The organism is Pedobacter namyangjuensis (assembly GCF_003313325.1).
Classification (GTDB): domain Bacteria; phylum Bacteroidota; class Bacteroidia; order Sphingobacteriales; family Sphingobacteriaceae; genus Pedobacter; species Pedobacter namyangjuensis.
In genome coordinates this window covers 1,268,775-1,384,117 of record NZ_QMHQ01000001.1, presented here as the reverse complement: position 1 = coordinate 1,384,117, position 115,343 = coordinate 1,268,775, and the positions used below count along the sequence as shown (strand labels likewise).

The window sequence follows — 115,343 nt, the reverse complement described above, 5'->3', positions numbered from 1 at the left end:
ATCAATCGGTAAATCAAAGTCTATTTAAAGAGTCATGCCCAAGAGGGTATTTCTCAAATCCGGAGTTAAATGGATATTTATCAAAATCTGCATCTGATCCAAAGACTATTTGGCAGAACCAGAATTTGAAACAACTATTTGATATCATGAAGGCTAATGTCAATTTAGCACGAGAACCACAACATACATTGGAAGATGGGATAGGTATGACCTGGTTAAGGTTCAAGATCGGTAGGGTAACTAAGAATCTTAAGATAGCTCATTTCGGTGATATTAAGAGATTAATAGATGACTACGCCTCGGGTAGCTTGAAAGTAACACAGTCTCTAGAGGATCTATATAACGAAGTATCTAAGTAGATTTTATTAGGGGGCTAGTCTCCCCTAATAATTATAGTAATTAATCAATTTTAAAATAAGCTAAGTGCTTAATACAATGAATATAAAAAACATAAAAATTAAAAAAGGTCAATTTATAGGCCACGTTTTAAAAATTATCCCTTCAAACACTATAATACAAAAGCCAACTGGCGCAGGCATAACCACCAAAGAGATTGAAGAGATGCGAAATAGTATAATTATTGAATCTAACAGGCCTGTAATAAAAGGCAAGGCAAAGAAATATAACAAAGGCAATACGAGAAACTTAGTGCTTAGAACAGTTAATGAGGGCGTCGAAGTTGCAAACATCATAGATTATCTGCAGTCCAATGTGAAATATAAGAAGTTAATCACTACCCCAGAAAGCTACCACAAAATTGTGACAGCGTTTGATGAGCTAGGGCTAAGAGAAGATATGTACAAATCTTATTTTTTACTTTTTGATGAATGTGAACGGACAATACAGGATATAGACTACCGTAAAACCATAATTCAGCCAATGTGCGACTTCTTTAAATTTAAAAAGAAAGCTTTTGTCTCTGCTACACCAATAATTCCATCCGACCCAAGATTTAAAGCTCAAAAATTTAAGATGCTAGTTATTGAGCCAGCCTACGATGATAGACAAAACTGTCAATTGGTGGTTACAAACAATACGATGTACAGCCTACAGAAATATTTCACTAGTTCGAAAGCTAAAGAGCATTTCATATTTTTAAATTCGACCAAAGCAATTACCACTGTAATTAAATACTTGGATATTGCCAGTGAAAGCCTTATATTCTGCTCTGAGGAGAGTGTGAATAAACTTAAACTGCAAGGTTTTAAGAATGCAAGGGAAAATCTGGTGGACAGTAAGAATTTTGCTAAGTTTAATTTTTTTACAAGCAGATTTAACTCGGCCGTAGATATTGATGATGTTATCGAACCCCACATCGTAATCGTCACTGATACATTCTTAGCCGAACACACAAAAGTTGACCCTTATACAGAAGTCCAACAAATTACTGGACGGTTCAGGCGCCCAGTTGATGGTGATATTGTAAGGCACCTCACACATATAACTAACGTCTCCATTGATCTTATGTCAACGCCTGAGGCACAGATCCTTAAGGATATCGAAATTTTCAAAGGTATGTACGAAGTATTGATCAATTACAGAGACTCTTCCAGCTCATCTTTTGTTTGGTCAGTTGTAAGTGAGATGTTAGAAAGAAGTGAGTTTTCTAAGTATATAAATCATGACGGTACAACAAATTACTTTATGGTCGATAATGCTATTTATATTAACAGAGTTAACAGTTACTATCAGTCCAATGAAAAACTCATTAGTGCATACAACCATACTTCACGGTTCAACCTTTTAATTGACCTGCAAAACTACGAGTTGACCGATGAGCACAAAGCTAAGCTTAAGGAAGCTTCAAAACTAAGCTCTAGCCTCGAACTGTTATTGCCAATACTTAAAGAATTGACGAAGAATACAATAGACGAATTCGATCTCCAACTACAGCTCAAACAAATTGAAAAGGAACATCCTACCGCTTATAATGCATTTAAAATTCTAGGCTTTGAGAAAGTCAGAAATCTTCAATTTGATTACAGAAAAGTAAAGCTTGCTTTGGAAAAGGCAAACAATGACACGCAGTATGGCCATTTTAAATTCCTCAGTTTTCTTGATACAAATTTCAAGGTTGGTAAGAGCTATTCAAATACTAAAATTAAAGTCAAGTTGAAGAAAGGTGTGGAATCTTTCAGTCTAGATAGATTGAAGCCAAACTTGCAGTTATTGGAGAGATACTTTGTTCTATCGCCAAGAAATTACATAACAACAGTAAACGGGAAAAAGGTTTACGGATATCTGGTTTTAAAAAATAAATTTAAGCCTAATAAATAGTTTATCATTTGATTAAGTGGGGTATATACCCCTTATGGTTAGACGATACACATTGTTGATTATAGGTTATAAAGTGAGTTTAAAAGTTTTATTAAACTTACAGAAAAGTATAAATTCGACAACTGTTTGTAATGTGCTGTGAGGCTTGTCATTTGACAAGCCACTATTTAAACATAATGCTGATTGGTAGTTAACGAAGATAATATCCTCTAAATCCATTGACACATCCATATTGCCACTCATTTTATATAAGCTAAAACTCTCTAAAATTAACTTCTCTCCAACTTGCTCGCTAATGCAATAACAATTACTGGTAAGCAATAGCATACGATTATTAGACCATCTTTTGATTTAAACGGGAATCCTAACAGTAAAAATGTTGCCACAGTAAGTAAGACTGCCAAAATAGAAACCAATTTCTTAATTGAACTTATAGATATTTTAATGCATTCGATATAATAAAGAAAAACTAAGAGTATCAAGACTGCAGGTATGGTCAATACCAAAGCAAAGAATATGATGAACAGCAACATCGGAACACCATCATTGAAGTTAACTAACGCTGTATGTGTTTGCATCAAATAAGATACGGTAACAAAAAGCAGTGTTCCTACAAGCGAAGAAAATAGCCAAACCCTAAGCAAATATGATAAACCGAACATTTTTAAATGTAGCGATTGCATCTTAATAAAAATAGTCCCCCTCCCTGCAAACTTTTAAAAGTGCTTTAGTTCTGAGAGTTCTGCTCGATGGGGCTGTTTCATTTCTCCATTATTCTTGATTTCTTAAAAGCTAAGATGTGATAGTGGATTGCTATAAATGGGTTGTGCCTAAGTTCAAATTTTCTCTATGAAGCGCCCCACGCCTTTGGTTCGATATCACCCCCGGGCTAACTGTCGATGGGAAAACAAAAGATAGAAGAAACGCTTCTATCCGACATTTTATCAATTTAATCAAAACTGCGATCTCAATCGCTTTACACTTTAAACTAGCTGAAATGAAAGATTTTACTAAGCATCCACAGGAAAACAACAAGAAATTAGACCAAGTTGAGATAAACGAACAACGTTGGTCAAGCAGAAAGAGGCATAGAAAGAACTACTTGGTTGCCGAAAAAAAAGCAATGGCATCGCTAAAGATGCAGAACGGCAATGTTGAAGCATCCTACCATCAATTACTAAAGAGAGTGGTTGCTTTGTACAGCAACCTAGCTAACAAAGCAGAAAGGGTTGTGGTGGAAATGAACATGAAATCCCACCCGTTGGAATCCCACAGGATGCATGCCTTTCTGACACCAAGCTTTGCATTCCATTTAGAATGCGATGTGCTGAACCGTTACAAAGTTGAATACTGCTTTGAAAACTGTCCGTTTGAAGAACAGATAAAACAGATGTTCGCAAGGCATTTCTACAATGCCCATACATTGGTTGAAATCAAAAAGCCTTCCTACAAAGCCTACTTTGATGAAGTGCTGAGAGTTCAGCCAGAACGGTTCATCAGACTTCTTTAGATAATTACAACTTAAGCCCTGGTTAATACTAACTAGGGCTTTTTAGTATAACAGCATTTACAACTTATTCGCTTATAAAGAATCAAGGTGGACGATTTAAATTCTACTCCCTCTTATTTCTTACAAGCTAAACATTCCCCAACACATAAACTCAAAAGCAAATGAAAACACGCAAGGTAAACGAGCCAGTGAAAGAACTCTCGCTCGACGAAAAGAAGAACATCGAAGTTGAAAGGATATTTGAACAGATTACAAATTCAGCGAGAGAACTGTTAACGGTATTCGAGATTGAAAAATACCGTACCACGGTGCTTGTAGAACACTCAAAGATAGGTCGCTACGAAAACTTGATAAGGGAGTTTCTATCGTACCATTGGAACTTTACGATGTCCAAGAATAAACAGGGCGGTTACGTAATCTACTTTGGATATGACGGCGAAGCGATATCAAAGTTCGGCAACAGGCTTTACAACGACATGCTTCGAAAGCTTATTGCTTTAACAATGAAAGAGGCGACATCTGTAAACATCGAAGACAGGATTAGGGTAAACCACGAGCCAACGGATATTCATAACTTCTACTACAAAAGGGTTATGGACGGAAAAACTGAGCACGTGACCATACAAGTGCAGGATTTAAAGACTGCTTAAAAAATAACAGAGCCTAGCGCTCTGTTATCTCGTGGTTCTTGCATATCTTTGTTAAAAATAGATAACTGATAACAGAAAGAATTTAAAATATAAGCGTTAGCTAAAGGTCTTGTAAGAGAGGAAACCTAGGAAATTTCATCAAGCACAAACAAGGACAGTTAGATAATGCCTCATGCTAATAAGCGTGGGGCGTAATCTGTCATTTTGTGTGGGCTCTCCTAGGTGCCTCTCTCATTGTGATTCAGGTTATTGTCCTGCGCTTATTGTATTTACTATTGGCTAGAAAGGGATATTCTAGTATCAAATTCCATGAGACAAACGTTATTAGCTATCTTGATAATGATAGCCTGTTTTGGTTGTAATATTCCTAAAGATGGAGAATATATCGCTATAAGAATAGCGTATTCTGATAACGAGTTACTCCCGCCTGATGAATGTAGAAGTCAAAGAGTTGATGGACAGACCATATCCGAAATTTTAAAGCAATCATATCAGGGTAAACGATTTCAACTTAAGTTCAAAAAAGATTTTATAATTGTAAGAGATATTAAGCAGGGTAAAGATGTGGTTTTAGCTCTTGATGCCAATACGAACGCTAAAAGCTATTCTACAGATTTAATTAGAGGAAATGCAGGAGAGAAGTTATTGATTCAGTTGCGATCTAATTCGAACGGAAAAATGGCATTAATCATCACATTAAAATATCCTAAAGGAGTAAGGTATGTTCCAACACAAATGAGTGGTTATACGATAAATCCAACTAATGGTATTGACTGTGGGAGGATTGTATGCTATTTGAGTAAGGTGGACTAGGAATAGATAGGGTTAACTTTCGGATTAAAAATAAACTAACAAACGATGGAACAAATACTATGGTTGATCGCACACTTGCACTACGATGACACCATTTTAGATGAATTAAGCCTTTACAAAAGGCGATGCTATTACGATAGAGCTGAAAACGAGTTCTTCTCAACAGAAGCAAAGAATTCCGATGGTCAAAGAGTAAACTTCTACTCATATGTAGATAGCGTTGGAATTGACATTCACACCGAAATGAAAATCAAAAGCAAATGGATGCGTATAAATGCAAACGATGGAACAATAGTTCAGTTGGAGAGGATAAATCATGATACTTATTATCATATTAGCATGGAAGTGTCGGGCGCATTAAACAAAAGTATTGTCCATTTCATGCGAGAATTAGATCTTGATACTTCTGGTGATGTCTTTGAGGAAATGATGAAAAGTTATCATGCCCACCAGCATATAAGAGATAGGTTTGAAAGAATAAAAGGGGACTTATTAGAGGCTCTTTATTTTTCGGTACCTTCTCTATCAGGCATTGATCTGGAGAACGCGAAGATATGGAAATGGAACTCAAGAAACTTAGCTCAAAGAGTAGCTCCCTTAGAATCGCCTGCTCAACAGGAAACGCCAATTCCTGTAATACTAACTGAAGAAAGCAACAGTTCAATTCCTAAGGTATTCTACGTATTAGCATTCTTAGCGATACTAGGGTATTTTTTGCTGTACATTAATAAGTAACATTCAGAGCCATGCATTAAGTGTGGCTCTTTTTTATTATACTTGTTTTACAATTAACTTCTCATGGTAAAAGATACTCTCAATTCAATCTTTGATAACGTCAAAGAAAGAACAACTAATCCCTTTCTAGGAACATTGTTAGTAGTATGGTCAATTAAAAATTGGCGACTAATTTACAGTTTACTTTATTTTGATAGCAAATTATCATTAGATGACCGCTTAACTAAGATCAGCGGACATTTTGCGGGACAGTCTTTTATTTGGAATATGGCGTTAACAATTGGCATTACTATGCTTGTTCTCTTAGCAACATATATTTTATTAGGAATATCTAGACTTCTAACTGATTATTACGACAACGTAATTCTACCTAAAAGTGCGGACGTTACTAGCAAAGGATCGGCTGTAGTACTGAAAGAAGATCACTTGAAACTTAAAGAGGTTAATAAACAGCTGGAATCTAGACTGGACGAGGAACGTTTAGCGAAGGTGTCTGCTCAAAATGAGCGTGATGCATCAGATAAAAGGCTTTACGCGATTCTAAATCCAGAAGTTGGTAAGTATGCGGGCAATGAAAGTCCTTATAAGGAGATCAAAGAAAAATATGAACAAATTGGCCAAACTGAAGACATAGATGCAGTTATAAACAGAATCCAATCTGCTAAGTTAATCTCCAATGAAATGAAGGCAATAAAAGCCTTTCTAAGAGATGGATTCATCGAGGTTAAGAGCCAAAATTCGTCCCAACCTAACCATGCCATATATACTTTCACTGGAGAAGGTAGAGAGTTTATTAGATATTATAATAATAGAATTGCTACTCACAGCTAAATTCAGCATACTATCCCATTATAGTGAAGTACTGCACGCCCTATATATTTTTTAATGCAATTTATTTAAATGGACATCACCCCTTACCTAGTTGGTTCTATAGTTGGCACAGCAATGCTTACTGGAACGTTCATTTTTTTCATCATCAAAGGCTTTATATATTCTAAAGTTAGCTGGTCAAACGTTTTCCTTGTTACATTTTTTGTTTGTTGTATACTGTATTATATCATATACCCATTGCCTCCGCACAGGCTGATTTTATTCAATGTGCTTAATGGATTATTGTTTGTAGGTGCTATCACTGGGGCAATAAGGTTCTATTGGCTAAAGTGGAAGAGAAAAAAGCAATTGCAAACCTAATCAGAAAATCAATTTCCTAGTAATAGTGTGTCATTCCTAACCTCAGCCTCTCCTCAAAGGGGTGGCTTACGCGAGGAAAGGCTAGGCTTAGTCATTGGTTTACAAGGTGGACTTAATACGATGCTTTCTATTTAATTCAATGCCAAGCATTCGTTCTTGGCTGGGGCTTGTGGGCGGTATCTACGTTCAGCCCTAGGAAGATCGGTATTCGCCACTCTCAAGCTTCACAATCTTCTATGCCAGATACACTTCGTTATGGCAAGCCATATCCGTCATGCAGATTGTAGCACGCAAGGTCGTAGCTCATGCGCATTTTTCTTTATCTTTTAACTTCAATCGTTTCCCTCATTCTTTAAAAGCTAAACAATGCTTGTGATTTTGCTCACCTGCGTTTCGTTGATGGCTTCCCGGTTGTCATGCCATTTGATGTTCTAACACACAACCCTTTTCAAATGCCTCGCCAACCGCTCGTGTAAACATACTTTGAAGCATGCTAACGCATTCTTTTTCAAAGACCATCAACTCCGTTCGCTGATGGTGAGCTGTCTTTTACATTTTTTGCATATTAAACTAGCATTTGTATCTTTAGGTCACACTTAACCTCTTTAGATTTAATATGAAGTATTCGAAAAAAGAAATTACTCGAGCAGGTAATACTTTAATGACCTCTAAGTCTAAAGATGAAGTGAACGACGCCTTAATTAAAATTAATGACTGGAGAGCTAATCACTTACAACCCTTGAGAGTGATGAAAAGGAGATTACTTAAGACCCTAGAAAAACACGACATACTACCATACCTTATTTCTCAACGCCTCAAACGCTTGACATCTATTGAATATAAATTAGACTTAAACATCAATATGGGGTTGGGGGGTATGCAGGACATCGGCGGATATCGAGCTGTTTTAGAAAGCGTGCAACACTTGTTTGATGTCAAAAAACTGATTGAGGCAACCCAGTCTACACACAAGCTTGTAAAAATAAATGATTACATATTGAATCCTAAATCTTCAGGTTATCGTAGTATTCATTTCATATATAACTATCATTCCAATGTTGACAAGTATAATGGTCTTAAGGTTGAGTTACAAGTCAGGACAAAATTACAACATTACTGGGCGACAACGGTGGAAACTGCCGGTATTATTACAAAGACTTCTTTAAAATCAAGTCAAGGGCCTGATGAATGGCTGGAGTTTTTCAAGATAGTTAGCTCGCTTTTTGCAATCAAAGAATTGCTTCCTGTTTTAGATGAGCATGTCGGAAAGACTATGAAAGAATTAATGGTTGACTGTTATAACTACTGTGAAAAGCTTCGCGTGATAGATACCCTGTTGGCTATTAAAACTACAACAAGACATTTAGAAAAAGAAGGCTTTCCTGGTGATTATTATTTACTTACCATAGACGTAGAAAATGAAGAGGTAGGTGTCAGAGTATTTAATAAGTCACGTTATGCAGAAGCAACCGATGCTTATTTAGCAATCGAAAGAGAGCTAGATAATAATAAGAAAGCGGTAGTATTGGTTTCTGCTACGTCCTTTAAATCTTTGAGACAGGCATACCCAAGTTATTTCCTAGATACCACTGCATTTGTTAAAGCTTTAGAAACAATGAATCGCAACTGCGTAAAGCGAGGTTACTTCAACCCAAATGTAGATTGATTTATCTCTATGTGTAACATCGCCAACGAACATATCGCGTATTGTCGAAGACGGCAATTCGAATAGTTAGCATGTTGTGAGAATTACACGTAAATCTTCGTGTGGATTTGTTGCTTATAGTGATTACCTTAGAGATAAATTCACGCTCAATGAAAATAAGACGGATAATCATTAAAAACTACAGAAGTATCTTCCATGTCGATATAAATTGCAACCGATATCTAAACTCTTTCATTGGTGAGAACAGCGTAGGAAAGAGTAATATATTTGATGCAATTAATTGGGCTCTAGGCCCAGTTTACCCATCTTTCAATTCTACGTTGCCTCAAGATCATTATATGGGAGATACTAATAATCTCATTTGTATTAAACTCTTTTATGATAATGGAGAATATCTCGAGTTAGCTGAGAACTGGCAAGATCAGAATGGAAATACCAAGTCCGGATTGAATCTGTCTGGACGATATATAACTGACTTACAACGACAAGCTTACTGCTCAGCGTATCTTGGAGTGGAGAGAAATATTCTTGACCACTTACCGTCCAATAGGTGGTCTTTAATGGGAAGGATTCTTCAAGACATAAACAATTTGTTTAAGGAACAAGAAATGGTTGATGAAACTACTGGTGAAATAGTCAAAAAGTCAGACCTATTCAAATCTGAATTGGAGAAGATTAGAGACAATGTTCTCTTCACAGTACAAGACACAGAGGGTAATTTAGTAATGAAGCAATTTATAGAATTATTACAGAAAGAAACTGCTATACAATTAAATAGACCACAAAAAGATTTATCAATTGACCTTAATCTATATGACCCATGGAACTTTTTTCGCACCCTACAAGTCATAGTTAAAGATAGTTGCACGAACCTCCATTTTCAAGCGTCACGACTTGGTATGGGCGTGCAGGCGTCGATTTCAATTGCGGTCTTAAAAGCCTATTCTCAACTGAAATTAAATAATAATACCCCTTTATTCATTGACGAACCAGAATTATTTCTTCATCCACAGGCTCAGAGAAACTTCTATAAAGTCTTATGTGAGCTCGCAAATTCTGGCACACAGATATTTTATACCACACACTCACCTAATTTCCTAAACGTTGGCAGATTCAATGAGATTTATGTCACAAGAAAAGACCAGACCAAAGGGACTTTCGTAAACAGTGCTCACGCGCAACGCTTCGTAGATGATTTATATATTAGAACAAAGATTAAAACTGACATTCCCAACCTTTGTTTGCAATATAGAAATGCTTATGAAGAAACTGGAGATACTCAGAAGGCCAATGAAGCATTCTTTGCCAAAAAAGTTATATTGGTAGAGGGACAAAGCGAGTCGCTAACCCTTCCGTATCTTTTTGATCTAATTGGATTCGATTACATAGCCTGTGGAGTAACAATTGTACGTTGTGGTTCAAAGGGAGAAATTGACCGTTTTTACAGATTATATGTTGAATTTGGGATACCGTGTTTTATTCTATTCGACGGGGACAGCAGTCACGTAGGAACCGGGGATGAAGCTAGTACGATCGAAAAGAACCGTTCGATATTGTCATTGTTTCAAAATGCAAATGACTTTCCTGACAATTCAGTTAATGATGGTTATTTAGGGTTTACCGAAACTTTAAACGATAACTTAGGATTTGAAACCTCTGCCAAGGGCTTAAAGTTATTTAAGCAAGTCAGACAAAGATTGACGACTCATGAGCAAGTCCCGAAGTGGGTCGTTGAAGTCAAGGTCAAAGTCGAAGCTTTAGCTGAGTTTAAGCAAAGTGTCTTATTTAGAGTTAACCAAGATTAGTCAAATTAATATAAAACCTCCATCATTACTAGGGAGATAACACAATAAAAGTTATCCTAGTTAAAGCAGTTTTTGTTATATATAGCTAAACTTTTATATTAGCTGTATATTAACACTCAAAACATGAAAGTATTTATTAGTTGGTCTGGAGATAAAAGTAGAAAGGTTGCGGAATTAGTAGATGATTGGTTGCAATGTACTATTCAATCATGTCAACCTTGGCTATCAAGTCGATCGATAGACAGAGGAGCATTATGGTTTTCCGAGATTACAGCTGAATTAGCAGATACTACAATTGGCATTATATGTCTAACTAAAGATAATAAAGATAAACCATGGATTTTGTTCGAATCTGGAGCTTTAGCAAAAGGGCTAAATTCCAGCAGGGTGTGCACGTTTTTGATAGATCTAGAGCCAGCAGATCTAGAAAATCCATTAGCGCAGTTCAATCATACTATTTACACTAAAGCTAGCTTACAACAGTTATTAAGTACAATTAATAGTTTAGCTGAACAGCCATTGAAGCCATCTATATTGGAAAAGGTGTTTGAGAAATACTGGCCCGAGTTTGAGGAAAAATTTGACCTGATTCTGTCAGAGGAACCTCAAAAGCCCCTTAATATTAAACGTAATCAAACCGAAATGCTTGCTGAAATTCTGAATACGATTAGAGGATTGGATAGGAGAATGCTAAGAGTTGAAAGTAAACCTAATAACGTATCTACCGATACCAATATAATAAATGAGAATCGAACGAGAGCTAAAGTTGCAGTTATGTGTGACATGCTTTTAAGCGGACAACCTTTCAGCGTAATTCTTGAGCATGCGGTGCAGAAGTGGGGATATACAAATGCCGATGCAAAGATTTTATTAGACCAAGCAACACAGCGAATCGATAAATCTAATGCAAAGAGGGTAAATCTCGTAAATAACGATATGCTTGAGCAACTCAAATCTAAATTTGGGAAATAGTCATTTAGTATAATAATTATTTTCTCGTAAATGGTTCACGAACTAAATCTTAATATCCAAAATCTTGTACCTCCCCACTAAATAGAGCAATCACTCAAATAAATGGATATTGAGTAAAGAGGGAAAACAAATTACATCAAATACTCAACAAAGTTAAAGCTCTTCTCCTCAAACGCTTCAAGGAACTACGGCATAAACGCTCACGTAGCCTCTTCACACAGTCTATTTATTCCGTTCCTCCTTGGCTTATTGAGTTGAAAGCTTGATAGCAGTACCATATTTAATTTAAAACATATGGTAAATGAACTAAACAGTGTGTCTGAAGTAGAGATAACTTACAGACCTAAATTTAAAGCATCTGAACGTCCTCAAATTTCATCGTCCGATCAAGCATTTCAGCTTTTAAGGAGGCAGTGGAACTCTGACAAAATTGAACTCGTGGAGGAATTTAAGATTGTTCTACTTAATAGACAGAATCGAGTGTTAGGAGTTGCAGATATTTCCACAGGTGGCGTGAGTGCAACCGTAGTAGATCCGAAGATTATTTTCGCTACTGCTTTAAAAGCTAATGCGAGCGCATTGATTCTCGCACATAATCATCCAAGTGGAAGTTTAAAAGCTAGCTACGCAGATATAGCGCAAACCGAGAAATTAAAAAAAGGAGCTTTACTCTTAGAAATGACAATTTGGGATCACATTATACTCACTAATGATGGATTTCTTAGTTTCGCTGATGAGGGATTGCTGTGAGACAGTGCGCCAAAAATGCGCCAAGTTGCAGGGCATTACCTACAAAATTCACTACCTTTAAGGAAACAAAAATTTAATTAACCCAAAGGCGCAACAGTGATGGAATTCACTAAAATATAGGCTTAGAGTGATGATAAAGGCATAAAAACAAAAAGCTCCAGATTTCTCTGAAGCTTTTCTAGTGGTGGTGCCTGCTGGGATCGAACCAGCGACACAAGGATTTTCAGTCCTTTGCTCTACCGACTGAGCTAAGGCACCCACTCTCCCGTTTGGGTTTGCAAATGTAGTTTCTTTTTTTGTAATGCCAAACATTTTTTCACTTTTGTTGAACTATTTTCTTGCAAAAAACCAAGCCACACTATAAATCAAGCACTTACATTTCAATTTTTTTTCACTTTATTCATATCCATTCTAAATTTTTAAAATTATGCATGCATAGTAATATATTATAGCGCAAAATATTTTAACTTAGCCTTACCAAGTACTTTATAAAGCCATGGCGTCACAAATCATTTTTATTCTGCTTACCCTCTGCGGTGTTGGTTTATTTACCTACAATCTGCGTAAGGTTATCCGTAACATTAAAATTGGCAAAGCCGAAAACCGCAACGATCAGCCTGCAAAAAGGTTAACCACTATGTTAAAGGTGGCATTTGGACAAACAAAAATGGCTGCAAGGCCAATTCCTTTTCTATTGCACCTGGTGGTTTACCTGGGGTTTGTAATCATTAACCTGGAAGTGTTAGAGATTATGATCGACGGAATTTTTGGTACCCACCGTATTTTTAACGGATTAGGTGGCTTATATAATTTCCTTATCGGCTCGTTTGAATTTCTTGCAATAGGCGTTTGGTTAGCCTGTGCCATTTTCTTGGTTAGAAGAAATATTATAAAGCTTAAACGCTTTAGTGGCGTTGAGATGAAATCATGGCCAAAATCTGATGCGAACTATATTCTTATTACCGAGATTCTGTTGATGAGCGCATTCTTAATCATGAACGCAGCTGATGCAAAACTACAAGCGCTAGGCGCTAGCCACTACGTAAGCGCAGGCGCATTCCCGGTTAGTTCGTTACTTCAAGGTATTTTACCTAACGATATAAGCACCTTGGTAACCATAGAAAGAGCCTGTTGGTGGTTTCATATCGTGGGTATCTTTGCTTTTTTAAACTATTTACCCTACTCCAAACATTTCCACATTATGTTTGCGTTTCCAAATACATATTTCTCCAATCTTAACCCAAAGGGGAAATTTACAAACATGGCCAGCGTAACCAACGAGGTTAAAGCGATGTTAGATCCATCTTTTGTACCCGAAGAAACTGCTCCAGGTAAATTTGGCGCTAAAGATGTAAACGACTTAACGTGGGTAAATTTAATGAACGCTTACACTTGTACCGAATGTGGTCGTTGCACCTCCGTTTGTCCGGCTAACATTACAGGAAAATTATTATCGCCACGTAAAATTATGATGGACACCCGCGACCGTATGGAGGAAGTTGGTAAGAACATTGACAAACACGGAGCAGATCATAATGATGGAAAATCATTATTGGACGATTACATCACCAGAGAAGAAATTTGGGCTTGTACGAGCTGTAATGCCTGTGTAGAAGCTTGTCCGATTAACATAGATCCATTGGCAATTATTGTAGATTTGCGTCGCTATGCGGTAATGGAAGAATCTGTTGCACCTGCAAGCATAAACGGCATGTTAGGCAACGTAGAAAACAATGGCGCTCCTTGGAAATACTCTCCGGCAGACAGGTTAAACTGGGCGGAGCAGGATTAGCGTAAAAGGAGCAAGGAACAAAGAACAAAGAACAAGGAACAAAGAGCAAGAAAAAAGCCTAGGTTCTTAAAGGCGCAAAGCGATAAACGAAAGACGAACAACGCGAAACGAAAAAAGAACAAGGAACAAAGCCTAGATTCCTAAAAGCGCAAAGCGATAAACGAAGGACGAACAACGCGAAACAAAAAAATAACGCTCAACGATAAACGAAGCAAAAAATGGAATTCAAAGTACCAACGATGGCCGAATTAATGGCTATGGGCGAAGAGCCTGAAATATTATTCTGGGTAGGTTGCGCAGGCAGTTACGATGAAAGAGCACAAAAGATTACCAGAGATATATGCAAGATTTTACATCATGTAGGTATTAAATACGCCGTATTGGGAACGGAAGAAAGTTGTACTGGAGATCCGGCGAAGAGAGCTGGAAACGAATTTTTATTCCAGATGCAAGCCATGACTAACATTGAGGTATTGAATGGCTATAACATCAAAAAAATCGTTACGGGTTGTCCGCATTGCTTTAACACAATTAAAAATGAATACCCTGGCTTAGGTGGTAATTACGATGTTATCCACCATTCTCAGCTAATACAGGATTTGATAAACGAAGGCAAACTTAAGGCAGAAGGTGGCGAGAGTTTCAAAGGGAAAAAAATCACCTTTCACGATCCTTGCTATCTTGGTAGGGCTAATGATGTTTATGAGGCTCCTCGTAAAGCTTTAGAAGTTTTAGATGCACAGCTGGTAGAGATGAAACGTTGCAAAAACAACGGCTTATGTTGCGGTGCTGGTGGTGCGCAAATGTTTAAAGAACCTGAAAAAGGTAAAAAAGACGTAAACATCGAGCGTATTGAAGAGGCGCTGGAACTACAACCTCAAGTTATTGCCTCGGGTTGCCCATTCTGCATGACAATGCTTAGCGATGGTGTTAAGCTAAAAGATAAAGAACAAGAAGTTAAGGTTTTAGATATTGCCGAGATTACGGTTAGAGCGAATGGTTTGTAAGGGTTAAACCTTCATCTCGAACAAGTTTTTTACGAGAACAATAAACGCAGAGATATCTCATCGCTTTGCTTACTGGATATGACAAAATAACAAAAATTAAAAGGTTGGCTCGATTACTTCCCTACCAAATCGGTGTTTGCTTTTTTTAATTGATCGTTTAAAGCATTAAGTTGTTCTAAATCTATATTTTTTAGTGGAATAACCATAAAGGTGCCCATAGAGTCTACATCCCCTTTTTTATCGTTACGCGTTTGTACAATCACATCATCGTTTTGAGTGCGCAGATACAACTCCCCTTTTTCTAGCGTCCCATAATAATCCATTGCTTTAAAGCGTGATAAATTAAAAGAGAAATACTCTTGTTTACCATTGAGGTAAATCTTGCGATACCTACAGAAACCAGTGTTAGTAACATTAATTTCGAACTTCTTGATTTGTTTGGATTCAGCCTCTGTATTAAAAAATTTTGCCAGCAAACTTTGGATAAAAACATTGGGCTCCTCCGCTACATTAAAGCTACAAAAAAAGCATAAACATAGCCCGGCTAGAGCTATAGCGCACTTATTTAAGTTCAATGTAAACTTTTTCATCAACAGCGTGGTTTTTACGAAAGTAAATTAATAAAAAGCTAAATTTGAGTTATGATTTTTTCTCCACAATCAAAAGTTTGGATATACCAAAGCAATCGTCAGTTTACTGCAACGGAAGCTAATGAAATACAACAAAAGCTTGATGTGTTTACGGAACAATGGACAGCACATGGGCATCAATTAAAGGCAAAAGCATTAATGCCCCACAACTTTTTCATTGTGTTAATTGTAGATCAAGGTACGGCAATGGCAACCGGCTGTTCTATAGACTCGTCTGTACGTGTTATTAAGGAAATTGAAACTACTTACAATGTAGATCTTTTCGATAGGTTTAATATTGCTTATAAATTGGAAGACCAAATCCATGTGGTTACAAAAGAAGATTTCGAAACACTTGTAAGCATCAAAAAAATTGGTCCGGATACGATTGTGTTTAATAATCTTGTTCAAACGCTGGAAGAATTTGAGCGTAAGTGGGAAGTTCCTTTAGCGAACAGCTGGCATAATTTAGTTTTTGCCGAACAATTAAATGCCTAAATCCACTAAAGTCGACTCAGATTTTAGTTGGTAAGATAAAGACTTAATTTGTCGTAATTGCCAGCTTTACAATTGTATTGTAAAAAATTTTGCTACCTCATTAGCTAAGGAAAGCACCTGTTCGTTGTTGCTTTTTTTTCTGTAACTATAGTGTTCTAAAAAGAGCCAAGCCTTTAATTATATAAACCTTATTGAAGTGAACACGAATCCCGTTTATCGGGAGAAGTAAAACGGAAAGAAGGACGAAGTGAGCGAAAAGTGATGACCTTGTTTTTCAAAAAAAGAAATGCTGAGTCGTTTTTTACTACGAGTTAATTTCCTCGTCTACAACCCAAATGTTTGGCGAAAAACATTGAATGCGTTTTATTTGTTACCTTAACAAATAAATCATCTATGTCTCGCTGGCTCAAAATATCCCTAAAAATTGTTGCAGGTCTATTCATACTCATAATTGTAGTTTGGTTGGGAGCAGCATACTACATTAATCATAACAACAAAGCCATTTTAAACACCATTTTAACACAATTAAATGCTAATGTAAATGGAAAAGTAGAGGTGGAAAATATGGAAACAACTTTGCTTAAAGGATTTCCGGGCGTTGCAGTTTCCTTAAAGAAAATCAAATTACGAGATAGTTTATGGTCGCAACATAAACACGACTTGCTAAATGCGGCGGATATTGACGTTTCGCTAAACATATTTTCGCTGATTGCGGGGAATATAAAAATTAACAAAATTGGCATTAACAACGCCAGTATTTATGTTTACACCGATACCACAGGTTACACAAATACCAGTATGTTTAAGTCGAAACCAAAAAAGGATACGGCTGAGAGAAAAGAATCCAAAGACTTCGAGATTAATAGGGTTGACCTTAACAATGTAAATTTAGTTGTGGATAATCAACGTAGATTTAAAAATTTCCATTTCCTTATCGACGAACTAAAAGGTAAAATTGAATATCCTGATAGTGGGTGGAACGGAAACATACAGCTTAAAACTATGATAAAAAGCTTTGCCTTTAATACCAAAAAAGGTAGTTTTTTAAAAGACAAATCGCTTAGCGGAACCTTGGTTGCACATTACAATAATGAAACTAAAGCAGTTACCATTGAACAAAAAAAACTATTAATTGGTAACGATGAGTTTTTTATTGGAGCAAAAATAGACTTGGCAAAAAATGAATCGGCATTTGCTATTGATATTAAAGCGGATAAAATTCTCTACAAGAATATCGCTTTGCTGCTATCGCCAAACATATCATCTAAACTCTTGAAATTTGGCATAGACCAACCAATTGCAGTTGACGGCCACATTATTGACGACGGACAGAAAAATGCCTCTGATCCGTATATTAATGTTAAGATGACTGTAAAAAACAACTCTGTTACCATTCCATCTGGGCAACTCACCAAGTGTAATTTTTTAGGAACATTTACGAATAAAGACACTGTATCAAAACCAATTGGCGACGAAAATTCGGCCATTAGATTTTATAACTTAACTGCCGATTATTATAATGCACCTTTAAAAGTTGATACTTTTTCTATCACAAATTTGGCTAAACCGCTTGCTGCAGGTTTGGTTACCTCACAATTTCCGTTAGAGCGCTTAAACAGTTCTATTGGAGGTGAGACTTTTAGTTTTAAAAATGGCACAGCCGATTTAAGACTTTATTGCAAAACGGATATAGATAACTTTAGATTTACAAAGCCTGTGATTTCTGGCAACGTTGTAATTAAAAATGCCGATATAACCTACATACCAAGAAATATGAAGTTGGTTAACAGTTCGCTTACCCTAAACTTTAACCAAAAGGATTTAAATATATCCAACAGCAGATTCCAACTAGGCAAAAGCATATTAAACATGAACTGTTCTATCGAGAATTTTTTAAATTTCTATTATACCGATCCTGAAAAAATATTAGTTAACCTAAATCTGAGCAGTCCGCAAATGAATTTAGGAGAATTAATGCCCTTGCTAAGTACGCGAAAAGCAGTTAAGCGTAAACCTGTATCAAAAAATGCAGTTAAAGAAGTTACCGACCAACTGAGCGCAGTAATGGAAGCATCGAAGGTAAACATCAAACTTAAGGTAAATAAGGCTATATACGAGCGTTTTGTGGCGCAAAACCTAAATGCAGAAGTTGCCATGTTGGGCGATGGTATTTATCTAAATCGTGTTAGTGTAAGCAACTCTGGCGGAACCTTAAATTTAACCGGCAATATTAAACCTGCCGGTGCGGTAAACAAATTTACCATTAACTCTACTATTAGCCGGGTAAACGTTAAAGACTTTTTCTATGCCTTCGAAAATTTTGGGCAAAATTCTATTACACATAACAACATTAAGGGATACCTTTCTGCTAAAGTAAACGCATCTGGCAGCATTACGGATAAAGGCAGTATTGTAAAAAGATCTATGTACGGCAAAGTTATATTTAACCTAAGCAAAGCTGCATTAGTTAAATTTGAACCCTTGCAAGTTGTACAGAAATATGCCTTTGCTAATAGAGATTTTTCTAATATTATGATTGATAATTTGGATGGTACCTTAACGCTAAACGGAGATAAGGTAAACATAAGTCCGATGATGGTAAACTCGAGCGTACTCAACTTCAACGTTAAGGGTATTTATGGTATTACTACCGGAACTAACATCGAGATGGACATTCCGCTTAGAAATCCTAAAAAAGACGAAAAAATTACCGATAAGGAAGAAAGAAAATTAGCTAGAATGAAGGGGATCGTTTTACACCTAAAAGCTATTGACGATGGAAAAGGCGGTATAAAAGTTAGATGGAATAGTGATCATGACTAAATTGCTGTTGGTTGGTCGTTGGTCGTTGGTCGTTTTAAAAACTGCACGCCAAAAACGAGAGACGAAAGACGAATGCTAAAAATCAAGTGGTCCAAGCCTGCGCATATTACGCATAATTAGGTATTGCTTGTGCCTAATGTATCCGGTAGGCTTCTTCGGTGTCCAGCGCCTTGGATTGGGGAAACAAGCAGCAATTAAGGCCGCCTCTCCCCTTTTAAGATTGGTACACGATTTACCGTAATAAGCTTGAGCTGCTGCCTCGGCACCATAAATGCCATCGCCCATTTCAATTACGTTTAAGTATACTTCTAAAATACGTTCCTTGCTCCAAAGCACTTCTATTAAAAGTGTAAAATAAGCTTCAAAACCTTTTCTTATATACGATCTACCTGGCCAAAGAAATACATTTTTTGCCGTTTGTTGAGAAATGGTACTACCTCCCTTTATCTTCTTTCCTTTTGCGTTGCTGGCATAAGCTTTTTCAATTGCCTTAATATCAAAGCCCATGTGCTTTAAAAAAAGTTGGTCTTCTGCAGATACCGCAGCACGTTTCATATTATCAGAAATATCCTCAAACTTAACCCACTTTTTCTCAATTTTACCTTCCTTACCTTCGGCCTTACGTTCTGAATTGCGTTGCACCATTAGCCAAGTTATTGGCGGATTGATAAACCGATAAGCTAAAACCCACAGCACTGTAACCAAAACGAACCATAAAATTACCTTTCCGGTGATGATAGCAATCTTTTTAAAAAGGGGTTGTTTTTTTGGGGATGGAGATTTTCTTTTGGCCATTGCTGCAAAGGTAAAGAAAAAGCCTAATTATTTTTAAATGTGGATTTTATATCTTAGTTGTAACAACCGAAAAAACTTGGAACTTAAAACATCAATAAGAGCACTATTTACGCCGATGCAACCTACAGTTAGGCAAACAGGTGCGGAAGTACTTTACCACGAGTTTTTACCATCTTTAAATCTTCAACCTTACATTTACTGCTATTGGGAGCTCAAAACAAAACATCAGCTGGTAGTGCCATTTAGTTATAAAGTAGTTGCAGATGGCTGCATTGACATTTTTTTTGAGTTAGACAATCCACAGGAAAGTTTTGTGGTGGGTTTTTGCAAACGATACACTTCGTTCGATCTGGAAAATAACTTTCACTATATCGGCATCCGCTTTTTGCCCACTATGTTTCCGCAGCTATTTCAAATTAGCGCTACCGAACTAAGCAACAAGTCAGAGCCGTTAATAAATATTATTCCCGCAGTGGCGGAATTTATTGAGATGCGTTTTAACAAGAGCCAAAATATTCAAGAAATTAAGTTATTGTTAGATGATTTTTTCACTTTACAAGTAAATAACAAACCTCTAAATATTGATGCCAGACTTTACAATGCAATTGATATCATCTTGAAAAACTTCGGTGTTTTAAACATAGAAAAAGATATAGACACGGGAATTAGTGCAAGGCAATTACGCCGACTTTTTGAATTTTACATCGGCGATACGCCAAAAACGTTTAGTAAAGTAGTGCGCTTTCAAAACATTCTGAAGGCAAAACCATCTAGCCAAAGCTTAAAAAAAAACAAACTATTTTTCGAAAATGGCTATTACGATCAAGCGCATTTTATAAAAGATTTTAAGAATTTTTATGGCGTTACGCCAGCAAAGGCTTTTGGCAGATAGCTTGTCCGATTTTTACAATACAGAAAGCCAACAATTTTGAAATTTTGTGTTGTTAATTAATCTATATGAAATTTTTATTAATCTTGTTTGTAGCTGTATTTATCAATGTAAATTTAAATGCGCAAAACAAATCAGCTGTAAACACAAATCAACCTAAAATGGAAATGAAATTAAACGCAGGCTTTGTTACCGCTAAAATTAAAGAAACAAAAGAATTTTATGTAAACGTACTAAACTTCGGTGTTAGCTTCGAAAATGAATTTTATCTGCTAATGCATACGCCAGGAGAAAAAGCAGAAATCAGTTTTTTATTGCCCAACCATCCTAGTCAACAAGCACTATTCCACGAGGCATTTGCTAACAAAGGTGCCTATTTAACGATCGAAGTTGATGATGTTGATGCCTGGTATGGAAAAATTAAAAAGCTAAAAATACCGATTGCTATAGATTTAAGAGACGAGCCTTGGGGCGACAGACATTTTGCTATTGTAGATCCAAACGGAATTGGAATTGACATGGTAACATATGCGCCGAAGCAATAGCTAATTGAGTGCTGTTAGTTGCCCAATTGGCTTTAAATTTCTATTTTGCATTATTCAAATCAAAGCATTATATGAGATTCATCCCCTACTTATTTGCCACAGCAACAATTATCATTTTAGGCGCATCAATTCCTAAAACCAAAGCGCCAGAATGGAAACCGCTTTTTAATGGTAAGGATATAAAAAACTGGAATGTTAAAATTCATCGCCATGCGTACAATGTAAACTTTGGCAATACTTTTAGGGTTGAGGATAGCATTATAAAGGTAAGATACGACCAATATGGAGATTTTAACGATCAATTTGGACATCTCTATTACAAAACGCCTTACTCGTACTATCATTTAAAATTAGATTACCGTTTTGTTGGAGATTTACATAAAGGAGCACCTAGTTATACCTTACGCAACAGTGGCGTAATGTTCCATTCGCAGGATCCTAAAACCATGCCTGTTGAGCAAGACTGGCCATTATCTATAGAAATGCAGTTTTTAGGTGGCTTAGGCAACGGAAAAAGCAGGCCTACTGGAAATATGTGTTCGCCGGGCACTAATGTGGTTTATCAAGGTAAAATTGCGGCAGATCATTGTATAAATTCTAACTCTAAAACTTACAATGGTGATCAATGGGTTACGGCAGAATTAATCGTTTTGGGCGATTCTTTGATCACGCATATCATTAACGGTGATACGGTGCTAAAATATAGCAAACCACAAATCGGTGGAGATGTTGCCAACCGTTACGACCCAAAAATGAAAATTGACGGCAAAATGCTAAAGAGTGGTTTTATCGCTTTGCAAAGTGAAGGCCAGCCGGTAGATTTTAAAAATATTGTAATAAAAGACTTATCTAGCCAATATGACAAAAAAGGCAACCTAAAAAGGAGATAGCAAATTTTAGAGAACTTTTTTTAACTATCTACGTTTTTATGTAAACAATAATACATATGAAAGTTGCCGTTATCACAGGTGGAAGCAAGGGTATTGGATATGCCGTTGCAGCATCGTTATTAAAAGAAGGTTACAGTGTAGCCATTACCAGTAGAAATATAGCTAGCGCAAATGAGGCGGCATCTAAATTAGTTGCCTTCGGCGATGTTTTAGCAATTGAAGCTGATGTAAAAAACTATCAGTCGCAGGAGGAAGCCATTAACTTAGTGCTCGAAAAATGGGGACGCATAGATGTTCTTATCGCTAATGCCGGCATAGGTAGCTTTGCTAGTATCGAAGAGCTAACATTAGATGCTTGGCACGAAACCATAGATACAAATTTAACAGGTGTTTTTTACAGTATCAAAGCTTCTCTTAATGCCATAAAACAATCTAAAGGATATATTTTTACCATCTCTAGTTTAGCAGGAACCAACTTTTTCGAGGGTGGATCTGCCTATAATGCCAGTAAGTTTGGCTTAACTGGTTTTACCCAGGCAGTGATGTTGGATTTAAGAAAACATGGCATTAAAGTAAGTACCATCATGCCCGGTTCTGTATCTACTTATTTTAACCATCACGAACCAGATCAGGACAAAGATAGCTGGAAAATACAGCCAGAGGATTTAGGTCAGCTTGTTGTTGATATGCTTAGAATGCCAGCCAGAACCTTACCAAGTAAGGTTGAGATTAGACCGACTACACCGGCGGGAAGTTAGCAATTTTAAGTTGGCATTTTGAAGCTAATATTTGCAGGCCTTTGATTAATAGCCCAGATTGTAGCGGCATCCCCCGATTTATCGGGGATATAGCGGAAAGCTGGACGAACGATAATAGTAGCATTTGCCTAGCGCTTCAAATTAAAAAAAACTGATTTAGGTTAATGAGTTGGACAGGCAGGAATTGGAGATTATATACCAATAAAAAAGCCCTTTATGAAAACATAAAGGGCTTTTATTTTTTAAAAGAACTGATTACTCAGCTACAACTTCGAAAGGAACTTTAACTTTCACTTCTTTGTGCAAGTTTAAGTTAGCTACATATTCGCCAACCATTTTAGGTTCAGTTTCGAAAGTAATACGACGACGATCAACTTCAAAGCCTTTAGCTTTTAAAGCATCAGCAATCATAATTGTATTTACAGCTCCAAAGATTTTTCCAGTTTCGCCAGCTTTAGCACCAATGCTTAATTTCACATCAGTTAAACGCTCAGCAATACCTTCTGCATCTTTCTTAATTTTATCTTGTTTAAAAGCAGCTTGCTTTAAGTTTTCTGCCAATACTTTTTTAGCAGAAGTAGTAGCCAAAATACCAAATCCTTGAGGGATTAAGTAATTACGACCGTAACCTGGCTTTACCGTAACGATATCATCTTTCTCACCTAGTGATTTGATGTCTTGTTTTAAAATAATTTCCATTCTCTGCGCTTATTTTAATTGGTCAGTAACGAAAGGTAATAAACCGATATGACGAGCACGTTTTACTGCTTGAGCAACTTTACGTTGAAATTTCAATGAAGTACCAGTTAAACGGCGAGGTAAAATTTTACCTTGATCATTGATGAATTTTAACAAGAAGTTCGCGTCTTTATAATCGATATACTTGATACCATTTTTTCTAAAACGGCAGTATTTTTTTCTGTTATCGTCCACTTTTGGAGCAGTAACATATTGTATTTGATCTCTTGCCATTATGCTCCAGCCTCCTCTTTCTTAGGTTTTTTATTAAAAGCTCCGCTGCGTTTTTTCTCGCTGTAAGCAATCGCGTGGCGATCTAATCTTACAGTTAAGAAACGTAACACACGCTCGTCGCGTTTTAATGCTAGTTCTAACTTGTTAATTAATTCTCCTTCAGCTTTGTATTCTGTAAGGTAGAAAAATCCGTTTGCTTTCTTTTCAATCGGATACGCTAATTTTCTCAAACCCCAATTATCTTCAGCGATAATTTCGGCTCCGCTATCAGTAATAATGCTTGTGAATTTAGCAATAGCCTCTTTCGCAACATCTTCTGATAACAACGGGGTAAGAACGATAACAGTTTCGTACTGATTCATCTTTGTTATTTAATGTTTTTAAATTTATTAATCCGTTTAAAACGGGTTGCAAATGTAGCGAGATTATTCTTAAAATCAAAGGGTTAATAAGAAAAAGATAAAATCGTAGTCCGTAAGTCGGAAAGTTGATTAGTCGGAAAGAAAAAACTGCATAAGTTATTGATTAATAAACAAGTGATTTGAAAACATGTGGCAATTTTAATCGGCAATACCAGCCCCGCCAATGCTGCAATCTTTTACCCTTAAATCCCCTAAAGGGGAATGGTAAAAGGATTTCCGCGTATGTCGGGTTTAATTTACAGCAAGCACAAACCATCGGTAAGTTCTCCTAAATCTCGATTACTGGGAAACCAAAAAAAAAGCCCATGCTTTGGGAACACGAGCTAATCTTAACACACCTATTATTAAAACAAATTCTTATTTACACAATCTATACAGATATACCATAAAACCGGCCATCAGTTGTAAAAATTCTTTAATTTTATCTACAAACAGCAACATATTGCAACTAAATTAATTAATCTACCCAACAATATTTTAACCAATAAGAAAAATACCTAAAAGTAGGTAGTATAAAAAGTAGGTAGCCAAAAAAAATCAGGTATAAAAAAAGCCTATCCGGAACAGATAGGCTTAACCAAAATTGGCTTAAAACTAATATATTGAAACCTTTTGCGTAAAATGTTGATCAGCAGACTTAACGATAAAAGTTAATTCCCTACCATTTGCTTTATCGATGCTAAAAGTCTTTTTCAGCTTAGCTTTTCCTTCAAAAACATCTTCATAAAGCTTTTCGTTATTGCTGTTATAAATTTCTAAAGCTAAATCACCATAGTTTTTATCATCTAAACTTAATGTAACCAAGCCATCTTTGCTAAGCAAGGTCGGCTTAAAAAATGTTTTTATAACTGGCTCACCCAACTGTACTTTGCCATTTGCAATAACCACATTGTAAGTAGTCAAATCTGTAGCAGTTTCCAATTTAAAAGAATATTCGCCGTTAGGAAAAGCAGTTAAATCGTATGTTGTTGATGCTCCGGCATAAACATCCATGCTATTTTGATACAAAATACCTTCATTAGCACCAGAAACCGTTAAACTTAATCTTTGCGTTTTCTCATTAACAAATACAACAGATTTTTCTCTGCCCGCTTTAACTTTAAGTAGAAAGTTAACTTCTGCAGCTTGTGCAAAAACACTAGTTAATAATAATGAAGCAATTAGGGTGATTTTAAAAAGATTTTTCATGGCCAATTTTTATGAAAGGATTAAAATTGTTTTACACCACAAAAGTACTTATCACCACCAAGGGATTTTTATTGTATATTTTCTAATTTCTATGCAATATTACCTGTATATTTAAATTTAAAGACATGTATATTTAATTAAGCATAAAATATAGCTAATTTGTTGTTAAGGAAATATGAAAAACGTTAAACCCAGCTTTGAAATTGTTGAGCCTTCTTTTGGAAGTTCATTTTACTATTCAAAATATCAAGAGAACAGCAACAACAAAGCACATTTATGGCACTACCACCCAGAAATTGAGTTAGTTTTTGTAAATGGTGGCAGTGGCAAAAGGCAGATAGGTAGCCACATTTCTTATTACACCAATGGCGATTTAATTTTAATTGGCAGTAATTTACCTCATTGCGGTTTTACTGATGGTAGTACAGGGAATAAAAACGAAGTAGTTATACAAATGAAACCTGATTTTTTGGGTGCTGATTTTTTATCACTTAAAGAAACTCAAGGAATATCTAACCTCTTTGAAAAAGCAAAATACGGCATTGCCTTTGGCAAAGACACCATGAAACTTGTTGGTCCTATCTTAGAAAAAATGAATAACCTATGGTCTTTCGAAAAATTGTTGGCGCTTTTAAGTGTGCTAAAAGAACTTGAACAGGCTCCAGACTATAGTTTACTTAATGCACAAAGTTTTTCTATGGAAATGCAGGTACAGGATAACGACAGGATAAACATGGTTTTTAACTATATAAAGGACCATTTTTTAGAAGAGATAAACTTACAGCATGTTGCAGAAATGGCCAGCATGACCGTACCGTCTTTTTGCCGCTACTTTAAAAAAATTACCAAAAAAACCTTTACGCGTTTTGTAAACGAATACAGAATTGTGCATGCTTCTAAGCTTTTAGCCGAGAAGCAAATTAGTATTGCAAACGTTAGTTACGAAAGTGGCTTTAGAAATTTTAGCCATTTTAATAAACAGTTTAAAGATTTTACAGGCAAAAGCGCCTTGCAATACAGAAAGGAATTAAAGTCGATTGTTAAATAATTTGGTTGTAAGTTGTTTATTTACTTTGCTACAAGCACAGAATTTTGTTGAATAAACCTGATGGAAGTGAAAATCCTTTTTTGTTTTTTAGGCTGAGCTCTGGCAGACAACAAAAAAGATTGAAGCGAACAGCAGGACTACAGTTGCCGATTAACGCCAACCTAACATTTTCGAAAAAACACAAATCAAGTTTTATAGCCAAGAGGCAATTTTTCAACATTCCTTTTTTTCGACATTCCAAGCTCAACAAATTTTCCTATTTTCGTGCCAATGGAAAATTTTATTGTTTCGGCTCGTAAATATCGTCCGGCTACGTTTGAAACCGTAGTTGGGCAACAGCATATTACGGGCACTTTACAAAATGCCATTAAAAATAACCAGCTGGCGCAGGCTTTTTTATTTTGCGGACCGCGTGGTGTGGGTAAAACTACCTGTGCACGTATTTTGGCAAAAACTATAAACTGTACCAACCTAACACCAGAACAGGAAGCCTGTGGAACTTGCGAGAGTTGCGTTTCTTTCCAAACTGGCCACTCTTTTAACTTCCACGAATTAGATGCAGCATCGAATAATTCTGTTGACGATATTAGAAGTTTAATTGAGCAGGTTAGGATCCCGCCACAAGCTGGTAAATACAAAATCTATATCATAGATGAGGTTCACATGTTGTCGCAAAGTGCATTTAATGCATTTTTAAAAACGCTAGAGGAACCGCCTAGTTATGCTATTTTTATTTTAGCAACTACTGAAAAACATAAGATTCTACCAACCATTCTTTCTCGTTGTCAGATTTTTGATTTCAACAGAATACAGGTTGAAGATATAGCGAGCCATTTGACCAAAATTGCAGTTAGAGAAAATATTGCAGTTGAAGATGACGGCTTACATATTATTGCGCAAAAAGCTGATGGAGGTTTGCGTGATGCTTTATCTATGTTCGACCAGATTGTTAGTTACACCAATAGGAATGTTACCTATAAAGCTGTAATTGATAATTTAAACATTTTAGATTACGATTATTACTTTAAACTTACCGATTATTTAACGGCTGGAGATGTTAGCAATACCTTATTGTTGTTTAACGAAATTTTAAATAATGGTTTTGATGGTAACAACTTCATTAACGGCTTAGCTAGCCACTTTAGAAATTTATTGGTTGCTAAGGACGCTCAAACCGTGCAACTGCTGGAAGTGAGCGAAAACATTAAGCAAAAGTACTTATTGCAGAGCAAGGTGGCAGATTTAGGTTTTATCTTAACTGCGTTAAATTTGGCTAACCAATGCGATTTAGTTTACAAAAACAGTAAAAACCAACGGTTACAAGTTGAATTGGCACTGATAAAAATGTGCCATGTGCCTTCGGTTATTAATCTTGCAAGCCAACAAAATACAGCAACTGACGTAGATCAGGATAAAAAAAAAACTTTAATTAATACTGGTTCGGCAGTTGCAAAAACTGAAAATACAGAAGTTGAAAGTTTAAAATCTGCGGAGCAGAACAAAGAGGTTAAAGCTCCCACTATCACCGAAAAAGCTAAAGTTGAAGAATTACCAGATAGGCTAAATATTCCACTGCCTACGCAAGCGCCAACTGTTACAAGCATTCCAGGTTCTGTACCTACCACTGGCTCTATCAAGATTCAACCACTTGGCCAAAACAACGTTGCATCATTAATTCCATCTTTAACAGATTTAAAGAGTGCTGTTAGCGGCAACGAAGAGGATGAGCCAAAATATATTACGGGAGATGCAAAAGAACCTTTTACTTTAGAAAGATTATTGGAGGTTTGGGCTGTTTGTTCGCAAAAAGCAAATAGCAACGATAAAATTCACCTATATACCTTACTTACTTCTCACGAACCGATACTAAACGGCAACGAGATTACCGTTTTGGTTGAAAACCTTGCGCTCGAAAGCACTTTGCAGACCGAGAAAATTGACTTATTAAATTTTATTAGATCTGAGTTAAGGAATTTCGAAGTTGACATTGTATCTAAACGGACAACCAGTACCCACAAAAAACGGATTTATACCAATCCAGATAAATATGCTTACCTGCTTGATAAAAATCCGCAATTGGACGAAATGCGACGTAGGTTTAATTTAGACGTCAGTCCGTAGACGTTTTTCATTGATCGCTTTTCGGTTTTAGATAAAAACCGATAACCGGCAACTAATAAACGATAACTTTAAACACCTAACGCCTAAACGGCATTAGGTGCATCGTTTTTCGGATAACCCTCTTCATCCAGGTCGTCCCTATCGTCTTCTTCTGTTCTTGCTAATATTTCGTCTTCTGCACTCAGCAAAACGCTTTCGCCAGTGGTATCTACATGCATACCCAATTCTTCTAACTTGTCTTTTGCCTTGTCTTCATTGCTTGCATACTCGTCGCCTACGTAAGGGTTTGCTTCGTCGTAGGTCGAATCGTCGTCAATTGCACCAGTCGGTACGGTTTCGTACGGCATAGGATGATCATAATCCTTATCGTCTCCTTTTACGTCGAACTCGTAACTCTGCTTGTCCTTATCAAATGATAAATCGTTAAAATCTTTAGTTTCGCCAAGATCACTTGGGTGAAGCTTGTCGTGTGCTCCTTGCGGTTTTTGGTTTGGTTCAGTACTCATAGCCTTATCGTTTTATAGTATGAATAACCATTGGCTACAAAATTTGTTTTTAACCAAATTCTATTTACATTTAACTAAAAGATTAGTTTAAATTGAAACATCTCTTTAATGTTTTTCTATTCGCTGTTATTTATGGTGGCTATCTGCTACTTACCAACTTTTTATTTGGCAACGATAATTTGGTGGCAATAACGGGCAAAGCCTACTATAGAAACATCATTATAAAAAAAGAGTTGAGCAGCAGTCAGGATTCTATTGAAACTGCTGTGTTTACATTTAGATTGATGGGAAATAAAAAGTTCTTTAATCTTAAAATGGACATAGATAAAGTGCACCAAGGATTTAACGTTTTTGGCGGCGTGAATAAGGCGTTGAGTGACGCTAGCGAAGTGACTGTATCGATAAGAAAAGGCGAAGCTAATGAAGACTTACCCAAGGTTTATAAGGTTGTAGCAGATGGAGAAATTGTTTATGAGATTAAAAAGAAACCTGGTGACAATGCTGAAACATTTATTATGCTAGTCTTAATAGGCGTAGGCGGATTTGTTTTCTACTTGTTGGTAAACCGGAAACTGATCTAAGGTTTCGGTTGGTGAGTAACCAACGGATTGCCTGAAGATTGCTAACGTCAATTTTGGTCGCTTGACTAAAAACAGTATTTTAGAGGTCTTAACACAATGCAACTTGGCAATTACAAGATTATTTATTTTTGGAATTTTTTCTTTAGCGTTTGCAGCGTACATACTATTTACCAATCTATTATTTCCAGAAAATGCATTGTCAAAATTTAATGGTAAACTAGAAATATCTGATGTATCTATTGAAGATATAAAAATAAAAAGTCGTTATTCTCAAGAATATATTTCAAAGAGAGCTATCCTAAGATTTAGGTTGATAGGAAATAGTCAAAAATTTGAGTTATGGCAACCAATAGAATTAATTCACAATAACGACAATTCCATGGAAAAAATAAACCTCCTGCTTAAGCGTGCAGATGAGATAACGGTATGGATAAAGAAATCGGAAATTGGAGAAGATGTTGCACGTGTATACAAACTAGATGCAGACAGATTTAATGCATATAATCAAGACCAAGAGCCGAATAAGTCTTTTACGCTATTCTTCATCTTACTTTTAGCATCCATTGCCTTTTTCATCCTACACTTTTTGTTACCACAAGCAAAGTCTATGTTTTAAAACGGTGTTTACCTAAATCAATCGACATGTTAATCCTCCCCTTTACCCCCTCCAAATGGTGACATGTATTGCGCATAAACTATTCAAGAGGTTGGGCGTAGCGTGGTTTGCGACCACCCTCCTAAAAGAGGGGAATTATACGCTCAATTTCGCCTACTGGGTGGTTTCGCAACTAGCATCAATTATCAAATCGATTGGGTGTGATACCACCCTACAGATTGATTCAATAAAAAAGCCATCCCGATATTTTCGGGACGGCCTTACCTTTGTTGGCGAGGACGCCAATAAAGGAATTGATATTACAAACTCGCTAAAGCTTGATTTAAAGTTTCGCTAGGGCGCATTGCTTTGCCAGCTAACTCATCGTTTGGATGATAGTAACCGCCAATTTCCTGTGCCTTGCCTTGCGAAGCAATCAACTCTTCAGCAATTTTAGTATCGTTTTCTTTTAAAGCCTTTGCCAATGGAGCAAACTTGGCTTTTAAGTCGGCATCTTTAGTTTGTTTAGCCAATTCTTGCGCCCAATATAAAGCAAGGTAGAAATGAGAACCACGGTTATCAATTGTACCTAATTTTCTACCCGGAGATTTATCGTTCGCTAAAAACTGCGCATTTGCTTCATCTAATGCATCTGCCAAAACCTGTGCTTTTGCATTATCTTGCGTTTGTGCTAAATGCTCTAAAGAAGCTTGTAAGGCTAAAAATTCGCCTAAAGAATCCCAGCGTAAATAGCCTTCTTCAATAAATTGCTCAATATGTTTTGGAGCAGAACCACCAGCGCCGGTTTCGAACAAACCACCACCATTCATTAACGGAACAATAGATAACATTTTTGCCGATGTACCTAATTCTAAAATTGGGAATAAATCCGTTAAATAATCACGTAACACGTTACCTGTTACCGAGATGGTATCCTCTCCTTTTCTAATTCTTTCTAAGGTATATTTCGTTGCCTCAACCGGTGCAAGAATTTTGATATCCAAACCTGTGGTATCGTGATCAGCTAAGTACTTTTTCACTTTAGCAATAATTTGACTATCGTGCGCTCTATTTTCATCTAACCAGAAAACTGCTGGCGTAGCCGATAAACGAGCTCTGTTAACTGCTAATTTAACCCAATCCTGTATAGGAGCATCTTTAGTTTGGCACATACGGAAAATATCGCCTGCTTCAACTTTCTGATCGAAGAAAACTTTACCCTCAGCATCTGTAACACGAACTGTTCCGCTAGCTTTTGCTTGGAAAGTTTTATCGTGAGAACCATATTCTTCTGCCTTCTGCGCCATTAATCCAACGTTGGGCACAGAACCCATTGTAGTAACATCAAAAGCGCCATTTGCTTTACAATCATCTATAGTTGCGGTATAAACACCAGCGTAACAACGATCTGGAATTAAAGCCGTAGTATCTTGAGATTTACCGTCTTTATTCCACATTTGTCCCGAAGTACGGATCATTGCCGGCATAGAAGCATCAACAATAACATCAGAAGGTACGTGTAAGTTGGTAATACCCTTATCAGAATTTACCATAGCCAAAGCCGGACCATTTGCAATCGCCGCAGCCAAATCTGCTTCAACTTCAGCTTGTTTTGCATTGCCCGCAATCTTGGCGTATACATCGCCTAAACCGTTGCTGGTATCCACGTTAAGTTCTTTGAAAAGGTCTGCGTATTTGGCAAACACATCTGCAAAGTAAACTTCTACAATTGCACCAAAAATAAGCGGATCAGAAACCTTCATCATCGTTGCTTTTAAGTGCGCCGATAATAATGTTCCAGCCTCTTTGGTTGCAACAATTTCTTTAGCCACAAAAGCTTTTAAAGCCGATAAGCTTAAAGCCGAACAATCAATTACTTCTCCTGCCTTTAAATTAGCCAAACCTTTAAGTTCGGTTACAGCTCCATCCGCAGCAACAAATTCTATTTTAAATTGTGTAGCATTTTCAACGGTCAAAGATTTCTCCGATCCGTAAAAATCGCCTTCACTCATACTAGCCACACGCGTTTTAGAATCAGCGGACCAAGCACGCATTGAATGCGGATTTACTTTTGCGTAATTTTTAACCGCTTTTGGCGCTCTTCTGTCAGAGTTACCTTCGCGTAAAACCGGGTTTACTGCAGAACCTAATACTTTACCGTATTTAGCTTTAATGGCTTTTTCTTCTTCGCTTTGCGCATTATCAGGGTAGTTAGGCAAAGCATAACCTTGCGCCTGCAATTCTGTAATAGCACCTACCAATTGCGGAATTGAAGCAGATATGTTTGGTAGTTTAATGATGTTTGCCTCTGGCGTTGTAGCTAGTTGACCAAGCTCTGTTAAAGCATCACCTATTTTCTGATCGTCTTTTAAATATTCTGGGAAGTTTGCTAAAATTCTTCCTGCCAACGAAATATCTCTGGTTTCTACATCAATACCTGCCGATGCGGTAAAAGCTTGCACTATTGGTAATAAAGAATAGGTAGCCAACATTGGCGCCTCGTCTGTTTTGGTGTAGATAATCTTTGATGTATTTGACATAATTTGGTATTTATTTTTTGATAGGCCTTTATAAGCGCCCATAATGTTAAATCGGCTAAAGATAAAATAATCAGATGAATTTAAAGACATTGATTTGTTATTTTGGATGGCCACAAGTAAAATTTATGCTCTTATTTTATTTCGAAGCGCAAAGGTTGCCACCTGTAGGTTAAGCCAATCCCGCCAATGCTACAATCCCCGAAAAAGCTTGTGCCCCAAGCTTACTCACTGAAAAAAGCAACCAAATACATTGCTCAAGGCGGGGTATTTCCGCGTATGTCGGGGCTAGTTAAATAGGGCTTGTGCTTATGGGTCATTTTAGCCCTTGCTCAAATCATAGCATAGCAGAAAATGATCGGGAACGGCAGCATCCTCATCCTTGCCCCAAAGACGGAGATATGCATTTTGCTCAACACCACTTCTCTAAAGCCTGCGGATATTTTCGAGTTTACGGAGTGAGCTATTTTACGCTATCTTGTGCTGTTAGTAATTTGCATTGCCTTAAAACCTAAACCCGACCCTAGCGAGAAAGCCCGCATCCCGATTAAAATCGGGAGAGGACTTGAAGCGAGGGCGGGACTGCCGGTACAAAAGAACTCTTGCACCTTGGTTTTCAGATTATAATAGAAACTAATAATATAATTTTTCTGTTATAAATACCTAAATTTCACCTAGCTAATCTTAAAAATGATCTCGAGCAAAAACCTAATTTTAAAGCCGCTATCTGCCAGTCAATTGTTTAAATATATGGCGAATGACAATTCTTTAGAGCGAGAACTAAAATTAAACCCAACACCAAAAACCATTACGCAAGCAATTATAGCATCTATTGAAGAAACAATCTTACCAAACCTCAGCGACAGCGGTAAAAACCATCTATTCTCTACCTTGTGGGCCATAATTTTAAAGTCTGAAAGCCGAATGGTAGGCGATATTTGTTTCGTTGGCGAGCCAGATGTTGATGGAGAAGTGGAATTAGGCTACCTAACCTATGAGGCTTACAGAGGCAAGGGTTATATGACTGAGGCCATTGCATGCATTTTAGATTGGGCAAAGCGACAAGAGTTTGTAAAATCTGTTTTTGCGCAAACGGCGAAATCTAACCCGGCTTCTTACAAAATTTTAGAGAAAAACAATTTTGTTAAAGTTGGCGAAGACGACGAGCTTTATAATTGGAGGTTGATTTTTTAAGTCCTTAGCCAAAAACAACTTATCATTTTTGATGTTTAAAATGTATTAATTTAAACAGTAATCATGAAAAAACATTCCCTATTCATCCTTCCTATAGCCTCAGCGTTCTTATTTGCCTGCAACAGCAACTCAAACAGCCAGCAAACGGCGCAGAGCGATACTGTACAAACTGCAACAGGCAAAGAGCTGAATTTACCAGCGCCAGACGAAAAATCGTCTAAAAACAATTTTAGTAAAGTTATTGCTTGGCCAGCAGACAAGATGCCAACTGCGCCAGAGGGCTTTGTGGTTAGCAAGTTTGCCGATCAAATGAAAAGCCCGAGAAATATTGTTGTAGCACCTAATGGCGACATAATTGTAGTGCTCTCTAACTCAGAGCGTAGCGTTGCCGAACAAGCGGCAAACGCCATTTCCGGTAAAGCAAAGTCTGAGGTTTCTGGCAAAAGCGTAAATACGATTTTATTGCTTCGCGATGCAGATAAAGATGGTAAACCAGAATTAATCACCACGTTTTTGGCAGGTTTAAATCAGCCTTATGGCGTTGCTTTTATCAATAACTCGTTTTATGTAGCTAATACCGACGGTTTATGGCAATTCCCTTATCAACCAGGCGATACGGAAATTACCAAACCGGGTAAAAAAATTGTAGAACTTCCGGCCGGTGGTTACAACAACCATTGGACTAGAAATTTACTGGTTAATGCTGATAAATCTAAAATCTATATTTCTGTAGGTTCTGGAAGCAATGTTGGCGAAAACGGTATGGAGCACGAAGTTAGAAGAGCTGCCATTTTAGAGGTTAATCCGGATGGAACAGGCGAAAAAATTTATGGTAGTGGTTTACGTAACCCAGTGGGCATGGCTTGGGCGCCAGGAACCAATGCATTATGGACAGCCGTTAACGAACGCGATGGTTTGGGAGATGGATTAGTTCCGGATTATATTACAAGTGTTAAACAAGGTGGTTTTTACGGATGGCCATATTCTTATTTTGGCCAAAACGAAGATCCGCGTATGGCGGGTAAAAGTCCAGAATTGGTTAAAAAAGCTATTGTACCAGATGTGCCTCTTGGCTCGCACACCGCTTCGTTAGGTTTGGCTTTTTACACGGCTAACAAATTTCCTGCAAAGTATCAAGGCGGTGCATTTATCGGTCAGCACGGTTCTTGGAACAGCTCTAAGTTGGTAGGATACAAAGTTGCTTTTGTTCCTTTTAAAGATGGAAAGCCAACTGGAAAGGTAGAAGATTTTTTAACTGGCTTTATTGCTAACCCTGATAAGAGTTTGGTGTATGGCCGACCAGTTGGTGTTGCCCTTACCCAAGACGGTGCTTTATTAGTAGCAGATGACGTTAGTGGTGTGATTTGGAGGGTTGCAGCGAAGTAGAGTGATTTTCATTCTTTCATCCCTAGTTTAGAGGGATCTGCAAACTATTAGCTCGCCACCGCCAAATGGCTCTAACCTTTTCCTTGACGAATAGGTAACCAGAGATCAAGGCGGGCATAATCCGCTAGCATAACGCTTAACAACAATTTATTGCTTAAGAAAATAAGTTGGCCAGCCCCTCCTCTCTAACAAAAGGAGGGGTTTTCCTACTCAAAAGCGCAGGGCAGAAAGAACGGCGGGAGTAAAAATCGTTCCTACTTATGATATTAATCTGTTCCTATTAGTATTAATGAGCTAACTAAAAGCTTGATGTTTTGGGTACTTTGGCATCAAGACAAATTACCTTGCCCCGCCCCGCGGCAAAGAGCGAAAACAAGACGATATGTTATTACTGTTAAACAACAATCAATACCTTTGCCAAAATCCTTTATCATTTAAAAATATAAACGCTTGAGATATCTTTTTACCCTATTAGCAACGCTTACTTCAATTTATGCAAACGCCCAAGTAGATACCGTTAAAAAACTTAACGAAGTTGTAGTTAAAGGCTACAACAATCCGCAACAATTGTTGCGTTCGGCAAATAGTGTTGGCGTTTTAGACAGCAGTTTAATTGCTCGTCAGCCCAGCGCTTCTATGGTAAGTTTAATAAACAACATTGCGGGCGTTAGAATGGAAGAACGTTCGCCTGGAAGTTACCGCTTATCGTTACGTGGCAGTTTGTTAAGATCGCCGTTTGGGATTAGAAATGTTAAGATTTATATAGATGAGTTTCCCTTAACGGATGCAGGAGGCAACACCTACTCAAATCTTTTAGACGTTGCAGCCATAGGCGATATAGAAATTTATAAGGGTCCACAGGCAAGCAGTTTCGGCGCCAATACCGGCGGTGCGATTCTAATAAACACTGGGTTAAACGCTACAAATTTTGCTGAGATAAACTTAAATGCTGGTAGCTACGGTCTTTTTCACCAAACGGCAAAGGTGCAACAAGCGTATAAAAACTATAAATTTTCGGTAACGCAAGGTTATCAAAGAAGTGATGGCTACCGTGAAAATAGTGCGCTTGAAAGAATGTACTTTCAAACCAAACATCAATGGGATTATAATGAACGAGGTAGCTTAAATGCTTTTGTTTTCTATAGCGATTTAGGTTATCAAACCCCTGGTGGTTTAACGGCGCAACAATTTGCCGAAAATCCAAAATCGGCCCGACCAGCTACTGCAACTTTGCCAGGAGCGGTTAGTCAGCAAGCCGGCATTTATAACAAAACCATATTTGCTGGAATAAGCCATCAGTACAAGCTAAATGAACAACTAAAACATGTAGTTTCGGTTTTTGGATCTTATACAGATTTTAAAAACCCGTTTATTACCAACTACGAAAAACGTTTGGAAAACACCTTAGGCCTAAGAAGCTTTTTCGACTATACCATAGGTAACGAAGATTTTAAAAGTAAGCTGCAAGCAGGAGTTGAAACAGCCAGCACTGCTACAGATTTTAAAAATTTTGGAAATAATGGCGGTTCACCAACTGCTTTAAGGGTGGATGATGACCTGAGGGCAAACCAAACATTCGCATTTTTACAGGTAAATTTTGATATCAGCAATCGTTGGTTAGTTGAAATTAGCACAAGCTTAAACTTTTATAATTATCGTTATCAATCTCATTTCCCTATAGCAATTGCCGAGCAAAAGCGAGCTTTCAAAACCAAACTTATGCCCAAACTGGCAACTTCCTATTTAATCACTAAGAATTTCTCTGCCAGAGCATCGGTGGCCAAAGGTTACTCTCCTCCTACCCTTGCCGAGGTTCGCCCATCAGACAATATCATTAACACGGAACTTAATGCAGAAGCTGGCTGGAATTACGAGGGTGGTTTGAGATTTGAATCAACTGATAAAAGATTTTACGTTGATGCAAATCTTTTCTATTTCGGATTGGAAGAAACCATCGTCCGCAGGCTTAACGTTAACGATAATGAATATTTTATTAATGCAGGTGGCACAAAACAATTTGGTGCAGAATTACAAACTGCATTATGGCTCTTAAAAAACAATGATGCGACCGGAATTTTAAGTGGTATTCAGCTACGTAACAGTTATACCTACAGCAATTTCAAGTTTAGCAACTTCAACGGCACCGAAGGCGATTTTGCCAATAACAAATTAAGTGGCGTACCAGCACATGTGCTAACCAGTGGCATAAATCTAGACTTTAAAATGAACATCTACTTTTACGCTCAACACTATTTTACTGCGGCGCTTCCGCTTAATGATGCCAATACGGCTTTTGCAGAGCGATATCATTTGTTAGAATTAAAAGCCGGAATTACCCAGATAAAACTTGGCAAAACTCAATTGGGTTTTAACGTTGGAATCAACAACCTACTTAACGAAAGTTACAGCCTAGGCAACGACTTAAACGCCGTTGGCAACCGATATTTTAATCCTGCTGCAAAGCGTAATTTCTACACCGGGATAAGTGTAAAGCTGTAACAGAACTCGTTTATTCTGCTACAGCTTTTCATAATTTAATTTGCAACTTCTAAGGTTGGCACGTTTAACTCGTTAACAACAATCTCGGTACTAAAACGCCTGGTACCATCCTTAGCTTCGTAATGGTTGGTTTGCAATCTACCTTCAATAGAAAACCTGGTTCCCTTTTTAATCTGTTCAATTGCTTCATCCGCCTTTGCGTTCCAAAAAGTTAACGAAAACCATTGCGTTTTTTTCACTTCCTCGCCCATGGCATTTTTAAAATATTCGTTAACGGCCATACTTACGCGGGCTAGTTTTTGGTTGTTTGCCAATGTTCTAATTTCTGCATCAGCACCTGCACAGCCGCTTAATACTACTTTGTTAATTGCACTTTCCATGATCTTTAAATTTAAGTTTCTAATTTTTAACGAACAGTAGCCACCACGACTACCGACAGGACAAAGTTGCAAACATGGCAAAAAATTATTCGGAGGTTACACGCTTATATCCGTATATACACGGATAATACACCCTACAGCTGACTTGGTTAACGTTTTTTATTCGATATTTTTAGTAAGTTTAGGTAATCATCCCGTAAATTACCGAGGTAAGCTATGGAAAATTTCTGTTTAGACTGCAATACTTTGCTTAGAGGCAGAGTAGATAAAAAATTCTGTGACGACCAGTGCAGAAGTAATTACAATAACAAGCTCAAAGGCAAAGACCAAGCTGTAGTTAAAGAAATTGACCAAATCCTTAAGCGAAACAGAAAAATTTTAGCGTCGAAAAATCCAACAGGAAAAACTAAAGTTAAGAGGAGCGCTTTAACAGATAAGGGTTTCAATTTCAACTATCATACGCACACTTACGAAACCCAAAAAGGAACAACTTACATTTTTTGTTATGAATATGGTTATCTTCTATTAGAAAATGAGGATGTTTTATTGGTAAAAAGGGAGGAAAAGTGATGGATGAAAATAAGATTTGGAGTGCATCCGCAGTATTGCATAACGGTAAGCGCAGAATTGCAATTTATTTTAAAAAGGATGTAGATTTAATAAACAGAGTACAAATTAAAAGTCCTTTTGATGATCTATAATTTTTAAATACATTTATATTTAGGATGACTGATACCAGACCTATCCGTAGTAAACAAGAAGGATATGTCTGAAAATGTCAGACTTATACACAAGTTGGTAGCAATGCAATGACAGTACTTAACGACATAACTAAACTTGACAACTACGAAGACGAAGTCATCTTTGACGTAGTTCTAAAACTTGAAAAGTCATTTGGCTTAAAGTTTGAGAAAGATGCTTTCTACAATGTCCAAACATTTGGCGACCTATGCGACATTTTTACAACCAAACTTCAAGGAGACAATTCAGACGACTGCACAACCCAACAAGCATTTTATAAAGTTCGCAATGCAATTGCATCTACCCAACTTATAGACGCAAAAACAATAACCTTAGACACCAAATTGCAAGACATCTTTCCAAAAGATAATCGTATACAAAAAATCAAAGAATTTCAGGACGAATTAAATATAACCCTAAAAATCTTGGACATTAAATCTTGGTTTGGTTGGACAATATTTATTGGCATTGTGGCTTCGCTTATTACCTTCTTCTTTAAGTGGCAATTTGCTATAACAGGTTTATTGTTCTTTATTACTATTGGTTGGACAGCATATAAATTCTTTGCAAAAGAGTTTGAGATTAATACAGTACGACAGTTGACAGAAAAACTCGTCACAGAAAATTACGTTGCTGTTAGACGAAGAAAAGGAACAATCAACAGACAAGAAATTTTAGCCATTATCGTTGACACTTTTAGCAATGACCTTGACATAGACAAGGCATATTTGACAAGAAATGATAAATTTAGTTGGGCGACATAAAAGCACTGCTACCAACAAGGGCTTTGCGTCAGGCGGGCTGAAGTGCAAAATTCAACAGCAGTTTTTCAATTAAACATTAGTAATAATATCGGCTTTTGTGCTCCGAAACCCGCCCGAACGCAAAGCCCCAAAACGTTAGCCGTAATTTTTGACCAAAAATGCTTAATCAAAACGACATCCAAGATAAAACCCTAAATTTTGCAAAAACTGACGAAAGAATCAGAGCTGTTCTTCTTAACGGTTCAAGAGCAAATCCTAACGTAACTCCGGACAAATATCAAGACTTTGACATTGTTTTTATCGTTAAAGATTTCGACTATTTTTTAACTAACAGAAACTGGATTAATATATTCGGAAAGCCTATTTTACAACAACTTCCTGATGAAATGGAATTGGGAAAAAGAAGTAAATGATGAACATTTTTCTTTTGGATTTCTAATGATTTTTGAAGACCAAAACAGAATTGACCTAACCTTGTTTCCGTATGAAAAGATTCAAACAAACTTTAAAATTGACAGTTTAACCATTGTTTTGCTAGACAAAGACAACCTGTTTAAAAATATTCCCCAACCATCTGATAAACATTATCATATTGCAAAACCAACTCAACGAGAGTTTTCTGAAGTATGCAATGAATTTTGGTGGTGTATAACAAATGTTGCAAAAGGCTTGAAACGAGAAGAATTAATTTATGCAAAAGATATGTTGGAAAATGTAGTAAGACCAATGTTTTGGCAAATTATCGAATGGAATATCGGGAATGAAAATAATTTCAAAGTTTCTGCTGGTAAATCTGGAAAGTTTGCTGAAAAGTTTATACCCGAATTTCTTTATGAAAATATTTTAAAAACTTATTCCGATTCTAACATCGAAAACAATTGGAACTCTTTAGAACTTATGGCTAAAATATTTACGAAACAACAAGAGAAATTAGCTAAAGGATTAAACTTAGAAATCAACTCGGAAGAAGCCAAAAATTCATTGGAGTACATAAGAAAAATACGAACCGAATAAAAACTACGGCTAACAAGGTATTGCTGCAATGGGGGCTGACGAGCAGACTTCAACAGTTGTGCTACTATGAAACTCTAGTACTAAATTCGGCTGACGGTTTCCAAATTCCCCCACCGCGGCAATACCCGAACCGTTAGTGGCAACCATAAAACGACATACCAACGAATAGACACAAGTTGAAACAAACAGCATTTTATATCGGACTGACTTTAGTTGCAATTAGCTTTATTGCTTGTGTTGTAAGCTTCTATCTTTTAGCTTTTGGAATACCGACATTCTTAGCTGGAACAATATTTATTTTTCTTTCCAAGCAGAATATTAACATAAAATTGCTTTCGACATTAACCCCATTAATTTTATACGTTCCATCAACTTTATTATTCTTGTATGCTCACAATTATTCGACACCAAAGACAATTTTAATTCCAAAAAACTTTGAAGGAAATTTACGAGTTGTATATGAAAAAAATTGTGGGCGCAATTATGACAAAACGGATGGCATAAACACATTGACTTTCCCCGACAATGGAATATTGATCCTAAACGAAGACTTCGACAGACACGTTAATTACGACTATTATTTGGTTGACGAATTAGGCAACCGAACTAAAATATCGCAAATACTTAACTTTAAAGACAGAATTCAAAAACGACCGTGTGTTTTAGTTGGTGGTTCGGGCACAATTGGACAGACGATAGAAGCCAATTCAACAAATTACGTAGAAAAAGAAATAACCTTTTCGGACTTTTATATTTACAACAATGACACCGTTGACAGAAATGATTTTAAGAGCCAACAAAAATTTGACTCATTGACAACAGCAATCGTAAACCAATGCAGACAAAAATAATGGCAACCACTAACACGGGTTTTGCGTCAGGCGGACTGACGTGCAAACTTGTAGTTTAGTGCCTCTATTGAACTTTAGTAATAATTTGAAACTTTGTGCTCCGAAACCCGCCCGAACGCAAAGCCCAAAAACGTTAGCGGTCAGGCTATAACAACCAATCATCAACAGACAGAATGAGAGAACAAATAGACAATTTATTTAACAACGTAGACGAAAAACCACTTTTCTACATTGAGAGTGGAAGCCGACTTTGGGGCATAGCAAGTCCTGATAGTGATTATGATGTTCGTGGTTTTCATCTTCAATCAAAGAAACAATATTTCGACTTCAAAAAACACCGTGACATTATTGAAGTTATGGACGGTGATTTCGACTTTGTTTCCTACGACATTGACAAAATGTTTGGACTTTTAGTGAAAAGTAACCCTACAGTTTTTGAATGGATAAGAGCAAATATTGTTTATTTCAACGAACTTCCCGAATGGACAACCTTTCAGCAAGACATAATTAAGAATTTTGATTTTAAAGCATTGTTTCATCATTACGTTTCGCTTGCGAAAGGAAACATCAACTTAATGGAAACAGGAAAAAAATTTACTTACAAGACTGCGTTTTATTGTATTCGTGGACTTTTATCGGCTGAGCTTGCAACAAAACAAATCATTCCAGAGCTTTTAATTGACAACCTTTTTAATCAGTTCGACAACGACAATGAAGTTTTAAAGATTGCAAAAGACAGTTTGGAAAGAAAAAAACAACAAACAGAAAAAGAAGAAGTTTTAGAAAGCGACAAGCAAAAAATACTTAAAGCAATTAACGACTTTACAAGACGACTTGAAAACAAAGCACCTGAAAGTAGTAACAACAGACAAAAACTTGAAGGTATTTTGACAGAATATAGTTTTAACTTAAAAACAAAAATATACGGACAATGAAAGCCCGAACCGCTAACATCGGTTTGGCAATATGGCGACTGAAGTGCTTCTATGAAACATTTGTGCAAGGTTCAACGGCAGTAATTCTATTGAACTTTTGTGCTAAAAATCCGCCACATTGCCAAGCCGAAAAACGTTGTCCGCAATTTTAAAAAATCACGCCAAATATGGGAATAACAATTCACTTTGAAGGAAAACTTAAAGATGAGGAACATTACAATTTGCTTATAAAAAGAGTGGTTGAATATTCTGAGTTTCACAATTGGACTTTTTTTGAATTCCAAAATGAATTTAAAAAATTAGAAAGGGTAAAAAACGAAGAAGATTGGGATTATGTAGGCACAACAAAAGGCATTCAAGTACAACCACACGAAAATTCCGAACCATTAATTTTTGAGTTTGATAAAGATTTGTACATTCAAGAATATTGTAAAACTCAATTTTCTAATATTGAAACTCATATTAAAATTATAGATTTATTAAATGTTATTGAAAATTATTTTTCAAATCTTGAAATTTTTGATGAAGGCGATTATTGTGAAACAAAAAATGAGATCTTATTAAAAGAACATTGGGACAATTTTTTTACAGCAATGGACGAAGCTATTGAAGAGAATAACAATTTGCAAGGACCGTTTAAACTTGAAAATGGTAGAATAATAGACTTAATGTGAAAAAAAACTGCGTACAACAAGGGTTTTGCAATAGTGGGGCGAAACTGCAAAGTCCAAGGGTAGTTCTTCGGTTCAATTTTTGTGCAAAATTGAAGATTTGTGCTTCGATTGCTCAACCATCGCAAAGCCCCGAAACGTTATGCACCATTTTAGAACGACCCTACACAAGACAAAGTGACGACAGAAAAACGATACGAAATATTAAGTTCATTGCCGACATACGGACCAATGTACATTCCCGTGACAGACAACGGAGAGCCTTTTTATTCCGAGGGATTTCCTGTTCGCTTTTACAAGACAGACGGAACTGAATGGATTGCCAACTTTCAACCTGGTTGGACAGACTTAAAACAAGTATTAGAGTTTGAGAAAACCCAAAACTTGTTGGTTATAGCCTGTGGAACTTGTTATATAATGAACCCAAACGACACAAAACCAATTCAAGTTTTTGGAGTTGGTTTTTCAAATATTTTTAAAGCAAATAAAGACAGACTTTTATTGCAAGACCAAACAGACTTGACTATTATTGAGCCTGACGGAACACGTTGGAACACGGAAAGAATTTCGTGGGACGGATTGGCTGAAATTAAAGTTGAAAATAATTTGGTGTCAGGACTTGCGTATAACCCAATGCACGATGCAGACGAATGGGTTGAGTTTAAATATAACCTTGACGCCAAAATTTTGACAGGTGGGAGTTACTATTCATTTGAGAACAAAAAACCTTGGTGGAAAATATGGTAACAGAAAAGTTTGCTTGCCCTTGTTGTGGCTACAAGACATTTAGAGAACAACCTAATGGCTCATATGACATTTGTCAAGTTTGTTTTTGGGAAGACGACCCAATTCAACTTAACGACCCTAATTATGAAGGTGGTGCAAACCGAGTTTCACTAAGACAAGGACAAAGGAATTTTATTGAATTTGGTGCTTGCGAACGAGAGATGATTAGAAATGTGAGACAACCAACAAAGGACGAGCAACGAGACGAAAATTGGAACCCATTAGAATAAAAACGGTGCATAACAGCAGTTTGGCAAAATGGCGGGTTCAGTGCTAAATTCAACAGCAGCTTTTCGATTGAACTTTTGTGCAAAACTGAACATTTGTGCTTAGATTTCCGCCACTTCGCCAAGCTGCAAACCGTTGGCAGCCATAATAACGGACACAGCGTAAACAATGAGAGATAAACTGAACATCATTTTCAAACCATTCATCCTAACACTTGTCGGACTGACTGTTGGTTACACATTAATCCATTGGACACTTTTTATTGAACTGAACCTCTTTTCGCTAAAAGAGATTATCACAAATTTTGGTATCCCTATCGTGCTGACAGGTTTAGCAGCTTGGTTTTTCTTACGACCTAAATTCAAAATTCTAAACCTTGAAGCAAAACGTGGAAATTGGCGGGACTTTTACAGTTTTATCGCTTGGATTGCTCTGACAATTCCGTTGATAATTGCACAAGAGTATATCGTAACAGCGACAGGAAAACTTACCGAACTAAATTCCATTAAAGAAATCAACAACTCAGCATCGACAAAATACTACTCTTTAAAAACATACTACATTGACAAGCGAGCTATTGGGGTTCATTCAGCATTTGACGTAAGTGGAAAACACAATGACCGTTTTAATATGCACATTTATGTTGCAATGCCAATTTTTGAAAGCAAAAATGATACTTTAACAAAAGAGCCATTAGGTTGGTTAGGTGTAGAATATTACAAGTCAATCAGTAACCGACTTGAACAAAATGAGAAAGAAGAAAAATATCAGGAGTTTGCGAATGAAAGTCAAAAAGACTTTGACAACAAAAATGTTTCAGAGTTTGTGTATTTAGACAGAATTGGCAATTCTGACGACAAGGACGGATATATTGAAGCAATCAAACAAAATCCAAATTACAAACCTAGCAAAATAATTTTAGTTGGAGTTAATGAACCATTTGAAGCAAGGAACGGAAAAAAATTACAATGGATTTTTGGTTCGGCTCTTATTGGTTCATTAGTTTGGTTAATTATGTTGCTCATTCCAAAAATTGACCAAAAACAACTTGAAAGAATAAAAGCAGGTAAACCAGACAAGGCAGCACAAAAAGAAATGCAAGAATTTCTTGACTTCCTTAAACCCAAAGAAGGTTACTTTATTACACCTATACTTATTTACATCAACATCGGAATTTTTCTTTTAATGACAGTAATGGGCTTAGGTTTTATCTCTTTCAAAGGACAAGACTTATTGAATTGGGGAGCTAATTTCAGACCGTTAACAACAGAAAGGCAATGGTGGCGTTTGCTTACAAGCACATTTTTACACGGTGGACTAATGCACTTATTAGCCAATATGTATGGACTTTTGTTTGTCGGTATTTTCTTAGAACCACTACTTGGACGGACAAAATATTTAATCGCATATTTACTGACAGGAATTTTAGCAAGTGTAGCAAGCCTTTGGTGGTATGACGCAACAATTAGTGTTGGAGCTTCGGGAGCTATATTTGGTCTTTACGGAATTTTCCTTGCATTACTTCTGACAAAAGTATTTCATCCTGACTTTGCAAAATCGTTTCTAATAAGCACAGCTATTTTCGTTGGTTTTAACTTGCTTATGGGACTGACAGGTGGTATTGACAATGCGGCTCATATAGGCGGACTTTTGAGCGGATTTATAGTTGGACTAATTTTATACCCAACATTAAAACGACAAAGTGAAAACGAATAGACAAAAAATTACGGCTGCCAACATCGTATTGGCAATAGGCGGGCTGAACGGCTTCGTATCAACGGAAGTGCAAAATTCAACTTTCGTTCTTCGTATCAGCCTTAGTGATAAAAATCCCGCCCATCGCCAATACGAAAACCGTTACCTGCTATTATTGCAGAACGATACAACTAACACTGACAAGTAATGAAAGGACAAAATACATTTACTAGTTCTCAAATCCTGATAATCAAAAAACTTATTGCAGAAAAAGTTATATCTACACCCGGCAAACAAAAAGGAATTCGAGGAAAAATCCGAAAAATTGGTTTTCATTATTCCGACTTTAGTTCAAAAAAAGATGGCTACACGGTTGCAGACTTTGAAGAACTTATTCTTTCAGGGCAAATTAAAATTAGTGGCGGAAGTTACAAACACGAAGTAAATACAACGGCTAAAATTATTGAAAAACCAATAATAGTTGAGAACAAAATTCATGTAATTCAAAAATCAAAAGGTTTAAAATCAAATCTTGATATTTTTAAATTAAATCGCTTCGACCCTAAAACAGACAGCGAAACAATTATTGCAAATAGTTCGGGCAACTATATTTTGTGTTTAAAGAAAAATTCAAATCTATCTACAGTTTCAATCAAACCCGTTCTGACAAGTTTTGACGGACTACAAGTAATTTATACAGGAATTGCAGGTGGCAGTTTACGGACAAGAGATTTTAGACAACATTTTAAAGGTAACAATGCAGGACGCTCTACACTTCGTAAAAGTTTAGGTGTATTATTTGGCTACAAGCAAATTCCAAGAGACAGCGACCCAACAACAGGTAAGACGAAATTCAGTATTGAAGACGAACAGAAATTATCAGAATGGATGCTTAACAATCTGATGATGTATTTTTTGCCAACATCAGACTTTAGCAACATTGAAGTAGAATTAATAAATCACTTCAATCCACCATTAAACTTAAAAGACAATAGCAACATTATAAACTTTGATTTAAGACGTTTGCTTTCGAACTTGCGGTCTAAAAAAAATTAACGAAACACAAAATGAAAAATATAACAGCAGGTAACAAGGGTTTTGCAATAGTGGGGCGAAACTGCAAAGTTCAACGATTGTTCTTCGGTTCAACTTTTGTGCAAAATTGAAGTTTTGTGCTTCGATTGCCCCACCATCGCAAAGCCCCGAAACGTTAGCCGTAATATTAACAAACCAACCAACTGATAAAAGAGAATGATACCAAAATTTTTAGAGGAATTTAAAGACAAACTTGAAAAGTTCAGACTTGAAAGTATAAAGATAAAAGCAACGCCAATTAGTGAAGAAGAAAAATTAACTTTTACGCAAAGTAAATTTTTAGGAAAACCATATTTACCAAACACAATTGACTACCCAAAGGACAAATTAGGTAATCCAATGATACTTTTGGCACAAATCAACTTTGCAGAAACACCACATCTCAAAAATTATCCAACTGACGGGATTTTACAGTTTTTTATTTCATCTACTGAATGGTATGATATGGACGATTATAAAATTCTTTTTCATCCATATGTCGAAAACGAATATCAAACAGATTTCTCATTTTTAACTGAGAAACTGTATGAAGAAAGCCCAGTTTATAGAGAACATAAATTGGCTTTTGAAAAAGCTGTTGAATACGGAGGATATGAAGATTTTAGATTTGATATGGACTTCAATGGAGAAAGTTATTATGAATATCAAGAAAAATTAACTGACGAACAAAAAGCTGAAATGGACAAAATCTTAGAAGGAGCTGGACATAAAATTGGTGGATATGCTTATTTCACACAATCAGACCCAAGAGATTATAATAACAGTCAAAAAGACGAAATTCTTCTTTTACAGATTGACACCGACGAAGAAATTATGTTTGGCGACTCTGGTGTCGGAAATTTATTCATTAATCCCAAAAGTCTAAAAGAAAGAGATTTTGACCAAGCGTGGTTTAATTGGGACTGCTGTTAAAATGAACCCGAAAAAATACTACGGCTAACAAGGGTTTTGCAATAGTGGGGCGAAACTGCAAAGTTCAAGGGTAGTTCTTCGATTTAACTTTTGTACAAAATTGAAGTTTTGTGCTTCTATTGCCCCACCATCGCAAAGCCCCAAAACGTTATAGCCAATACTAAAAAACACTACATCAATGGACAATACCAAGAAAATAGTAACTCAATTTCCGCTGATACAGCTTTGGACAGACAATGAAAGTGTTTTCGCAAAACGAGAAAAATACTTAACGGTAGACAATGTCCAAGAAACCTTAAAAAAATATCCTGTTGAGTTCGTCATTGCGGACGTAGGAAAAAAATTAGAATGGATTAGCTACGATAAATCTTTTGACTTTTGGAAAACGGAGCTAAAAGCACACTTGGCTGACGACATTAACGATATCAAGCTTGATAAATTTCTTGACAATTACGCTTATGTTGCAAGTGAGTGGACAGGAGAAATTGAAACACCAATTATACTCTTAGAAAAATATCATTAGACAATGGCTGACAACTATCAAGAAAATAAAAAACTAATACAGGCTTGGAAAGAAGCGTCAAAAGACCTTGAAATTCAAATTGAAACACCTTTTTTGTTGAAAATAGACAATAAAGAAATAAAATATGATTTACTTATCAAAAGTTTCGGCAGTAAATTCGGAACGCTGATAATTACAACGGACGATATGAGTGATTTTGATAAAGGAGAAAAATTTGGCTTTTATTGTTCTGCATTAAATCCATTTCATTACAACAAATACGATAAAGAAAATTATATTGAAACATTGACAGACTGGGGCTATTATGGACAACCAGAAAGTAAACCCAAATGGTATGAAGGACGTATTTACAATAACGAAAAATAAAAGCACTGGCTATAACAAGGGTTTTGCAATAGTGGGGCGAAACTGCAAAGTTCAACAGTTGTTCTTCGGTTCAACTTTTGTGCAAAATTGAAGATTTGTGCTTCGATTGCCCCACCATCGCAAAGCCCCGAAACGTTGGCGGTCATTGTAAAAGACGACACCGAAACAAATAAACGAACAGACAAAGAAAAAATGCCATTTACATTCTCACATCCAGCAATCGTTTTACCTCTGACATACCTGCCGAAAAAATGGTTTTCGCTGACTGGACTTGTAATTGGTAGTTTGACACCAGACTTTGAATATTTTTTAAGAATGAGAATTAAGAGTAATTACAGCCATACAATTGACGGACTTTTTTGGTTTGACTTACCACTTGGACTTTTACTTGCATTTTTGTTTCATAACATAGTTCGTGACAGACTATCCGACAACTTGCCGATATTTTTAAAATCACGATTTTCGACTTTTAAGAATTTTGATTGGAACAGACACTTCAAACAAAATTGGTTAGTGGTGACAATATCAATTTTAATAGGAGCCGCTTCTCACATTTTTTGGGACAGTTTTACTCACGACCACGGTTATTTTGTTCAGACAATTCCAGCATTACAAAACTCGGTTGCCTTTTTAGGCAGACAAATTCCAATCTTGAAAATATTGCAACATTCTTCGACTTTACTCGGTGGACTTGTAATTGCTTTTGCCATTTATAAACTACCGACAAACAAGACTGAGAATGAAAACATAAATTTGAAATACTGGACGATTTTCGCAGGTTTGACTTTGACAATTATTGGGACACGACTTTTATACGGGCTTGACATCAGAAAATACGGAAATGTAATTGTAACAAGCATTTCAGCGACAATAATTTCATTAATTTTGACATCATTAATAATGAAAAGAAATAAAAACTGGCTATAACATCAGGTTGGCATAGGCGGGCTGACGTGCTTCGATTGGACCAAAGCGCAAAGTCCAACATCCGTTCTCCGATTAAGCTTTTGTGCAAAATTAAAGATTTGTGCTTCTATTGCCCCACCATCGCAAAGCCCCGAAACATTACCAGCAATTTTAAAATCCGACCGTCTGACTAAATCGAAACAATGGAATTAAGACAAGAAATAGAACCCGATTTTGAAACTGCAGAGAAAATTTATCCTGAAGTATTAAAACTTATTTTGACATACACCGACTATAGTGACGAAAATGGAGACGATGACAACGCTGAATATCAAAGATTAGAAAATACGCTTCACAAGATGACAGGAAAAGATATGTCACAATTTAATCTTTGGGAATGGTGGGAAGAAGACGGAGCCGAAAATTTAGCATTTGACATTAGTTTACCTGACGCAAAACAAGTAAGTAAGATAACCCAAGCTGAACTAAGCGAAATTGTTAGGCGAATTAAGACTTACGAAATTCCAGACGAAGAGGATAAAAGCTTCAAATCTATCTTTTATAATCATACCACTTTTGGAAATGGCTATTTTGGTAAATTCCTAGAAAAGAATTTTAACACTTACGATTATAAGTTATTTCAAAGAAATAAAGACAAACAAGGCAACTACTTTGAATATAGTCAAGATGAAATAGTCGAAAAAATCTGGAATAAAGGAAACTACAAATAAAAAACTGTTGCTAACAAGGATTTACCATCGGTAATCGCTTCGCCGTTTGCGGTAGGCGGTGTGATGTGAAAAATTCAATAATTTGTTATAAATTAGGCTAATACACCTAAAAAAACATATTATGGAAAGACGAAAATTTCTTTTAGCGACAATTCTTGCAATGCCATTTACAGCCTTTGCAAAATTCAATCTTTTTGGGCAAGCTGATGCGACTAAAAATCCGAAAAAAGGCTTTGTAGTAAAAGCCGACGAAAGTAGATTTTTCGCAAAAAAAACCTCAGCCAAAGACACTTATGGTCGCTGCATGGTATCTTCAGTAGACACAGATAATCAATTGTACATAAGTGCTGGTTCTAATTTATCAAATAAGGAAATTGGTGGGCCAGCATTGCATATTCATTACAAAGACGACGAAATATTTTATGTGGTATCGGGTGAATTCCTTATACAAATAGAAGACGAAATATCCCTTATCAAAAAAGGTGATACCGTTTTTATACCAAGAGGAACTAAGCACACTTTTGCAAATCATATCAAGGACAATCCAGGAGAACTCTTAACAATCCATCAACCAATATCAACAGAACTAGAAAAATTCTATGACGTTTTTTGTCACAATGGATACATGAATGAAGCGCAAATGAGCAAACAATTTTCACCAGAAGAACTTAAATTGCTTTTTGCGAATAATGCCTTCGTAGGACAGCCAATTGACATAGAATTAGCATTGAAAAATCTGAAAAAATAAAAACACAGCAGGCAGGTGTTGCCAAAAGCTAGCTGAAAGGCTCCGTCTGCATTCAGAAAGGTAAAATTAACTTTTTGAGAGGAATAGAGCTTTTAGGGATAACCGACTACAATGAGATACAGGAATTTAAGAAAATTGCGACTAACAATGGTTTGGCTTCGGTAAGGGCTTAGTCGGTTGCAATTTGATGCGAAACAGCAAAATACAACAGCGGTTTTTCAATTGAACCTTTTAATAATATTGGCTTTTATACTTCGATTAAAATTTGTATTTTAGTTAAATTACGCACCTACCCCCCTCTTTTCCAAGCAGTTCCCCATTAGCGAAAAGCCTCACAATAATTTTAATCAAAACTCTTAAGGCATGAAATCCAACATTATCATCGTGCTATTTTTAGCATTTACCAACGTAAGTTTTGCCCAAACCTACTATGGCCTTCAAAAGCTGGGCAACATTAGCCAAAACGTTTACTTTAGCGAGAACGCAAAAGAAAGAGCCGTAAAAATATCAACTGACGTTGCTAAAGCTGAAATCTACTTTCAAAAACAATTCGATGTAAAACCTAACTATACCTTATTAGTTTTGTCTCCTACTGATTGGAAAAAATATGCCCACCCTCAAGCTATTTATGGTATTCCACATTATTTACCCGACGGAAGATTGGTGGTAGCATCAGAAAATAATGATTTTTGGAAACGTAATGCACCTCCGGTCGACAAATTGCCTAAAGAGCTTGCCGAGAAAATGAAAGCAACTTATACCGACAAGAATGGTGAAATAAATTTAACCAATGCCTTCGATTTATTAGCGATACACGAATTAGGACATGCTTTTCAGAGTGCAGCCAAAATGCTTAGTCAACGTAACTGGCTAAACGAATTATTGTGCAATGTATTATTACACACTTATCTAGCTGATAACGACCCGAAACAACTACCGTACATCACTGTGTTTACAAAAACGGCTGTTTCGTCCTTCCCTACTCAGCGATTAAAATTTACAAAACTGGAAGATTTTGAAGCCAATTATAACGAAATAGCTAAAAATTTTCCCGATAATTACGGCTGGTATCAATGTCGTTTCCATGTTACAGCGGGCGATATTTATGATGCGGGCGGAGCATCTTCGATGAAACAAATATGGAGCATTCTGTTATCGCAAAAACAAAAATTAATCGATGATGAGCTGTCAAAACTATTAAATACCGATGCTGCTTTACAAAAAGCAATTACGAATTGGAATCAGTAGTTTGATGCATGGCTAATCTTAAAATAAAATATTAAACAATGGCTTCCGACCAAAATTTCGTGGATTTTGTTGTAGAACAAATCAAAAATGCAGGAAAAATAACCGCTAAAAAAATGTTTGGCGAGTATGGGATTTATGCCGACGAAATATTGTTCGCCTTGGTTTGCGACAACAAGTTATTCGTTAAGCCAACTATTTCCGGAAGAGCATTTATTGGAGACGTTGTTGAAGCATCACCATACGAAGGTGCAAAGCCAAGCTTCCTGATTGAAGAAAAAATCGAAGATAGCGATTGGCTGAGCGAATTAATTAGAATTTCGCTTACAGAATTGCCACCAACAAAAGCCAGGAAGAAAAAATAAACCAATTTCTCGTTATAAAAAGAACGCAAAAAATTAACAGGTTGATAGCCATTAAACATAACAGGCAAGCGACTTTACTAGTCATGCAGGTAACAATCCCTACTAACTCCCTCAAGCCAATTACAAATAACAATCAAAATCCAACGAATTGTTAATAAAGCCCAGCGAATTGTAATCGGAGATATTTATTTACTATTCTTATTCTATTTTTATAATGTTCAGTTGTTAATAGCGTAACCTATTAGAAAAAGCGCTAGAAATCATTTAATAAAAATATGAAAGCTAGAAATATCATCCCCATTATCTTAGTTTTTGTTTGTCTGCAAAGTTGCGCTCAAAACCAGGTGGAGAAAATCAATTTACAGCCCAAAAGTATTTATCAGGCTACTAAAGAAGAAATTAATCAAACGGTTGAAAAATATGGCCTAAAAGGAAAACTGAAATCGGTATCGCAAAAAACCGTTTATCTGCCCAAGGATTCCGTTATTGATGTCAGCAACTATGAAGTATTTGATAGAAATGAAGAAGCCGATTATCCGCCTTTGGCCGAAATGGATAATGATTGTACGGTTATTTTTGACAAAAATGGAAGGGTAATTAATAGAAAATCATTTGGTAAACGATTTGGTAGCGAAAGCACAAATATAGATTCTTTAATCTACGATAAAAACGGCGAGCTAAATATCATACGAAGCCGTTTAGAAGGCGATGATTTTGACTTCGCTGGAGATATGAAATTTGAGTATAATAAGAACGGTTACCTGGTTAAGCAACAGTACCATAAGCAAATTTGGCTGTATAGCTATGCTGCAGATAAAAATCAGGTGAGAATACAGCATAACGAAGACAATGAATTTAGGTTCGACAACAAATACACGTATAACGAATACGGACAAAAAATAGAAACCCAAAGCTATGACGAGGACGGAAGTTTAAAAAACCGTGTGCAATTTGAATATGACCATTTGGGCGATGTGAGCAAAGAGACATGGCATTCAAAAAATGGCGATGAAGACGTTGTTTACAAACGTAAATACGATAAAAGTGTAAAGGTTTATAAAAAATTTGACCAGCAAAAAAATTGTACCACTTATATAGTTGTAGATCCAAAGCAGGGTACAATGGTTAAATCGATGACGTTTACGTATTATTAATTTTTTAGATTGTTAACGATATGAAATTAGAATATAGACTTCTCGTTTTAGTAATTATGCTCACTGCACTTGGCTGTAACAATGCCACCGATGATAAGCAAAAGGAACTAGAACTAAAAGAAAAAGAATTGGCATTGAAAGAAAAGGATCTTGAATTAAGAACAGCTGAATCGAACCAGAAAAAAATTCCGCTAAAAGATGCCGTAAAACTCGCAGAAGCACAATTTGCGAAGTATTTACCAACGATGTTAAATGCGCACAATGCCTATTTGGATAGCCAGGACACCTTTACTGGAGATTTTACCGGAGATGGCTTGGAGGATATCGCCATTTATTTTTCTCTTGCGCCAAACGAAGGTGGAAATACCATCGTTGCCCAAGGTTTAACACTTTACAAAAATACCGGATCAGCCGTTAACGTAATTGCCGGATATGAGCCCGACTATATGTTTAGCTTCCTTAAAATAAACAAAGGCAAAATCTACGTCGAAAAACTAGCCTATGCAGAAACTGATGGCAGATGTTGCCCATCTATAAAAACTACACATGCACTTACCATTGCCGGAAGCAAGGTTTATTAAAACTTCATAAAATCCAAAGAAATTAAACCTCCACCTCATAAAATGAAAAAAATGTATCTCTTCATATTTATTCTTATCATCATCATTTTAGTGATAGATAGGTGCACGGTAATCAACCTATCCCCTAAATTGCTCTTTACTAACTACAAAAAGTTTCCTGAATTAAACGATGGGTTAAAATCAGACAAATATGCAATTTACAGAGCTACAGAAACAGCCAATGTTAACATACGCTACTTTCCGCAAAACAATTTCTTTCTCTTAAGCAACTTCCAAACCAATGGATACTTTCATATCATCAAAATAGATAGCAATGGAGAAAACGTATTTGAACTTAAGTTTGATGAAAAAGACGCCTTTAGATTTGTTGAATCTATTAATTGTTTTGTTATCGGCGCTGATGGTATTTATGATTTTTCTGCTGTTAAGCCGCTTTCCCTACCTTTTAGCGAAGTGCTTAATCGCGATAAAAACCTAGCGCCAAAAGTATGGGAACAAATATTCGAACAGAAGTATTCAACTGCCGACATTGTGCTTTACGGTTGGCATACCGATTTGGAAAACGCACAGTGCGTGTACTTCCGAAACGATGGTAAATGGACAAAACTTTACACTTTTTTAAACGCTGGCCCTATGTACGTTTATGCAGAAGGTTCGAAAATAGAGTGTAAAATAAAAGGCAGAAAAATTCCTCATAAATGGCACGAAGAGCATTTTCTTAAAGACCCAGCAAGGGCAACTTATTCTAATGAACTTCGTCATACCGACGATTACATTACGCCGTACAATTCAGACTTTTCTTTTTTTCCAGACCAAGCACTAAAATATGAAGCTTTAGGCACATTAAAAACCCTGGCTTTTTCTAAGGAAACCTATACTACCGAAGGATATTATAATCCCGGTATTCCTAATACCTTTTACGGCACTGCTTATTACGAATTAAATGTACACAATGAAGTATTTAATTTTAAAACCGTTGCGTACAAACACAATGGCATAGGCGAAATTACGCAAAGCGATATTTACCTTTTCGGCTTGCCTCTAAATTTTGCCAATAAAAGTGATGTTGGTTTTCTAGCCTACGATTATGGCACCAATTTTCACGAAAATGGCAAGAAAGGACTTTACGTTATTAGGAAAAAATAGTGTTTTTAGCAGATAGAATTTTCCAATTAGCACACAAAGCTCGCAGTTTTTGCTCGTTACTTTTTATATATTAGTTTCGAAAAACAAAATCTAATGTACATCTACAAAAACTACACCGTTAAAGGGCTTTTGCAATTTTCGGGCTTTCACCTATTTTGGCTCACGTTGTGGGCAATTATCGTCGCTTCATTATACCAATTTACACCCATCAGAGAATTTAATGTTCCTTGGTTACCAATTTCTGTAATAGGTACCTCGGTTGCCTTTTATGTGGGTTTTAAAAACAACCAGGCTTACGATAGATATTGGGAAGCCAGAAAAATTTGGGGAGGCATTATTAACAGCAGTCGCATGTGGGGAAGCATGGTAGAAGCTTATATCCAAAACTGGCAAGATGAAAAACATTCAGCCACTGCCGTTCATCAATTTAAAAGAGATCTCATTTACCGCCATATCGCCTGGACCTACACGTTGAGAGATCAACTCTTACAGGTAACTTCTTGGGAACATCAAGGCCTGGCAAACCACGTTGGCAATTTAAACCGAGGTAGAGCCGAAAAAGCTGGAATTGGTTTGGTGGAACATGGAATTACTGCAAAACAGCAAAAAAAATATATAGCTGAATCTGAGTTTAATCAATTAGCAAATTTTAAAAACGGGGCAACGCAAATTAACCACGCACAAGCAAAAAAACTCGCCGAGTTAAATAAAAACGGATTGGTAGATAATTTTAGGCAAGTAGAAATGCAAAAAATACTGAATGATTTCTACGACCACCAAGGCAAAGCCGAACGTATCAAAAAAACGCCTTTACCGCGTCAATACGCCGCAGTAGGTTTTATTTTTGTGTGCATATTTATCGTTTTGTTTCCTTTTAGCATGGTATCAGAGTTTGCAAAAATTGGTTCTTTCGGCATTTGGCTTTCCGTTCCGTTTGTTGCATTAACCGGCTGGATTTTCGTAATGATGGAATTAGTAGGCGACTATACGGAAAATCCGTTTGAAGGTTTAAGTAATGATGTACCGATGAACAGTATTTGCCGAACTATTGAAATAGACTTGTTGCAAATGCTTGGTGAAACCGATTTACCAGAACCTATAAAACCTGTTGATGGATTTTTGATGTAAGACTTGGCTTTATCACCATCCAATTATCTTTTTCTAGATTGGTCTGGAAATGCGCAACTATTACTTTTAACTACAACAATACGACTTTTGGCTACATCCGCCTCCTGCATTCTACAGAACTTTGCTTTAACAAAAAGATCAGAAAATGGAGCTAAAAAATAGTACCATCCTCATCACTGGCGGAACCAGCGGAATGGGATTAGAATTTGTAAAACAACTTACAGAAATTGGAGCTAACGTAATTGTAACGGGGCGTAAACAGCATGCGTTAGATGAGACCAAAAAACAGTTTCCCAAAGTGCATACGATTAAAAGTGATGTAAGCAAGCCAAATGATATTAAAGATTTGTACAATGCGGTTACCAAGCTCTTTCCAGATTTAAATATCATCATCAATAATGCTGGTATGATGCGTTTAATAGACTTGCAAGATCAGTCGTTGGATTTAGAAAACATCAACCAGGAGATTGCCACCAACCTTACTGGAACCATTCAATTGACACACCAGTTTCTACCACATTTGCTTAATCAAAAATCAGCAGGCATTGTAAACGTTACTTCCGGAATTGCTTTTATGAGTTATTCTCCCGCACCTATCTATAGCGCTACAAAAGCAGGCTTACGTGCATATACCCAAGCTTTACGCTTGCAATTGGAAGATACTAATGTAAAGGTTTTCGAAATGATTCCCCCTGGGGTAAAAACCAATCTTCAAAACGATTGGATAAAACAGCCTAACTCGGCCATGATGATGAGCGCAGATAAAATGGTGAAAATAGCCATTGAAGGAATTTTAAAAGGCAAAAAGGAATTGAAACCATTTCCAATTAGGATAATAAAATTAGCCACTAGATTAATGCCTAATGTACTGTTGAACTTTGGACATAAAGAATTTAAGGCAATTAAAAAACTACAAAAAAATAAATAGGAAATTCGATAAATTGGTATCAAAAATTTTTAGAACATGATAAAAAGTATAATCTCGTTAGCGCTGCTGTTGGCATCAGTATTCTTGGCTTTCAAACACGGTTGGGACACCTTGAATTATAAAAAACATCCCGAATCTTTAAAAATGATGAATGAGCTAGGCATCAGCGAAGCAATGATTCCACTATTTGGAGGACTGACCTTGTTGATTGGTGTTTTATTACTGATTCCGAAAACATTTTTCCTAGGCAATATGCTAAATGCAATATCAATTGTTGTAATAATGGCTTTGGCAATGAGAGTAGGCAATTTCAAAATGGTTTTAATGGAAATTCCGTTTTTAATCATTCCATTAGTATTAATCTGGCTGAAATATCCGTTTATCAAAACTGTTTAATGAAACCTTATAACGTTAAATCCATCACAGAAATTCATCGTTTGGCTGGACTAGAAAAACCAAACCATCCTCTTATCAGCGTTGTAGATGTTTCTAAGTTTAGCAACAAAACTGAAGTTAATGCTGTAATTTTTGATTTTTATGCGGTATCCTTAAAACGTGGTTGCAACAATTTATTGTACGGCCAGCAGAAATATGATTTTGACGAAGGTTTGATGGCTTTTATGGCACCCGGACAAATTTTACGTGGTGATGCAAATGGCTCACCTCCCAAATTAGAAGGTTGGATGCTTTTTATACATCCAGACTTTTTATGGAATGCACCTTTATCCAAAAAAATTAAACAATACGAATATTTTGGTTACGCCACCAACGAAGCCTTGTTTCTATCAGACAGGGAAGAAACAATAGTGAACGGAATTATTGAAAATATCAGAAACGAGTATAACGCTAATATTGATAAGTTTAGTCAGGATGTGATAATCGCCCAATTGGAACTTTTATTTACCTATGCCCAACGATTTTACGAGCGACAATTTATTACCCGAAAAATAACAAATCACCAGATTTTAGGCAAGTTAGAAGATGTTTTAGAAAACTATTTTAACAAAGAAGATTTGGTTTCGAAAGGTTTACCAACGGTACAATTTGTGGCAGATAAATTAAATATCTCCAGCAAGTATTTAGGAAGCTTGCTCAAACAATTAACCGGGCAATCTACTCAACAACACCTACACGATAAGCTTATCGCGAAAGCGAAAGAAAAACTCTCTACCACCGAATTATCAGTTTCTGAAATTGCTTACCAACTGGGTTTCGAGCATTCTCAAAGTTTTAGCAAATTGTTTAAAAGCAAAACAAATTTTTCGCCTTTGGCGTTTCGATCAAGTTTTAACTAAAAACTTTAACATTTTCTGTAAATAACCTCTATTTAAGATTACCGATTCGGTGCATTTAAAATTAGACTTCTCAATCGCTCTTCGTTTTCGTTGCCCCAATTCCCTAATACAGCGATTACAGGAATTACCGTTTTTCCGAACGCCGTTAAGCTGTACTCTACTTTCGGAGGCACAACAGGGTAAATCTTCTTGGCAACCAAATCATGCTCTTCCAATTCTTTGAGCTGAATATTTAAAACCCTACGGGAAGCATCTGGAATTTTCCTTTGCAGTTCACTAGGCCTTTGATGGCCTTGGTTAATAAACCACAGCAAACGAATTTTCCATTTGCCGTAAAGCACCTCTCCTATCAGATCGAGTCCACAATTTAAGTTTAATGGAATTTTTCTATCCTTCATATTCAAAAGTACACCTATGTTCCAAATTGTACAATAGGGGAAAAATTTATCCCTATGCAATTCGGTTTTCCGTACTTGCGCAAACCCGTTATATGCTTCAATTTTGTACTAAACAACGATAGATATGGAACAGCAATTTAATTTTAATAATGAGTTATCTGGAAAAATAGCTTTAGTAACCGGTGGCACTAAAGGTGCTGGAAAAGCCATTGCCGAACGACTTCAGAAAGCAGGAGCAACGGTGATAATCACTGCTAGAAATGCGCCGGAGGTAGCAGTTACGGGACAGCACTTTGCCATTGCAGATTTAAGCAAGGCAGAAGATGCACAAAAATTGGTTAGCGACGTACTTTCGACCTATGGAAGGCTGGACATTTTAGTAAATAATCTCGGTTCTTCAGTAACTCCTGCGGGTGGTTTCGCCGCATTAACGGATGAAGACTGGGTATCAACCCTACAGGCAAATTTGCTTGCCCCTGTACGATTGGACAGAGGATTTTTATCGCAAATGATTGAACGAAAAAGTGGAGTTATAATTCACATTGCCTCTATTCAAGGTAAATTACCGCTATACGATTCTACATTGCCTTATGCAGCTTCAAAAGCAGCATTGATAAATTATAGTAAAAGCTTATCAAATGAAGTAACGCCAAAAGGAGTTCGCATACTCACTGTTTCGCCAGGATGGATAAATACTACAGCATCAAAAGCATGGCTTAATGAGCTTGCAAGAAATGCAAACAGTAGCGTAGAGGAAGCGCAACAAGGTGTAATGGATGCCTTGGGCGGAATACCTTTTGGCAGACCGGCAGAGCCAGAAGAAGTAGCGGAATTGGTTGGCTTTTTGGTTTCGCCAAGGGCTAATTATTTAACAGGAACAAATTTTGTAATCGACGGTGGCACAGTGCCAACAATTTAATCAAACTAAAAATGAACTTACCAAAAGTAATCGCAGATTTAACACAAGCACAAAACAATTTCGACAGCCATGCTTACGCCAATTGTTTTGCAGAAACAGCCGTAGTTTTTGATGAAGGAAAAACACATCAAGGAAAAACAGAAATTGAACAATGGATTAAAAAAGCTAACGAGGAATACCAGACGGTAATGGAACCAATTGAATATTTACCGGCAGAAGAAATTTTGAAAGCGGAAGTTTCGGGGAATTTTCCTGGAAGCCCAATTGTTTTAGCTTATCATCTAGTAATAAAAGATGATTTGATACAATCTCTAAAAATTACCGGATAATTAAAACTGATGTTGCAAGCCAAACTGAATAATTTGGTTGATCACCGGTAATAACTCTTTTCCCAAATCTGTTAAGGTATATTCTACTTTCGGCGGTATTTCGGGAAAAGATTTTTTGCTTACTATCCCTTTTTCGCACAAAAACTTTAATTGGCCAATCAGCATTTTTTCGCTAATTCCTACCACACACCTTTTCAGTTCGCCGTATCTAATGGTGCGTTCGTTTATCTGGAAAATAATCAGCATAGTCCATTTACCGCCTATTATTTCAAGCGTTTTTCTTAGAGGGCAGTTCTCGTCAGAAATATTTATTTCCATTTTATAATATTGATTATCAGCAATTTTAAACTCAAAGTATGTACCCTACTTTTTAGTAGGTACTTGTGTAATATAAAGTAAAGGTAGAAATTTGTAAAGAATTAAATAATCAAAAAATTATGTCAGAAAATATAACAATTGTTCGATCGTATTTTGAAGCAGTGGCTAAAGGCGATTTCGATACCGTAGGAAGTTTATTTGCAGAAGATATCGTTTGGCATCAACCTGGAGAAGGCATTCAATCCGGAACTTATAGTGGCAAAGCCGATGTTTTTGCACATCTAGGGAATTTCATGAAGTGGAGCGATGGAAGTTTTGCCATAGATGATATTGAATATATTGCCAACAATGGAGATTTGGTTACTGCAACAATACATTTTAAAGCAGAAAAAGCAGGCAAAAAACTTGATATGGATGGGGTGGATTTATTGAGAATAGAAAACGGAAAAATTAGTGAAGTTTGGTTATTCTCTGAAAACATTAAAGATGAAGACAGTTTTTGGAACCATGCATCTACCTAAAATAGCGCATAAAATAAGCGTTAAATATTGGCATTCGACGCTTATTTTTTAATACAATTTTGTTAATTTAGAGAAAGCTTAATAGAGCATAAAAAAAAATCTAATCATTTGGCAATTTTACCCATTACAATGAAAACAGTAGCACAAAAAATGGGAATAAAGGAAAATGCAAGAACTTACTTTGTTAACGCCAGCAACGAAGCAATTAATGCAATAACGCTTCCAGATGTTGAACAAGTTAAAACATTAGCTGGAGAGTTTGATTACATCCACCTATTTGTAAAGCAAAGCGATGAACAATTGGATCTCTTCCCGAAATTAAAAGATCACCTTAAGTTAAACGGGATGCTTTGGGTATCTTGGCCTAAAGGCGGACAGCTAAATACAGATTTATCCTTACCGAAAGTAATTAAAATTGGTTATGAATTTGGCTTGGTAGAAAGCACTTGTTTGAGCATAAATAGCACTTGGTCTGCCATTAAATTCACCCATCCCAAAAAGGGTAAAATCTATAACAACAGCCACGCAAAACTAAAATCAAGAACTACAAATCGATAAAAAATATTTGCTAACATTGTAATACAAAAACAACTATAACCTCATGACAAAACAAATTTTCATCAATTTAGCCGTAAAAGATCTTCAAAAATCTATGGATCTGTATACTGCTATGGGGTTTGCAAACAACCCACAGTTTTCTGATGATACCGCAAAATGTATGGTATGGAGCGAAAGCATTTTCGTAATGCTCTTAACTCACGAAAAATTCGAATCTTTTGCCACTAAGCCCATTGCAGATACGAAATCTAGTTTGGCTGGCCTTTTTTCTTTAGCGTTAAACAGCGTTGAAGAAGTTAATCAACTTATGGAAGCTGGACTGCAGGCAGGCGGTATTGAGCCTACAGAAATGAAAGATTACGGCTTTATGCAACAACGAACGTTAGAAGATTTTGACGGTCACACTTGGGAAATTTTCTTTATGGATATGTCTAAGTTCCCTGCACAATAGTAATCGGCTAAGCAATTTATTTCAACCTAAAAATTATGGCACTTATCAATCCACATGTTAACTTCAACGGTAATGCCGAAGAAGCATTTACTTTTTACAAGTCGGTATTCGGCGGAGATTTTTCAAAAATTGTCCGCTTTAAGGATTTGGCAAATGACGAATTTCCTGTAGCCGAAAAGGAAGCAGAAAAGATTATGCACATTGCTTTGCCTATTGGTCAAAATCTGCTAATTGGAAACGACGTTCCAGAAATAATGGGCAGCGTAAATGAGAATGAAAATCGTTCGAAGATTTCTGTTAGCGCAAAAGATAAAGAAGAAGCAAGCCACTTATTTAATGGGCTTTCTGCAGGTGGAAATATTGAGTTTCCGATGGGAGATAGCCCATGGGGATCATTTTTTGGAATGTTTAGAGATAAATTTGGTATTGAATGGATGATAGAGTTTAATCCGAACAATTAAGCTCGCAACAAAGAAGTAAACGCCAACACCATCCTTATCTAACCTTACCCAATCATAACTAATGATTTCCACTAAAGATTACAGCTTACTACCCGAACGCGACAAACTAAAATCCGTTTGTAAGGCAATTTCAGTATTAGACGCAATTCTTTCGCAAGATTGGGAATATCGCTATTATTCTTATAACAAAGACTGGGCAGAAGACGAAGAATTTTTTGAGATGAGAGATGGCGACGGCGACCAAATGTTAGTTTTATTTAGGCCAGATGGATGCGTAATAAATGGATACGCACACGAATTTGAACAACCAGACAAAGCGCAATTAACTAATAATTTACCCGCAATTTTCGAAGAATTTATTTTCGGAGAACCGGTGAATTCTGTGGGTACAACCTTTTGTTTATGGACAACCGAGCAAAGAAATTGGCAAACTGGCGAAATCGAAAACCATGATAATAATGCCGAAGAATTTCTGACTGTTTTCGACGGAAATCCGCAAACGTACACAGATTGGGCCGTAACCTACTTTGATGAAAATACCATAGACCCTTCTGCCCTACTAAAGCTTGCAACAGCTATTTACGCGGGGCAAACGCTTAACAAAGCAATGGTTTTATCAGTAGTTAACCAACTTGATGACTGGCAACTCCTTAAAACTGATTTAGATGAAATCGGTTATACCTACAGCTTTTAAAAATCCCGATCTACTGCTAACGGCTACTTCCAGTCGAATAACAACTATTTCCTAGCAAATAAGCAATTAAACCTAACGAATTATAAACTGCTCAAATTCCTATTAGCAAGCTTATTATTTTAGTATAACGATACAGTTTAGGTTTAGTTCCCAGCTGTGTAATTAACCGTATTATTATGCTATACAAATTGTCTATTTTTTCGGCATTAGTATTAATGGCATTATCCTTTTGCGATTTTCCTTGCGATGGATATGCAACTAAAGCAGAGCGAGGTAAAAAAGCACAAATATTTAAAAAAAACGATATCGACATATTCAAGGTTGTGCTCGTGGGCGATAGCGACCAGAAAGCCTTTGTTTCCCTTTCAGATATCTATCACGATACTTTGCCCGTACCAGCAAAATATATTGCAAATCAAAAAAACATAGCGTTTAAAGACTTGAAACATGTGGAATTGGATAATAGCTACCGTGCAAAATTAACGAGCGAAACCAAAATCAGCGAAACCGACACTATGTTTTTGTACGATTACAAGTACAACAAGTTGGCAAAAATACCCGTAAAACAGCTTAAAGCAGTTGCCTATCTTACACCTTACGCACATAAAGACCAAACATTTTCTTACTCCGATTATAGGATAGGTTTTGAGCTGGATAAAAATGTATTGCAGCAATCGCTGGCTAATTATTACGACAATGTATTTGTTTACCTGGGCAATAAAAATCCCTTTACCCAAGAAAAAATGCAATTGGTTAGATGGCAACAAATAAACGCAAAGGAGTTTCCAAAAACGTTTTCTACAAAAGGTGTTAAAAAAGGCAATTACACTATTGGCAAACATTATAAATTTAAAAGTGCCAATATAATTTATTACGTACAGGATATATTATTTAATGGGAGAACTGAAAAAAGGCGCTTGATTGCTGTCGATTCTTCCAGCAACAAAATAATGGTCGAAAAAGAATTTTCAACTAGCGAGGGCATATCTTTAGCTCCCTTAAACTTTATAGAAGAAAATGATTTAGAAAATCAGTGGGCCGGTAACTTATTTAAAAACAAACCGCCCGTTATTTTTGGTTTTGAATACCACTCTTTTGGTTGTCCGTCTTTAATACTTGTCGGCAAAACACACAACAACATCCCAATTAATTGCGACAATAGGCATTAACTGATATTTTTTCGCCTTTTTTGCTGATTTATTTGATCAAATAGTAATTCGATCTAAGCGAATTTTTGAATAATCCCTACGAATAATAAATCTACCAAAATTGTATCCACATCAACGATTATTTTTATAATGTTATTATCGCCCACTGGCATGCTGTAAACTATTACTTAAATTAAAATTGATCTCGTGAAACAACTTATTTTAACATTAGCAATACTGCTAAATACTTGTCTCCTAGCTTCTTCAAAGGCAAAAATTCCTATTGGCGAAAGACAGGTTTTAAATAAAGTTTACGATTTGCCAAATACCGAAGAATTTAAATTAGACAATGGCAACTATCTAGATTTGGCAACGGTACATCAAGAATTTAACATTGCCTACATTCTCCCATTATACATTACGCAAGAGCCCAAACTGGTTGCTTATGACGAGAAGACGGAAAGATATTTTGATATTCCAGAAAGTGAGCTAAAAGCCTTTCTGGCAGCTGAAAAACTAAGTGAAGACAAACTTAATAGATTGCCATTTTACACCAGATATGGTGCTAAACTTATCGTAATAGTTTTCGTTGCGTTTTTAATTTGGGGAAATCTTCCATCAAAAAAACTAAAGTAATACCCACAAAAATTTAATTAATATTTACCTAAAAAACAGAAAAGATGAGCAGTACAGTTATTATGGTTATTGTTGGCATGGTTGCCATTTATGGAGGCATATTTTATTTTATGCAGCTGAAAAAAAAGAAACAAGCAGAAATGTTTTTAAATACAGATTTCAGATCTGAAATGAATAATGCAGGCACCTACAAAAACAACTTTTTAAATGGCGAGCTTTCTTTTATTCCAAAACAGATGGAAGGCAAATCTATTGATGCTTTTAACTACGCAAACATTAATTATACCACAAAAGATTCTATAAAAGATGGCTTAAAGGATAGTTTAAAAGGCATGGCAACCTTGGGCACGGTAAGGTATCACACCGTACAAACACCTAAATATTTAATTTTAAGCGGTGCCGATTTACATTTGCTAGATACTGATACCGACGGAGAAATTTCTGCACATTTGGTTTTTGATGCTGCTCGCTTACAGGCTTCAACAATTGCCGAAATTCCGCTAGAAGGCATGATAAAGGCATTTGCCAAACAAAAAGGCGATAATGTTAAAGCTTATAGAATTTCGCTTGCTACAGACGACAGTTATATTGAATTGATTATCTTCTCTGCCTTGTTGTTTACCTACGCAAATGTTGGCGTTAGTACTTTTTCTTTAAACGTTCAAAAAAACATTGAAGAAATTGTAATTGCTAACGATTTTCTTAAAAAATTGGGCGAACGTTATCCAAATTTAAAAGTATCCGGCTTATTGGCTTATTAAGATAATAGATAGCTAAAAATTAATACGATTCATATCGATTTACCATTGATAAATTACTTCTCAAACATATAAACACTAAACATCTATAAAAAATAATAAACACCATCTAATGAAAAACAAAATGAAGAAAACGCTATTTATCGCACTCGCATCAGCTATGCTTGTTTCATGCAGCAAAAAAGAAAAAGGACAAGTGGTAACCTTTGAGCAATACCATACATTAAACCAAAACGAAGAAAATAACGGCAAGCGATTTGCCATTGTTGGCTACCCTTTTATTGGTGGCGATATTACCGTACGTGGTAACGCAACTAACGAAAGCCAATTGCCACAAATTTCTTTTTACGAACAGCCTGAAGGCAAAGGGAAGATGCTTGCAACGCTACCTATGGAAAATGGAAAAGGCAAAAACGAATTTGACGCACCAAGTACTTTTACCATGGACCAAGTTGTATTTTATGATAACGACGGAAAGCCTTTAAAACATACTGATAAAATGGAAGTCTCTTTTACCTTGGATTTGCAAGTTGATAGAGGCAAAACAACCATGGGCGATAAATCTGTTTATTATGGTGGACCAAGCGAAACCAGGATAGATAAAGCTAATTAATCCAATCTAAACACCTGTGGTAATTTTTTTTGATTTTGAAGCGTAGTTTTTACAACCAATAACGTAGCCGGCGGCTTGCTATCGAGTTTAAATAACGATTACAATTGACAAACATTTACCACAGGTTAAAAATATTTTCTTATGGGATTTTTTGATAAGATATTTGGACAAAACGAGAAGATCGAACAGCCAAAAGAAACGGCACATTTACCTAGTGTACCAACTTGCAAAACAGAACAAGATCTTATTGAACAGTTCGGTGGTTATGCATTTGACAAGCAAATTGCCTTAGGCGAAATAATTGGCGACAAAGATTGGAATGTTGACATGGGAAAAGGAGAAATCAGCTTTGGAGCCCATTTAGTTTTCCCCATACAAGTTTTAGGAACATTCTCGCATTCTTCTCAAACTTGGCTTTGGGCCTGGGCAAACACATCGTCTGGCTTACCCGAAAACATCCTAAAACAAGCAAAACAACTAAAAAAATACGGCGTAGAAAACGACATCGATCTTTTAAGTATTAATCGGTTTGATGCAACCAATGCCGATTTACACCTTATTGGTTCGGTAGCTTCTGGAATGTTTAACACCAGCGGTTATTACATTGCCGATTATGGCGAAGGCGCTATGCTGGTAACCTTACAAATTGAGCAAATAGAAAACATCCCAAAAGACGACCACCACAGAATTCTAACGGTTTTTCCGCAACTTATTTCGCAGTTTGAAATGAACCATAACCTAGGCCTAACAAATTATTTAACGGCAAAAGGTTATCATATTTCAGAAAACGGAGCTAAACTAGTTGCCTCAAAAAACGGGCAAACGATTACAGCGGAGTTTGATGAACTGTCGCGACTTACAAAACTTAACGGTTAAAACCTTCTCAAAATGGTAGAATTATTTGAACAAAAAAGCGAGCAATTGTTTAATCAGGTAACGAGCGACAAACGTTGGGATATTAGCAACCAAACCTTATTTAATGTTTTTGCCTTAAGCTATTTCCACAGAAATTTCTTCTCCAATAAAAAACGCCCTTTTCTGGCACGAAGAAGAATTAGAAAAAACCTCGTACGTAATAGTTGGCGCAAAGCTAGGTTTGGAAAGAACTGATTTTATAGAACCTTTGTATAATACTTTGAAAACAAGTGGCTTGGTAACTGAAGAAATTAAAACCATGTCTGACGATGCTACAAAAAAGATGATTGAATTAAATGCCTATAGAGGAACAGAACCCAATGTTTGGGAAATTGCCAAACAAAGCGGTAAGCCTTATATTTTTAAAACTACCATTACAAATGTAAGTTCTAGAGGAAGCGATTTAAAAAGTGTTACCTACTTATTTAGCCTATATAATGTCGATACTAAATCTCTAATCTGGGAAGCCAGAACTTGGCGATCGGCCGGCTTTTTTGGCGCAATGCCTGATGGCAAAGAGACGATAACGCTAGTAGAGAAAAAACTGAAAGAGGCTAAAATAACGAAATAAATTGAGCCATATTTAAAGAGCAAAGCGATTTTATCCGTGTAAAAACGTGTATATACGGCTATGTTGCTCTAATACGCAAGTTACCTGCCATTTTAAAACACAACGCTTAAAAACAAACACAATGCTTGAAATTAACAGTAAAGAAGACATTATAATTCCATTTGACAAGATTGGAGAAGACAATTGGGAAAGTAAAACACAATTAATTATTCAATCTATCGCCGAAAACTGGAATGACGAATTAAAAGAACCAATTTCAATTGAAGAAATACAAGAACTTGAAAATCTTTTGGGAACTACTTTGCCTAACAGCTTAAAAATATTCTATCAAAAATTTGGACTTGCAGACATTGGAGAACAATTACAAGACTTAAAGGAAATTGGTTGGATAAAAAATATTTGGGCTGAACAACCTCAATATGGACCAGATTTTACCGAAGAGGACAAAATACATTTACCATTTTTAGTTTCATTCAGCGATTATTTAGGAAATGGGAATATGTTTTGCTTTCACAGCGAAACAAAAGAAATTTATTATTTCGACCACGATAATAAACCATATATAACAAAAATGTTCAACACGGTTGACGAATATTTAAAAGGTTGTTTAATATTTGCCCAATCTGACCTATTTGGAGATGCTGAACAAGAAGACGTTGAAGAATGGACAGAGGAAATTGTGTCTGAAATTATAGGCGAAGAAACTGTTGAAAAATGGCGTTATTAACAAATTAAAAAAACGGCAGGTAACAAGGGTTTTGCAATAGTGGGGCGAAACTGCAAATTTCAACAGTTGTTCTTCGGTTCAACTTTTGTGCAAAATTTAAGTTTTATGCTTCGATTGCCCCACCATCGCAAAGCCCCAAAACGTTACCTGCCATTTTAGAACGACACGACTATGATAAACAACGGAGACATTTTCATAACAAAGCTCGACAGGAATTTTTTCGGAGCTTTTCGTATAATTAAAACGAAAGGAAAATTTGATTTTTCAGACTATGAGTTTTTTCTAATTTCAATAACTAATTTCATTGACACCAAAAAACCAGAAATCAATGACATTCGACTAACACAAACTCTTATCGAAAAGAGATTTTTTTTCAAAAACACACCAAGTATTAATATCTATTCTGGAAAAATAATTGAGAAAAATTTTGAGTATTTAGGAAACATTCCACTGACTGAAAAAGAAGAAAAATTAAAAATAAAAATTGGGGACGGAACTGACGGAGGATTTCAACTTTGTGGAGCTGTACAAAAAGACTTTGGTTTTCAGGCATTTTTGGAATGGAGATGGGAAAATGAAAATGAGATTGTATTAGCTGAACACGAAGAACAAAAGAAAAGAGCCGAAGAGTTAAGACGAAATGTAGTTATGAAACCTAAAGCAATGATGGTTGACAACCGATTTTGGGACATTATTTCTTTATTTAATTGGAACGAAGTAGATGATGACAAAATAGTTGAACCAGCAATTAAGCATTTATCAAAACTCAAAGTTTCTGACATAAAACAATTTCAAGAAAACCTGACATATAAACTTTATTGCCTTGACACAAAAGAACACGCCAAAAATATTGGAGACGGTTCTTATAATGAAACAGATGATTATGTTTCTGTTGACTTTTTTCTTTACGCAAGATGTAAAGCAGTTGCTAACGGACAACTATTTTATGAAGAAGTTTTAAAAGACCCAACGAAAATGCCAAAAGATGAAGACTTTGAAGTTTTATTGAGTATTTCTGACACTTCTTACGAACTTAAGACTAAAAAAGAATTAGATTATTTAACGGGTTGTGATTATGAAACTTATTCAAATAAAGATGGATGGAAATAAAAACGGCAGGTAACAAGGGTTTTGCAATAGTGGGGCGAAACTGCAAAGTTCAACGGTTGTTCTTCGGTTCAGCCTTTGTGCAAAATTGAAGTTTTGTGCTTCGATTGCCCCACCATCGCAAAGCCCCAAAACGTTGTGCGATATGCTAAAACAACAATCGTAAAACAAAGAAACTGACAAAAATGAATACACAAAAATTAAAGATTATTACAGACGGTTCAATAATTGCGATTGCAAACACAAAAAAGTATAATGAAACATTAGCCAACCAAACAAACTGGACTTGGAGGCAGTTAAATAATTTTATACTTGAAACAAATAAAGACAACTTAATTGTATTCGATACTTCTTGGGAAAATGAATGGACTGTTGAATTTTTAATTAATATCGAAACAGACAAAGCATATTTCAGAAAGTTTGGACAAAGCATAGAAGTTACAGACCAAAAATTATATCTGATAAATTGGACTGACTTAACTACGTCTCTACAATTTAAAGATACAAAACTACCTGATGAAATCAATAAGGACCTAAAATTTGACATAGAAAATGGTTTTTATAAAGTCGTTGTTAAACAACTTTTCAATCCAGAAGATTATGAATATGAAGCTGAAAATAAAATTAACTTCATAGTCGAGCTTTTTTCGCAATCTGAAAATCCAAATGTAAAAGCTGACAGCATTATCTGGACAGAAGATTTTCCAAACGATGACACTGTATTTTTATCAGACGAACGAAACGAATTTGACGATTTACTTGACAAAATGATAAACGAAAGTAAATAAAAAGCACAATCGCACAACAAGGGTTTTGCGTCAGGCGGGCTGATTGCAAAATTCAACGGTAGTTTTTCAATTGAACTTTAGTAATAATATCAGCTTTTGTACTTCGATTGCCCCACCATCGCAAAGCCCCAAAACGTTAGCGGTAATTTTAAAAAGAAACTTCACTAAAAGAAATGGAACAAAAAATATTTCACGACTTTGACTTTTCAGACTTTTGGGATGACAGCGAATATTCAATAAATGAATATGTTGGAGAATTTCCGACAGACGAGCTTATTATTTCGGTAGAAAAGGAATTGGATTACAAACTTCCAGCCTCGTACATAGAACTTATGAAACTTCACAATGGCGGAACGCCAAAAAACTGCTGTTTTCCTACAAGAGAAAGTACTTCATGGGCGGAAGACCATTGTGCGATAACAGGAATTATGGGAATTGGAAGAAAAAAAGCATCTTCATTATGCGGTAGTTTAGGAAGCCAATTTATGATTGATGAATGGGGATATCCGAATACCGGCATTTTCATTTGTGATTGTCCTTCAGCAGGACACGATATGATAATGTTAGACTATGAAAAATGTGGTAAATACGGAGAACCAGAAGTTGTACACGTTGACCAAGAATGGGATTATAAAAAAACTCTTTTAGCGAAAGACTTTGAAACATTTATTCGTGGACTTGTTAGCGAGGAAAATCTAAAAAATGATAAAAATGAAATATCTGACGAGGATGATTTAGAGGAAGAATGGTTTTCTGATGACTTTTGAGAATGTAAAAATAAAAAACTACCGCTAACAAGTGTTTACCTTCGGTGAGAGCTTCGCCGTTTGCGTCAGGCGGGCTGATTGCGAAATCTGGACTAAAGTTTTTCAATTGAACTTTAGTAATAATATCAACGTGTCCCGAAGTGTCGGGACAGGTCGTGCTCCGATTTCCCGCACATCGCAAATCTGCAAAACGTTGTGAGATATGAGACCAAAATTCTGCATAAAATGAAACAAGAAAACGAGATAGACATTTGTATCAACTTAATCAACTGGATTGAAAATGATGAAATTTCAAATGATGAAATCCTTTCATTAATTAAAACGAATGACTATTTAAGAAAAGCTGAAACATTAGACAAACAAAGGGTTGACAAAGCACCTGCATTATCATTGACTAAGATTATCGAAAATATTGAAGATGTTCTTAAAAATGCTGATGAAAGCCTATCTGTTCACAATCAAAGGTATAGATGCTCCTACCTTTCCATTGAAAGCAGACTTATACAAACTTGTGAAAATTTAGAATTGACAACCAATGAATTAATCAATTATCTATCAAAAGCAGAATATATAATTTTACAATCCCATTTTACTGAATTTATAATCCAAAAACTGTTGCTTCAAAATGATGTAACAATTTCTCTTGAATTAATTTCGAAAATTTCTGATAAAGCCTATCAATATTCAAGTTATAGATTAATTGCAAATTATTACGGGAAACTAGGAGACAAAAATAATTTCCTAAAAATTCTAAAAAAATGTAATGCAAGGAAAGATGTTTATGACCTCGAATGGATAAAAGAAATTTTTATTGAAACATATTCATCACAAAATTCATTGGAAAGCACATTTGAGCTTGTTGATAGAAAAGAATTTGGAAGTAAATATCTTATCCCAGCATTTTTACCAATCGCCAAAATCAATAGTTTTGACGAAATAATCACATCCTTAAACGACCCTAAATTTGAAGTTCCGAAACTTTATCTGAAAGAAATAATCCTTACAAGAGCATTTGAACTAAACCTAACTAATCAAAATAAAGAAAACTTTAACTACTTGTTGAATTTACTTGAAAAAATTCCCGCAAAAGTAAGGTATGGAATTTCAGATTTCAGTTTAAAAGATAATTTATGGACTTCTATTGCAGAAAGCCTAATAGAAAATAATATACAAGAATTTAAATCTGAAATAAACTATTGTATAAAACGAATAAATGCTAAAATTTTAAAAAATGGAGTTAAAGAACTAATGAAACAATAATGCCGAACGCACAACAAGGGCTTACCTTCGGTGAGGGCTACGCAGTTTGCGTCAGGTGGACTTATTGCAAAATCCTAAGCTAAAATCATACTTAAATTCCGTAAATTACCTCTTATACTACCCTTGCATCTAACAATACATGGTTTAAAGCTAAAATCAACAATATATTGCCTTTTCTTATTTCCAGGAGGATAAAATAAATAAACCAGCAAACGATTTAGAACGTAAAATTTTAAAAAATTTACCTTTTGCCAGACGTGGAAATGTGTTTGAAGACGAAAACTTAAATAGTTATTATAAACAAATGGAATGTTATATCACAAATCCAAATTACGAACCCAACGTAGAAATATTAACTGAAAATGAAAAGAAATGGGTAGAAAAAAGGCAATAAAATTTTAAAAGGCTAGCATTACCAGCATCAGTTTACTTATCAATATCCTAGCAAAACTTGCAGAAACAAATTTTACGTGTATATTTGCATAATCAATTATGTAATTAATTATGAATTTATTCGAACGAACAGGTAAAATGGCGATTGGAAGCCGATTACGCTTATTAACAGCAAAAGTAACCGAAGATGCTACAAAAATTTACGAGCTGTATGATATAGCAGATTTTTCGCCCAAGTGGTTTCCAGTATTCTTTGTCCTTTCAGAAAATGAAGCCAAAACTATTACAGAGATCGCTAACGAAATTGGTCATTCTCAACCATCCGTAACAAATATTATCAAAGAAATGGCTAAAGCGGGTTTGGTTTTAGATAAAATTAAATCTGATGATAAGCGGAGAAATGTTGTCGGACTTACAGAAAAAGGTATTGCGCTTGCGGATAAAATTATAAAAGAGCAGTGGCCAGATATAGAAATTTCTGTAGAAAACATGATCAACGAAGCCACGCACAATTTATGGGAAGCTATTGCAGAATGGGAATTTTTGTTGGAACAAAAGTCACTATTTAAGCGGGTGCAAGAACAAAAAAAGCTTAGAGAAAGCAAAGCTGTAGAGATTGTGCATTATGATACGAAATATCAATCAGCTTTTAAATCGCTTAATGAGGAATGGATTTCAAACTATTTCGAAATGGAAGAATCCGATTATAAAGCGCTGGACAATCCTGAAGAATATATTATAAGCAGAGGCGGAAAAATACTTGTAGCGCTTTATAAAGGCGAACCGTTGGGAGTTTGCGCTCTAATAAAAATGGACGACCCAGATTATGATTATGAAATGGCTAAAATGGCGGTTTCGCCAAAAGCACAAGGCAAAAATATTGGTTGGTTATTGGGTCAAGCGATAATAAACACAGCTAAAGATTTAGGAGCTTCGAAAATTTACCTAGAAAGCAACACTATTTTGAAACCTGCAATTAACTTATATTATAAACTAGGATTTCAGAAAATAAGCGGACGCCCAACGCCATACAAACGAGCAAATATTCAAATGGAATTAAATCTAAATGTTAAATAGAAAATGAAAAATATTGTTAAAAAAGAAAATGCCGTTTTTAGACAATTTCTAGGAGTAGATTTTGTAGTTCTTTCCATAGGTAACGATACTATGGTTACTAAAATGCTCTACAAAACAACAGATAATGTTCCGTTTCATAAACACCCAAATGAGCAAAGCGGATACGTTATTTCTGGTAAATACAATTTGAAATTTGAGGGAAATGAATATGTATTAACAACTGGCGATAGTTATTCTATTCCGGCCAACATAGAACATTCGATTGAAATTATTGAAGCGGGCGAAGTTGTAGATGTTTTCAGTCCGATAAGACAAGATTATTTGTAAAACCCGCTTGGCTTTAATAATAAAATCTTTTAGTAAATTGAGGTGTCAATTAACGATGATTTTATGAAAGCCAAAACAACATCCAGACGTGAGGCCATTCAACAGATTGGCCTCTTCTCTTCTGCACTGTGTTTTTTGCCAATGTTTTCTTGCAATAATGCGCAAAGCGATGACAACAACCAATCCGCCTCAACAAATGTAAATGCTCCATTACCATTTTTAATTCCGCCAAAAGATGAGCTAGCTGTTGGTCCGCTTGGTAGCAATATGAGAACCTTAATCCGTAGCGCCCAAACTAATAAGCAGTTCTCTTGCGTAGAAGCGGTGTTAGGTGCTAAAAAAATCGCCGGTGCACCACATAAACACAACAATTTAGATGAGTTGATGTATGTTTTAGAAGGAACGGCATCGGTTTTAATGGGCGACGAGGTTGTAAAAGTAACAGCTGGTAGTTGGCATTTAAGACCAAGAGGAATTGTACATGTAATTTGGAACGCAGAAAACGAGAATCTACGCCTTATAGACATGTATTTTAATCAAAATTTTGAAGATTATCTAGAAGAACTGTACTATAAAATCATTCCAGAAGTAATTGAACGAAAAATCTCTTTCGAAGACCCGGCAATTGCTAAACGAGTTGCCGAACTCGACAAAAAATTCGGACTGACCTATTATCCAGAAAAGAGCCAAGCAATAATTGAAAAATACGGCTTATCTTAAAAAATTATGGCACTTTTGCTAAGTTCCTAAACAATTAAAAATTATATGTCTATTACTTCAGAAGCAGAATTAAAGGGAATGCAGAAAGCAAGCGAAGCTGTTGCAGTTACGCTAAAAGAAATGATAAAATATGCCGAACCGGGAATGAGCACTAAGGAATTGGATAACTTTGGTGCTAAAATACTTTCTGCTTTTGGCGCTCAATCGGCTCCATTTTTAACTTACGGGTTTCCGGGATGTGCTTGCATAAGTGTCGATAACGAATTTTGCCACGGCATTCCATCAGAAAAAAGAATTTTAAAAACCGGCGATTTAATAAATATTGATGTTTCGGCAGAGCTTAATGGCTTTTGGGCCGATAATGGTGGCTCGTTTATACTAGGCGAAGATGTTAACCAACACCAAAAATTAGTAGATGCCTCTAAAGAAATTTTGAGAAAAGCAATTAGCAACATAAAAGGTGGTGTTAAAATAGCAGACATTGGTTTTTTGATGGAAACCGAAGCTAAGAAAAGAGGTTTTACCGTGATTAAGAATCTTGCAGGGCACGGCATCGGACGGAGTTTGCATGAACAACCGGATGAACTTTTTAATTACCAAAACAAATACGATTCGCGACGTTTTAAGAAAAATTCGGTTGTAGCCATAGAAACTTTCATATCTACAAACTCTACTTATGCCATAGAACTTAATGATGGTTGGACAATGGTTGGCAATAAAGGTGGCTATATGGCACAACATGAGCACACCATAGTCGTAACGGATGGAAATCCAATTATTTTAACGGAAATGAACGACGTATTAATTTAAAATAAGTTACAGCTTTTTACCATGGCGAAAGTAGCAGAGATTAAAACCAAAGAAAACGATTTAAGCGTAGACGCTTTTATAGATAGTTTTGATAATGAGCAAAAACGTGATGACATTCGAACAATTATAGAATTGATGCAAAATGCAAGTGGAGAACAACCGAAAATGTGGGGTGCTAAAATGATTGGCTTTGGCAACAAACGCTACAAAAGCCCGGCTAGTGGTCGCGAAGTAGACTGGTTTAAAATTGGTTTCTCTCCTCGCAAAGCGGATTTTTCTTTACATCTGGTGCTAACGTTGCAAAAGCACGAAGCGCAATTAAAGTCGCTCGGCAAACATAAAACGGGCGTTGGTTGCCTTTATATTAATAAACTTAACGACGTGGATTTGAAAGTTCTAGCCGATTTAATAAATGTTGCATTGAAAGAGAAATAAACCGCAAACTATTCCATCCTTATTTAAATGAAATCCACTTTTCTATTTTTATTTTCTTTGCTGATATTTAGTACAACCAATATAAAAGCAGTACAACAAGAAGATACTATACCCGTTCATGAAACTTTTACCCTTGCTTCAACAAATTTGGCTGAAACAAGAGTTATTAACGTTTGGAAACCAGCTGAATATAGTAACGGCAGTATAAAACTACCGGTTTTGTACATGTTAGATGGTGGTGTTAAAGAAGATTTCCCGCACCTTGCCAATACGTTATCAGAATTAGTAAGTAAAAAAGTGATACCACCTATTATGCTGGTTGGCATAGAAAATACCCAACGCCGAAGAGATTTAACAGGTTACACAGCTGTGGAGGAAGATAAAAAGATTGCGCCTATTGTTGGTGGTTCGGCAAAATTTAGGGCGTTTATTAAAGAAGAGCTTTTCCCGGCGGTTGAACAGAAATATCGCGTTAGCGAAGATAAATCGATTATCGGAGAATCTCTAGCAGGATTATTCATTGTAGAAACTTTACTTACAGATCCCAGCATGTTTGATAATTACATTGCTTTCGATCCGTCTTTATGGTGGAACGATCACCAATTGGTAAAAACGGGTAATTCTGTCATGGCTAAATTCCCGACAGAAAATAAACGTTTTTGGTTTGCTAGCTCTAACACTAAAGAGATTTACACCTTTACTAAAAAGCTCTCTAAAATATTAAACTCGACCAAAATCTCTAACCTAAAATGGGCTTACCATCATTACCGTAATACAAAACACGACACCATATTTAGAGCAAGTAAAAAAAGAGCGTTAATTTGGACTTTTGGCAACGATTAATATCAATAACAGGTTTGTATTGAAATCCATTCAGGGTTGATGTTCTCGACTGTCATATTTATCAATAATACCTCATTTCGCAAGTACGATTCTTTGTGCCTTCAACTCGAGCGAGTTTAACGACGAGAGATCTCTGCATATTTCAAAAATGGATTGCTTAAATGAGCAGGCAAATTTGCGCTTCCTAATTATTCAAAATGCTTGTTTTTAGCGCATTTGTAGGATGAAATCCTATAAAAACCGTTTTTTACAGGTATGCTGTAGCAGGTTTTTTGCGGTTTTATCGAAGCAGTCCAATACCTGTCCCCTGCTTACGTGGTAGCTGTTAAGTGGTTGTTATACTTGCCGATTAGGCAAACCCTATCCGACTTTTATTAATGTAGCGGTTACCAACTACCTAATCTTTTTATGTAGAGCTTAGCGTTTGAACCAATCTGGGCTACAAATAATAAGACCTCGTAGGTTTTAAAAACCTGCGAGGTCTAGCGATAAAAAAATATGGTAATGCAACGTATATCAATTCGCCTTTTTGCTGTTAAATTTTTCTATGGTGTTATAGAGGATCAAAAGACGATCCGCTGTTCCACTTAGCTGTCTAATCTGGCCGTTTAGGTTGTAGTCTACGCGTAAATCTCCTATCTGCCTTACTCGTCCATTTAGGTCGTAATCCACCCTGTCATCACCGATTTGACGGATTCGGTTATTGAGATCATAATCCACCCGCAGGTCGCCAAATTGACGAACCCTCCCATTCAAGTCGTAATCTACCCTTACATCACCAATTTGCCTAACCCGATGGTTTAAATCGTAGTCAACTCTTTTATCACCAATCTGCCTAACCCTACCGCTCAAATCATAGTCTACCCGCTGGTCTCCAACCTGCCTAACGCGGTCGTTCAAATCGTAATCTACTCGAGTATCGCCAATTTGCCTAACCCTTCCGCTCAGGTCATAATCTACCCGCATGCCATATAGTTCCCGTACCCTACCGCTTAGGTCGTAATCAACATGCGTAGCGCTATTTGCATTGCTTCCAGAAGTAACCTGCACCTTATTTTGTAAGGTCCCTTTTAAATCTAACAATGCACGCTTTGCATCCTTTTGAATAACGAGATGCTGGTTTTTATCTTCATTCGCGGATGACAACTTAACTATCTGAGCATTAAGCGCAAAAGAAGACAATAAAAACGTAAATAAAAGAAAGCTGTTTTTCATCATAAAATGAGTAATTGGGTAATTATACAATTAACGAAATCTTTAGCAAGGATTGTATCTTTTAGGAGTTAACATCAAATTCGTTACCGAAAAACCACGCAGTAACATCTTGTGCTGTAAAAGTAAGACCTCGTAGGTTTTAAAAACCTGCGAGGTCTAGAAGAAATAGCTAGCGAAAAGACTAAGCTACAACAGCTTTTTAGTTCCGTCTATACCTATCTTATACCATTTACCACTTTCAAACAATGCACCTTCGTGTTTGCCCTTATGTTGGTTAACATCTATACCTAAAACTTTGCCGTTGTAGTAAAAGCCAACATTAGTAGCAGTAATGGTATGCCCAACTATAATCCGTTTTACTTTATAAATTGCTAGCGTTTCGTTTACCTCAGCTTCGGTAGCTTTCGGCTCAGCAAAATAGCCTCGGTACCAAAAAACAGAAGATTTAGTACCATCAAATAGCTTATAAATTTTCTCGTCGGTTATTTGACTCTTGTTTTTTGCTTTATCATAAAAAGGTCTACTACCATCGTTAATTTGTTTCAGGCTTAGTTGTAGTTTGTTTATTTCTGGCGCTACGCCAGCGTGTAAACAAAGGTTATCCCCTATTTTTTCGACAAGATTTTTGCTTCTTAACCAACGTCCAAGTTCCGTATCAACGCTGTATAACTCCATATAATCTATGCCCATTAATTTAGCATTTTCCAAGTACTTTTTTTCCAAGTACCTCAAATCGCCACTTAAGTTCATAATATCATGGTTGCCTAAAATAGTATGCAAATAACCGCCTTTAGCCTTTGCGTCTTGCTCTAATTTGTAAAGTAGCCATATGGTTTCTGCTACTTGGCTTCCTCTGTCAAACAAATCGCCACAAATAACCAAATGACCTTTGCCAAATATCCAGTTATACTGCTCATCTATCACCTTGTTAGCCAGCAGCAATTTTCTTAACGCTTCAAATTCGCCCTCAATATCAGAAATTGCAATTAGTTTATCAGGTTGTTTAAAAGAAACAGGTTCGTTTTTTATAGTCTTTTGCAACTTCACAGAAAAATTCCACTCCGGATGATTAGAGAATTTTACTTCAACAGGCAAATTTTGCATCTCTGCCAACTCAAATTCCCTCACAACAGCTTCTTGCTTTCCACCCTTTTCTACAATAGTTCTAACTATAATTTTGTCGTTTTTGTAGCTGATATATGGGCCATCATTTTGATTTTCTACAACATTACTAGCGCCAACAAAACTTGGCACTAGTAATAAAATTGCAACTATTATTGCTTTCATTTATTCTTTTTTAATGAAGGTACTATTTATAAGCTTCATTTTGTTGCATATTGGGGTTAGCATTCATTTCTGCTAAAGGAATTGGCAACACTGTTTTATTAGAATTTGCTGGAATGGCAATTGTTAAACCTCCGGTACGATGTTTTGTAAATGCCAATTTGTTACGCGTAAGATCAAACAAACGGTGGCCTTCAAAAGCAAACTCTTTGCGGTTTTCTTCTAAGATTAAGGTTTGCAATGCAGCACCTGTAGCGGTTGTAGTTGGTTTAGAAGCATCGGCACGCTTAGCGATTACATCTAAATCGGCCGCTGCTAATGCATCTTTACCGGTTTGTTTTGCTCTAGCTTCGGCACGTATCAAATAAACCTCCGATAAACGAATGACCTTCACACCTTCTTCAAATGTAGTAATGTTATTATACTTTGTAATCAAGTTTGCGGGGTTCTCTCCACCGCTTCGACTGCTTTTTGTCATAAAACCACGACGAACATCTGTAGCAGTATAAGCATTATACAAATCATCAGTTGCTAAACCATCGCCATAACTAGAGCCTTGAAAAAGAAAAGCTGCCAAGCGATCGGTACCTAAATTGCTGGTACTGTTGTAAACTACTTCGAAAATTGCTTCAGCATTATTTTGCGTTCTAAAATTGGTTGAACCGCTCACCAAATTGGCATTAGTTAACAAGGTAAATTTATTAGCAGTAATTACATCATTTGCCATTAATTCTGCATTTGGATAATCTTCCATATATAAATAAACCCTGGCCAATAATGCTTTTGCAGCATAGTGGCTAATATGCCCTTTGTTTGAAGCGCTAAATCCAACTGGTGTTGTAGGCATTAAAGCAATCGCTTTTTTCAAATCATCAACAATTTGAGTATAGCCTTCTTTAACCGTATTTCTTTTAGGATTGATGATATCTTCCTTACTGGTGCCGCTTTTTATTAGTACCGGAACACCTAAATGTGTTGCACCAGCAGTTGCGTTATAAGGCAAAGCATATAATCTTAACAAATCAAAATGCGCCAAGGCTCTTAAAGCATAAGCTTCGCCCACTAAATGGTTAACTTCAGCTTGCTCGCTCGTTGCAACAGTTAGTTTTTCGCCTTTGGCAATAATAATATTTGCATTTACAATGGTGCGATACATAATATTCCACGAACCAGAAGCCGTACCATCATTGGTGTTAGTGGTGTACAAATCGTAACTGGTGTACCTATTAGAGTTTTTACGACTGATATACATATTATCTGCCATTAAATCTGGCAAAACAACAATGCTACGTCCGTAATATGCGGCGCTTTGCAACATAGTGTAAGTTCCCATTACCGCTGCTTTTGTGGTAGGCAAATCTATTACCACTACATCTACCGCCATTTGCTGTTCTGGATTAATTTCCAGAAAATCTTTGCTACATGCGCTTAATGATAAAGCAATCATTGATGCACAAACTATTTTATATAATTTTTTCATGTGATTATTTAGCTTAAAATTTAACATCTAACCCTAACAAAGCTGTTCTGTAAACCGGTATGTTTTTATCGGCAAACCCATCTATGCCAACTTCTGGATCGAAAGTCACCCTATCATCTTTGATATAGGTGAATAAGTTGTTTGCTCTGAAATACAAACTAGCACTCGATATTTTAGTAGACTTTAACCATTTGTTTGGCAATTGATAAGCCAAGGTTACCTCTCTTAAACGAACATAGTCTCCATCGTATAAAAATCTGGTTGACTGCTGACTTGAAGCGCCCGATTGTGTACCCAAGTAAACAATTTTAGGTTGTAAGGTAACATCACCAGGTTTCTGCCATCTATTTTCGTAAGTATAACGGGTCATTTTAGCTGTTGGTGCAAAACCTTGCGAACCGTCAGATGCACCACTTGCACCGTAATTATCGTAAATTTTGTTTCCTACGGTAAAGTAAAGTTGGAAGCTTAATGAGAAGCCTTTGTAGCTAAAAGTATTGGTCAAACCCCCAAAGAAATCTGGCAAGGCACTACCTTGGTTAAATTGCTTTGCCGAGCCATAAACGTTTGTTGTTTGAGTTTTAGTTTCATCAACATACCACAAAGCTTCGCCGTTATCTGGATTTACTCCTGCATAACCTGGGTAATAGATTTGATAAAAATCTCCGCCTACAAATCGGTTGTAACCACCAGTAATAATTGGACTAGTTAACTCGGTAATTTTGTTTTTCATGGTAGAGATGTTAAAACTAGTTCTCCACTCTAAACCATCGCCTTTTGGCTGAATATTGATACTGTTTAATTCTAGCTCTAAACCACTATTTTTTATAGCACCAACATTGTCTAAATAACTTGTTAGGCCATTAGTTGCAGAGATTGGTCTGCTTAGCAACAAGCCAGAACTTTCTCTCGAATAATATTCGAAGGTTCCTGTTAATCTGTTTTTAAGTACACCAAAATCTAAACCGATGTTAAATGGTTTATTTTTTTCCCATGTTAAAAGGTTGTTACCATAGTTAGAGAAAATTAAACCCGGAGAATTATCATAAGCTGTAGCTGTGTACAACGCTCTTGAAGCGAAATTACTAATGTCTTGATTTCCGTTTACACCATAACTTGTACGCAAACGCAAATCAGAGAAAATCTTTTGATCGCTCATAAAGTCTTCTTTGATAACATTCCAAGAAGCGCCTAATGACCAGAAGTTACCGTAACGTCTATCAGAACCAAATCTTGATGAACCGTCTCTACGAAACGATGCACTTAAATAGTATTTAGATTGATAATCTGCCGATGCATTCGCAAAAACAGAGTTCAGCGAATTAGCAGTAGCATCTTGTCCGCCATCCATTAAAATTGAAGCATTATCTAAAGTGTAAGTGTTTGGCAAGAAATTACGTCTTTGTACAAAGTTGCCTGTTTCTGTAACTTTTTGTGCCTCGTAACCAACGTAAGTTTTTAAACCAATATCTCCAAAAGTTTTGTTGTAACGCAAAATAGAAGTGTTTACCCAATTAGTAGTACGATCTGTACTTGAGGTAGCTCTACCACCATCTGTACGAGAAGTACCAACACCAGATTTATTATACTCAAAATCTTCGCCATACAAAAAGTTAATGTTCGATTGATTTTCGATAGTTAAATCTTTTACGATTTCGTATTTGGCTAAGAAATTACCGATTAAAGCATAAGCTTTTCTAGTGGTATAGCTTTCTTTAACCTGCGCAATAGGATTATAACGGTTAAAATAACTAAAATCGTAAGTACCATCATCATTATATGCTTTTAAAAACGGCTGTGTTAAAGCATACATTCTTATTGGATTACCGAAGGTACTTCCGTCTGCTTGCGTATGGTTGTTACGGTTATTTACTTGTAAACCCCCAGAGATTGATAATTTATCAGTTACTTGATTGCTTAACCTAACATTAGCTGTACTTCTAGTAAAATCACTACCTAAAACTGGAGCCTTGGCAATGTAATGACTGCCAGAAACGTAGAATTTTGTTTTTTCGTTACCACCACTAATAGAAAGATCTGCTTGGGTGTGGTTACCAGTACGAGTTAGCAAATCGAACCAATCTGTATTAACATTTTGGTTTACATTCTGCAAGGTCATTTCGGCTGCAAAAGTGTTTGGGTCGTTACCTTTATTTACCCAACCTTCTTTCAAAAGTTCCACCATTTCGGCAGTATTTAAAAGCTTGCTTCCTTTTACTTGTATAATATTATTTACACCAGATTGTACAGAAGCCGAAACCACTGTGTTGCCAGCTTTGCCGCTTTTAGTAGTTACCAGAATTACGCCATTAGCAGCTCTAGAGCCATAAATTGACGCTGCAGAAGCATCCTTTAAAACAGTTACACTTTCTACATCGTAACTGTTTAAACCAGAAACTTGGCCGGCATCAATTGGAATACCATCTACAACATATAAAGGGCCACTGCCAGCACTTACAGAACCAATACCACGAATACGTACGTTTGGCAATGCACCTGGCTGACCAGAACCATTACTAGACACCACACCTGCAACATTACCTTGCAAACTTTCTTGTAAACTTGCTCTTGGTGCGCCATTAATTATGGCTCCTTTTAATTCTTTAGCGGACCCTGTAAACGATGCCTTGGTTTGTTTGCCATAGGCAACAACCATAACTTCGTCTAAGTTTTGTGTTGATGCGTTAAGCGTAATATTTCTAACAATTTCGCTATTGCCCACTGTTATCGTTTGGCTAAATTTATCGAAGCCGATGTAACTAGCTGTAAGCGTATAAGTACCTGCTGTTGGCACACTAAAACTGTAATCACCATTATCGCCAGAGGCTTTGTTTTGGTTATAATTTGCGCCAGACAATGTAACGTTTACGCCAGGTATTGGCAAACCTTTATCGTCTAAAACCCGACCTTTAACAATAGCGGTAACTTTTAGCGTACTGTTTAATGACGCTTCTTTTTCTTTGCGCTTTAGCAGCACCGTGTTTCCAACAATTTTAAAATCTAAGGGCAACTGTTTGGCAAACTCATCTAATGCTGTTTCTAATGTTGCGTTTTTAAGGTTGATAGTAATTTTCGCTGTACGCACGTCTTTTGTATCGTAAAAAAAAGTATATCCGGTTTGCTTTTTTAAACTTGACAAAACTTTTTCTAAAGGAGCGTTGTTTTCCTTTAAGTTAATTTGGCTGAAGCTAGCTGAAGCCTTCAAAATAGCCAAAAACACTAGAAGCGATGTTAACTTCATGATTTTTAATAATTTAAGCGGTAGCCATGTTTTTCGCACAGCTTTAGTAATCGTATTAAAATGCATACTTTTGTAATGTTTGGGTTAATACTTAAATAGTTCTCAAAATTGTTTTATCCAGTTTCTGGAAAGGATTAATTCGGCTTTTCCGCAGTTGTGCGCCAACACTTCTGCGGATTTTTTTTGCCCAATAACCTAAGTCTTAAAGGCGTTCTTCATAATTTGTTTGTTTTTGGTTGTTTTTGGTTTATTTAGATTATTGACTAACTATTATTTGTTTCCCTTCTACACGAAAGTGTACTTTATAAAAGCTCAGGATTTCGAAAACTTGATTAAGGTTTAGGTTACGGCTTATTTCTCCAGAGAAATCGTTGTTAGGTAATTTGCCTTCGTATGCTACATCAACATCGTACCACCTGCTAATTTGCCTCATCACAGTTTTTAAATCGGCATCTTTAAACAAGAAAACTCCGTTTTTCCAAGCTATAGCTTCTTCGGCATTCACGTTTGCGACTTTTAATCCGTATAAATTTACTTCGCTTTGCTGCCCCGGCTTTAGGCTTACGGTTTTAATATTGTCTTTCTTAAAACTCGTTACATTAACTGCGCCTTCCAACAGCGTTGTTTTGCTGGCGTCCTCGTCAGTATAGCAATTCACATTAAAGTGAGTACCTAATACGGTTACTTCTTGATTTTGGCTTGCTACAACAAATGGCATGTTTTTACCATTTGCTGAATTAGCTTTCGAGACCTCGAAATACGCCTCCCCTGTTAAGTTAACCTTACGTTGGCTACCGCTAAAAAAGGTGGGATATTTTAATGATGACGCTGCATTTAACCAAACTTTACTACCATCTGGCAAATGAATTTGATATTGCCCGCCTTTTGGTGTAGAAATAGTATTAAACGTTGGTTTTACGTTTTGGCGGTTGCTTACACTATAAATTAATTGGCCATCTTTAGTTTTTGTTACCACGATTCCATTTTGATCGGCCAACTTCCCATCATTTGCGTCGTCTAACGTAATAACATTGCCGTTGGCTAAAGTTAGCGTAGCTCTGTAGCCACCTGGCTTTATAACCGCTATTTGTTGTTGTGTTTGTACAGATTTACCAACAGCAGATTTTGCTTGATATAAGTAAAACCAGATACCTGCTACCAAAACGAATATCGCTGCGGCAGATAGACGAGCCCAAATTGTGAATCGATTGTATTTTTTAGGTTGGGTTGCTTTAGCAATATTCGACCAAGCTTCGTCTAAATTTTTTTCCAATTCAAACTCGTCAATAATCAAGGCATTATCTTTAGCCGTTTTTGCATACCAAACCTTTAAAAGATTCTTCTCCTCCGGAGTTAATGAGCCTAACTTATACTTTTCTAAAAGTGATTTTGCGTCTATTTTTTGCATAGCTTACAAAACTAAATTGTGTTTTGTAAGGCTAAGACAATTAACATTAGCCTTGGTAGTAGAGTAAAGAAAAAAAATTATAACGGAAAAAACATGGTAATAAAAACATTGATTTTGGGGCGTAAAATTTTAATTGCGTTGCCGATTTGTTTTTTAACCGTTTTATCAGAAATATTTAATTTATCGGCAATTTCTTTATGAGATAGGTGATCTCTTCTACTCATCACAAAAACCTCTCGCATTTTGGCCGGCAATAAATCAACTTCCCTTTCTATAATATTAATAAGTTCTCTTTCCATTAAGCTTTCCTCTAAACTCATTTCGCCTAGGTTTATCACCTGCTGTAAAGAATTTAGATATTTCACCTCAAATTTTTGATGTGCGAGAATATTAAGCACCTTGTTTCGCACTGCGCTATACAAGTAAGATTTCACTGATGAAGAAATAAATAACTCATCTTTTTTATGCCAAAGTGTAGTAAAAACTTCCTGAATTACATCTTTTGTTTCGTCTTCATCCTGCAACATTCGTTTAGCATGAAGATAAAGCGCAACTTTATACCTATCGTACAATTCTTCAAAAGCACCATGGTCTCCAGAGCGCATAAAGTCTAGGAGCTCAAAATCAGACGTTGTTGTATAAATTGGCATATTGTTTGGCCAAAAATTGTATGTTGGTAAACTGAACCAATGTTAACCAAATTTTAGGGATTATAGAAATGATTTATACGCTTATAATTCAATTCGATTTATAGAATTTACCAGAACAAATCCTTGCCAAACTTTGCTACCTGGTTCTATAATCTAATAGATTTATTTTTCAGGAAACACTTAAACAGGCTAATTACGGACTAATAATACCTCAAATGTAGCCTAATCGAAAAACTTCTGGTGTGGAAGCGGATTTTTAAATATTTTGCGTAATAATTTTAATAATATGATACATAACGTAAGCATGAATTTTAAAATATTGATATTGTTATTTTCATTTGTTGCGGTTCTATACATTCCTGTCAATATAATTTCTACCCATAAAAATCTAATTGAGATACGCGGAACGCTGAAAGAAATTAAAAATCAAGAAATCGAAACCCTTACTTCGAGTTTAAATTAAACGAGTTTCCCTGTACATTTCACAATCCAGGCAACGGAACTCTGAACATATTTAAGAACGATATTGAAATGAATGTAAATCAAGTTGTTTGCTATATTGACAAAAAGGCTAAGGATGATTTGCAAAGTAACAGTAAGATAATTTACATGGGCTTCAATAAAAAAAACCTTCTAATAGATGTTTATTATAAAATAGTTAGACCAAACGGGTTAGTCCACTTTTTATTTATATTTTCTTCTTTTATCATTCTATGCGTAAACGTGTTTTGTTTTTACGTTTACAACAAGGCTCGTATTTTTGAACTATCATCCATCGCAGTTTTAGTGCATTTTATATTAACGATGGCATTATGACTTTTTTTAGTTTGCTACATCGATCTCTAGAAAATAATTACATTTATTTTCTCAATTTTGTCGTTCTAAAATTTAGCAATTTGAAAATAAATAGCGCAAATCATGTCAACAGTTAATAACAAAGAATTGTCATCCGCACAAAGTGATGAGCTGATTACAGTATTAAAAACGCGTTTCGAGAAAAATGAACATCGCCACAAAGGAATACAGTTTAACGCTGTAATTGAAAAATTGAACAAAAGCAAAACTAAACTTTGGTCGTTAAACGAAATGGAGCTTACTGGTGGCGAACCAGATGTTATTGATTTTGACGAAGAAACTGGCGAATATATTTTTGTTGATTGTGCAGCCGAGAGTCCGAAAGGGAGAAGAAGTACAGCTTACGACCATGAAGGGCAATATTCTAGAAAAGAACATATTCCTGAAAACAATGCTGTTGATATGGCTACAGAAATGGGAATTGAAATTTTAACCGAAGAAGATTACCGTAAACTACAAAGCTTAGGAGATTTTGATTTAAAAACTTCTAGCTGGCTAAAAACCCCGCAAAACATTAGAGCATTAGGCGGTGCAATTTTTGGCGACAAACGCTATAACAACGTTTTTATTTATCACAATGGCGCACAAAGTTATTACGCAGCCAGAGCGTTTAGAGGGTTATTAAGGGTTTAGTATCAAAAACAAATCATCCCTTAAAAATCAATGTAAACAAACGTAAAATAAATACATGCACGCTGGCAAATCTTACAAACTATCAGAATTTCTTATCTGGACAAAAAGGAATATTTATGCAACCTTTGTTATTGGTTTAATTCCGCCAATATTATATCAGGTTTTTGGTTTTAAATTTATCGCAATTCCGTGGTCTGTTGTAGCATTGTTAGGCACTGCTACCGCTTTTATCGTAGGTTTTAAAAACACCCAAACATACAACAGAACTTGGGAAGCGAGACAAATTTGGGGAGCCATTTTAAATAGCAGTAGAGCCTGGGGAGCTACAACTCGAGATTTTATAAACGACAAGGAAAAAGCAAAAGAGTTAATCTATCGGCATTTTGCTTGGCTAACGGCATTACGCTACGCGATGAGAGACAGCAGAACGTGGGAAACCGTAAACAAATCTTACAACGCCCAATATCAAGCTTATTATTCCATCCCCGAAAAGGAGACACCGTTAGAAACAGAGCTTGCAAAATACTTATCGCCAACCGAACTAACTTATATTTTAAGCACAAAAAATAAAGCTGCCCAATTACTAAGTTTACAAAGTAAGACAGCTAAAGAAGTATTCGACAGAAAAGAAATAGACAGTTATCAGTTTGTAGAAATACAAAGGATGCTAAAAGATTTTTACGATCAGCAAGGAAAAAGCGAGAGAATTAAAAACTTTCCTTACCCGAGGCAGTTTGCATCTATCAATGCATTTTTTATAAAATTATTTTGCTTGCTGTTACCTTTCGGGATGTTGAAAGAATTTGATAAACTGAATGATGGCATTACCGGCATTTTTGCTGGCCAGATGATTTGGCTTGTTATTCCTTTTAGTGTGTTAATTTCTTGGGTATTTACCTCGCTAGAACAAGTAGGCGAAAGTACAGAAAACCCTTTCGAAGGTAGTGCAAACGATGTTCCTATCTCTCAAATGAGCAGAACAATAGAAATAGATTTGCGAGAAATGTTGGGTGAAACCGATTTGCCTCCTGCCCTATTGCCTAAAAACAACATTATATTGTAGCCAATTTGAAAAAAACGCTTTACATATTTAGTGGATTAGGTGCAGATGAAAGAGTTTTTAAAAGACTTGATTTTTCTGCTTTTTCGGTAATACATATAAAATGGATTGTTCCAGTAATAAACGAAACTATTGAACAATATACTTTTAGAATTCTAGCCCAAATAACAACTGAAAATCCCTTAATTATCGGCCTATCATTTGGGGGAATCATGGCTTCAGAAGTTGCAAAGCAGATTAAAACCGAAAAAATAATTTTAATTGCCTCAGCTAAAACCAAATTTGAAATTCCTTTCTATTTTAGGTTTTTTGGCATGCTAGGTCTACATAAATTTCTACCGACCAATTTATTAAAAAGTTCAAATTTTATTACAAATTGGTTTTTTGGAACAGGAAACAAAGTGGAAAAAAAATTATTAAAACAAATACTTAGGGACACAGGCCCCCTATTTTTAAAATGGGCGTTAGACAAAGTGGCTACTTGGAAAAATAAAATCCCTGCAGATAATATTTTTCAAATACATGGCGATAGCGACAAAATTCTTCCTTTAGCTTTTGTAAAACCAAATTCCATAATAGAAAATGGTGGTCATTTAATGACTTTAAATAAAGCTGATGTTTTGAATAAAATTATACAACAAGAATTACAAAATATATAACATCTATCCGGTAAGCTAAAACTTACCATTACTAACAATAAATAATTAATAAAATGTTTACCGTTGAAGAAATCAAAACGGCTCACAGCAAAGTGAAATCTGGAGCCGAATTCCCGAGCTACATCAAAGAGATTAAAACTTTAGGTGTTACTTTTTACGAAGTTTTTATGTGCGATGGCCGTACCGACTATCATGGCGAAAACAATTACAAAACATCGGCCCCGCCAAAATATAACACCATAGAAATTGCAAGTGATTATAATGCAGCCGGTTTCAAAGCAGACTTGAAGGCACACCAACAAGGAAAAACCGACTACATGACTTTTATTGCCGATTGCGCAAAAAACGGTGTTGCAAAATGGGCAGTTTGTCTTGATAAATTTACTTGTACCTATTTTAACGTTGCCGGCGATGAAATTCTAGAAGAACAAATACCGCATTAATTTACCGATAGGCCGAAGCGATGTTTTCGGCCTATCATTTTACATCAAGCATTAAAATTTGAAAAGGTTATCTTCATAAAATGAAAAACGTATTAATTATTACTGGCGGAAACAAAGGAATAGGCAAAGGAATTGTTGAAGCTTACCAGACAAATGGTTTTGAAATTTTATCTTTAGCTAGAACAAAAAATAACGATCCCAGCTATAAGCAGATAACCCAAATCGCTATAGATCTTAATGAGGTTGATAAACTAGAAAAATGTTTAATCGATCTAATAAAACAACTTGATGAAACTACAATAGAAAAAATAACTTTGATTAACAATGCCGGCACTTTGGGCAAGATTTCGACTTTAGAAAATATTCAGCCTCAAGATATTGCTAAAACCGTAAATTTAAATACCATTGCTCCGCTTGTACTTTCTTCCCTATTTCTTTCGCTTACCAAATCTTGGGTTTGCAAAAAAAGCATCATAAATATTTCGTCTGGAGCCGCCTACAAAACTTACCCAGGCTGGAGCGTATATAGTGCTACCAAGGCTGCTATAGATATGATGACAAAAACCGTAGCAGCAGAACAGGAAACCAAAACTAACCCCGCTAAAATCATAGCAGTATACCCGGGTGTTGTCGACACCGAAATGCAAACAAAAATTCGTGCTACCGAGAAAGAAAATTTCGCATCATTAGACCGTTTCTTAGAATTAAAAGCTTCAAATTCATTAGCAAACCCATCAACAGTTGGCAAAAAAATCTTCGAAGTTGATCACTCAACCAACATAGAAAATGGCGCATTGGTTAATGTAAACGATATTTAGCCCATTGCCACCTAAGTAACGCGAATATCACTTTCCATTGTAAAAGAGCAGTTCCTAGTCAGTTTCTATTACATTTGTAGTTCATCTCGGTTATGGTTAGGTTAATTTCTAGTGCAGTTAAAGCACTTCCTTTTTTTATATTTTGGCTTTTTTGCGGTAATTTATGGGCGCAAAAACCTGTACAGATTAATGATAACGTTAAACAACACATCTTTAATTTTGCAGAAGTAGAAGTTTTAAAAGACGAAAAAAACAGTTTCACATTTGAGCAAATTAAAAGCGAAGCATTTAGTAGTAAATTTGAACCTAGCGAAAGAAGCACGCCTCAAACTACTTCCCTAAATACAAGCTACTGGGCAAAAATCAAAATAAAACATAATAGCAAAGCCGATAACAGGTTTCTACTAGAATTTTTTGACCAAACTATAGATCATATAACGGTTTACTTGCCACAGGGTGATGGAAGCTATATCGTAAAAGAGCTAGGCGATAAACTAAACTTTGCCGACAGAACGTTAAGCCATAAAAATTTTGAGGTTTACCTAGCGAATGATCATGATCAAACCCAAGTTTATTATTTTAAAATCCGCTCTTCTCAAATTTCCGACGTAATTATCGTTTTAAGATCGGTTAACTGGTTTATCTCCTATGCGTTAGACGAATACTTCTATTTCGGTATTTTTTACGGAATGATTTTGGTTTTTAGCTTTTACAACCTCATCATGTTCATCGCCATGCGCCAAAAACAATATCTTTTTTATGTATTGTACAATATAAGTGTTGGTCTTTTTGAGATGAGCAACGATGGCATTGCCTACCAATACCTTTGGCCCAATGCACCCGGCTGGAATCAGATTGCCTACGCATTCTTTCTGTACGCAACAAGCATTTTCGCCTTGCTTTTTACCAGAGAACTATTGTTTGTAAAAGCAAAAGCACCTAAACTTAACCGATTAATCATCGGTCTCATCGCTGTTAGATCTTTATTTTTTGTTTATTGTTTAGTTTTTGATCAAAATCTTTTCAATTATAAATTTTTAGAATTCATACCGCTTTCGGTAGCGTTCTTTACGGGTATTTATATTTTCAGAAAAGGTTATCAGCCGGCTCGTTTCTTTGTTCTTGGCTACAGTTTCCTGTTTTTTGGTTTTGTTTTAAAGCTATTAATTATGCTAGGTATTAGCTGGCTAAACTTTGGTGTAATTTCTTACTATAGTCTTAGCTTCTGTTTTGTACTCGAAATGGTATTTCTCTCGTTTGCCATAGGAGATAAAGTGAGCATCCTTAAAAGAAAAAAGGAAAAAGCACAACGCCAGATTATACAGCAAATGGCCGTTAACGGCAAACTTAAAGACAACCTGAACAAAGAACTAGAACGACAAGTTAATGAGCGGACAAAAGAGGTTTTCCATAAATCGATAATTATCGAGGCTAAAAATGAGGAACTTCTAAAAGTTAACGAACGCTTGTTGCAACAAGCCGAAGAGATTTCACGAATGAATGTTTTGTTAGAACAAGACAATCATGAGTTACAAATTAACGTAGAGAAAGTTACCAGAGACCGGGTAATGAGTGCGGATGTTGACTTTGAAGAGTTCAGTAAAATCTACCCTGATAAGGAAAGTTGTAACGAGTTTTTAGCAGAGCTGAAATGGAAAAATGGCTACGTATGCAAAAAGTGCAAAAACACACATTTTTATCCAGGTCATGTTGCGCACAGTAGGCGTTGTAGCAAATGCGCCTACGAAGAATCGGTAACGAGTTACACCGTTTTCCATAACACCCGCATTCCGATAAACAAAGCATTTTACATGATCTTCCTGATCTACTCTACCAAAGGAAAGATCTCTTCTCATAAACTCTCTGAAGTGCTAAACATTAGGCAAAGTACCTGCTGGACTTACGGTAGCCGTATAAAAACCATTATGGAGGAGCGTAAATCATCCCTCAAAAAAGCGAATAAAAACGGTTGGAGTCTTTTGGTTTTAGATTAAAGCCCAGTCAAGTCTGTCATTTTTTTGTTATTTAAGATTCTATCTTACAAAAAAAATCAAGGGTATTTAAGCGTATCATGTTAAGTAATGTCCGCAACTTTAAGTTGGTGTTTAACTACTGTAAATCAGCGTTAAAGCTAACAAGTAAGTTAGGGTACCGAAGCGTATCGAATTAATCACAATAAACTAATTATCAACAAGTTACACTAAATTTTCATCCTTAAGTCCTTGCATTTAACCCTCAAATGCACTTAACTTTACTCCAACTAATTATAAATTGTAACTAACCAAAAGATTATGACAAAAAAATTTACGCTGTTTATTGTACTTCTTTTTTGTAGTGTAGGTTTCGCCCTAGCTCAAGAAATTACAATAACTGGCCAGGTTAAAGATCAGCAAGGTCTGCCGATTCCTGGTGTATCAGTAAAAGTAAAAGGCACGCAGTTCGGTGCATCAACAGAAACAAACGGAACATACAAACTTAAAGCGCTTCCAAATGCGGTTTTAACATTTTCATTTGTTGGTTTTAAAACTATAGAAGAAAATGTAAACAATAGAACTACCATTAACACGACGCTTTCTGAAGATAACAACCAGCTTAACGAGGTTGTTGTTATTGGTTATGGTACAACTACCAAAAAAGATTTAACAACTTCGGTTGTTTCGGTTTCTGCCAAAGATTTAGAAAACCAACCAATAACCAATCCATTGCAAGCAATTCAAGGTCGTGCGGCGGGTGTACAAGTAAGCTCGCAATCTGGTAAACCGGGTGCAGGTATTTCTATCAGCATTAGAGGTAACACTTCCATTACGGCTTCAAATAGTCCTTTATATGTAATTGATGGAGTAACGTCTAGAGATGCAAGCTTTATAAACGCTAACGACATTGAGTCGATGACCATTTTAAAGGATGCTTCTGCGGCGGCTATTTATGGTTCTAGTGGTGCTAACGGTGTAGTATTAATCACTACTAAAACAGGTTCTGCAGGTAAATTACAAGTTGCTTTTAACGCATTTACGGGTTTCTCTAACTTTTGGCAGAAACAAGATGTGTTAAACAGCGATCAGTACAGAGCTTTGATGACCGAAATGGGTTACACTAGTTTTGGTGGCAATAGCAATACAGATTGGCAAAAAGAAACCTTTGGTACTGGAACGCAGAATCAATACCAAGTTTCCTTGTCGGGTGGCGTAAAAGGCGGTCAGTATTATTTTTCGAGTGGCTACCAACAAGACAAAGGTGTAGTATCTCCTGCAAAATTAGATCGTTATACCGTTAACTTCAACGGCTCGCAAAACATTACCTCTTGGTTAAAATTAACTGGTAATGCGGTACTAACCTCAAGCAATTCTATAGACGTTGGCGATAATAGCAGTGTTTCTCGTGGTGGTGTAATTTTAGGTGCATTAACTACCCCTCCTACTATTGGCATTTTTGAACCAAACGGACAGTATACAACCATTCCGAATGCTGGTGGTTGGGATAATCCATTAGCTCTAGCCTTCGGTTCTGATAACAGAAATAGAAACTTTAGGTTTATTGGTGCGTTTGGCGCTCAAGTAAACTTTACCAAAGATTTATATTTCAAATCGACTATCAGTACAAACTCGAACAAGAACTTTTATCGTTACGCTACAGATAATTTCTTAACTACATATGGCCGCCAAGAAAGAGGTGTTTATCGTGATAACAGAACAAACGAAAACGTTTGGTTAAATGAGAATATTTTAAACTATACTAAAAATTTCGGCAAAAACTTATTTACTGCAACTGGTGGTTACACCTTACAATCGTCTGATTGGAAATACAACAACAATGAGCGAACTCGTTTCTTTGATACTTCTGGAAACCCGATTGCACCATCTGTTGCGTTAACCATACCACAACGTGCACAATGGAGCAAACAATCCTATTTAGCTCGTATTTCTTACTCTTACGACAATAAATATTTGTTCAGCTCGAACTTTAGAGCCGATGGTTCGTCAAGATTTGCTAAGGAAAACCGTTTCGGTTATTTCCCATCAGTTTCTGCAGGTTGGAGAATTTCTGCTGAGGAGTTTATGAAAGACAGCAAAACGATTAACGATTTAAAGATTCGCGGTAGCTGGGGTAAAGTTGGTAATGATGAAGGTATTGGAGACTACGCTTACATGAAACTTTATGGTATAAATGCGCAAGGCGAATACAATCTTCAAAACCCTGCAAACGATGCTTTATCATGGGAAAAAACAACGCAAACAAACATCGGTTTAGATTTAACGATGTTTAATAACAGGGTTACATTTACTGCCGATGCATATTTGAAGAAAACCAACGATTTGCTAATTAACGTTCAATTGCCTCCGTCGTCTGGCTTCGGTAGCCAAGCTTACAACGTAGGCTCGATGGAAAACAAAGGTTTAGAATTTGTATTATCAACTAAAAACTTCGACCGCGAAAAATTCCAATGGACAACTGATTTGAACTTTTCAATCAACAGAAATAAAGTAACTGATTTAGGCGCTACCACACAATCTCTAAACTTTGCGTCTTTGTACGAACGTGATGATGCTGTACGTGTAGTTGCTGGCAGACCATTGGGAAGTTTCTATGGCTATGTGTTTACTGGTGTTAATCCTACAAACGGTGCCGCCCAATATGCAGATTTAAACGGAAATGGTGTTACAGGTTCTGCAGATCCAGATGATAGAACTTTCATTGGTTCGGCACAACCTAAATTTATTTACGGCATTACCAATAACTTTACTTACGGCAACTGGGGACTAAATGTTTTCTTCCAAGGGGTACAAGGAAATCAGTTGTTCAATGCTTCTAGAATTGATTTAGAGGGTATGTTTGATTCTAAAAACCAATCTGCGGCAGTTTTAGACAGATGGACTACTCCGGGTCAGATCACTAACATACCTAAAGCGTTAAGAGCAAGTTCAGAAAACTCGTTAACTTCTAGTCGCTTTGTAGAAAACGCATCTTACCTACGTTTAAAAACAGCTACACTATCGTATAGTTTCGGCGCATCAGCGCTTGAAAAATTAAAAATGAGTAAGGTTACTTTATTCGCCACTGGTTACAACTTGCTAACGTTTACAAAATATTCGGGACTAGATCCAGAAGTTAACGTAAATTCTGCTAATGGCCCATCAATGGGTGTAGATTATGGAACTTATCCGCAATCGAGAAGTTTCTTATTTGGTGTTAATGTTGGATTTTAAGAATTAAGAAGATGAAATTAAATATATATTCGTTAGTAGCGGCCGCAACAATTGTACTTACTGTGCAAAGTGGTTGCAAAAAAGATTTTTTAGACAAGCAGCCGTTTAATCAAGTTACTGGTGACGTTGCTTTTACTACCGCTGCAGGTGCTGAAAAGTTAATGGCAGGTGCTTATGGTGGCATGTATAACGATTACCATATTTGGGATTACATGGTAAACGGTGATGTAACCTCAGACAATGCTTACGCTGGTGGTGATAACCCTGCAAACATTCAAATTGATTTATTTACCGCAAACGCTACCAATGGTAACGTTGGAAGAGATTGGAGCGGGCTTTATTCGAACATTAAAAATGCCAACGAGGTATTGGAAAATGTGCCGAATATCCAAGATCCGGCTTTAGATGCAAACGGCAGAAGAAACCAAATTTTAGGAGAAGCATCTACATTAAGAGCTTACTTCTATTTCCATTTGGTTCGTTTGTGGGGTGGTGTTCCACTAATTCTAAAATCGCCAACCAATTTAGAAGAAATGCAAAAACCTCGTGCTACGGTAGATGAAGTTTATGCACAAATCATTGCAGATTTAGAATCGGCATTGCCAAACGTGCGTGCTACAGCGCCAAATAAAGGTATCATTACCAAAGGCATTGTAAATGCTCTATTAGCAAAGGTTTATGCTTCAAAACCTAATCCAGATTGGGCAAAAGTTCAGCAATACGCTGATGCAACTATATCTGGCGGTTACAGCTTAGTAGGCTCATTTGATCACTTGTTTGATGGTGCGCACAAAAACAACAGCGAATCTATTTGGGAAATGCAGTATGATGGTTGGGGTGGCCCAAGCGGACGTGGAAACTGGATGACCGGCGTAATTGTTGGTACTGGTTGGAAACGTTTCTGCACGCCAACTAACGATTTAATTGCTGCTTTTGATGCAGAAGGTGATTTAATTCGTAAAAACAGTAGCGTTAGTTTCAGAAATGTGAACACAGAAGGTTGGTCTGACGATTATTGGAGCAAGGCAAACTATCCATTTATTAACAAATACCGTAATGATGATTTGGCTAACTCTTACATTTTGCGTTTGGCAGATATTAAGTTATTAAAAGCTGAGGCATTGAACGAGTTAAGCGCAACAGGATGGTCTGCAGCAAAAACCATAGTAGACGAAATTCGCTTACGTGTTAATTTGGGCGGAACACCGGCTAACAGTCAAGCTTTAATGCGCACTGCAATAGAAAAAGAACGCCGTTTGGAGTTAGCTTTCGAAGGTCATCGCTGGTTCGATTTATTACGTACCAATCGTGCTATTGCAGTTATGAATGCTCAAAGAGATGGCAACAACAATCTTTTAAATTACAATGTAACTGCCGTAAAGTTACTTTTCCCTATTCCTCAAGCAGAGCAGGATAGAAATCCGAATATTAGATAATAAAACTTGCAGTATAAAAATAGTTTAGGCTGTTTTTATACTGCATTTTACCACAACACAAGCTTGTGTTTAAAGCGTATCAAAAAAGCTTTTCAGGCTACGCCCAAAACGTTAAAAAACTCATCCAATACCTTAAAAACGCACATTTATATTGCGGTTAAAGCGTATCAGCAAAATTGATTTTTAATAAGCCAACTAAAGTAAACGCTCTTATTTTACACCGTTAACGATGGTTAAAGCTCAAGATAACAAGTAATTTAGCTTTTAAAGCCATCTAAATAAATAACCATGAACATAAAAAACTATAGTCTAACGCTTCTCCTTTTTTTAGCCGCTACTACCTTATTTGCACAGCAGAAACAAAGTAAAACGGCAATAGACCAAAAGGTTAATTCGCTTTTAGCTAAAATGACGCTGGAAGAAAAAGTTGGCCAAATGGCACAAATTACTTTAGATGTTATTGGAACAGGTAAAGACCGTTACACTAGCGATGAGCCTTTTACGTTAGATAAAAAAGCAATGGATAAAGCCTTGCTTCAATATCACGTTGGCTCGGTTTTAAATACCTCAAACAACAGAGCAAGAACTCCTCAAGTTTGGTATAATATTATTAACGAAATACAAAACGTTGTAACTAAACAAGGCAAAAATAAAATTCCGGTAATTTATGGCGTAGACGAAGTTCATGGAGCAACCTATACCGTTGGTGCAACAATGTTTCCACAACAAATTGGACAAGCTGCAACATTTAACCGTGCCTTAGTTAAAAATGGTGCTAGCATTACCGCTTACGAAACTCGTGCAAGTGCCATTCCTTGGAACTTCTCTCCTATTTTAGATTTAGGCGCCGACCCAAGATTTCCTCGCCAGTGGGAAAGCTTTGGCGAAGACCCATTTTTAGTAACCGAATTAGGTAAGGAAATGATTAAAGGTCTAGAAGGCGATGATAACGACGTATCAAATCCTTTTAAAGTGGCTTCTTCCATAAAACATTTTTTAGGTTATCAAGTTCCAGTTTCTGGAAAAGATAGAACTCCAGCAATTATTTCTGACCAGGCTTTACGAGAATATCATTTGCCGGCGTTTAGAGCTGCTATTGCCGCAGGTGCAAAAACCATCATGATAAATTCTGGTTTAATCAATGGCGTTCCTGTTCATGCCAATTATAAAATCCTTACCAAATTACTAAAAGAAGAATTGGGCTTTAAAGGTTTAGTAGTTACAGATTGGGGAGATATAGAAAACTTGCACAAGCGTGATCGCGTTGCATCAAGCAATAAAGAGGCGGTAATCATGGCTATTAATGCTGGTATAGACATGTCTATGATTGCGTACAACTACGAGCCTTTTTGCGATGATTTAATTGCAGCCGTAAAGGAAGGCAAAGTAAAACAAGAACGTATTGACGATGCAGTTAGAAAAATCCTGATTGTAAAATATGAGTTAAACCTATTCGAAAAACCAACCACCAACATTAAAGATTATCCGAAATTTGGTAGTAAGGAGTTTGAAAAAGCTGCTTATAACACCGCAGCAGAATCTATTACGCTGTTAAAAAATACCAAAAGTGCTTTGCCTTTGAGCAAAACGGCTAAAGTTTTGGTAACTGGCCCTAATGCAAATTCTATGCGTACTTTAAACGGCGCTTGGACCTACTCTTGGCAAGGCGAAAAAGTTGAAGAATTCGCTAAAAACTACAATACGATTGTAAAAGCAATGCAAAATAAGGTTGGTGCTAGCAATGTAACTTATTTACCAGGTGTTAGCTATAAAATGGATGGAAAATACTTCGAAGATTATGCCGACAAAATGGATGAAACCATCGCAGCAGCAAAAAATGCAGATGTTATAGTACTTTGTTTAGGCGAAAACACTTACACCGAAACACCAGGCAACTTAAGCGACTTATATATATCTGACTTACAGACCGAATTAGCACAAAAACTAGCTTCAACGGGTAAAACCATTATTTTAGTTTTAAATGAAGGTAGGCCAAGGGTAATAAGCAAGTTTGAGAAAAACATGAGTGCTATTTTACAATCTTATTTACCAGGAAACTTTGGTGGCGATGCAATTGCTGATGTATTATACGGCGATGTAAATCCTTCGGGAAAATTGCCTTACACGTACCCACAATTTCCTAACGCATTATTTACCTATTATCACAAACCGTCCGAGTCTAGAGAAACTACCGAAGGCGTTTACAATTACGATGCAGATTACAACCCACAGTACGTATTTGGCCATGGTTTAAGCTACACTACTTTTACTTACAGCGATATAAAATTAAGTAGCGCTACGCTAAAAAAAGGCGAAACGCTAAGCCTATCGGTTAAGGTAAGCAACACCGGAAAAGTAAGTGGAAAGGAAAGCGTTTTATTGTACATTTCTGATTTATATGCGAGTGATATCAGTCCGGATGTAAAACGTTTGAGAGGCTTTGATAAAATTGATTTAAAAGCCGGAGAAAGCAAAACAGTAACCTTTAAAATTAAGCCAGAGGATATAGCTTATGTAAATGCCGAATTAAAAACCGTAACTGGCGAAGGCGAATTCACTGTTCAATTGGGCAACCAAAAAATTAACTTCAATTACACCCCCTAAATTTTAGCCGTATGAAATTATTAAATTGCTGTATCGTCCTTTCCATTGTTCTCGCTTCCTGCGCCTGTAAAAAAGCTGTTAAAAATACAGATGGAGGCACTACCCCGCCTATTACAAATCCCGTAGCTAGCGACGTAGCTTTATGGCTAACCAAAGGCGATAGATCAGTTTTGCTGCAAAAACAAAATGTAGCTTTAAACTTTACTGCCACAAATAACAGTAGCACTACCATTGAAGTTGATGATACCCAAACCTACCAATCTATTGATGGTTTTGGCTACACTTTAACTGGCGGAAGCGCAACTTTAATCAACGAGTTGCCTTCAGTCGAGAAAGACGCTTTAATTAAGGAATTATTTTCTACCGAGGAAAATGCGATCGGCGTTAGCTACATCCGCGTAAGTATTGGCGCATCAGATTTGAGTGCGAAAGTGTTTACTTACAACGAGCGTCCGGCTGGGCAAACCGATGTAAATATGGAGCATTTTTCTATTGCTGAGGAAATGACTGATTTGGTGCCTGTGCTTAAAAAAATCCTTGCTGTAAATCCGAACATCAAAATTTTAGGTTCTCCTTGGACACCGCCAACTTGGATGAAAACCAACAACGCCTACAAAGGCGGTAGTTTAAAGCCAGAATATTACCAAGCTTACGCCAAGTATTTTATTAAATACATTGAGGCAATGAAAACCCAAGGCATTACTATTGATGCTATAACAATCCAAAATGAGCCATTGCATCCGGGCAATACGCCAAGTTTATTAATGGAAGCTAAAGACCAAGCTAATTTTATTAAAACAGCTCTAGGTCCTGCTTTTCAGCAAGCTGGCATAAAGACAAAAATTATCCTCTACGATCACAATGCCGATCGTCCCGATTATCCAATGACAATTTTAGCTGATGCAGACGCCAGCAAATATGTAGATGGTTCTGCATTTCACTTATATGCCGGCAATATTTCGGCGCTTAGCCAAGTACGTAATGCTTATCCCGATAAGCACATTTATTTTACAGAACAATGGGTTGGTGGCCCTGGTAATTTTGCCGAAGATTTGAAATGGCATGTAAGTACATTAATAGTTGGCGCTACTAGAAACTGGAGCCGAAACGTATTAGAGTGGAACTTAGCAGCGGATGCAAATTACAATCCGCACACCCCAGATGGAGGTTGCACAAATTGTTTGGGCGCTATAACCATTGCCCCAGCCGTAACCAGGAATGTTGCATATTATGTTATCGGTCATGCTTCTAAATTTGTAAGGCCAGGCTCTGTTAGAATCAATTCTACCTTAAGTAGCACGTTAAGCAACGTAGCATTTAAGAATGTAGATGGTAAAAAAGTACTTATTGTGATGAATACCAGCAATGCAGACCAAGTTTTTAATATTAAAAACAATGGCAAAATGGTAACCACAACATTACCAGCAGGCGCAGCCGGTACCTATGTTTGGTAAAGATTTTTCATACGTCTGTTATGATTGATTTAGTTAATCCCGATGAAAATCGGGATTTTCTATTTTATAGCCATTCTACTAAAAAACTCGTAAAAATGCCAATCTTGATAAACGTACACTGCCATTGCGAGCATGCTCAAAATAACCCAAAGTATAATAGCCAACAAACTATAAAAAGCGATTTTTAAGGTTCGTCCAAACCCTGACAACTGCATAAATCCTTTATAAGCGATGGTATAATAAACGAACTGTATAACGAGGCCGAGCAACGGAATAAAAGCCACCCAAATTGTATTTTTGGAAATAGCTTGTAGCGGAAAAACCAAAATAGTAAATGCCAAGTTAGAAAAACCAACAAACATTAAATTAGCCACCAAATGTTCAGCGTAGTTGTAGGACTTGCGATAAAAAACTAACCAAAAAAATAAGGCTAAAAAGGGTACGGCAATCATAGATAAAACATTTCCGTGCTTTTTAGTAAAGTGTGCAACTTTAATGGCTCTTTCATATTGCGCCATTGCAATACTTTTTACCTCCGGATTTTCGGTATTATTAATGCTTTCGGGAACATTGTTGTTCGTTGCCTCTGATGTACCAACAAAACTGTTCGAAAAAACAAACAAGGTTGCTAACAACAAGAAAAAGGTAAAGGGATTAAAATATTTCTTACGCTTACCGCCTATGTATTCTCGCACTACTTTTCCAGGCCTTAGCGCTAATTCTTTTAATAAAAAGAAAATGCCTTTATCGGTATGCGTAAACGCATGGAAGCCCTCATGAAAAAAGTGCGTTAAAGTAAAACGATGCTGAACAGTTGCTTGTCCGCATTTAAGGCAAAATTTCTGACCTAAAACCAAATCAGCGTTGCAGTTTAAGCAATGTTCAGCATTCATAAGCCAATAATTCTTTATCCTAATTTCGTTAAATAGAATTACAATTCAAATTTCGGTTTTGCTAAAACTTTTTCCGATGGCTGCTGTTTTTATTATTATTTAATCGCCATACCATGAAGATTCAATTGCTATCATTAATTGCCCTAGTTAGCTTATTTGTTGCTTGCCAAAGCGGAAATACAGATCAAAACACAACAGATACAAGCAGTTTAGATACCAACATAACATCGTCTACCTCGCAAACCTGCTATAAATACGCCAAAAATGGTGATACTGCTATGCTAACCTTAATGACAAGTGGTAACGTAACTAGCGGAAAACTAAACTATAAATTGAGAGAAAAAGACAGCAACACTGGAATTATAAAAGGCGAAATGCGTGGAGATACGCTTTTAGCGGATTATACTTTCAACTCGGAAGGAACCGAATCTGTTAGACAAGTTGCATTTATTAAAAAAGGCGACCAACTTTTAGAAGGGTTTGGAGATGTTGAGCAAAAAAACGGTAAAATGGTTTTTAAAGATACCCCGACACTAACCTACGGACAATCGATAGTTTTTGAAAAAGTTGACTGTCAATAGTTACGAAACCTGGAAATGTTCGAACCTTTCCCAAAAACCATCTATTGGTAGCGGTGCAAAAATTTTAACCGGTTCTTTTTGCACAGGGTGAATAAATTCCAATTGCCTTGCGTGCAAACAGATGCTCCCTTTCCGACTTCCTCGAGGATAACCGTATTTATTGTCGCCTACTATTGGGCATTGCATACTCGATAATTGCACCCTAATTTGATGTGAGCGACCGGTAATTGGGTTTACCTGAAGTAAACAGAATCCACCAACTTCTCCGGCAAACTTGTAATTTAATTCAGAACGTTGGCTATTTGGCTCTTCTCTGTTGTAGGCTGTAACCAGGTTTTTCTTTGGATTTTTAATTAAATAGTGAACTAGATTACCTTCTAAGCGAGCTGGTTTGTTTTTTACTACAGCGAAATACGTTTTTCTAACTTCCCTGTTTTTAAATATAGCGTTCATTCGCTCTAAGGCTTTGCTCGTTTTAGCGAAAAGTATTACACCGCTTACGGGCCTATCTAACCGATGCACGACACCTAAAAACGCACCATTAGGCTTATTATATTTAGTAGCGATGTATTTTTTTACCTGCTCGTCTAAGGGTTCATCGCCCGTTTCGTCGACTTGTACTATGTCGCCTGCACGTTTGTTGATTGCAATTAGATGGTTGTCTTCGTATAAAATATCAGATTCGGTAATGGGCATATTTTGGTATCGAGTCTTAGTATTTAGTATTTAGTATTTAGTATTTAGTATTTAGTATTGAAACTGAGTGATTAGAGTTTTGTTTTGCAAAAGAGGCTTTTGTTAAATAAACCCGATTGTAGTGAAAATACTTTTTGTTGAAGATTTTTCAGCATGCTCGAGATGACGCTCACAAAAAAATTGAAACAAAAAGCGGGACTGATGTTTCCGACAAGAACTGCTCTTGCTTTTCGAATTATTAAAAGCTATGCTTTACTCCCGAATGTTTGTTCCTTATTCCTTAATCTTTGCTCCTATTAATATTGTTCTTTCTCGTTCGGGAAATCTCTTGCTTTTACATCCTTAATGTACGATTGTGCTGCGTCCTTAATTCCACTATACAAATCTAAATATTGGCGTAGAAACCTTGGTCTAAAACCTTTGGTTAAACCAATCATATCGTTTACTACCAAAACTTGTCCGTCGCAATCTGGACCTGCACCAATGCCTATCGTTGGAATATGTATGCTTTCGGTTACTTCTTTGGCCAACTTGGCAGGGATTTTCTCTAATACTACAGAGAAACAGCCCGCTTCCTGCAAGGCAAGAACATCTGTTTTTAACTTGTTGGCTTCAGCTTCGTCTTTTGCCCTAACAGTATAGGTTCCGAATTTATAGATTGATTGAGGTGTTAAACCCAAATGGCCCATTACTGGGATGCCCGCAGTAATAATTCGCTGTACTGATTCGATAATTTCTACCCCACCTTCTAACTTTACACCGTGTGCGCCAGACTCTTTCATAATTCTGATAGCAGAGTTTAATGCTTCTTTGGAGTTGCCTTGGTAAGAACCAAAAGGTAGATCTACTACTACAAAAGCTCTGGTTGCGCCACGCACCACACTTTGGGCATGGTAAATCATTTGATCTAGAGTTATTGGCAAAGTAGTTTCATGACCAGCCATTACGTTAGAGGCCGAGTCGCCTACGAGTAACACATCTAAGCCAGCATCATCTAAAATGGTAGCCATAGAATAATCGTATGCGGTTAACATGGCAATACGCTCGCCACGTTGTTTCATCTCTTGCAAAATATGCGTAGTAATACGCTTTATTTCTTTGTTAACAGACATTTGATTTTGTTTAGTAAGGCAAACTTATGGTTTATTATTTGGAATAAAGAACAAGGATAAAAGATCGAGATTAACAATTTAGAAAAGGTTGATGAGAATATTTGAGTTGCAATATGGAAACAACAGCTAAAATAAATGCAGAGATGGACCAAGCAATATCTTTGTGTGTCGTTAGTAAAAATGAATGAGCAACGTTAACCACAAATAAAAAGATAAACACAGATAAATTCGTAAAATCTGTGTCCATCTATGTGCATCGGTGGTTAGTATTAAAAAGCAACCAATTCTAATAAAATGATAACATTCAATTGGTAGTCGTTAACCACAGATAAAAAGAATAAACACAGATGAACTCGTAAAATCTGTGTCCATCTGTGTGCATCGGTGGTTAGTATTAATAAGCAACCAATTCTATAAAATCATAACATTCAATTGGTAACTGTTAACCACAGATAAAAAGAATAAACACAGATGAATTCGTAAAATCTGTGTCCATCTGTGCGCATCCGTGGTTAGGACTAACAAGCAAACAATTAGAATAAAATGATAACATTCGATTGGTAACTGTTAACCACAGATAAAAGAATAAACACAGATGAATTGGTAAAATCTGTGTCCATCTGTGCGCATCCGTGGTTAGTATTAAAAAGCAACCAATTCTAATAAAATGATAACATTCGATTGGTAACTGTTAACCACAGATAAAAAGAATAAACACAGATGATTCGTAAAATCTGTGTCCATCTGTGCGCATCGGTGGTTAGTATTAAAAAGCAACCAATTCTAATAAAATGATAACATTCGATTGGTAACTGTTAACCACAGATAAAAAGAATAAACACAGATGAATTCGTAAAATCTCTGTCCATCTGTGCGCATCGGTGGTTAGGACTAACAAGCAAACAATTATAATATCAGCTAGCAACTGATAGCCACAGTTGAATAGAAATGGCATAGATATCTTTATTATAAATCTGTCGGTACCGAATTAACCCTTAACCATAACTAGGCTTAAACTACCCATTTATAAAAAATGCAAAAAACGTAAAAAAACCTTTATAAAATGATGTCAAAAAACTACCTTTGTATCCTGAAATGAATGAGTTCGGTCAGACTTCTTTTTTAGCATTTAAAAACGGTAGCTCGTTACCAAATTCCATTCCTTTTTTCCTTAATTCGCTTACCTCCAAAAGGAGCAAGAGCTTTTCACATTCAACTCTTATTGTTATAAAAAATGACTAACTACACCAAGTTACCAGCTATTTTGTTATTGGCCGATGGCACTGTTTTTTATGGTAAAGCTGCCGGAAAAATTGGTACAACAACTGGCGAAATTTGCTTTAACACTGGCATGACTGGCTATCAGGAGGTTTTTACGGATCCCTCTTACTTTGGCCAGATAATGGTTACCACTAATGCACATATTGGTAACTACGGCATGCACAAAGACGAAATTGAATCTGGCTCGATAAAAATTGCCGGCTTGGTTTGCAAAAACTTTAACATTCAGTATAGCAGAAAAGAAGCTTCGGAATCTATTCAGGACAATTTTCAAAGCGAAAACATTGTAGGTATTTCTGAAATTGACACCAGGGCTTTGGTTCGTCATATTAGAAACAAGGGTGCAATGAATGCTATCATTTCATCTGAAATTACCGACTTGCAACAATTAAAGAAAAAACTTGCAGAGGTACCAGATATGAGCGGTTTAGAGCTTTCATCTCAGGTTTCTACCAAAGAAGCGTACTACTACGGTAATCCAGAAGCTAATTATAAGATAGCAGCTTTAGATTTAGGCATTAAGAAAAACATCTTACGCAATTTTGATGATAGAGATATCTACGTAAAAGTTTATCCTGCCAAAACAACCTTTGCCGAAATGGATGAGTGGGGAGCGAACGGTTATTTTATTTCAAATGGCCCTGGCGATCCGAGCGCAATGGATTACGCAATTGATACGGTAAAATCTATTTTAGAGGCTGATAAACCATTATTTGGTATTTGCCTTGGCCACCAATTGTTGGCGGAAGCTAATGGAATTGGAACCATGAAAATGTTCAACGGTCATCGTGGGTTAAATCACCCTGTGAAAAACATTATTAAAAACCATTGCGAGGTAACCTCTCAAAACCATGGTTTTGGTGTTATACCAGATGAGGTTAGAAAATCTGACAAAGTTGAAATTACACACGTTAATTTAAACGACGACTCTATAGAAGGTATCCGTGTAAAAGGCAAAAAAGCTTTCTCGGTTCAATATCACCCAGAATCTTCTCCAGGCCCACACGATTCTCGTTATTTGTTTGATGATTTTGTGAGCATGGTTAAAGGCGAACTAGCTTGGTAATAAAAAAGGCTGAAGCTAACGAAGTTGAAGCTCTAGCATTTTTTTACCCAAACTTTAAATAATAAAAAGGATGTTTGTGAAGGCAAACATCCTTTTTGATTTAAGATTTTTTATAAAACCGTCCATCCTTTTCAAGCATCATTTCATCAACATATTAATGCCGTTTAGGCAAAAATCATTTTCTATTCGCACAAACCTTACTAATTTTAAACCATGGAACAGAAAAATGCGATAATAAGCGTTAAAAACCTTGTTAAAAACTATAACGATTTTAAAGCGGTGCAAGGCTTAAGCTTTGATGTTTACGAAAATGAGATTTTTGGTTTACTTGGCCCCAACGGTGCTGGCAAAACTACGACACTAGAAATCATTGAAACCCTGAGAGAGAAAACTTCGGGAGAAGTACTGGTAAATGGTTTTTCTATAGACAACGATGCAAATGCCATTAAACAAATTATTGGCGTACAACTTCAGGCGGCAGGTTACTACCCAAATTTAAATTTAGTTGAGCTTTTAGAATTATTTGCTGGATTATACGGGTCGGATATTGACCCTATGGAAATGTTAGGTAAAGTGAACTTGCAGGATAAAGCCAAAGCAAAATATAAAGCGCTATCTGGCGGTCAAAAACAACGTTTTTCTATTGCCACTACCCTAATTAATTCTCCAAAAATTATTTTCCTGGATGAACCGACAACAGGTTTAGACCCTCAAGCTAGAAGAAATCTTTGGGATTTAATTATAGATATCAGAAATCAAGGTACTACGGTGGTAATTACCACGCATTATATGGATGAAGCAGAGCAACTATGCGATAGAGTTGCCTTTGTAGAGCGAGGTCAGATCATTGCCTTAGATACGCCCGACAAGTTAATTGACAACCTAATTGCTAGCGGTTTCGAGAGAAAAAAAGAGGTTAAAAAAGCAAATCTGGAAGATGTTTTTATCAGTTTAACCGGACAAGAATGGAGAGAGTAAATTATCTTCAATTAGCTTTCTATTTTCTTAAACCCAAACAAAATTGACATGAATAACAAAAATATACCAACGCCTACAAAAACGAATTACAATGATACTAAGGCTACTTTAGCATTGGCTAAAGCAAGTTTACGTTCTATTATGCGCAGTCCATCTGCTGTAATTTTCACATTAGCATTTCCTTTAATTTTTATTTTGGTTTTTGGATTTTTAGGTGGCGGTGGCACCAAATTAGATATTGCTCTTGCTCCGGGATCTGATATGCAAAACCCTGTTATTATTGCTTTAGAGAAAACAGGCTTAGTTAGACTTAACAAAACCGACAGCAAAAAGGAAATTGATAATAAGTTAGAAAAGGGCAACTACGACGCTGTTATTATGGTAGAAAAAAATGCCAATGGTGTGCCTGCATATTTCACAAACGTAACTTATACCTCAGCATCAATGGATAAAGGAAATATCCTAAAGTCTATTCTTAATGAAATATCTTATAACTTAAATAACCAAAACTTAAAGCCCACTGTTACCGAAATCAGATCGAATACCGTTACAGGTCGTCTTTATAGGACCATCGATTTTATTTTACCTGGACAACTTGGATTTTCGTTACTAAGCACCGGTGTTTTCGGTACAGCATTTGTATTTTTCAGTTTACGTCAGAATTTGGTTATCAAGCGTTTTTTTGCCACACCAGTAAAACGCTCAAGCATTGTTATTGGCGAAGCAATTGCCCGTATAGGCTTTAGTTTAATGGGTGCATTATTTATTATTCTGATAGGACACTTCCTTTTTAAATTTACGCTGGTTCATGGCGCTATAACTGTTCTAAATATGCTTTTACTCTCTACCATGGGCGTAATTGTTTTTATGGGATTTGGATTTGTAGTATCGGGATTGGCTAAGAGCGAAAGTACCATCCCTCCTATTTCGAACATCATTACCCTGCCACAGTTTTTATTATCGGGTACATTTTTTAGTATAGATGCTTTTCCAACTTGGTTACAACCCATAAGCAGAGCTTTGCCTTTAACCTACTTAAATGATGCCATGCGTAAAGTTGCCTTTGAAGGGGCCGGATTATGGGACGTAAAGCAACAAATGCTTATAATTTTGGTGTGGGGAATAGGAATTTACGCCGTTGCGGTAAAAACTTTTAAGTGGGAATAAAACTTAAAAAAAAATAGAGGTCGACCATCCAGTCAGACCTCTATATTATAACTATACTAACTACCCAAATTTAAGGGAGTATGCTTTTACAAGGTGATGTAAAGATGTCAGGTTTAAATTCGACGCCTAACATCTTCGGGTTATTATCTTGCTCCAGAGTACTTCAACACTAAAGCAACTTCTCGCTTTGTACTTGTCAGGTTCCAATGGAAATTTAATCTAAATGTTTTGGTAACAGGATCGTATCTGTTATCCATTCCCGTTCTGTTTACTAATGTTGCATTCACTCCAGATGACATGGTAACTAAATTTGTAACCGGATCTACTGTAGCAGTTAACGATTCGATACCAGAAACACTTGAAGTACCACCAGCCCATCTTAAGTTTGTAATTACCACAGAGTTAGCAGTTGCTGTAGTTAATGTCATATTAGGATTCCCAGCTAAACTACCGTTTAATACATCGTTAACGGTAGGTGTAGTTGGATTAGAATAACGTAACACTGAACTACCAGCTTCCACGGTGTAAATACCATCGTAAGCGTTTTTTGCACCGATAATGAAAATACCCGAGCCATAGTTTCTGCTTAATATACCCTTGGACGTAGATAAAATCTTAATCCCTAGTGCATAAGTTAAAGCAAAATTAAACTGTGATGTTTTTAATTTCAGGTTAAGTGTTGCAGATTTTTGTCCCTTTGGGATAGTTAATGTAAATGATGATGGCGTGTAAAGACTTGTAGGCAATACCGTCAATGCCGTATTAGTTGCAACAATTGAATTGTCTAAGCCAAGCGTTATGGTAACATCTTCTGGCGCACCATTTACCCCTGTATAATTTACAACAATCGGGCAGTCTACTTCCGGTTGAGACAAAAATGATTTTGTAACAGACGCATAAGCTGTTGAAGAAGCACGCGGTACCAAATCAGCCAGCTCAACAATTCCGTTTTCACCCCCGTTACCATCATTTGTGAATTGATTGGCTTCTTTTGCGCAAGAAGTAAAAAGGGAAATCCCTAAAACCAAAATTGCACTATATAATTTTAAATATCTTTTCATTTCTTTTCAGTTTGTGTTAGTTATTATCCCAAAAAATCTTTGTCGTAAAAGCGTCAATGCTAGCAACTGGCGGAACATTTGGGTTTAAGTTATATTCTGTTGTAGGATACAAACTTCTTACTGGTAATCTATCTGGTGTTGAACCAACAGATTGTGTCGAAGCAAAAGTGGTAGTTGCCGCGGTACCAGAAACTCTAGGATAACCTGTACGCTTATATTCCTGCCAAGCCTCAAAACCATTCACAAAATTTAGTGCAATGTATTTTTGCGTAATAATTGCTTCTAAACGCTCTGCATCTGTTGTTGCTAAATTATAGTTAACCAAATAACTGGTGGCGTTATTTGTTTTATACGTATTTAAATAAGCATCTAAAACGGCAGTGGTTGACGATGTAGTTGTTGTGCCAGATTTATTAAGGTAATTGTAAGAAGCTTTTATACCACTTTCAAAGTTTGCAGATGCTGAACCAGATAACACATGACCTTTTAATGCCGCTTCGGCCAATAGAAAATGTGTTTCAGCTGCTGAGAAAAATAACAAGCCCATTACACGGCTCTTCAACAAGCCTCTTGCTTCTGTAGAGGCTGTACCCGTCCCTGTTCCAACGTACCAATTTGGTGCACTACCCCAAACCGGATTGCTCTCCACTCCTAACTGTCCTCTTACTGGGTTACCCGAAAATGCTCTGTAAATTAATGTACCTCTGCCTGCATCGCTAAGCTTAGTACCATTGTAAAAGCTGTGGATCCAAGTTGATGGAATTACAGATTGAGCTACTGATGCTCCGGTGTAAGTTGACTGATAAGAATTCCAGAGTGGATTTTGAGTTGCCGCTGTACTTATGTAGCCTGGCTGTATTAAAACATCGTCCAACATAAACCCTTCTGCAGAAAAAGTTCCGAATGCATTATTAACAAATGACGTTAACGAACTATTTTGAGCTCTAGTTAATATTCGGAGCTTGATGTTATTGGCAAACTGAATCCACTTCGTAGTATTTCCACCAAAAACGATATCAGAAGTACCTAATGCAGTAACAGAACTTGATGAGCCAAATGTTCTTAGCTGTAAGATCGACTCATCAATTTGCTTAATCAAATCTTGATAGATAGTTGCGGCATCATCATAATGAGGCGTTACATTATCCGCACCCAAAAGTGCTTCACTGTAAGGTACGTTGCCATACTCATCCACCAAAAGCTGATAATAATAAGACTTCAGAATTCTAGCTACCGAATTATACAAAACATACTGTGGTTGGTCGGTTGTAGATTTAATAATGTACTGCAAACTTCTTAAATCTGAATACGCAGCAGTAAACAAACCTGTATTACTGTTATTATTGTAGTTATATGTAATTGTAGCGCTACCTACAAAAGAATAACCCCCAGCATTAGCCATGTATCCTACCATATAACCACCATAACTAAAATAAGTTAGGTAGTTACCTCCCATGTTGTTTAATACCGCTGGCAAAACAAGCTGTGGAGTAGACGATGTTGCCGAATTGGGATTATCATTAATGTCTAAATAATCCTTCTTGCAACTGCTAAAGCCGACAACAAGAAGCAAGATTATTGATATGTTTAAAATTCTTTTCATAATCTGTAATGTTAAAAAGTTAATGAAATAGTACCACCAAAGTATCTTGTAGGTGGCGTTGCCGACAATGAAGTTATACCTACTGCATTACTTCCAGAGCCGTTGCTACTTACATCAGGATCTCCCCAGGTATTTGATTCTGGCGCCCAAATAAATAAGTTTCTGCCTTGTGCACTGATAGTGGCAGTTTTTACGAACTTTACATTACTTAACACAGACGATGGCAGTTTGTAAGAAACTGCAAGCTCTCTTAACTTCCAATAGTTTCCTTTATAAATTGAGTTACTAGTTACGCCACTAAAACGTGGGCTGCTTGACCAAAAACCAGAGTTACCAGACGAAACAGTAACATCCGTATTTGCAACGTAGGTATTTGTTACAGGATCTAAATAAGAAGAGTTTGGAAAAACAAACTTCTCTCTGTTGTAGTAAACGGTACGAATACTTGAACCAGAAAAATCATAGGTTGAAGCTGCCGAACTGTATTGAACAAAACCGCCTCGATATTCAAATAAACCAGATAATGCCAATCCTTTCCAAGACAAGTTAAAGTCCAGCCCAAGTCTGTGTTTAGGTTGCGTATTACCCAAAACATTACCCGTGGTGGTACCTGTCGGATATCCTGTATTCCTGTCTACCACTACTCGGCCTTCAGAGTCTCTTATATAATCTGTTCCGATAATAATTGGATACGTTTGAACAAAAGTGTCTCCAAAAATAGTTCCGCTACCGCTAACACCTATACGGGTTAAATCTTGTGTTAGAGATATTAATTTGTTAATGTTGTGTGTGTAATTACCACCAACAACTAACCTCCATTTTCCATCGTTAATTGGCGTAATGTGCAATGCGCCTTCTAAACCTTCATTTTGCAATTCACCAGCATTTAGCAAGTAAGTACTATAACCAGTTGATGGTGTAATACCTGCGGTAATTGCTTGTCCAGTTGAACTGGTTTTATAATAGGTTGCCGTTCCATCAACTTTTCCTTTAAATAATCTAAAGTCTGCACCAAATTCATAACCAGTAGTAATCTCTGGCTTTAAATCGTTAGAAACAATACGCGAGCTAGGTGTAAATCCTGTTCCATAACCATAACCAGTTTGCGAACCAAATGTTGCAAGCAAACCGTAAGTACCAACGTTTACGTTACCAACTTTAGAGTATCCACCTCTTAATTTCAAATAATCCAATACTTTACTGCCTTTCAAGAAATCAAAAGCATCTGTAGGAATAAAAGAAACGTCTACCGCCGGATAGAAGAAAGATCTATTTGCAGGCGCTAGAATAGATACCCAATCATTTCTGCCGGTAACATGTAAATAAAGGTATTTTTTAAACCCTACGGTTAAATCTCCCCATACACCATATTGACGTGTATTAGAATTAGATTCGGAAGCACCTGGCGTACCCGTAATATTGGATAGATTGTATAATTCTGGCACTTGCAACCCCCCACCAGAAGCATACAAATCCTTAGAAGTAAAACTTCTTAGTGATGCTGCTGCTAAAAAATTAATTGAAAAATCCTTTATATCTTTTTTCATGTTGGCAATAAAGTCGGTGCTAAAATTGCTGTTTTGAAACAAGTTATCGTTAACAGAACTTCCCTCATTTGTTTTTGCCGAAGTAGACAATGCGTAAGCAGAATATACAAATCCCCTGTTAGAATTTTTATTTTCGTAATAACGATTACTTAATGAAGCTCTATAGGTTAGGTTCAGCCATTCCAAAGGTTTGTAGTTAAATTCCAACAAGCCGGTTAAATAGTCATTTTTTGTAGCTTGTCTATAGCCGTCAATTACCCAATAAGGATTTTCATAATAGTCGTTGTAATAGTTGTTTGGATTTGCCCAGCTATCTGGATTCTGCCAATCGGTATAGGTTAACAAAGGAATTTGCGCAGGTGTGTTTAGCAAAAACTGATACATAGAGCTCGTAGAATTTGTAGTATTGTACTTATTCTGCGTAAAACTAACGTTGTACTTAGCGCTAAAATTTTTGCTAAAACTACGGTCGCCGTTAAATCTAAAAGCAGCTCTAGTGTAATTGTCTTTTGGCGTAGTTCCATCGCCATCCAAATACTGTGCAGATATGTAAGTTGACGATTTATCATCTCCTAAAGAAAGAGAAAAGTCTGTTTGGTTGGCCACTCCCGTATTCCAAAAATCATACTTATCATTTCTAGGTGAATAAACAGCCATTTGAATGTTGCCAGATTCGGTAGGTCTTCCAATCGGCCTAAGTGTGCCATCGAAAGCGGGACCGTATTGTTGATTTTCGATTGGTTCGTAGACCACGGGAAAATCATCGGTACCAGAACCAAACCTGTTTTGAAGCTGCGGATAAAAACTAATTTTCTCTACTGCCGTGGTATTAGAAAATTTGATGATTGGCGCTCCCTTTTTACCTCTTTTTGTGGTTATAATTAAAACTCCATTAGATGCATCAGACCCGTAAAGCGCCGCACCACTTGCTCCGTTCAGTATCTGAATATCATCCACATCATCAGGATTGATGTTTCCCAAAAGTTCATTTGGTACAACAGCCCCATCTAACACAATTAGCGCTTGGTTATTTCCGGTAATAGATCTATCGCCTCTTAGCACCAAACGATAACTAGGATTTACTCCAGTACCCGTTGCGTTAACTTGCAAACCCGGCACTTTACCAGTTAAACCACCC

Annotated in this window: 116 protein-coding genes and 1 tRNA gene (2 of these 117 cut by a window edge); 93 read left to right on the top strand and 24 right to left on the bottom strand. The window is 36.4% G+C overall.

Annotation, left to right across the window (positions count from 1 at the left end):
- The 11 genes from DUT69_RS06280 to DUT69_RS06220 form a co-directional block, all read left to right on the top strand.
- Positions 1-359, top strand: the 3' portion of a protein-coding gene (locus DUT69_RS06280) for a hypothetical protein (RefSeq protein ID WP_162796200.1). 43 nt of this gene lie to the left of the window's left edge; only the last 359 of its 402 coding nucleotides appear in the window; the start codon falls outside the window, past its left edge; its stop codon occupies positions 357-359.
- Between the two features lie 76 nt (positions 360-435).
- On the top strand, positions 436-2,277 hold the full coding sequence (locus tag DUT69_RS06275) for a hypothetical protein (protein ID WP_113652241.1): 1,842 nt from the start codon (positions 436-438) through the stop codon (positions 2,275-2,277).
- A 997-nt stretch (positions 2,278-3,274) separates the two neighbouring features.
- On the top strand, positions 3,275-3,787 hold the full coding sequence (locus DUT69_RS06265; RefSeq protein WP_113652239.1) for a hypothetical protein: 513 nt from the start codon (positions 3,275-3,277) through the stop codon (positions 3,785-3,787).
- Positions 3,788-3,948: 161 nt separating this feature from the next.
- The gene (locus DUT69_RS06260; protein WP_113652238.1) at positions 3,949-4,437 is read left to right on the top strand and encodes a hypothetical protein; all 489 of its coding nucleotides are present in this window, start codon (positions 3,949-3,951) and stop codon (positions 4,435-4,437) included.
- A gap of 309 nt (positions 4,438-4,746) precedes the next feature.
- A complete protein-coding gene (locus DUT69_RS06255) occupies positions 4,747-5,250 on the top strand; it encodes a hypothetical protein (RefSeq protein WP_162796199.1) in 504 nt (167 codons plus the stop codon).
- A gap of 45 nt (positions 5,251-5,295) precedes the next feature.
- Positions 5,296-5,985, top strand: coding sequence for a hypothetical protein (locus DUT69_RS06250; protein ID WP_113652236.1), 690 nt, complete (start codon positions 5,296-5,298; stop codon positions 5,983-5,985).
- A 291-nt stretch (positions 5,986-6,276) separates the two neighbouring features.
- Complete coding sequence (locus DUT69_RS06245) at positions 6,277-6,816, top strand: hypothetical protein (RefSeq protein ID WP_162796198.1); 540 nt, start codon at positions 6,277-6,279, stop codon at positions 6,814-6,816.
- A gap of 976 nt (positions 6,817-7,792) precedes the next feature.
- Positions 7,793-8,842 (top strand): RelA/SpoT domain-containing protein, encoded by a 1,050-nt coding sequence (locus DUT69_RS06235; RefSeq protein ID WP_113652233.1) that lies wholly within the window; start codon positions 7,793-7,795, stop codon positions 8,840-8,842.
- 149 nt (positions 8,843-8,991) lie between these two features.
- Entirely contained in the window at positions 8,992-10,647 is a 1,656-nt protein-coding gene (locus DUT69_RS06230) for an ATP-dependent nuclease (protein ID WP_113652232.1), read from the top strand.
- 123 nt (positions 10,648-10,770) lie between these two features.
- The gene (locus DUT69_RS06225) at positions 10,771-11,619 is read left to right on the top strand and encodes a TIR domain-containing protein (protein WP_113652231.1); all 849 of its coding nucleotides are present in this window, start codon (positions 10,771-10,773) and stop codon (positions 11,617-11,619) included.
- 294 nt (positions 11,620-11,913) lie between these two features.
- Complete coding sequence (locus tag DUT69_RS06220; protein WP_113652230.1) at positions 11,914-12,369, top strand: JAB domain-containing protein; 456 nt, start codon at positions 11,914-11,916, stop codon at positions 12,367-12,369.
- A gap of 182 nt (positions 12,370-12,551) precedes the next feature.
- On the opposite strand, the gene DUT69_RS06215 is transcribed toward DUT69_RS06220, so the two are convergent.
- A tRNA-Phe gene (locus DUT69_RS06215) sits at positions 12,552-12,627 on the bottom strand.
- 238 nt (positions 12,628-12,865) lie between these two features.
- Here DUT69_RS06215 and DUT69_RS06210 point away from each other — a divergent pair.
- Positions 12,866-14,161 (top strand): (Fe-S)-binding protein, encoded by a 1,296-nt coding sequence (locus DUT69_RS06210; RefSeq protein WP_113652229.1) that lies wholly within the window; start codon positions 12,866-12,868, stop codon positions 14,159-14,161.
- Positions 14,162-14,379: 218 nt separating this feature from the next.
- Complete coding sequence (locus DUT69_RS06205; RefSeq protein WP_113652228.1) at positions 14,380-15,168, top strand: (Fe-S)-binding protein; 789 nt, start codon at positions 14,380-14,382, stop codon at positions 15,166-15,168.
- Between the two features lie 113 nt (positions 15,169-15,281).
- On the opposite strand, the gene DUT69_RS06200 is transcribed toward DUT69_RS06205, so the two are convergent.
- A complete protein-coding gene (locus DUT69_RS06200) occupies positions 15,282-15,758 on the bottom strand; it encodes a hypothetical protein (RefSeq protein WP_113652227.1) in 477 nt (158 codons plus the stop codon).
- 51 nt (positions 15,759-15,809) lie between these two features.
- Between DUT69_RS06200 and DUT69_RS06195 the strand changes: the two genes are divergently transcribed.
- Both DUT69_RS06195 and DUT69_RS06190 read left to right on the top strand, forming a co-directional pair.
- Positions 15,810-16,295: an ABC transporter ATPase gene (locus DUT69_RS06195; RefSeq protein ID WP_113652226.1), complete on the top strand. Its 486-nt coding sequence runs from the start codon at positions 15,810-15,812 to the stop codon at positions 16,293-16,295.
- A 393-nt stretch (positions 16,296-16,688) separates the two neighbouring features.
- Positions 16,689-19,118, top strand: coding sequence for an AsmA-like C-terminal region-containing protein (locus DUT69_RS06190; RefSeq protein ID WP_113652225.1), 2,430 nt, complete (start codon positions 16,689-16,691; stop codon positions 19,116-19,118).
- 75 nt (positions 19,119-19,193) lie between these two features.
- On the opposite strand, the gene mtgA is transcribed toward DUT69_RS06190, so the two are convergent.
- A complete protein-coding gene (gene mtgA / locus DUT69_RS06185; RefSeq protein ID WP_113652224.1) occupies positions 19,194-19,913 on the bottom strand; it encodes a monofunctional biosynthetic peptidoglycan transglycosylase in 720 nt (239 codons plus the stop codon).
- 76 nt (positions 19,914-19,989) lie between these two features.
- Here mtgA and DUT69_RS06180 point away from each other — a divergent pair, with 76 nt between their 5' ends.
- The 4 genes from DUT69_RS06180 to DUT69_RS06165 all read left to right on the top strand — a co-directional run bounded on the left by DUT69_RS06180 (position 19,990) and on the right by DUT69_RS06165 (position 22,995).
- A complete protein-coding gene (locus tag DUT69_RS06180) occupies positions 19,990-20,805 on the top strand; it encodes an AraC family transcriptional regulator (RefSeq protein WP_240186670.1) in 816 nt (271 codons plus the stop codon).
- 65 nt (positions 20,806-20,870) lie between these two features.
- Complete coding sequence (locus DUT69_RS06175) at positions 20,871-21,347, top strand: VOC family protein (RefSeq protein WP_205314217.1); 477 nt, start codon at positions 20,871-20,873, stop codon at positions 21,345-21,347.
- Between the two features lie 71 nt (positions 21,348-21,418).
- Positions 21,419-22,237 carry a 3-keto-disaccharide hydrolase gene (locus DUT69_RS06170; protein WP_113652222.1) on the top strand — a complete coding sequence of 273 codons (819 nt, stop codon included), beginning with the start codon at positions 21,419-21,421 and terminating at the stop codon, positions 22,235-22,237.
- Positions 22,238-22,293: 56 nt separating this feature from the next.
- Positions 22,294-22,995, top strand: coding sequence for an SDR family oxidoreductase (locus DUT69_RS06165; protein WP_113652221.1), 702 nt, complete (start codon positions 22,294-22,296; stop codon positions 22,993-22,995).
- Positions 22,996-23,250: 255 nt separating this feature from the next.
- Here the strand turns inward: DUT69_RS06165 and rplI are convergent, their stop codons facing one another.
- The 4 genes from rplI to DUT69_RS06145 all read right to left on the bottom strand — a co-directional run bounded on the left by rplI (position 23,251) and on the right by DUT69_RS06145 (position 25,577).
- Complete coding sequence (gene rplI / locus DUT69_RS06160; RefSeq protein WP_113652220.1) at positions 23,251-23,694, bottom strand: 50S ribosomal protein L9; 444 nt, start codon at positions 23,692-23,694, stop codon at positions 23,251-23,253.
- A 9-nt stretch (positions 23,695-23,703) separates the two neighbouring features.
- Entirely contained in the window at positions 23,704-23,967 is a 264-nt protein-coding gene (gene rpsR / locus DUT69_RS06155; protein ID WP_113652219.1) for a 30S ribosomal protein S18, read from the bottom strand.
- Positions 23,967-24,329, bottom strand: a complete 363-nt coding sequence (gene rpsF / locus DUT69_RS06150; RefSeq protein ID WP_113652218.1) for a 30S ribosomal protein S6 — start codon at positions 24,327-24,329, stop codon at positions 23,967-23,969. Before rpsF ends, rpsR begins: the two co-directional genes overlap by 1 nt.
- Before the next feature lie 654 nt (positions 24,330-24,983).
- Positions 24,984-25,577, bottom strand: coding sequence for a hypothetical protein (locus DUT69_RS06145; RefSeq protein ID WP_162796196.1), 594 nt, complete (start codon positions 25,575-25,577; stop codon positions 24,984-24,986).
- A 175-nt stretch (positions 25,578-25,752) separates the two neighbouring features.
- On the opposite strand from DUT69_RS06145, the gene DUT69_RS06140 reads away from it, so the two are divergent.
- Positions 25,753-26,625 carry an AraC family transcriptional regulator gene (locus DUT69_RS06140; protein ID WP_113652216.1) on the top strand — a complete coding sequence of 291 codons (873 nt, stop codon included), beginning with the start codon at positions 25,753-25,755 and terminating at the stop codon, positions 26,623-26,625.
- A gap of 270 nt (positions 26,626-26,895) precedes the next feature.
- Positions 26,896-28,746: a DNA polymerase III subunit gamma/tau gene (locus DUT69_RS06130; protein ID WP_113652214.1), complete on the top strand. Its 1,851-nt coding sequence runs from the start codon at positions 26,896-26,898 to the stop codon at positions 28,744-28,746.
- Positions 28,747-28,829: 83 nt separating this feature from the next.
- Here the strand turns inward: DUT69_RS06130 and DUT69_RS06125 are convergent, their stop codons facing one another.
- Complete coding sequence (locus DUT69_RS06125) at positions 28,830-29,252, bottom strand: hypothetical protein (RefSeq protein WP_113652213.1); 423 nt, start codon at positions 29,250-29,252, stop codon at positions 28,830-28,832.
- A gap of 92 nt (positions 29,253-29,344) precedes the next feature.
- Here DUT69_RS06125 and DUT69_RS06120 point away from each other — a divergent pair, with 92 nt between their 5' ends.
- Together DUT69_RS06120 and DUT69_RS06115 are read left to right on the top strand one after the other, a co-directional pair.
- Positions 29,345-29,833, top strand: coding sequence for a hypothetical protein (locus DUT69_RS06120; RefSeq protein ID WP_113652212.1), 489 nt, complete (start codon positions 29,345-29,347; stop codon positions 29,831-29,833).
- Positions 29,834-29,936: 103 nt separating this feature from the next.
- Positions 29,937-30,449 carry a hypothetical protein gene (locus DUT69_RS06115; protein ID WP_162796195.1) on the top strand — a complete coding sequence of 171 codons (513 nt, stop codon included), beginning with the start codon at positions 29,937-29,939 and terminating at the stop codon, positions 30,447-30,449.
- Between the two features lie 299 nt (positions 30,450-30,748).
- Here the strand turns inward: DUT69_RS06115 and DUT69_RS06105 are convergent, their stop codons facing one another.
- A complete protein-coding gene (locus DUT69_RS06105) occupies positions 30,749-32,968 on the bottom strand; it encodes an NADP-dependent isocitrate dehydrogenase (protein ID WP_113652540.1) in 2,220 nt (739 codons plus the stop codon).
- A gap of 687 nt (positions 32,969-33,655) precedes the next feature.
- On the opposite strand from DUT69_RS06105, the gene DUT69_RS06100 reads away from it, so the two are divergent.
- The 3 genes from DUT69_RS06100 (at position 33,656) to DUT69_RS06090 (ending at position 38,044) form a co-directional block, all read left to right on the top strand.
- Positions 33,656-34,159 carry a GNAT family N-acetyltransferase gene (locus tag DUT69_RS06100; RefSeq protein WP_113652209.1) on the top strand — a complete coding sequence of 168 codons (504 nt, stop codon included), beginning with the start codon at positions 33,656-33,658 and terminating at the stop codon, positions 34,157-34,159.
- A 63-nt stretch (positions 34,160-34,222) separates the two neighbouring features.
- A complete protein-coding gene (locus DUT69_RS06095) occupies positions 34,223-35,545 on the top strand; it encodes a PQQ-dependent sugar dehydrogenase (RefSeq protein WP_113652208.1) in 1,323 nt (440 codons plus the stop codon).
- Between the two features lie 450 nt (positions 35,546-35,995).
- The gene (locus DUT69_RS06090) at positions 35,996-38,044 is read left to right on the top strand and encodes a TonB-dependent receptor (protein WP_113652207.1); all 2,049 of its coding nucleotides are present in this window, start codon (positions 35,996-35,998) and stop codon (positions 38,042-38,044) included.
- Positions 38,045-38,079: 35 nt separating this feature from the next.
- On the opposite strand, the gene DUT69_RS06085 is transcribed toward DUT69_RS06090, so the two are convergent.
- Positions 38,080-38,424, bottom strand: coding sequence for a single-stranded DNA-binding protein (locus DUT69_RS06085; protein ID WP_113652206.1), 345 nt, complete (start codon positions 38,422-38,424; stop codon positions 38,080-38,082).
- 216 nt (positions 38,425-38,640) lie between these two features.
- On the opposite strand from DUT69_RS06085, the gene DUT69_RS06080 reads away from it, so the two are divergent.
- The 27 genes from DUT69_RS06080 to DUT69_RS05955 all read left to right on the top strand — a co-directional run bounded on the left by DUT69_RS06080 (position 38,641) and on the right by DUT69_RS05955 (position 59,232).
- On the top strand, positions 38,641-38,994 hold the full coding sequence (locus DUT69_RS06080; protein ID WP_113652205.1) for a hypothetical protein: 354 nt from the start codon (positions 38,641-38,643) through the stop codon (positions 38,992-38,994).
- A 239-nt stretch (positions 38,995-39,233) separates the two neighbouring features.
- Positions 39,234-39,929 carry a hypothetical protein gene (locus DUT69_RS06075; RefSeq protein WP_113652204.1) on the top strand — a complete coding sequence of 232 codons (696 nt, stop codon included), beginning with the start codon at positions 39,234-39,236 and terminating at the stop codon, positions 39,927-39,929.
- Between the two features lie 158 nt (positions 39,930-40,087).
- On the top strand, positions 40,088-40,342 hold the full coding sequence (locus tag DUT69_RS19350) for an aminoglycoside 6-adenylyltransferase (RefSeq protein ID WP_205314216.1): 255 nt from the start codon (positions 40,088-40,090) through the stop codon (positions 40,340-40,342).
- Positions 40,311-40,943 carry an aminoglycoside 6-adenylyltransferase gene (locus DUT69_RS06070; protein ID WP_205314215.1) on the top strand — a complete coding sequence of 211 codons (633 nt, stop codon included), beginning with the start codon at positions 40,311-40,313 and terminating at the stop codon, positions 40,941-40,943. Before DUT69_RS19350 ends, DUT69_RS06070 begins: the two co-directional genes overlap by 32 nt.
- 176 nt (positions 40,944-41,119) lie before the next feature.
- Positions 41,120-41,794: a DUF6843 domain-containing protein gene (locus DUT69_RS19535; RefSeq protein ID WP_113652203.1), complete on the top strand. Its 675-nt coding sequence runs from the start codon at positions 41,120-41,122 to the stop codon at positions 41,792-41,794.
- 173 nt (positions 41,795-41,967) lie between these two features.
- Entirely contained in the window at positions 41,968-42,729 is a 762-nt protein-coding gene (locus tag DUT69_RS06060) for a nucleotidyltransferase domain-containing protein (RefSeq protein ID WP_113652202.1), read from the top strand.
- A 167-nt stretch (positions 42,730-42,896) separates the two neighbouring features.
- A complete protein-coding gene (locus DUT69_RS06055; RefSeq protein WP_113652201.1) occupies positions 42,897-43,403 on the top strand; it encodes a hypothetical protein in 507 nt (168 codons plus the stop codon).
- Between the two features lie 174 nt (positions 43,404-43,577).
- Positions 43,578-44,147: a hypothetical protein gene (locus DUT69_RS06050; protein ID WP_162796193.1), complete on the top strand. Its 570-nt coding sequence runs from the start codon at positions 43,578-43,580 to the stop codon at positions 44,145-44,147.
- Complete coding sequence (locus tag DUT69_RS06045) at positions 44,141-44,416, top strand: CPCC family cysteine-rich protein (protein WP_113652199.1); 276 nt, start codon at positions 44,141-44,143, stop codon at positions 44,414-44,416. Before DUT69_RS06050 ends, DUT69_RS06045 begins: the two co-directional genes overlap by 7 nt.
- Positions 44,417-44,582: 166 nt before the next feature.
- A complete protein-coding gene (locus DUT69_RS06040; protein ID WP_113652198.1) occupies positions 44,583-46,130 on the top strand; it encodes a rhomboid family intramembrane serine protease in 1,548 nt (515 codons plus the stop codon).
- Positions 46,117-46,317, top strand: coding sequence for a hypothetical protein (locus DUT69_RS06035; RefSeq protein ID WP_205314214.1), 201 nt, complete (start codon positions 46,117-46,119; stop codon positions 46,315-46,317). The genes DUT69_RS06040 and DUT69_RS06035 overlap by 14 nt, the downstream gene beginning before the upstream one ends.
- Positions 46,317-47,165, top strand: coding sequence for a GIY-YIG nuclease family protein (locus DUT69_RS06030; RefSeq protein WP_113652197.1), 849 nt, complete (start codon positions 46,317-46,319; stop codon positions 47,163-47,165). Before DUT69_RS06035 ends, DUT69_RS06030 begins: the two co-directional genes overlap by 1 nt.
- 195 nt (positions 47,166-47,360) lie before the next feature.
- Positions 47,361-48,116 carry a YwqG family protein gene (locus DUT69_RS06025; protein ID WP_113652196.1) on the top strand — a complete coding sequence of 252 codons (756 nt, stop codon included), beginning with the start codon at positions 47,361-47,363 and terminating at the stop codon, positions 48,114-48,116.
- A 178-nt stretch (positions 48,117-48,294) separates the two neighbouring features.
- Complete coding sequence (locus DUT69_RS06020) at positions 48,295-48,639, top strand: hypothetical protein (RefSeq protein WP_113652195.1); 345 nt, start codon at positions 48,295-48,297, stop codon at positions 48,637-48,639.
- A 3-nt stretch (positions 48,640-48,642) separates the two neighbouring features.
- Positions 48,643-49,005 (top strand): hypothetical protein, encoded by a 363-nt coding sequence (locus tag DUT69_RS06015; RefSeq protein WP_113652194.1) that lies wholly within the window; start codon positions 48,643-48,645, stop codon positions 49,003-49,005.
- An 87-nt stretch (positions 49,006-49,092) separates the two neighbouring features.
- Positions 49,093-49,932 carry a DUF4184 family protein gene (locus tag DUT69_RS06010; RefSeq protein ID WP_205314213.1) on the top strand — a complete coding sequence of 280 codons (840 nt, stop codon included), beginning with the start codon at positions 49,093-49,095 and terminating at the stop codon, positions 49,930-49,932.
- A 182-nt stretch (positions 49,933-50,114) separates the two neighbouring features.
- The gene (locus DUT69_RS06005) at positions 50,115-50,642 is read left to right on the top strand and encodes a hypothetical protein (RefSeq protein WP_113652193.1); all 528 of its coding nucleotides are present in this window, start codon (positions 50,115-50,117) and stop codon (positions 50,640-50,642) included.
- Positions 50,643-50,763: 121 nt separating this feature from the next.
- Entirely contained in the window at positions 50,764-51,390 is a 627-nt protein-coding gene (locus tag DUT69_RS06000) for a cupin domain-containing protein (protein ID WP_113652192.1), read from the top strand.
- A gap of 363 nt (positions 51,391-51,753) precedes the next feature.
- Complete coding sequence (locus tag DUT69_RS05995) at positions 51,754-52,638, top strand: YdgH/BhsA/McbA family protein (protein WP_113652191.1); 885 nt, start codon at positions 51,754-51,756, stop codon at positions 52,636-52,638.
- A 38-nt stretch (positions 52,639-52,676) separates the two neighbouring features.
- A complete protein-coding gene (locus tag DUT69_RS05990; RefSeq protein WP_113652190.1) occupies positions 52,677-53,000 on the top strand; it encodes a TfoX/Sxy family protein in 324 nt (107 codons plus the stop codon).
- 275 nt (positions 53,001-53,275) lie between these two features.
- Positions 53,276-54,154 (top strand): hypothetical protein, encoded by an 879-nt coding sequence (locus DUT69_RS05985; RefSeq protein WP_113652189.1) that lies wholly within the window; start codon positions 53,276-53,278, stop codon positions 54,152-54,154.
- A gap of 20 nt (positions 54,155-54,174) precedes the next feature.
- Positions 54,175-54,735 carry a hypothetical protein gene (locus tag DUT69_RS05980; RefSeq protein WP_113652188.1) on the top strand — a complete coding sequence of 187 codons (561 nt, stop codon included), beginning with the start codon at positions 54,175-54,177 and terminating at the stop codon, positions 54,733-54,735.
- Positions 54,736-54,777: 42 nt separating this feature from the next.
- Entirely contained in the window at positions 54,778-55,881 is a 1,104-nt protein-coding gene (locus DUT69_RS05975; protein ID WP_162796192.1) for a hypothetical protein, read from the top strand.
- Between the two features lie 93 nt (positions 55,882-55,974).
- Positions 55,975-57,009, top strand: coding sequence for a bestrophin family protein (locus tag DUT69_RS05970; protein WP_113652186.1), 1,035 nt, complete (start codon positions 55,975-55,977; stop codon positions 57,007-57,009).
- 145 nt (positions 57,010-57,154) lie between these two features.
- Positions 57,155-57,937, top strand: coding sequence for an SDR family oxidoreductase (locus DUT69_RS05965; protein ID WP_113652185.1), 783 nt, complete (start codon positions 57,155-57,157; stop codon positions 57,935-57,937).
- 36 nt (positions 57,938-57,973) lie between these two features.
- Entirely contained in the window at positions 57,974-58,333 is a 360-nt protein-coding gene (locus DUT69_RS05960; RefSeq protein WP_113652184.1) for a hypothetical protein, read from the top strand.
- Positions 58,333-59,232 carry a helix-turn-helix domain-containing protein gene (locus DUT69_RS05955; protein ID WP_113652183.1) on the top strand — a complete coding sequence of 300 codons (900 nt, stop codon included), beginning with the start codon at positions 58,333-58,335 and terminating at the stop codon, positions 59,230-59,232. Before DUT69_RS05960 ends, DUT69_RS05955 begins: the two co-directional genes overlap by 1 nt.
- A gap of 38 nt (positions 59,233-59,270) precedes the next feature.
- Here the strand turns inward: DUT69_RS05955 and DUT69_RS05950 are convergent, their stop codons facing one another.
- Positions 59,271-59,630, bottom strand: coding sequence for a winged helix-turn-helix transcriptional regulator (locus DUT69_RS05950; RefSeq protein WP_113652182.1), 360 nt, complete (start codon positions 59,628-59,630; stop codon positions 59,271-59,273).
- A gap of 124 nt (positions 59,631-59,754) precedes the next feature.
- Here DUT69_RS05950 and DUT69_RS05945 point away from each other — a divergent pair, with 124 nt between their 5' ends.
- On the top strand, positions 59,755-60,549 hold the full coding sequence (locus DUT69_RS05945; RefSeq protein ID WP_113652181.1) for an SDR family oxidoreductase: 795 nt from the start codon (positions 59,755-59,757) through the stop codon (positions 60,547-60,549).
- A gap of 11 nt (positions 60,550-60,560) precedes the next feature.
- Positions 60,561-60,878 (top strand): nuclear transport factor 2 family protein, encoded by a 318-nt coding sequence (locus tag DUT69_RS05940; RefSeq protein WP_113652180.1) that lies wholly within the window; start codon positions 60,561-60,563, stop codon positions 60,876-60,878.
- On the opposite strand, the gene DUT69_RS05935 is transcribed toward DUT69_RS05940, so the two are convergent.
- A complete protein-coding gene (locus DUT69_RS05935) occupies positions 60,879-61,196 on the bottom strand; it encodes a winged helix-turn-helix transcriptional regulator (protein WP_113652179.1) in 318 nt (105 codons plus the stop codon).
- Between the two features lie 119 nt (positions 61,197-61,315).
- Between DUT69_RS05935 and DUT69_RS05930 the strand changes: the two genes are divergently transcribed.
- The 24 genes from DUT69_RS05930 to DUT69_RS05815 all read left to right on the top strand — a co-directional run bounded on the left by DUT69_RS05930 (position 61,316) and on the right by DUT69_RS05815 (position 77,776).
- A complete protein-coding gene (locus DUT69_RS05930) occupies positions 61,316-61,717 on the top strand; it encodes a nuclear transport factor 2 family protein (RefSeq protein ID WP_113652178.1) in 402 nt (133 codons plus the stop codon).
- Between the two features lie 129 nt (positions 61,718-61,846).
- A complete protein-coding gene (locus DUT69_RS05925) occupies positions 61,847-62,275 on the top strand; it encodes a hypothetical protein (RefSeq protein ID WP_113652177.1) in 429 nt (142 codons plus the stop codon).
- Between the two features lie 43 nt (positions 62,276-62,318).
- Positions 62,319-62,726, top strand: a complete 408-nt coding sequence (locus DUT69_RS05920) for a VOC family protein (protein ID WP_113652176.1) — start codon at positions 62,319-62,321, stop codon at positions 62,724-62,726.
- 35 nt (positions 62,727-62,761) lie between these two features.
- On the top strand, positions 62,762-63,187 hold the full coding sequence (locus tag DUT69_RS05915; RefSeq protein WP_113652175.1) for a VOC family protein: 426 nt from the start codon (positions 62,762-62,764) through the stop codon (positions 63,185-63,187).
- 61 nt (positions 63,188-63,248) lie between these two features.
- Positions 63,249-63,881, top strand: coding sequence for a hypothetical protein (locus DUT69_RS05910; protein WP_113652174.1), 633 nt, complete (start codon positions 63,249-63,251; stop codon positions 63,879-63,881).
- Positions 63,882-64,057: 176 nt separating this feature from the next.
- On the top strand, positions 64,058-65,050 hold the full coding sequence (locus DUT69_RS05905; RefSeq protein WP_113652173.1) for an oxidoreductase: 993 nt from the start codon (positions 64,058-64,060) through the stop codon (positions 65,048-65,050).
- Positions 65,051-65,236: 186 nt separating this feature from the next.
- Positions 65,237-65,665 (top strand): hypothetical protein, encoded by a 429-nt coding sequence (locus DUT69_RS05900; protein WP_240186668.1) that lies wholly within the window; start codon positions 65,237-65,239, stop codon positions 65,663-65,665.
- 44 nt (positions 65,666-65,709) lie between these two features.
- Positions 65,710-66,426, top strand: coding sequence for a hypothetical protein (locus DUT69_RS05895; RefSeq protein ID WP_113652171.1), 717 nt, complete (start codon positions 65,710-65,712; stop codon positions 66,424-66,426).
- 109 nt (positions 66,427-66,535) lie between these two features.
- Positions 66,536-67,036, top strand: a complete 501-nt coding sequence (locus DUT69_RS05890; RefSeq protein WP_162796191.1) for a hypothetical protein — start codon at positions 66,536-66,538, stop codon at positions 67,034-67,036.
- A gap of 141 nt (positions 67,037-67,177) precedes the next feature.
- Positions 67,178-67,912, top strand: coding sequence for a DUF6882 domain-containing protein (locus DUT69_RS05885; RefSeq protein WP_113652169.1), 735 nt, complete (start codon positions 67,178-67,180; stop codon positions 67,910-67,912).
- A 12-nt stretch (positions 67,913-67,924) separates the two neighbouring features.
- Entirely contained in the window at positions 67,925-68,146 is a 222-nt protein-coding gene (locus DUT69_RS05880) for a hypothetical protein (RefSeq protein WP_113652168.1), read from the top strand.
- Complete coding sequence (locus DUT69_RS05875; protein ID WP_162796190.1) at positions 68,133-68,522, top strand: hypothetical protein; 390 nt, start codon at positions 68,133-68,135, stop codon at positions 68,520-68,522. The genes DUT69_RS05880 and DUT69_RS05875 overlap by 14 nt, the downstream gene beginning before the upstream one ends.
- Positions 68,523-68,643: 121 nt before the next feature.
- Positions 68,644-69,249, top strand: a complete 606-nt coding sequence (locus DUT69_RS05870) for an SMI1/KNR4 family protein (RefSeq protein WP_113652166.1) — start codon at positions 68,644-68,646, stop codon at positions 69,247-69,249.
- Between the two features lie 171 nt (positions 69,250-69,420).
- On the top strand, positions 69,421-70,359 hold the full coding sequence (locus tag DUT69_RS05865) for a DUF4240 domain-containing protein (RefSeq protein ID WP_113652165.1): 939 nt from the start codon (positions 69,421-69,423) through the stop codon (positions 70,357-70,359).
- A gap of 182 nt (positions 70,360-70,541) precedes the next feature.
- On the top strand, positions 70,542-71,144 hold the full coding sequence (locus DUT69_RS05860) for a hypothetical protein (protein WP_113652164.1): 603 nt from the start codon (positions 70,542-70,544) through the stop codon (positions 71,142-71,144).
- A gap of 173 nt (positions 71,145-71,317) precedes the next feature.
- On the top strand, positions 71,318-71,911 hold the full coding sequence (locus DUT69_RS05855) for an SMI1/KNR4 family protein (protein WP_113652163.1): 594 nt from the start codon (positions 71,318-71,320) through the stop codon (positions 71,909-71,911).
- A gap of 225 nt (positions 71,912-72,136) precedes the next feature.
- On the top strand, positions 72,137-73,171 hold the full coding sequence (locus tag DUT69_RS05850) for a hypothetical protein (protein ID WP_113652162.1): 1,035 nt from the start codon (positions 72,137-72,139) through the stop codon (positions 73,169-73,171).
- Between the two features lie 166 nt (positions 73,172-73,337).
- Positions 73,338-73,565, top strand: a complete 228-nt coding sequence (locus DUT69_RS19530; RefSeq protein ID WP_113652161.1) for a YARHG domain-containing protein — start codon at positions 73,338-73,340, stop codon at positions 73,563-73,565.
- Positions 73,566-73,675: 110 nt separating this feature from the next.
- Positions 73,676-74,641 (top strand): bifunctional helix-turn-helix transcriptional regulator/GNAT family N-acetyltransferase, encoded by a 966-nt coding sequence (locus DUT69_RS05840; protein ID WP_113652160.1) that lies wholly within the window; start codon positions 73,676-73,678, stop codon positions 74,639-74,641.
- Between the two features lie 3 nt (positions 74,642-74,644).
- Positions 74,645-74,968 carry a cupin domain-containing protein gene (locus DUT69_RS05835; RefSeq protein WP_113652159.1) on the top strand — a complete coding sequence of 108 codons (324 nt, stop codon included), beginning with the start codon at positions 74,645-74,647 and terminating at the stop codon, positions 74,966-74,968.
- Positions 74,969-75,031: 63 nt separating this feature from the next.
- The gene (locus DUT69_RS05830; protein ID WP_113652158.1) at positions 75,032-75,688 is read left to right on the top strand and encodes a cupin domain-containing protein; all 657 of its coding nucleotides are present in this window, start codon (positions 75,032-75,034) and stop codon (positions 75,686-75,688) included.
- Positions 75,689-75,733: 45 nt separating this feature from the next.
- Positions 75,734-76,498: a type I methionyl aminopeptidase gene (gene map, locus DUT69_RS05825; protein ID WP_113652157.1), complete on the top strand. Its 765-nt coding sequence runs from the start codon at positions 75,734-75,736 to the stop codon at positions 76,496-76,498.
- A 21-nt stretch (positions 76,499-76,519) separates the two neighbouring features.
- Positions 76,520-76,933 (top strand): DUF1801 domain-containing protein, encoded by a 414-nt coding sequence (locus DUT69_RS05820; protein WP_113652156.1) that lies wholly within the window; start codon positions 76,520-76,522, stop codon positions 76,931-76,933.
- A 27-nt stretch (positions 76,934-76,960) separates the two neighbouring features.
- Positions 76,961-77,776 carry an alpha/beta hydrolase gene (locus tag DUT69_RS05815; protein ID WP_113652155.1) on the top strand — a complete coding sequence of 272 codons (816 nt, stop codon included), beginning with the start codon at positions 76,961-76,963 and terminating at the stop codon, positions 77,774-77,776.
- A gap of 516 nt (positions 77,777-78,292) precedes the next feature.
- Here DUT69_RS05815 and DUT69_RS05810 read toward each other — a convergent pair.
- The 6 genes from DUT69_RS05810 to DUT69_RS05785 all read right to left on the bottom strand — a co-directional run bounded on the left by DUT69_RS05810 (position 78,293) and on the right by DUT69_RS05785 (position 87,054).
- The gene (locus DUT69_RS05810) at positions 78,293-78,994 is read right to left on the bottom strand and encodes a hypothetical protein (protein ID WP_162796189.1); all 702 of its coding nucleotides are present in this window, start codon (positions 78,992-78,994) and stop codon (positions 78,293-78,295) included.
- 183 nt (positions 78,995-79,177) lie between these two features.
- Positions 79,178-80,278: a metallophosphoesterase gene (locus DUT69_RS05805; protein ID WP_113652153.1), complete on the bottom strand. Its 1,101-nt coding sequence runs from the start codon at positions 80,276-80,278 to the stop codon at positions 79,178-79,180.
- A gap of 22 nt (positions 80,279-80,300) precedes the next feature.
- Positions 80,301-81,755, bottom strand: coding sequence for a RagB/SusD family nutrient uptake outer membrane protein (locus tag DUT69_RS05800; protein WP_162796188.1), 1,455 nt, complete (start codon positions 81,753-81,755; stop codon positions 80,301-80,303).
- A gap of 13 nt (positions 81,756-81,768) precedes the next feature.
- Positions 81,769-84,996: a SusC/RagA family TonB-linked outer membrane protein gene (locus DUT69_RS05795; protein ID WP_162796187.1), complete on the bottom strand. Its 3,228-nt coding sequence runs from the start codon at positions 84,994-84,996 to the stop codon at positions 81,769-81,771.
- Positions 84,997-85,252: 256 nt separating this feature from the next.
- Positions 85,253-86,404, bottom strand: coding sequence for a FecR family protein (locus DUT69_RS05790; RefSeq protein WP_113652150.1), 1,152 nt, complete (start codon positions 86,402-86,404; stop codon positions 85,253-85,255).
- Positions 86,405-86,481: 77 nt separating this feature from the next.
- On the bottom strand, positions 86,482-87,054 hold the full coding sequence (locus DUT69_RS05785) for an RNA polymerase sigma-70 factor (RefSeq protein WP_113652149.1): 573 nt from the start codon (positions 87,052-87,054) through the stop codon (positions 86,482-86,484).
- 918 nt (positions 87,055-87,972) lie between these two features.
- On the opposite strand from DUT69_RS05785, the gene DUT69_RS05775 reads away from it, so the two are divergent.
- The 10 genes from DUT69_RS05775 to DUT69_RS05730 all read left to right on the top strand — a co-directional run bounded on the left by DUT69_RS05775 (position 87,973) and on the right by DUT69_RS05730 (position 102,220).
- A complete protein-coding gene (locus tag DUT69_RS05775; RefSeq protein ID WP_113652147.1) occupies positions 87,973-88,542 on the top strand; it encodes a DUF4256 domain-containing protein in 570 nt (189 codons plus the stop codon).
- A gap of 55 nt (positions 88,543-88,597) precedes the next feature.
- On the top strand, positions 88,598-89,605 hold the full coding sequence (locus DUT69_RS05770) for a bestrophin family protein (RefSeq protein ID WP_113652146.1): 1,008 nt from the start codon (positions 88,598-88,600) through the stop codon (positions 89,603-89,605).
- 5 nt (positions 89,606-89,610) lie between these two features.
- Entirely contained in the window at positions 89,611-90,261 is a 651-nt protein-coding gene (locus tag DUT69_RS05765; RefSeq protein ID WP_113652145.1) for an alpha/beta hydrolase, read from the top strand.
- Positions 90,262-90,314: 53 nt separating this feature from the next.
- Positions 90,315-90,704, top strand: coding sequence for a DUF1398 domain-containing protein (locus DUT69_RS05760; RefSeq protein WP_113652144.1), 390 nt, complete (start codon positions 90,315-90,317; stop codon positions 90,702-90,704).
- 80 nt (positions 90,705-90,784) lie between these two features.
- Positions 90,785-91,522, top strand: coding sequence for an SDR family NAD(P)-dependent oxidoreductase (locus DUT69_RS05755; RefSeq protein ID WP_113652143.1), 738 nt, complete (start codon positions 90,785-90,787; stop codon positions 91,520-91,522).
- Positions 91,523-91,614: 92 nt separating this feature from the next.
- Positions 91,615-93,516, top strand: a complete 1,902-nt coding sequence (locus DUT69_RS05750) for a 7TM diverse intracellular signaling domain-containing protein (RefSeq protein ID WP_113652142.1) — start codon at positions 91,615-91,617, stop codon at positions 93,514-93,516.
- A 297-nt stretch (positions 93,517-93,813) separates the two neighbouring features.
- The gene (locus DUT69_RS05745) at positions 93,814-96,726 is read left to right on the top strand and encodes a SusC/RagA family TonB-linked outer membrane protein (RefSeq protein WP_113652141.1); all 2,913 of its coding nucleotides are present in this window, start codon (positions 93,814-93,816) and stop codon (positions 96,724-96,726) included.
- Positions 96,727-96,737: 11 nt separating this feature from the next.
- Positions 96,738-98,162, top strand: coding sequence for a RagB/SusD family nutrient uptake outer membrane protein (locus tag DUT69_RS05740; protein ID WP_113652140.1), 1,425 nt, complete (start codon positions 96,738-96,740; stop codon positions 98,160-98,162).
- Between the two features lie 288 nt (positions 98,163-98,450).
- Positions 98,451-100,766 (top strand): glycoside hydrolase family 3 N-terminal domain-containing protein, encoded by a 2,316-nt coding sequence (locus tag DUT69_RS05735; RefSeq protein ID WP_113652139.1) that lies wholly within the window; start codon positions 98,451-98,453, stop codon positions 100,764-100,766.
- 11 nt (positions 100,767-100,777) lie between these two features.
- A complete protein-coding gene (locus DUT69_RS05730) occupies positions 100,778-102,220 on the top strand; it encodes a glycoside hydrolase family 30 protein (RefSeq protein WP_113652138.1) in 1,443 nt (480 codons plus the stop codon).
- Between the two features lie 59 nt (positions 102,221-102,279).
- Here DUT69_RS05730 and DUT69_RS05725 read toward each other — a convergent pair whose 3' ends face one another.
- The gene (locus tag DUT69_RS05725) at positions 102,280-103,113 is read right to left on the bottom strand and encodes a DUF3667 domain-containing protein (RefSeq protein ID WP_113652137.1); all 834 of its coding nucleotides are present in this window, start codon (positions 103,111-103,113) and stop codon (positions 102,280-102,282) included.
- A 113-nt stretch (positions 103,114-103,226) separates the two neighbouring features.
- On the opposite strand from DUT69_RS05725, the gene DUT69_RS05720 reads away from it, so the two are divergent.
- Complete coding sequence (locus DUT69_RS05720) at positions 103,227-103,694, top strand: hypothetical protein (RefSeq protein ID WP_240186667.1); 468 nt, start codon at positions 103,227-103,229, stop codon at positions 103,692-103,694.
- Here DUT69_RS05720 and DUT69_RS05715 read toward each other — a convergent pair whose 3' ends face one another.
- On the bottom strand, positions 103,695-104,390 hold the full coding sequence (locus DUT69_RS05715) for an RluA family pseudouridine synthase (protein WP_113652136.1): 696 nt from the start codon (positions 104,388-104,390) through the stop codon (positions 103,695-103,697).
- Positions 104,391-104,686: 296 nt separating this feature from the next.
- Positions 104,687-105,502, bottom strand: coding sequence for a 3-methyl-2-oxobutanoate hydroxymethyltransferase (gene panB, locus DUT69_RS05710; protein ID WP_113652135.1), 816 nt, complete (start codon positions 105,500-105,502; stop codon positions 104,687-104,689).
- Positions 105,503-106,736: 1,234 nt separating this feature from the next.
- Between panB and carA the strand changes: the two genes are divergently transcribed.
- From carA to DUT69_RS05695, 3 genes are all read left to right on the top strand, one after another.
- The gene (gene carA, locus DUT69_RS05705) at positions 106,737-107,849 is read left to right on the top strand and encodes a glutamine-hydrolyzing carbamoyl-phosphate synthase small subunit (protein WP_113652134.1); all 1,113 of its coding nucleotides are present in this window, start codon (positions 106,737-106,739) and stop codon (positions 107,847-107,849) included.
- Between the two features lie 213 nt (positions 107,850-108,062).
- Positions 108,063-108,827 (top strand): ABC transporter ATP-binding protein, encoded by a 765-nt coding sequence (locus tag DUT69_RS05700; RefSeq protein WP_113652133.1) that lies wholly within the window; start codon positions 108,063-108,065, stop codon positions 108,825-108,827.
- A 48-nt stretch (positions 108,828-108,875) separates the two neighbouring features.
- Positions 108,876-109,994, top strand: a complete 1,119-nt coding sequence (locus tag DUT69_RS05695; RefSeq protein WP_113652132.1) for an ABC transporter permease — start codon at positions 108,876-108,878, stop codon at positions 109,992-109,994.
- 143 nt (positions 109,995-110,137) lie between these two features.
- On the opposite strand, the gene DUT69_RS05690 is transcribed toward DUT69_RS05695, so the two are convergent.
- The 3 genes in view from DUT69_RS05690 to DUT69_RS05680 are tightly spaced (at most 16 nt apart) and all read right to left on the bottom strand, a layout consistent with a single transcriptional unit that may run on beyond the window.
- Positions 110,138-111,055, bottom strand: coding sequence for a DUF1735 domain-containing protein (locus tag DUT69_RS05690; protein ID WP_113652131.1), 918 nt, complete (start codon positions 111,053-111,055; stop codon positions 110,138-110,140).
- Between the two features lie 16 nt (positions 111,056-111,071).
- On the bottom strand, positions 111,072-112,658 hold the full coding sequence (locus DUT69_RS05685) for a SusD/RagB family nutrient-binding outer membrane lipoprotein (RefSeq protein ID WP_113652130.1): 1,587 nt from the start codon (positions 112,656-112,658) through the stop codon (positions 111,072-111,074).
- A gap of 11 nt (positions 112,659-112,669) precedes the next feature.
- Positions 112,670-115,343 carry the 3' portion of a SusC/RagA family TonB-linked outer membrane protein gene (locus tag DUT69_RS05680; protein ID WP_240186666.1) on the bottom strand. It continues 425 nt past the right edge of the window, so only the last 2,674 of its 3,099 coding nucleotides appear in the window; its start codon lies off the right edge, out of view; its stop codon occupies positions 112,670-112,672.

Coding starts and splice junctions, on each gene's coding strand:
- DUT69_RS06275 (WP_113652241.1), top strand. CDS start 436: ATGAATATAAAAAACATAAAAATTAAAAAAGGTCAATTTATAGGCCAC.
- DUT69_RS06265 (WP_113652239.1), top strand. CDS start 3,275: ATGAAAGATTTTACTAAGCATCCACAGGAAAACAACAAGAAATTAGAC.
- DUT69_RS06260 (WP_113652238.1), top strand. CDS start 3,949: ATGAAAACACGCAAGGTAAACGAGCCAGTGAAAGAACTCTCGCTCGAC.
- DUT69_RS06255 (WP_162796199.1), top strand. CDS start 4,747: ATGAGACAAACGTTATTAGCTATCTTGATAATGATAGCCTGTTTTGGT.
- DUT69_RS06250 (WP_113652236.1), top strand. CDS start 5,296: ATGGAACAAATACTATGGTTGATCGCACACTTGCACTACGATGACACC.
- DUT69_RS06245 (WP_162796198.1), top strand. CDS start 6,277: ATGCTTGTTCTCTTAGCAACATATATTTTATTAGGAATATCTAGACTT.
- DUT69_RS06235 (WP_113652233.1), top strand. CDS start 7,793: ATGAAGTATTCGAAAAAAGAAATTACTCGAGCAGGTAATACTTTAATG.
- DUT69_RS06230 (WP_113652232.1), top strand. CDS start 8,992: ATGAAAATAAGACGGATAATCATTAAAAACTACAGAAGTATCTTCCAT.
- DUT69_RS06225 (WP_113652231.1), top strand. CDS start 10,771: ATGAAAGTATTTATTAGTTGGTCTGGAGATAAAAGTAGAAAGGTTGCG.
- DUT69_RS06220 (WP_113652230.1), top strand. CDS start 11,914: ATGGTAAATGAACTAAACAGTGTGTCTGAAGTAGAGATAACTTACAGA.
- DUT69_RS06210 (WP_113652229.1), top strand. CDS start 12,866: ATGGCGTCACAAATCATTTTTATTCTGCTTACCCTCTGCGGTGTTGGT.
- DUT69_RS06205 (WP_113652228.1), top strand. CDS start 14,380: ATGGAATTCAAAGTACCAACGATGGCCGAATTAATGGCTATGGGCGAA.
- DUT69_RS06200 (WP_113652227.1), bottom strand. CDS start 15,758: ATGAAAAAGTTTACATTGAACTTAAATAAGTGCGCTATAGCTCTAGCC.
- DUT69_RS06195 (WP_113652226.1), top strand. CDS start 15,810: ATGATTTTTTCTCCACAATCAAAAGTTTGGATATACCAAAGCAATCGT.
- DUT69_RS06190 (WP_113652225.1), top strand. CDS start 16,689: ATGTCTCGCTGGCTCAAAATATCCCTAAAAATTGTTGCAGGTCTATTC.
- mtgA (WP_113652224.1), bottom strand. CDS start 19,913: ATGGCCAAAAGAAAATCTCCATCCCCAAAAAAACAACCCCTTTTTAAA.
- DUT69_RS06175 (WP_205314217.1), top strand. CDS start 20,871: ATGAAATTTTTATTAATCTTGTTTGTAGCTGTATTTATCAATGTAAAT.
- DUT69_RS06170 (WP_113652222.1), top strand. CDS start 21,419: ATGAGATTCATCCCCTACTTATTTGCCACAGCAACAATTATCATTTTA.
- DUT69_RS06165 (WP_113652221.1), top strand. CDS start 22,294: ATGAAAGTTGCCGTTATCACAGGTGGAAGCAAGGGTATTGGATATGCC.
- rplI (WP_113652220.1), bottom strand. CDS start 23,694: ATGGAAATTATTTTAAAACAAGACATCAAATCACTAGGTGAGAAAGAT.
- rpsR (WP_113652219.1), bottom strand. CDS start 23,967: ATGGCAAGAGATCAAATACAATATGTTACTGCTCCAAAAGTGGACGAT.
- rpsF (WP_113652218.1), bottom strand. CDS start 24,329: ATGAATCAGTACGAAACTGTTATCGTTCTTACCCCGTTGTTATCAGAA.
- DUT69_RS06145 (WP_162796196.1), bottom strand. CDS start 25,577: ATGAAAAATCTTTTTAAAATCACCCTAATTGCTTCATTATTATTAACT.
- DUT69_RS06140 (WP_113652216.1), top strand. CDS start 25,753: ATGAAAAACGTTAAACCCAGCTTTGAAATTGTTGAGCCTTCTTTTGGA.
- DUT69_RS06130 (WP_113652214.1), top strand. CDS start 26,896: ATGGAAAATTTTATTGTTTCGGCTCGTAAATATCGTCCGGCTACGTTT.
- DUT69_RS06125 (WP_113652213.1), bottom strand. CDS start 29,252: ATGAGTACTGAACCAAACCAAAAACCGCAAGGAGCACACGACAAGCTT.
- DUT69_RS06105 (WP_113652540.1), bottom strand. CDS start 32,968: ATGTCAAATACATCAAAGATTATCTACACCAAAACAGACGAGGCGCCA.
- DUT69_RS06100 (WP_113652209.1), top strand. CDS start 33,656: ATGATCTCGAGCAAAAACCTAATTTTAAAGCCGCTATCTGCCAGTCAA.
- DUT69_RS06095 (WP_113652208.1), top strand. CDS start 34,223: ATGAAAAAACATTCCCTATTCATCCTTCCTATAGCCTCAGCGTTCTTA.
- DUT69_RS06085 (WP_113652206.1), bottom strand. CDS start 38,424: ATGGAAAGTGCAATTAACAAAGTAGTATTAAGCGGCTGTGCAGGTGCT.
- DUT69_RS06080 (WP_113652205.1), top strand. CDS start 38,641: ATGGAAAATTTCTGTTTAGACTGCAATACTTTGCTTAGAGGCAGAGTA.
- DUT69_RS06075 (WP_113652204.1), top strand. CDS start 39,234: ATGACAGTACTTAACGACATAACTAAACTTGACAACTACGAAGACGAA.
- DUT69_RS19350 (WP_205314216.1), top strand. CDS start 40,088: ATGCTTAATCAAAACGACATCCAAGATAAAACCCTAAATTTTGCAAAA.
- DUT69_RS06070 (WP_205314215.1), top strand. CDS start 40,311: ATGAAATGGAATTGGGAAAAAGAAGTAAATGATGAACATTTTTCTTTT.
- DUT69_RS06060 (WP_113652202.1), top strand. CDS start 41,968: ATGAGAGAACAAATAGACAATTTATTTAACAACGTAGACGAAAAACCA.
- DUT69_RS06055 (WP_113652201.1), top strand. CDS start 42,897: ATGGGAATAACAATTCACTTTGAAGGAAAACTTAAAGATGAGGAACAT.
- DUT69_RS06045 (WP_113652199.1), top strand. CDS start 44,141: ATGGTAACAGAAAAGTTTGCTTGCCCTTGTTGTGGCTACAAGACATTT.
- DUT69_RS06040 (WP_113652198.1), top strand. CDS start 44,583: ATGAGAGATAAACTGAACATCATTTTCAAACCATTCATCCTAACACTT.
- DUT69_RS06030 (WP_113652197.1), top strand. CDS start 46,317: ATGAAAGGACAAAATACATTTACTAGTTCTCAAATCCTGATAATCAAA.
- DUT69_RS06025 (WP_113652196.1), top strand. CDS start 47,361: ATGATACCAAAATTTTTAGAGGAATTTAAAGACAAACTTGAAAAGTTC.
- DUT69_RS06020 (WP_113652195.1), top strand. CDS start 48,295: ATGGACAATACCAAGAAAATAGTAACTCAATTTCCGCTGATACAGCTT.
- DUT69_RS06015 (WP_113652194.1), top strand. CDS start 48,643: ATGGCTGACAACTATCAAGAAAATAAAAAACTAATACAGGCTTGGAAA.
- DUT69_RS06005 (WP_113652193.1), top strand. CDS start 50,115: ATGGAATTAAGACAAGAAATAGAACCCGATTTTGAAACTGCAGAGAAA.
- DUT69_RS06000 (WP_113652192.1), top strand. CDS start 50,764: ATGGAAAGACGAAAATTTCTTTTAGCGACAATTCTTGCAATGCCATTT.
- DUT69_RS05995 (WP_113652191.1), top strand. CDS start 51,754: ATGAAATCCAACATTATCATCGTGCTATTTTTAGCATTTACCAACGTA.
- DUT69_RS05990 (WP_113652190.1), top strand. CDS start 52,677: ATGGCTTCCGACCAAAATTTCGTGGATTTTGTTGTAGAACAAATCAAA.
- DUT69_RS05985 (WP_113652189.1), top strand. CDS start 53,276: ATGAAAGCTAGAAATATCATCCCCATTATCTTAGTTTTTGTTTGTCTG.
- DUT69_RS05980 (WP_113652188.1), top strand. CDS start 54,175: ATGAAATTAGAATATAGACTTCTCGTTTTAGTAATTATGCTCACTGCA.
- DUT69_RS05975 (WP_162796192.1), top strand. CDS start 54,778: ATGAAAAAAATGTATCTCTTCATATTTATTCTTATCATCATCATTTTA.
- DUT69_RS05970 (WP_113652186.1), top strand. CDS start 55,975: ATGTACATCTACAAAAACTACACCGTTAAAGGGCTTTTGCAATTTTCG.
- DUT69_RS05965 (WP_113652185.1), top strand. CDS start 57,155: ATGGAGCTAAAAAATAGTACCATCCTCATCACTGGCGGAACCAGCGGA.
- DUT69_RS05960 (WP_113652184.1), top strand. CDS start 57,974: ATGATAAAAAGTATAATCTCGTTAGCGCTGCTGTTGGCATCAGTATTC.
- DUT69_RS05955 (WP_113652183.1), top strand. CDS start 58,333: ATGAAACCTTATAACGTTAAATCCATCACAGAAATTCATCGTTTGGCT.
- DUT69_RS05950 (WP_113652182.1), bottom strand. CDS start 59,630: ATGAAGGATAGAAAAATTCCATTAAACTTAAATTGTGGACTCGATCTG.
- DUT69_RS05945 (WP_113652181.1), top strand. CDS start 59,755: ATGGAACAGCAATTTAATTTTAATAATGAGTTATCTGGAAAAATAGCT.
- DUT69_RS05940 (WP_113652180.1), top strand. CDS start 60,561: ATGAACTTACCAAAAGTAATCGCAGATTTAACACAAGCACAAAACAAT.
- DUT69_RS05935 (WP_113652179.1), bottom strand. CDS start 61,196: ATGGAAATAAATATTTCTGACGAGAACTGCCCTCTAAGAAAAACGCTT.
- DUT69_RS05930 (WP_113652178.1), top strand. CDS start 61,316: ATGTCAGAAAATATAACAATTGTTCGATCGTATTTTGAAGCAGTGGCT.
- DUT69_RS05925 (WP_113652177.1), top strand. CDS start 61,847: ATGAAAACAGTAGCACAAAAAATGGGAATAAAGGAAAATGCAAGAACT.
- DUT69_RS05920 (WP_113652176.1), top strand. CDS start 62,319: ATGACAAAACAAATTTTCATCAATTTAGCCGTAAAAGATCTTCAAAAA.
- DUT69_RS05915 (WP_113652175.1), top strand. CDS start 62,762: ATGGCACTTATCAATCCACATGTTAACTTCAACGGTAATGCCGAAGAA.
- DUT69_RS05910 (WP_113652174.1), top strand. CDS start 63,249: ATGATTTCCACTAAAGATTACAGCTTACTACCCGAACGCGACAAACTA.
- DUT69_RS05905 (WP_113652173.1), top strand. CDS start 64,058: ATGCTATACAAATTGTCTATTTTTTCGGCATTAGTATTAATGGCATTA.
- DUT69_RS05895 (WP_113652171.1), top strand. CDS start 65,710: ATGAGCAGTACAGTTATTATGGTTATTGTTGGCATGGTTGCCATTTAT.
- DUT69_RS05890 (WP_162796191.1), top strand. CDS start 66,536: ATGAAAAACAAAATGAAGAAAACGCTATTTATCGCACTCGCATCAGCT.
- DUT69_RS05885 (WP_113652169.1), top strand. CDS start 67,178: ATGGGATTTTTTGATAAGATATTTGGACAAAACGAGAAGATCGAACAG.
- DUT69_RS05880 (WP_113652168.1), top strand. CDS start 67,925: ATGGTAGAATTATTTGAACAAAAAAGCGAGCAATTGTTTAATCAGGTA.
- DUT69_RS05870 (WP_113652166.1), top strand. CDS start 68,644: ATGCTTGAAATTAACAGTAAAGAAGACATTATAATTCCATTTGACAAG.
- DUT69_RS05865 (WP_113652165.1), top strand. CDS start 69,421: ATGATAAACAACGGAGACATTTTCATAACAAAGCTCGACAGGAATTTT.
- DUT69_RS05860 (WP_113652164.1), top strand. CDS start 70,542: ATGAATACACAAAAATTAAAGATTATTACAGACGGTTCAATAATTGCG.
- DUT69_RS05855 (WP_113652163.1), top strand. CDS start 71,318: ATGGAACAAAAAATATTTCACGACTTTGACTTTTCAGACTTTTGGGAT.
- DUT69_RS05850 (WP_113652162.1), top strand. CDS start 72,137: ATGAAACAAGAAAACGAGATAGACATTTGTATCAACTTAATCAACTGG.
- DUT69_RS05840 (WP_113652160.1), top strand. CDS start 73,676: ATGAATTTATTCGAACGAACAGGTAAAATGGCGATTGGAAGCCGATTA.
- DUT69_RS05835 (WP_113652159.1), top strand. CDS start 74,645: ATGAAAAATATTGTTAAAAAAGAAAATGCCGTTTTTAGACAATTTCTA.
- DUT69_RS05830 (WP_113652158.1), top strand. CDS start 75,032: ATGAAAGCCAAAACAACATCCAGACGTGAGGCCATTCAACAGATTGGC.
- map (WP_113652157.1), top strand. CDS start 75,734: ATGTCTATTACTTCAGAAGCAGAATTAAAGGGAATGCAGAAAGCAAGC.
- DUT69_RS05820 (WP_113652156.1), top strand. CDS start 76,520: ATGGCGAAAGTAGCAGAGATTAAAACCAAAGAAAACGATTTAAGCGTA.
- DUT69_RS05815 (WP_113652155.1), top strand. CDS start 76,961: ATGAAATCCACTTTTCTATTTTTATTTTCTTTGCTGATATTTAGTACA.
- DUT69_RS05810 (WP_162796189.1), bottom strand. CDS start 78,994: ATGATGAAAAACAGCTTTCTTTTATTTACGTTTTTATTGTCTTCTTTT.
- DUT69_RS05805 (WP_113652153.1), bottom strand. CDS start 80,278: ATGAAAGCAATAATAGTTGCAATTTTATTACTAGTGCCAAGTTTTGTT.
- DUT69_RS05800 (WP_162796188.1), bottom strand. CDS start 81,755: ATGAAAAAATTATATAAAATAGTTTGTGCATCAATGATTGCTTTATCA.
- DUT69_RS05795 (WP_162796187.1), bottom strand. CDS start 84,996: ATGAAGTTAACATCGCTTCTAGTGTTTTTGGCTATTTTGAAGGCTTCA.
- DUT69_RS05790 (WP_113652150.1), bottom strand. CDS start 86,404: ATGCAAAAAATAGACGCAAAATCACTTTTAGAAAAGTATAAGTTAGGC.
- DUT69_RS05785 (WP_113652149.1), bottom strand. CDS start 87,054: ATGCCAATTTATACAACAACGTCTGATTTTGAGCTCCTAGACTTTATG.
- DUT69_RS05775 (WP_113652147.1), top strand. CDS start 87,973: ATGTCAACAGTTAATAACAAAGAATTGTCATCCGCACAAAGTGATGAG.
- DUT69_RS05770 (WP_113652146.1), top strand. CDS start 88,598: ATGCACGCTGGCAAATCTTACAAACTATCAGAATTTCTTATCTGGACA.
- DUT69_RS05760 (WP_113652144.1), top strand. CDS start 90,315: ATGTTTACCGTTGAAGAAATCAAAACGGCTCACAGCAAAGTGAAATCT.
- DUT69_RS05755 (WP_113652143.1), top strand. CDS start 90,785: ATGAAAAACGTATTAATTATTACTGGCGGAAACAAAGGAATAGGCAAA.
- DUT69_RS05750 (WP_113652142.1), top strand. CDS start 91,615: ATGGTTAGGTTAATTTCTAGTGCAGTTAAAGCACTTCCTTTTTTTATA.
- DUT69_RS05745 (WP_113652141.1), top strand. CDS start 93,814: ATGACAAAAAAATTTACGCTGTTTATTGTACTTCTTTTTTGTAGTGTA.
- DUT69_RS05740 (WP_113652140.1), top strand. CDS start 96,738: ATGAAATTAAATATATATTCGTTAGTAGCGGCCGCAACAATTGTACTT.
- DUT69_RS05735 (WP_113652139.1), top strand. CDS start 98,451: ATGAACATAAAAAACTATAGTCTAACGCTTCTCCTTTTTTTAGCCGCT.
- DUT69_RS05730 (WP_113652138.1), top strand. CDS start 100,778: ATGAAATTATTAAATTGCTGTATCGTCCTTTCCATTGTTCTCGCTTCC.
- DUT69_RS05725 (WP_113652137.1), bottom strand. CDS start 103,113: ATGAATGCTGAACATTGCTTAAACTGCAACGCTGATTTGGTTTTAGGT.
- DUT69_RS05720 (WP_240186667.1), top strand. CDS start 103,227: ATGAAGATTCAATTGCTATCATTAATTGCCCTAGTTAGCTTATTTGTT.
- DUT69_RS05715 (WP_113652136.1), bottom strand. CDS start 104,390: ATGCCCATTACCGAATCTGATATTTTATACGAAGACAACCATCTAATT.
- panB (WP_113652135.1), bottom strand. CDS start 105,502: ATGTCTGTTAACAAAGAAATAAAGCGTATTACTACGCATATTTTGCAA.
- carA (WP_113652134.1), top strand. CDS start 106,737: ATGACTAACTACACCAAGTTACCAGCTATTTTGTTATTGGCCGATGGC.
- DUT69_RS05700 (WP_113652133.1), top strand. CDS start 108,063: ATGGAACAGAAAAATGCGATAATAAGCGTTAAAAACCTTGTTAAAAAC.
- DUT69_RS05695 (WP_113652132.1), top strand. CDS start 108,876: ATGAATAACAAAAATATACCAACGCCTACAAAAACGAATTACAATGAT.
- DUT69_RS05690 (WP_113652131.1), bottom strand. CDS start 111,055: ATGAAAAGATATTTAAAATTATATAGTGCAATTTTGGTTTTAGGGATT.
- DUT69_RS05685 (WP_113652130.1), bottom strand. CDS start 112,658: ATGAAAAGAATTTTAAACATATCAATAATCTTGCTTCTTGTTGTCGGC.